105 protein-coding genes (2 of these 105 cut by a window edge) are annotated in these 115,343 nt (G+C 52.0%); 40 read left to right on the forward strand and 65 right to left on the reverse strand.

All coding sequences use genetic code 11. The features are described 5' to 3' along the window. From OGY08_RS23190 to OGY08_RS23200, 3 genes are all read right to left on the reverse strand, one after another. Window positions 1-1,921, reverse strand: partial view of an autotransporter outer membrane beta-barrel domain-containing protein gene (locus OGY08_RS23190; RefSeq protein WP_219013520.1) — the beginning only. Its footprint begins 7,424 nt before the window's first position; the window shows 1,921 of its 9,345 coding nt (coding positions 1-1,921); it begins with the start codon at window positions 1,919-1,921; its stop codon lies off the left edge, out of view. A 197-nt stretch (window positions 1,922-2,118) separates the two neighbouring features. Then, window positions 2,119-2,697, reverse strand: a complete 579-nt coding sequence (locus OGY08_RS23195) for a LuxR C-terminal-related transcriptional regulator (protein WP_286566687.1) — start codon at window positions 2,695-2,697, stop codon at window positions 2,119-2,121. A 617-nt stretch (window positions 2,698-3,314) separates the two neighbouring features. Then, complete coding sequence (locus OGY08_RS23200) at window positions 3,315-4,490, reverse strand: coiled-coil domain-containing protein (RefSeq protein ID WP_032942620.1); 1,176 nt, start codon at window positions 4,488-4,490, stop codon at window positions 3,315-3,317. A gap of 299 nt (window positions 4,491-4,789) precedes the next feature. Here OGY08_RS23200 and OGY08_RS23205 point away from each other — a divergent pair, with 299 nt between their 5' ends. The 6 genes from OGY08_RS23205 (at window position 4,790) to OGY08_RS23230 (ending at window position 12,088) form a co-directional block, all read left to right on the forward strand. Further along, entirely contained in the window at window positions 4,790-5,875 is a 1,086-nt protein-coding gene (locus OGY08_RS23205; RefSeq protein ID WP_020996557.1) for a YncE family protein, read from the forward strand. Between the two features lie 146 nt (window positions 5,876-6,021). Then, entirely contained in the window at window positions 6,022-7,416 is a 1,395-nt protein-coding gene (gene pheP / locus OGY08_RS23210) for a phenylalanine transporter (RefSeq protein ID WP_125362477.1), read from the forward strand. A gap of 180 nt (window positions 7,417-7,596) precedes the next feature. Further along, a complete protein-coding gene (locus tag OGY08_RS23215) occupies window positions 7,597-8,838 on the forward strand; it encodes an MFS transporter (RefSeq protein WP_032942623.1) in 1,242 nt (413 codons plus the stop codon). A gap of 15 nt (window positions 8,839-8,853) precedes the next feature. Next, window positions 8,854-9,882, forward strand: a complete 1,029-nt coding sequence (locus tag OGY08_RS23220; RefSeq protein ID WP_125362478.1) for a sugar phosphate isomerase/epimerase family protein — start codon at window positions 8,854-8,856, stop codon at window positions 9,880-9,882. Then, window positions 9,879-11,030 carry a Gfo/Idh/MocA family protein gene (locus tag OGY08_RS23225; RefSeq protein WP_111465954.1) on the forward strand — a complete coding sequence of 384 codons (1,152 nt, stop codon included), beginning with the start codon at window positions 9,879-9,881 and terminating at the stop codon, window positions 11,028-11,030. Before OGY08_RS23220 ends, OGY08_RS23225 begins: the two co-directional genes overlap by 4 nt. A gap of 77 nt (window positions 11,031-11,107) precedes the next feature. Continuing rightward, window positions 11,108-12,088 carry a LacI family DNA-binding transcriptional regulator gene (locus OGY08_RS23230; RefSeq protein WP_003831159.1) on the forward strand — a complete coding sequence of 327 codons (981 nt, stop codon included), beginning with the start codon at window positions 11,108-11,110 and terminating at the stop codon, window positions 12,086-12,088. 3 nt (window positions 12,089-12,091) lie between these two features. Here OGY08_RS23230 and OGY08_RS23235 read toward each other — a convergent pair whose 3' ends face one another. From OGY08_RS23235 to OGY08_RS23250, 4 genes are all read right to left on the reverse strand, one after another. Further along, the gene (locus OGY08_RS23235; RefSeq protein WP_057066482.1) at window positions 12,092-13,336 is read right to left on the reverse strand and encodes a mechanosensitive ion channel family protein; all 1,245 of its coding nucleotides are present in this window, start codon (window positions 13,334-13,336) and stop codon (window positions 12,092-12,094) included. Between the two features lie 65 nt (window positions 13,337-13,401). Then, window positions 13,402-14,055: an oxygen-insensitive NAD(P)H nitroreductase gene (gene nfsB / locus OGY08_RS23240; protein WP_003831162.1), complete on the reverse strand. Its 654-nt coding sequence runs from the start codon at window positions 14,053-14,055 to the stop codon at window positions 13,402-13,404. Between the two features lie 119 nt (window positions 14,056-14,174). Continuing rightward, a complete protein-coding gene (locus OGY08_RS23245; RefSeq protein WP_008784040.1) occupies window positions 14,175-14,543 on the reverse strand; it encodes an MmcQ/YjbR family DNA-binding protein in 369 nt (122 codons plus the stop codon). Continuing rightward, a complete protein-coding gene (locus tag OGY08_RS23250) occupies window positions 14,543-15,124 on the reverse strand; it encodes a TetR/AcrR family transcriptional regulator (protein WP_071445801.1) in 582 nt (193 codons plus the stop codon). Before OGY08_RS23250 ends, OGY08_RS23245 begins: the two co-directional genes overlap by 1 nt. A gap of 190 nt (window positions 15,125-15,314) precedes the next feature. On the opposite strand from OGY08_RS23250, the gene OGY08_RS23255 reads away from it, so the two are divergent. Beyond that, on the forward strand, window positions 15,315-16,427 hold the full coding sequence (locus tag OGY08_RS23255) for an MBL fold metallo-hydrolase (protein ID WP_125362479.1): 1,113 nt from the start codon (window positions 15,315-15,317) through the stop codon (window positions 16,425-16,427). Between the two features lie 17 nt (window positions 16,428-16,444). Beyond that, the gene (locus OGY08_RS23260) at window positions 16,445-16,786 is read left to right on the forward strand and encodes a RamA family antibiotic efflux transcriptional regulator (protein WP_003021996.1); all 342 of its coding nucleotides are present in this window, start codon (window positions 16,445-16,447) and stop codon (window positions 16,784-16,786) included. A 21-nt stretch (window positions 16,787-16,807) separates the two neighbouring features. Here the strand turns inward: OGY08_RS23260 and OGY08_RS23265 are convergent, their stop codons facing one another. Continuing rightward, the gene (locus OGY08_RS23265) at window positions 16,808-17,056 is read right to left on the reverse strand and encodes a DUF1158 domain-containing protein (protein WP_008784044.1); all 249 of its coding nucleotides are present in this window, start codon (window positions 17,054-17,056) and stop codon (window positions 16,808-16,810) included. Window positions 17,057-17,122: 66 nt separating this feature from the next. Beyond that, window positions 17,123-18,241 carry a YbdK family carboxylate-amine ligase gene (locus OGY08_RS23270; RefSeq protein ID WP_125362481.1) on the reverse strand — a complete coding sequence of 373 codons (1,119 nt, stop codon included), beginning with the start codon at window positions 18,239-18,241 and terminating at the stop codon, window positions 17,123-17,125. A 142-nt stretch (window positions 18,242-18,383) separates the two neighbouring features. On the opposite strand from OGY08_RS23270, the gene OGY08_RS23275 reads away from it, so the two are divergent. Continuing rightward, window positions 18,384-19,088: a GNAT family N-acetyltransferase gene (locus tag OGY08_RS23275; RefSeq protein ID WP_125362482.1), complete on the forward strand. Its 705-nt coding sequence runs from the start codon at window positions 18,384-18,386 to the stop codon at window positions 19,086-19,088. A 42-nt stretch (window positions 19,089-19,130) separates the two neighbouring features. Here the strand turns inward: OGY08_RS23275 and OGY08_RS23280 are convergent, their stop codons facing one another. From OGY08_RS23280 to OGY08_RS23315, 8 genes are all read right to left on the reverse strand, one after another. Continuing rightward, the gene (locus OGY08_RS23280) at window positions 19,131-19,916 is read right to left on the reverse strand and encodes an SDR family oxidoreductase (protein WP_060682608.1); all 786 of its coding nucleotides are present in this window, start codon (window positions 19,914-19,916) and stop codon (window positions 19,131-19,133) included. Window positions 19,917-19,951: 35 nt separating this feature from the next. After that, entirely contained in the window at window positions 19,952-20,749 is a 798-nt protein-coding gene (locus tag OGY08_RS23285) for an SDR family oxidoreductase (RefSeq protein ID WP_003831170.1), read from the reverse strand. 53 nt (window positions 20,750-20,802) lie between these two features. Further along, complete coding sequence (locus OGY08_RS23290) at window positions 20,803-21,870, reverse strand: ABC transporter permease (protein WP_003831171.1); 1,068 nt, start codon at window positions 21,868-21,870, stop codon at window positions 20,803-20,805. Window positions 21,871-21,887: 17 nt separating this feature from the next. After that, window positions 21,888-23,432, reverse strand: coding sequence for a sugar ABC transporter ATP-binding protein (locus OGY08_RS23295; RefSeq protein ID WP_057066476.1), 1,545 nt, complete (start codon window positions 23,430-23,432; stop codon window positions 21,888-21,890). A gap of 1 nt (window position 23,433) precedes the next feature. Next, complete coding sequence (locus OGY08_RS23300) at window positions 23,434-24,054, reverse strand: DUF2291 family protein (protein ID WP_100272793.1); 621 nt, start codon at window positions 24,052-24,054, stop codon at window positions 23,434-23,436. 43 nt (window positions 24,055-24,097) lie between these two features. Beyond that, window positions 24,098-25,033, reverse strand: coding sequence for a D-ribose ABC transporter substrate-binding protein (locus OGY08_RS23305; RefSeq protein WP_003831174.1), 936 nt, complete (start codon window positions 25,031-25,033; stop codon window positions 24,098-24,100). Window positions 25,034-25,158: 125 nt separating this feature from the next. Next, window positions 25,159-26,679, reverse strand: coding sequence for an FGGY family carbohydrate kinase (locus OGY08_RS23310; protein ID WP_003831175.1), 1,521 nt, complete (start codon window positions 26,677-26,679; stop codon window positions 25,159-25,161). Window positions 26,680-27,017: 338 nt separating this feature from the next. Continuing rightward, window positions 27,018-27,968, reverse strand: a complete 951-nt coding sequence (locus tag OGY08_RS23315) for a sugar-binding transcriptional regulator (protein ID WP_003831176.1) — start codon at window positions 27,966-27,968, stop codon at window positions 27,018-27,020. A 361-nt stretch (window positions 27,969-28,329) separates the two neighbouring features. Here OGY08_RS23315 and OGY08_RS23320 point away from each other — a divergent pair, with 361 nt between their 5' ends. Together OGY08_RS23320 and OGY08_RS23325 are read left to right on the forward strand one after the other, a co-directional pair. Next, on the forward strand, window positions 28,330-29,160 hold the full coding sequence (locus tag OGY08_RS23320; RefSeq protein ID WP_003831177.1) for a transketolase: 831 nt from the start codon (window positions 28,330-28,332) through the stop codon (window positions 29,158-29,160). After that, window positions 29,153-30,088, forward strand: a complete 936-nt coding sequence (locus OGY08_RS23325) for a transketolase family protein (RefSeq protein ID WP_003831178.1) — start codon at window positions 29,153-29,155, stop codon at window positions 30,086-30,088. Before OGY08_RS23320 ends, OGY08_RS23325 begins: the two co-directional genes overlap by 8 nt. Before the next feature lie 3 nt (window positions 30,089-30,091). On the opposite strand, the gene entD is transcribed toward OGY08_RS23325, so the two are convergent. Then, window positions 30,092-30,715, reverse strand: a complete 624-nt coding sequence (gene entD / locus OGY08_RS23330) for an enterobactin synthase subunit EntD (protein WP_057066474.1) — start codon at window positions 30,713-30,715, stop codon at window positions 30,092-30,094. 50 nt (window positions 30,716-30,765) lie between these two features. Continuing rightward, window positions 30,766-33,060, reverse strand: coding sequence for a TonB-dependent siderophore receptor (locus tag OGY08_RS23335; RefSeq protein WP_057066473.1), 2,295 nt, complete (start codon window positions 33,058-33,060; stop codon window positions 30,766-30,768). A 253-nt stretch (window positions 33,061-33,313) separates the two neighbouring features. Here OGY08_RS23335 and fes point away from each other — a divergent pair, with 253 nt between their 5' ends. The 4 genes from fes (at window position 33,314) to wzz(fepE) (ending at window position 40,030) form a co-directional block, all read left to right on the forward strand. Then, the gene (fes, locus tag OGY08_RS23340; protein WP_057066472.1) at window positions 33,314-34,531 is read left to right on the forward strand and encodes an enterochelin esterase; all 1,218 of its coding nucleotides are present in this window, start codon (window positions 33,314-33,316) and stop codon (window positions 34,529-34,531) included. Between the two features lie 30 nt (window positions 34,532-34,561). After that, a complete protein-coding gene (locus tag OGY08_RS23345) occupies window positions 34,562-34,780 on the forward strand; it encodes an MbtH family protein (RefSeq protein WP_032941816.1) in 219 nt (72 codons plus the stop codon). After that, a complete protein-coding gene (gene entF / locus OGY08_RS23350) occupies window positions 34,777-38,709 on the forward strand; it encodes an enterobactin non-ribosomal peptide synthetase EntF (protein ID WP_286566702.1) in 3,933 nt (1,310 codons plus the stop codon). The genes OGY08_RS23345 and entF overlap by 4 nt, the downstream gene beginning before the upstream one ends. Window positions 38,710-38,896: 187 nt before the next feature. After that, window positions 38,897-40,030, forward strand: coding sequence for an LPS O-antigen length regulator Wzz(fepE) (gene wzz(fepE), locus OGY08_RS23355; RefSeq protein WP_057066470.1), 1,134 nt, complete (start codon window positions 38,897-38,899; stop codon window positions 40,028-40,030). A gap of 46 nt (window positions 40,031-40,076) precedes the next feature. Here wzz(fepE) and fepC read toward each other — a convergent pair whose 3' ends face one another. Genes fepC through fepD form a run of 3 tightly spaced genes read right to left on the reverse strand, consistent with a single transcriptional unit; the run spans window position 40,077 to window position 42,867 of the window. Continuing rightward, window positions 40,077-40,874 (reverse strand): iron-enterobactin ABC transporter ATP-binding protein, encoded by a 798-nt coding sequence (fepC, locus tag OGY08_RS23360; RefSeq protein ID WP_032941813.1) that lies wholly within the window; start codon window positions 40,872-40,874, stop codon window positions 40,077-40,079. Continuing rightward, on the reverse strand, window positions 40,871-41,863 hold the full coding sequence (gene fepG, locus OGY08_RS23365) for an iron-enterobactin ABC transporter permease (RefSeq protein ID WP_008784056.1): 993 nt from the start codon (window positions 41,861-41,863) through the stop codon (window positions 40,871-40,873). Before fepG ends, fepC begins: the two co-directional genes overlap by 4 nt. After that, the gene (gene fepD / locus OGY08_RS23370; protein ID WP_003831192.1) at window positions 41,860-42,867 is read right to left on the reverse strand and encodes a Fe(3+)-siderophore ABC transporter permease; all 1,008 of its coding nucleotides are present in this window, start codon (window positions 42,865-42,867) and stop codon (window positions 41,860-41,862) included. The genes fepG and fepD overlap by 4 nt, the downstream gene beginning before the upstream one ends. A gap of 109 nt (window positions 42,868-42,976) precedes the next feature. Here fepD and entS point away from each other — a divergent pair, with 109 nt between their 5' ends. Further along, the gene (entS, locus tag OGY08_RS23375) at window positions 42,977-44,212 is read left to right on the forward strand and encodes an enterobactin transporter EntS (RefSeq protein ID WP_003831193.1); all 1,236 of its coding nucleotides are present in this window, start codon (window positions 42,977-42,979) and stop codon (window positions 44,210-44,212) included. A gap of 60 nt (window positions 44,213-44,272) precedes the next feature. On the opposite strand, the gene fepB is transcribed toward entS, so the two are convergent. After that, on the reverse strand, window positions 44,273-45,229 hold the full coding sequence (gene fepB / locus OGY08_RS23380; RefSeq protein ID WP_125362485.1) for a Fe2+-enterobactin ABC transporter substrate-binding protein: 957 nt from the start codon (window positions 45,227-45,229) through the stop codon (window positions 44,273-44,275). A 187-nt stretch (window positions 45,230-45,416) separates the two neighbouring features. On the opposite strand from fepB, the gene entC reads away from it, so the two are divergent. From entC to entH, 5 genes are read left to right on the forward strand one after another with little or no spacing between them, the layout of a single operon-like run. Next, window positions 45,417-46,592 (forward strand): isochorismate synthase EntC, encoded by a 1,176-nt coding sequence (gene entC, locus OGY08_RS23385; RefSeq protein WP_125362486.1) that lies wholly within the window; start codon window positions 45,417-45,419, stop codon window positions 46,590-46,592. Between the two features lie 33 nt (window positions 46,593-46,625). Further along, on the forward strand, window positions 46,626-48,236 hold the full coding sequence (gene entE, locus OGY08_RS23390) for a (2,3-dihydroxybenzoyl)adenylate synthase EntE (RefSeq protein WP_125362487.1): 1,611 nt from the start codon (window positions 46,626-46,628) through the stop codon (window positions 48,234-48,236). A gap of 13 nt (window positions 48,237-48,249) precedes the next feature. Further along, window positions 48,250-49,107: an isochorismatase gene (locus tag OGY08_RS23395; RefSeq protein ID WP_003831197.1), complete on the forward strand. Its 858-nt coding sequence runs from the start codon at window positions 48,250-48,252 to the stop codon at window positions 49,105-49,107. Continuing rightward, on the forward strand, window positions 49,107-49,862 hold the full coding sequence (entA, locus tag OGY08_RS23400) for a 2,3-dihydro-2,3-dihydroxybenzoate dehydrogenase EntA (RefSeq protein ID WP_032942661.1): 756 nt from the start codon (window positions 49,107-49,109) through the stop codon (window positions 49,860-49,862). Before OGY08_RS23395 ends, entA begins: the two co-directional genes overlap by 1 nt. Before the next feature lie 2 nt (window positions 49,863-49,864). Then, window positions 49,865-50,278 (forward strand): proofreading thioesterase EntH, encoded by a 414-nt coding sequence (gene entH, locus OGY08_RS23405; protein WP_032944336.1) that lies wholly within the window; start codon window positions 49,865-49,867, stop codon window positions 50,276-50,278. Between the two features lie 38 nt (window positions 50,279-50,316). Here the strand turns inward: entH and OGY08_RS23410 are convergent, their stop codons facing one another. Beyond that, window positions 50,317-54,726, reverse strand: coding sequence for an autotransporter outer membrane beta-barrel domain-containing protein (locus OGY08_RS23410; RefSeq protein WP_125362488.1), 4,410 nt, complete (start codon window positions 54,724-54,726; stop codon window positions 50,317-50,319). Window positions 54,727-55,226: 500 nt separating this feature from the next. Between OGY08_RS23410 and cstA the strand changes: the two genes are divergently transcribed. Next, window positions 55,227-57,332 (forward strand): pyruvate/proton symporter CstA, encoded by a 2,106-nt coding sequence (gene cstA / locus OGY08_RS23415; RefSeq protein ID WP_008784063.1) that lies wholly within the window; start codon window positions 55,227-55,229, stop codon window positions 57,330-57,332. A gap of 63 nt (window positions 57,333-57,395) precedes the next feature. Continuing rightward, window positions 57,396-57,593, forward strand: a complete 198-nt coding sequence (locus OGY08_RS23420) for a YbdD/YjiX family protein (RefSeq protein ID WP_008784064.1) — start codon at window positions 57,396-57,398, stop codon at window positions 57,591-57,593. A gap of 110 nt (window positions 57,594-57,703) precedes the next feature. Here OGY08_RS23420 and OGY08_RS23425 read toward each other — a convergent pair whose 3' ends face one another. Continuing rightward, window positions 57,704-58,792: an oxidoreductase gene (locus OGY08_RS23425; RefSeq protein WP_125362489.1), complete on the reverse strand. Its 1,089-nt coding sequence runs from the start codon at window positions 58,790-58,792 to the stop codon at window positions 57,704-57,706. A 132-nt stretch (window positions 58,793-58,924) separates the two neighbouring features. Here OGY08_RS23425 and OGY08_RS23430 point away from each other — a divergent pair, with 132 nt between their 5' ends. Then, window positions 58,925-60,085 carry a pyridoxal phosphate-dependent aminotransferase gene (locus OGY08_RS23430; protein ID WP_125362490.1) on the forward strand — a complete coding sequence of 387 codons (1,161 nt, stop codon included), beginning with the start codon at window positions 58,925-58,927 and terminating at the stop codon, window positions 60,083-60,085. On the opposite strand, the gene OGY08_RS23435 is transcribed toward OGY08_RS23430, so the two are convergent. The 4 genes from OGY08_RS23435 to dsbG form a co-directional block, all read right to left on the reverse strand. After that, entirely contained in the window at window positions 60,086-60,703 is a 618-nt protein-coding gene (locus tag OGY08_RS23435) for an IbrB-like domain-containing protein (protein WP_032942666.1), read from the reverse strand. It lies immediately after the preceding gene. After that, complete coding sequence (locus tag OGY08_RS23440) at window positions 60,688-61,911, reverse strand: phosphoadenosine phosphosulfate reductase (protein WP_048235901.1); 1,224 nt, start codon at window positions 61,909-61,911, stop codon at window positions 60,688-60,690. The genes OGY08_RS23435 and OGY08_RS23440 overlap by 16 nt, the downstream gene beginning before the upstream one ends. A gap of 165 nt (window positions 61,912-62,076) precedes the next feature. Continuing rightward, entirely contained in the window at window positions 62,077-62,979 is a 903-nt protein-coding gene (gene citR / locus OGY08_RS23445; protein ID WP_125362491.1) for a DNA-binding transcriptional repressor CitR, read from the reverse strand. A gap of 203 nt (window positions 62,980-63,182) precedes the next feature. Next, window positions 63,183-63,929: a thiol:disulfide interchange protein DsbG gene (gene dsbG / locus OGY08_RS23450; protein ID WP_032942669.1), complete on the reverse strand. Its 747-nt coding sequence runs from the start codon at window positions 63,927-63,929 to the stop codon at window positions 63,183-63,185. A gap of 374 nt (window positions 63,930-64,303) precedes the next feature. Between dsbG and ahpC the strand changes: the two genes are divergently transcribed. From ahpC to OGY08_RS23480, 6 genes are all read left to right on the forward strand, one after another. Further along, window positions 64,304-64,867 (forward strand): alkyl hydroperoxide reductase subunit C, encoded by a 564-nt coding sequence (gene ahpC / locus OGY08_RS23455; protein ID WP_002894394.1) that lies wholly within the window; start codon window positions 64,304-64,306, stop codon window positions 64,865-64,867. Between the two features lie 154 nt (window positions 64,868-65,021). Further along, a complete protein-coding gene (gene ahpF / locus OGY08_RS23460; RefSeq protein ID WP_071445770.1) occupies window positions 65,022-66,587 on the forward strand; it encodes an alkyl hydroperoxide reductase subunit F in 1,566 nt (521 codons plus the stop codon). A 224-nt stretch (window positions 66,588-66,811) separates the two neighbouring features. Further along, a complete protein-coding gene (locus OGY08_RS23465) occupies window positions 66,812-67,366 on the forward strand; it encodes a TorD/DmsD family molecular chaperone (RefSeq protein WP_125362493.1) in 555 nt (184 codons plus the stop codon). After that, window positions 67,363-69,633 (forward strand): molybdopterin-dependent oxidoreductase, encoded by a 2,271-nt coding sequence (locus OGY08_RS23470; RefSeq protein WP_125362494.1) that lies wholly within the window; start codon window positions 67,363-67,365, stop codon window positions 69,631-69,633. The genes OGY08_RS23465 and OGY08_RS23470 overlap by 4 nt, the downstream gene beginning before the upstream one ends. Beyond that, window positions 69,630-70,187: a 4Fe-4S dicluster domain-containing protein gene (locus tag OGY08_RS23475; RefSeq protein ID WP_008784074.1), complete on the forward strand. Its 558-nt coding sequence runs from the start codon at window positions 69,630-69,632 to the stop codon at window positions 70,185-70,187. The genes OGY08_RS23470 and OGY08_RS23475 overlap by 4 nt, the downstream gene beginning before the upstream one ends. Beyond that, a complete protein-coding gene (locus tag OGY08_RS23480; RefSeq protein WP_071445768.1) occupies window positions 70,187-70,954 on the forward strand; it encodes a dimethyl sulfoxide reductase anchor subunit family protein in 768 nt (255 codons plus the stop codon). Before OGY08_RS23475 ends, OGY08_RS23480 begins: the two co-directional genes overlap by 1 nt. Window positions 70,955-71,023: 69 nt before the next feature. On the opposite strand, the gene uspG is transcribed toward OGY08_RS23480, so the two are convergent. Together uspG and rnk are read right to left on the reverse strand one after the other, a co-directional pair. After that, window positions 71,024-71,452: a universal stress protein UspG gene (uspG, locus tag OGY08_RS23485; protein ID WP_003022101.1), complete on the reverse strand. Its 429-nt coding sequence runs from the start codon at window positions 71,450-71,452 to the stop codon at window positions 71,024-71,026. Between the two features lie 183 nt (window positions 71,453-71,635). Continuing rightward, window positions 71,636-72,046, reverse strand: a complete 411-nt coding sequence (gene rnk / locus OGY08_RS23490) for a nucleoside diphosphate kinase regulator (protein ID WP_003831264.1) — start codon at window positions 72,044-72,046, stop codon at window positions 71,636-71,638. Between the two features lie 275 nt (window positions 72,047-72,321). On the opposite strand from rnk, the gene OGY08_RS23495 reads away from it, so the two are divergent. Both OGY08_RS23495 and OGY08_RS23500 read left to right on the forward strand, forming a co-directional pair. After that, window positions 72,322-73,152, forward strand: a complete 831-nt coding sequence (locus tag OGY08_RS23495) for an alpha/beta fold hydrolase (RefSeq protein ID WP_003831266.1) — start codon at window positions 72,322-72,324, stop codon at window positions 73,150-73,152. Between the two features lie 96 nt (window positions 73,153-73,248). Then, window positions 73,249-73,872 carry a flavin reductase family protein gene (locus OGY08_RS23500; protein WP_003022109.1) on the forward strand — a complete coding sequence of 208 codons (624 nt, stop codon included), beginning with the start codon at window positions 73,249-73,251 and terminating at the stop codon, window positions 73,870-73,872. A 41-nt stretch (window positions 73,873-73,913) separates the two neighbouring features. Here the strand turns inward: OGY08_RS23500 and rna are convergent, their stop codons facing one another. The 8 genes from rna to citC form a co-directional block, all read right to left on the reverse strand. Continuing rightward, entirely contained in the window at window positions 73,914-74,720 is an 807-nt protein-coding gene (rna, locus tag OGY08_RS23505) for a ribonuclease I (protein WP_048236469.1), read from the reverse strand. Between the two features lie 110 nt (window positions 74,721-74,830). Next, window positions 74,831-76,294, reverse strand: a complete 1,464-nt coding sequence (citT, locus tag OGY08_RS23510; protein WP_003831271.1) for a citrate/succinate antiporter CitT — start codon at window positions 76,292-76,294, stop codon at window positions 74,831-74,833. Window positions 76,295-76,319: 25 nt separating this feature from the next. Further along, complete coding sequence (gene citG, locus OGY08_RS23515) at window positions 76,320-77,225, reverse strand: triphosphoribosyl-dephospho-CoA synthase CitG (protein ID WP_003831272.1); 906 nt, start codon at window positions 77,223-77,225, stop codon at window positions 76,320-76,322. After that, on the reverse strand, window positions 77,194-77,748 hold the full coding sequence (gene citX, locus OGY08_RS23520) for a citrate lyase holo-[acyl-carrier protein] synthase (protein WP_003831273.1): 555 nt from the start codon (window positions 77,746-77,748) through the stop codon (window positions 77,194-77,196). Before citX ends, citG begins: the two co-directional genes overlap by 32 nt. Window positions 77,749-77,751: 3 nt before the next feature. Next, window positions 77,752-79,284, reverse strand: a complete 1,533-nt coding sequence (citF, locus tag OGY08_RS23525) for a citrate lyase subunit alpha (protein ID WP_057067702.1) — start codon at window positions 79,282-79,284, stop codon at window positions 77,752-77,754. A 9-nt stretch (window positions 79,285-79,293) separates the two neighbouring features. After that, on the reverse strand, window positions 79,294-80,202 hold the full coding sequence (locus tag OGY08_RS23530; protein WP_003831275.1) for an aldolase/citrate lyase family protein: 909 nt from the start codon (window positions 80,200-80,202) through the stop codon (window positions 79,294-79,296). Beyond that, a complete protein-coding gene (citD, locus tag OGY08_RS23535; RefSeq protein ID WP_003831276.1) occupies window positions 80,199-80,495 on the reverse strand; it encodes a citrate lyase acyl carrier protein in 297 nt (98 codons plus the stop codon). The genes OGY08_RS23530 and citD overlap by 4 nt, the downstream gene beginning before the upstream one ends. Next, a complete protein-coding gene (gene citC, locus OGY08_RS23540) occupies window positions 80,492-81,568 on the reverse strand; it encodes a [citrate (pro-3S)-lyase] ligase (protein ID WP_003831277.1) in 1,077 nt (358 codons plus the stop codon). The genes citD and citC overlap by 4 nt, the downstream gene beginning before the upstream one ends. Window positions 81,569-81,959: 391 nt before the next feature. On the opposite strand from citC, the gene dpiB reads away from it, so the two are divergent. After that, complete coding sequence (gene dpiB / locus OGY08_RS23545; RefSeq protein WP_008784080.1) at window positions 81,960-83,621, forward strand: sensor histidine kinase DpiB; 1,662 nt, start codon at window positions 81,960-81,962, stop codon at window positions 83,619-83,621. Then, window positions 83,590-84,270 carry a two-component response regulator DpiA gene (gene dpiA / locus OGY08_RS23550; protein ID WP_003831279.1) on the forward strand — a complete coding sequence of 227 codons (681 nt, stop codon included), beginning with the start codon at window positions 83,590-83,592 and terminating at the stop codon, window positions 84,268-84,270. Before dpiB ends, dpiA begins: the two co-directional genes overlap by 32 nt. Window positions 84,271-84,386: 116 nt before the next feature. Here dpiA and dcuC read toward each other — a convergent pair whose 3' ends face one another. Beyond that, window positions 84,387-85,772 carry an anaerobic C4-dicarboxylate transporter DcuC gene (gene dcuC, locus OGY08_RS23555; RefSeq protein ID WP_125362495.1) on the reverse strand — a complete coding sequence of 462 codons (1,386 nt, stop codon included), beginning with the start codon at window positions 85,770-85,772 and terminating at the stop codon, window positions 84,387-84,389. A gap of 462 nt (window positions 85,773-86,234) precedes the next feature. Between dcuC and pagP the strand changes: the two genes are divergently transcribed. Together pagP and cspE are read left to right on the forward strand one after the other, a co-directional pair. Beyond that, entirely contained in the window at window positions 86,235-86,798 is a 564-nt protein-coding gene (gene pagP / locus OGY08_RS23560) for a lipid IV(A) palmitoyltransferase PagP (protein ID WP_125362496.1), read from the forward strand. A gap of 189 nt (window positions 86,799-86,987) precedes the next feature. Beyond that, entirely contained in the window at window positions 86,988-87,197 is a 210-nt protein-coding gene (gene cspE / locus OGY08_RS23565; RefSeq protein WP_000034825.1) for a transcription antiterminator/RNA stability regulator CspE, read from the forward strand. Window positions 87,198-87,249: 52 nt separating this feature from the next. On the opposite strand, the gene crcB is transcribed toward cspE, so the two are convergent. After that, entirely contained in the window at window positions 87,250-87,633 is a 384-nt protein-coding gene (gene crcB, locus OGY08_RS23570) for a fluoride efflux transporter CrcB (RefSeq protein WP_003831281.1), read from the reverse strand. Window positions 87,634-87,723: 90 nt separating this feature from the next. Here crcB and OGY08_RS23575 point away from each other — a divergent pair, with 90 nt between their 5' ends. Together OGY08_RS23575 and tatE are read left to right on the forward strand one after the other, a co-directional pair. Next, on the forward strand, window positions 87,724-88,512 hold the full coding sequence (locus OGY08_RS23575; RefSeq protein WP_048214698.1) for a deaminated glutathione amidase: 789 nt from the start codon (window positions 87,724-87,726) through the stop codon (window positions 88,510-88,512). A 128-nt stretch (window positions 88,513-88,640) separates the two neighbouring features. Continuing rightward, window positions 88,641-88,844 (forward strand): twin-arginine translocase subunit TatE, encoded by a 204-nt coding sequence (tatE, locus tag OGY08_RS23580; protein WP_003022699.1) that lies wholly within the window; start codon window positions 88,641-88,643, stop codon window positions 88,842-88,844. 97 nt (window positions 88,845-88,941) lie between these two features. On the opposite strand, the gene lipA is transcribed toward tatE, so the two are convergent. From lipA to OGY08_RS23630, 10 genes are all read right to left on the reverse strand, one after another. Then, complete coding sequence (lipA, locus tag OGY08_RS23585) at window positions 88,942-89,907, reverse strand: lipoyl synthase (protein ID WP_125362497.1); 966 nt, start codon at window positions 89,905-89,907, stop codon at window positions 88,942-88,944. A gap of 206 nt (window positions 89,908-90,113) precedes the next feature. Further along, on the reverse strand, window positions 90,114-90,755 hold the full coding sequence (gene lipB / locus OGY08_RS23590) for a lipoyl(octanoyl) transferase LipB (protein ID WP_125362498.1): 642 nt from the start codon (window positions 90,753-90,755) through the stop codon (window positions 90,114-90,116). Window positions 90,756-90,870: 115 nt separating this feature from the next. Beyond that, complete coding sequence (gene ybeD, locus OGY08_RS23595) at window positions 90,871-91,134, reverse strand: DUF493 family protein YbeD (RefSeq protein WP_003022706.1); 264 nt, start codon at window positions 91,132-91,134, stop codon at window positions 90,871-90,873. Window positions 91,135-91,240: 106 nt separating this feature from the next. Then, a complete protein-coding gene (dacA, locus tag OGY08_RS23600; RefSeq protein WP_003022711.1) occupies window positions 91,241-92,452 on the reverse strand; it encodes a D-alanyl-D-alanine carboxypeptidase DacA in 1,212 nt (403 codons plus the stop codon). Window positions 92,453-92,594: 142 nt separating this feature from the next. Further along, complete coding sequence (gene rlpA / locus OGY08_RS23605; protein ID WP_103015083.1) at window positions 92,595-93,704, reverse strand: endolytic peptidoglycan transglycosylase RlpA; 1,110 nt, start codon at window positions 93,702-93,704, stop codon at window positions 92,595-92,597. Window positions 93,705-93,714: 10 nt separating this feature from the next. Next, a complete protein-coding gene (gene mrdB / locus OGY08_RS23610; RefSeq protein ID WP_003022718.1) occupies window positions 93,715-94,827 on the reverse strand; it encodes a peptidoglycan glycosyltransferase MrdB in 1,113 nt (370 codons plus the stop codon). Between the two features lie 2 nt (window positions 94,828-94,829). After that, window positions 94,830-96,731: a peptidoglycan DD-transpeptidase MrdA gene (gene mrdA, locus OGY08_RS23615; RefSeq protein ID WP_003831292.1), complete on the reverse strand. Its 1,902-nt coding sequence runs from the start codon at window positions 96,729-96,731 to the stop codon at window positions 94,830-94,832. A gap of 30 nt (window positions 96,732-96,761) precedes the next feature. Next, the gene (gene rlmH / locus OGY08_RS23620; protein ID WP_003022725.1) at window positions 96,762-97,229 is read right to left on the reverse strand and encodes a 23S rRNA (pseudouridine(1915)-N(3))-methyltransferase RlmH; all 468 of its coding nucleotides are present in this window, start codon (window positions 97,227-97,229) and stop codon (window positions 96,762-96,764) included. Window positions 97,230-97,232: 3 nt separating this feature from the next. Next, window positions 97,233-97,550: a ribosome silencing factor gene (gene rsfS, locus OGY08_RS23625; RefSeq protein WP_003022728.1), complete on the reverse strand. Its 318-nt coding sequence runs from the start codon at window positions 97,548-97,550 to the stop codon at window positions 97,233-97,235. 254 nt (window positions 97,551-97,804) lie between these two features. After that, the gene (locus OGY08_RS23630) at window positions 97,805-98,416 is read right to left on the reverse strand and encodes an adenosylcobalamin/alpha-ribazole phosphatase (protein WP_048235891.1); all 612 of its coding nucleotides are present in this window, start codon (window positions 98,414-98,416) and stop codon (window positions 97,805-97,807) included. Between the two features lie 96 nt (window positions 98,417-98,512). Between OGY08_RS23630 and cobD the strand changes: the two genes are divergently transcribed. Continuing rightward, a complete protein-coding gene (gene cobD, locus OGY08_RS23635; RefSeq protein WP_125362499.1) occupies window positions 98,513-99,607 on the forward strand; it encodes a threonine-phosphate decarboxylase CobD in 1,095 nt (364 codons plus the stop codon). On the opposite strand, the gene nadD is transcribed toward cobD, so the two are convergent. From nadD to leuS, 4 genes are read right to left on the reverse strand one after another with little or no spacing between them, the layout of a single operon-like run. Beyond that, complete coding sequence (nadD, locus tag OGY08_RS23640) at window positions 99,582-100,223, reverse strand: nicotinate-nucleotide adenylyltransferase (RefSeq protein WP_125362500.1); 642 nt, start codon at window positions 100,221-100,223, stop codon at window positions 99,582-99,584. The genes cobD and nadD overlap by 26 nt on opposite strands. A 1-nt stretch (window position 100,224) precedes the next feature. Beyond that, on the reverse strand, window positions 100,225-101,256 hold the full coding sequence (gene holA / locus OGY08_RS23645) for a DNA polymerase III subunit delta (RefSeq protein WP_032942687.1): 1,032 nt from the start codon (window positions 101,254-101,256) through the stop codon (window positions 100,225-100,227). After that, window positions 101,256-101,855: an LPS assembly lipoprotein LptE gene (gene lptE, locus OGY08_RS23650; RefSeq protein ID WP_057067706.1), complete on the reverse strand. Its 600-nt coding sequence runs from the start codon at window positions 101,853-101,855 to the stop codon at window positions 101,256-101,258. The genes holA and lptE overlap by 1 nt, the downstream gene beginning before the upstream one ends. 14 nt (window positions 101,856-101,869) lie before the next feature. Next, window positions 101,870-104,452, reverse strand: coding sequence for a leucine--tRNA ligase (gene leuS / locus OGY08_RS23655; RefSeq protein ID WP_125362501.1), 2,583 nt, complete (start codon window positions 104,450-104,452; stop codon window positions 101,870-101,872). Between the two features lie 235 nt (window positions 104,453-104,687). Here leuS and OGY08_RS23660 point away from each other — a divergent pair, with 235 nt between their 5' ends. Continuing rightward, entirely contained in the window at window positions 104,688-105,170 is a 483-nt protein-coding gene (locus OGY08_RS23660) for a zinc ribbon-containing protein (protein WP_003022748.1), read from the forward strand. A 96-nt stretch (window positions 105,171-105,266) separates the two neighbouring features. Here the strand turns inward: OGY08_RS23660 and rihA are convergent, their stop codons facing one another. The 10 genes from rihA to miaB all read right to left on the reverse strand — a co-directional run. Continuing rightward, window positions 105,267-106,202: a pyrimidine-specific ribonucleoside hydrolase RihA gene (gene rihA, locus OGY08_RS23665; protein WP_008784092.1), complete on the reverse strand. Its 936-nt coding sequence runs from the start codon at window positions 106,200-106,202 to the stop codon at window positions 105,267-105,269. A gap of 116 nt (window positions 106,203-106,318) precedes the next feature. After that, entirely contained in the window at window positions 106,319-107,044 is a 726-nt protein-coding gene (gltL, locus tag OGY08_RS23670; protein WP_003022754.1) for a glutamate/aspartate ABC transporter ATP-binding protein GltL, read from the reverse strand. After that, window positions 107,044-107,718: a glutamate/aspartate ABC transporter permease GltK gene (gene gltK / locus OGY08_RS23675; RefSeq protein WP_048214691.1), complete on the reverse strand. Its 675-nt coding sequence runs from the start codon at window positions 107,716-107,718 to the stop codon at window positions 107,044-107,046. The genes gltL and gltK overlap by 1 nt, the downstream gene beginning before the upstream one ends. Further along, on the reverse strand, window positions 107,718-108,458 hold the full coding sequence (gltJ, locus tag OGY08_RS23680) for a glutamate/aspartate ABC transporter permease GltJ (RefSeq protein ID WP_003831316.1): 741 nt from the start codon (window positions 108,456-108,458) through the stop codon (window positions 107,718-107,720). The genes gltK and gltJ overlap by 1 nt, the downstream gene beginning before the upstream one ends. Window positions 108,459-108,617: 159 nt before the next feature. Beyond that, on the reverse strand, window positions 108,618-109,526 hold the full coding sequence (gene gltI / locus OGY08_RS23685; RefSeq protein WP_003831318.1) for a glutamate/aspartate ABC transporter substrate-binding protein GltI: 909 nt from the start codon (window positions 109,524-109,526) through the stop codon (window positions 108,618-108,620). A 412-nt stretch (window positions 109,527-109,938) separates the two neighbouring features. Beyond that, on the reverse strand, window positions 109,939-111,477 hold the full coding sequence (gene lnt / locus OGY08_RS23690; RefSeq protein ID WP_071445754.1) for an apolipoprotein N-acyltransferase: 1,539 nt from the start codon (window positions 111,475-111,477) through the stop codon (window positions 109,939-109,941). Window positions 111,478-111,501: 24 nt separating this feature from the next. Further along, window positions 111,502-112,380, reverse strand: coding sequence for a CNNM family magnesium/cobalt transport protein CorC (gene corC, locus OGY08_RS23695; RefSeq protein ID WP_003022770.1), 879 nt, complete (start codon window positions 112,378-112,380; stop codon window positions 111,502-111,504). Between the two features lie 158 nt (window positions 112,381-112,538). After that, on the reverse strand, window positions 112,539-113,012 hold the full coding sequence (gene ybeY / locus OGY08_RS23700; RefSeq protein WP_048214688.1) for an rRNA maturation RNase YbeY: 474 nt from the start codon (window positions 113,010-113,012) through the stop codon (window positions 112,539-112,541). Next, the gene (locus OGY08_RS23705) at window positions 113,009-114,055 is read right to left on the reverse strand and encodes a PhoH family protein (protein WP_003022776.1); all 1,047 of its coding nucleotides are present in this window, start codon (window positions 114,053-114,055) and stop codon (window positions 113,009-113,011) included. The genes ybeY and OGY08_RS23705 overlap by 4 nt, the downstream gene beginning before the upstream one ends. 206 nt (window positions 114,056-114,261) lie before the next feature. Further along, window positions 114,262-115,343, reverse strand: partial view of a tRNA (N6-isopentenyl adenosine(37)-C2)-methylthiotransferase MiaB gene (miaB, locus tag OGY08_RS23710; protein WP_003831327.1) — the 3' portion only. 349 nt of this gene lie beyond the right edge of the window; the window shows 1,082 of its 1,431 coding nt (coding positions 350-1,431); its start codon lies beyond the right edge, outside the window; the stop codon is at window positions 114,262-114,264.

Raw genomic sequence — 115,343 nt, forward strand, 5'->3', positions numbered from 1 at the left:
CGTTGTTAATCACCTCTTTGGCACTCTTGGTCATGATCCCGGCGCTCAGACTAGAGCCGCCAGCCATCGTGACATCTTTAGACGGATCGCTTGCGTCGCGACCAAGATAAATTGAGGCATCCTGAGCGTTAGTGAAAGTGGCATTCCCGGCAACTTCTACGCCATAAGCGGTGCCTTTGGCAAAGGATGCACCGTTTTTGCGCCCGTCCACGACGTTGATATCGCCGTTGTTGACGCCTTGCGATTCGTCAGACAGTTGCATGCCAATAGCCAGCGTCAGCGAAGAATCTGGCTCATCCTTACTCCAGGGATCTGCTGCCGACGCGGTACCAAAGTTATCGGTGGTGATCGCCTGGTTAATGGTGCCGTTGTTTGCTATCTGGCTGGCGCCTTGCCCCTGCATGCCAAATGCGCCATAGCTGTTGACGTTTTGATTGCCGTCTTTGTCGATAAACAGCCCGGAGTTGATGATCCCGTTGTTGGTTGCCGTTGCGTCTTTTGCCAGCATGCCAATCGCCAGACTCTGCCCGGTAGACGTGCGTAATGCGTTCAGCTCGCCAAGGTTAGTGATAACCCCGCCATTAAGGGATTTCATGACACCGTTAATACTGCCGTCAACGGCAATAATCGCATCTTTGTTCAGGGTGCCGGAGGTGCCTGCACCGTTGGCGTAAATAGCATGCAGCTCACCGCGGCCAGCGGTCGCGTTATTGCTATGCGACAAGCCGTCGGTCCAGACGTCGTAATCCCAGGTAAGCACGTCTGAAGACTTGCTGGAGTTGATCAAGCTATCAATCAGCTCCGCGTATTTTGTCTGCGCGGCGGTGACGGTTGTGATATCACCGTTTTCAACATCCAGCCACAACTGCAGTTGGCTGACCTTTTGCCCTTCAGGGTTTTCTGCTGCGTCGCTACTTTTACCCAACAGCCAGTCGTTAAAATCGGCCAGCTCCTGCGTGCTGGTAATGTTAAATGTGCGCGTACCCGTTTCGACTACTTTACCGTCTGCATCATAGCCGTAGGACATGAGTGTTACATCATCGCCAAACACGGAGGTTTGCGCTGAACCGGCGAACGTTTTTTCAGGGATAACTGGGGCGGCGTTAAATTTTATATAGTTATCGGATTGCCAGTTAACCTGGCTACCTGCGTCCTGAGCCTCCAGCAAGGAGGAGTCTTTAGCCAGCAACTCGATAGTATTGGCTTTGTCGCGGACATTGAGCGTATCGTTGCCAATATCCAGATTGGCTATGGAGCCATTTGTCGCCAGCGCGATGCCAAATTGTTTATAGATTTTAGACAACGTTGGATCGAAGGTGTTTAATACCGAATCGCCGATCTGTGATTCGGTAAGAAAACTACTTAACTCCTGGGTATCAAAGACTTTAATTGATGCTGGCTCACCAGGAAATGCCGGGTCGTTAATAGAGAATTCTGTGCTCTGTGAAGGCGTCGACGACCGGTTGTACGTCAGGTATTCCGCCAGCTCTTCAGCATTAGTAATCGTTTTTACGCTCTGGTCAGGGCTGGTGGCCTTAAGAGTGATTTTGCCGGTTTGCAGCAGCTCTCTGATGGTCGTTGATTCAACAACGCCACTTTGACCCGGACTGATCGTTGGGATCGCGCCGCTGATATTGAGCGCCTGACCAGCAGTGATATCTTTATATAAGAATCCGTAGTCGTGGATACCCGCATAATCCCCAACGGAAATACCTGCCTGGTAGTCGGTGAAAATATTGTGATCACCGATATCGATAATCGGATCAGCGGAAACCTGCATTGAAGCAGCGCTTAATGCACCCGCTGCTAATACCGCAACCGTTTTACGCGAGCTGCTTTTTTTCTTTCCTTTGGTTAATTCAGAAACGACCACCCAGATACCGAGCGCCGCGTTCCAAATAATGCTGTAAACTTTGTTCATATATAACCCTCGTCTACATTCCTGTTATGCATGTGTTAATACATTGAGTTGTTGGCTATGGTTGGCACGCGGATGTGCTACCCGGTAATCGATTTTTGGGAATAGGGTTTCCTTCCGTGCGATGCGGAATTAAAAAGCGAGTCGAAAGAAAACTTTTTTTAAATAATAACCGTGATAATTGTCCTTAAATAAGTCAGTTACGGCTGGCTATAGTGAGAAATGGTGTACTTGAGCCGGGTGTTATTTTTGCCGAGTTTTCTGGCAATATTGCTTTTGTACGCCCCGATGGTTTTTTCACTTTTTTGTGATGCCCCGGCGATTTGTGTCAGTGACCATCCTCGGGCAAGCATCATCATTACGTTGAATTCGTTTGCTATGATCTTGTTGTGTAATGCTTTGATATTTTGTTGGTTATTGTTTTTTGTGATACGTGTAACGGCATGGTGTAGCCGATCAAGACTGGCATCTTGATCAAGAAACAGCATGTTCTTCCCACAAACGGTTTGAAAAAGAGTAAAAGTAGCTTCATCTGCCAAAACAATAATTTTGGTGACAGGTCGTAAAGCCATGTTGCGGATAATCCTGGCATATTTTAAAAAATCTGATTTGTCAGGATTAATGATGATGCAATCCGTTTCATAAGGAAGCATTTTGACAGCAGAGAGCGTCTGGGAGGAGTAATACGCGATATCAATATATAATGATGAGCCACGTAGGATTTCTCGCATGCCTAGCCAAGGGTAAATTGAGTCACCCAAAAAAATAGCCTTTGACATAACGATCTCCTTGAAATTTTGGTGCAAGCAGCCGCCTCTTTTTGTAGGTTAAAAAAGAGTTTCTTGCGACGCGTGAAATGTTAATTAAATCTCGTATTACGTTCTGTGCTGTGAACGCATCCTTATTAATTCCAGATTAAACAGATATTCTCTGTATTTATTAGAATCATTAACTATTCTTAAAGTAGATATTACACTTTGTTAAAATTTAAGATAAATCGTTTATTTCAGCTCTGCGTAAATGATTGATAGATTTCGCTTATGAATCGCATGAATAATGATTGAGTGGTTTCTATAAAGACAGGGTATTCCTATCTGTTTTGGAGGGGATTTATATGAAAAACATTATATTTCAGATGGATACCCGTTTTTCTTAATGGGCTTACTGGTTGGTAGGAGAATTCTTAATCAAGACCAGGACAAAGAGAAGGGGCGTCGAGGGGAAGAGAGAAATATCGCTAAATTTGCAGTTATCGACCTGAAACTCGAGTATTCAGGTTGATAATTCTTAGTGTTGTGAATTTTTTAGGGAATTATCCTATTTTTGGCTTTTTGTGCTTAATTTTAAAAACTCACTTGAAGAGGTTATTTTTTCTGATTGCTATTGCTGATAGGGCTTAGCCCGCCAACAGTTCCTGTTCAACCTGATGCACCTGCTGTTCCAGCGTATTGCGGATTTCCGTAAGCGCCCGTTGTTGATCGGAGAAGTAGGCTTCTTTATCAGTCACGGAGGTGGCAAGCCGCCAGGCGTTTTCGGCTTCCAGTTCGGTAATCTCTTTGAGCAGCGCGTTAATTTGTTCTCTGAGCTGCTGTATTTTGCTGCGTAAATGCTGCAAATCGTTCAATCGGTCACTCGCCATCATCGGTTCGAGGCCGCTTTGCAATTGAGTCAGTAGCGCCCGGACGGCGGCAAGATCGGCATTTTGGCGCGCCTGGTTAAGCTGCACCATCATCTGATGCGCTTTCTCTTTCAGATCATCGGCTACCACGTCCGGATGGCAAAGACGGCTTGCCTGACGCCACAGGCGTTTTAACTCATTACGTTCATCAGAGGAAAGCCGCTGGTCACGGCTAAAACGATGCTGCGCATCCTGCTGCTGCTCCTGATATTCATCATATTCATGGCTGGCCTCTTCCTGTGCCTGACGGGTTGCGCTGTCGTCCTGGCGAGAAAAGTCGTTTTCCAGCTCACGAATCTCCGCCAGCAGGGCGGTAATCAGTTCAGTTTGCTGCTGAATACGTTGGCGTGTTTCCACCGATTCGCGCGAATCTGAATTCTGGTTCATCCAGTGCTGCTTGAGCCTGGCCAGTTGATCAACAGCCTGGGAAATATAGTGCTGACAGGATTGATAGTCTTTTTCCCGGCGTTTTCGCTCCGCTTCCTGTTTGCGCTGGGCACTGGCGGCGAGCTGTTTACGCAGTTCGAGAATGCGGCTCATCAGCGGTCCAAGACGAAGGTGATACAGATCGTTGAAATCATCGAGGATTTGAATGCGCGTGTTGCGCTTATCTATCAGGTCACGCAGCTGTGTTTCGAGTGCTTTGAGTTCCAGCTTACTGGCGGCAATGGCGGGATCCTGCCACGTAGAGACTGCCCGTTGAGATTGCAGCCAGGCCGAGATTTCACGCAGGGCATCACCAAAGCGTCGTTCTTCGATCGCCTGCACAATGGTGCCTGGTACGACTGACAAAGGCTCATTTTTAAGATGCGCCACCTGCTGGAAAATAATCTCCTCATCTTCCAGTTCAATAGCGCTTTTGACGATTTCCAGTCGTTTGATGATCTTATTCATGACAGTCGTTGCCTGGCCTGGCTAAAAAACGAGTGGCTGAAGTACAACAGGTTCACCCGTTTGAAAATGTTAGAAAAACAGTAAAGCGCATTCTGTGGCCTGCGATGCCTTTTCGTCCAGAATAATTCACTGTAATTATGAAAAACCGGAAGTCGCGCGCACCTGTCTGCATCTTCAAACCTCTGTTTCATGTTTTTTACTCTCGGGTAATTATTCTTGATTCAGTAAAGATAATGCGTATAGTTCTCATTCCCTTTTGTTATTAACTCCCTGTATTACTTCTGGTAAGGATCCCGACAATGAAAAAAACAACATCCGCGCTGGCATTGCTGATTGCTGCGGCGTTAAGCGGTTGTGCGGCGCATACCACGCCAGCCAGCAACGCCAGCGTTACGGAAAAAACAGCGCAACCTGCCGTCAGTGATGTGCAACAACGCGCGCTGGCGGATGGGTTATATGAAATGGCGCTTAGCCCGGCAGGGGATGCGTTGTACGTTGCCAGCGCCGAAGGATTTAAAGATGTGCAGGGCGGCGTGGTTTACAAGCTGGATCCAAAAACGCTTAAAACGCTCGGCTTGAGTCATACCGATATGAAAAACTTTGGTATGGCTATCTCGCCGGACGGTAAAACAGTGTATGTCACCAACTCACTGGATGGTGGCCTGAGCGCGCTGAATACCGCTGACGGCAAAGTGAAAAATCGCGTACTGTTCCCGGAACGTAACCCAGAAGGTTTCCCGTATGGTGCGCGCCAGGTGCTGCTGCATAACGGTTTGCTCTATATTGGTGCCGTGGCGGATCCGGCGGTGATTTGGGTGGTTGACGCTGAAACCCTGAAGCTAAAAACCCGCATTAAAAATACGGGTAAATGGATGACCGGACTGCATTATTCAGAAGTGACGCAGCGAATTTATGCAGCTAACGGCGGCGGTGAAATTCTTGTTATCAACCCGCGTAATCAGCGCGTAGAAAAACGCTGGCAACCGCTGGGGGAACAACCTGCGCTGTTGCTGAATATGGCGGAGGACGCACAAACGGGTCGCCTGTTTGTCACCGACAACTCGAAAGCGAAGACTACCCTGGTGCTGGATATCCATACTGGTAAGCTGCTGAAAAAATTGGATGTGGGTGATTCGCTGGCGGTGAAATTTAACGCAAAACGCAACGAAATCTATATTACCCAGCGTGATTCAGGGAAATTGCTCAGCCTGAATGCGACCGATTACAGCGTGAAGAAAAGCTGGGATTTACCACCAAACCCTAACAGCTTGCTGCTCTCGGCGGATGGGCAAACCCTGTTTGTCACCGTGAAACAGAAATTTAATAAAGACCACTCTACATCTGCGCCAGATAACGTGGTACGTATTGACCTGAATAAACAATAACAACTCGCCTTCTTTCTATTGTTTTTCTCCCGAGCCTCGGTGCGTTGGGCAAGGAAGCCCGGCGTATCCAATCGATTGCGCCTTGCGACAACCAGGTTGAAATGTTAAAAGAAGCCCCTTCAATAAAAACCACACAGGGGAAGGGCGTGAAAAACGCGTCAACTGCATCTGACACCAGCGTGTCTGATGCCGCGTCGACGAACGAGCCGACGCTTCAACGAGGGTTGCAAAACCGCCATATTCAGTTAATTGCGCTGGGCGGCGCAATTGGTACCGGCCTGTTTTTGGGCATTGGCCCGGCTATTCAGATGGCGGGACCTGCGGTGTTACTGGGTTACGGCGTTGCCGGGATCATCGCTTTTTTGATTATGCGTCAACTGGGCGAAATGGTGGTCGAAGAACCCGTTTCCGGATCGTTTGCCCATTTTGCCTATAAATACTGGGGACCGTTCGCGGGTTTTCTGTCCGGCTGGAACTACTGGGTGATGTTTGTGCTGGTCGGCATGGCAGAACTGACAGCTGCAGGGATCTACATGCAGTTCTGGTTGCCCGATGTTCCAACCTGGATTTGGGCCGCGGCATTCTTCGTGATCATCAACGCCGTCAATCTGGTCAACGTACGTCTGTATGGCGAAACGGAATTCTGGTTTGCGCTGATTAAAGTACTGGCCATTATCGGCATGATTGGTTTTGGCGTGTGGATGCTGTTTTCCGGTAACGGCGGGGAACATGCAAGCATCGATAACCTGTGGCGTTACAACGGCTTTTTTGCTACCGGCTGGAACGGATTAATTCTGTCGCTGGCAGTGATTATGTTCTCCTTTGGTGGGCTGGAGCTTATCGGGATTACTGCCGCGGAAGCGCAGGATCCGCAGAAAAGCATTCCAAAGGCGGTAAACCAGGTGGTGTACCGTATTCTGCTGTTTTATATCGGTTCTCTGGTGGTGCTGTTGGCGCTGTACCCGTGGGTGGAAGTGAAATCCAATAGCAGCCCGTTTGTGATGATTTTCCATAATCTCGACAGCAACGTAGTGGCTTCTGCACTGAACTTTGTCATCCTGGTGGCTTCGCTGTCGGTGTATAACAGTGGCGTCTACTCTAACAGCCGCATGCTGTTTGGTCTTTCGGTTCAGGGTAACGCGCCGAAGTTCTTAACCCGCGTCAGCCGTCGCGGCGTACCGGTGAACTCACTGATCCTTTCCGGTGCTATTACGTCGCTGGTGGTACTCATCAACTATGTGCTGCCGCAAAAGGCCTTTAGCCTGCTGATGGCGCTGGTGGTGGCGACGCTGCTGCTGAACTGGATTATGATCTGCCTGGCACATCTGCGATTCCGGGCGGCGATGCGTCGTAAGGGACGTGACACGCAGTTTAAAGCGCTGCTGTATCCGGCAGGGAACTACCTGTGTATTGCTTTCCTTGGCATGATTCTGGTGCTGATGTGTACGATGGATGAGATGCGCCTGTCAGCTATCCTGCTGCCAGTGTGGATCCTGTTCCTGTTTGTTGCCTTCAAACTGCTGCGTCGTAAGTCCCGCTAAGTTTCTACCGATCTTGTTATTACCGATCCCATCGTCAGGGTGGGATCGGATCCTCACTCAACGTTTATCGTGACCGTTCTCGCAATTTTGCTGCTGCTGACAGGATCTTTATTTTGTAATCGATTACTTTTCTATTGAATCTAATTTGTAATCGATTACTTTTTAAGGGTGGGGCAAAAAATGGTGTCAACAACCGAAAGTAGTGGAAAACAGAGCGTACAGTACCGGCTGCTGGTCCCCCGGCTGTCGCTAATGATGTTCTTACAGTTCTTTATCTGGGGAAGTTGGTCCGTCACGCTGGGGCTGGTGATGAGCCAGCACAACATGTCGCTGTTGATTGGCGATGCGTTCTCAGCCGGGCCCATTGCCTCTATTCTGTCGCCATTCGTCTTAGGGATGCTGGTAGACCGCTTTTTTGCCTCGCAAAAGGTGATGGCGGTGATGCACCTTGCTGGCGCGGCAATCCTGTGGTTTGTTCCGCAGGCATTGGTGGCGCAAAACGGTGCACTGTTGATTGGTCTGCTGTTTGGCTACACGTTGTGCTACATGCCAACGCTGGCGCTTACCAACAATATTGCTTTTCATAGCCTGTCGGATAAGGACAAAACCTTCCCGGTGGTGCGGGTGTTTGGCACCATTGGCTGGATTGTCGCGGGGATCTTTATCGGTGTAACCGGAATTTCGGACACCACCGGCATCTTTACGCTGGCGGCGATTATCTCTGTGATTCTGGCGCTCTACAGCCTGACGCTGCCCAACACGCCTGCACCGGCGAAAGGACTGCCGGTGAAAGTTCGTGATCTGTTTTGTGCGGATGCTTTTGCCTTACTCAAGGTCCGTCACTTTTTTGTCTTCTCGCTCTGCGCGACGCTTATCTCTGTACCGTTGGGAACCTATTACGCGTATACCGCGTCGTTTCTTGCTGATGCGGGCGTCGGCGACGTCAGTACGGCGATGTCGTTTGGTCAGATGTCTGAAATATTCTTCATGCTGGTGATCCCGTTCCTGTTCAGACGTTTGGGCGTGAAATACATGCTGTTAATCGGGATGTGCGCCTGGTTCGTGCGCTACGCATTTTTTGCCCTCGGCATCAGCGAAGAGGGGCGATTCCTGCTGTATCTCGGCATTCTGCTGCACGGCGTGTGCTACGACTTCTTCTTCGTGGTCGGCTTTATTTACACCGATCGTATCGCCGGGGAAAAAGTAAAAGGTCAGGCGCAAAGCATGATCGTCATGTTTACCTATGGGATCGGTATGCTGCTGGGCTCGCAAATTTCAGGCGCACTTTACAACCGGCTGGTGGCGGGGCAAACCGTGCCTCAGGCGTGGACCACATTCTGGTGGATCCCGGCAGTCGCTGCCGCAGTGATTGCCCTGATTTTCCTTTTCTCTTTCAAGTATGACGACAAAGAGCAGGCGTAATTTTCAGGAGGGGTTATGAAAACCATCAAGGGGCCTGGCATTTTTCTGGCGCAATTTATTGGGGATCGCCCGCCATTTAACACTCTGGAAGGCGTGGCAAAATGGGCGGCGGAGCTGGGCTATAAGGCATTACAAATCCCGTGTAATCACAAGTCGCTTTTTGATGTCGAACAAGCTGCTGTAAGTCAGGCCTATTGTGATGATATTCGCGGGATGCTGGCCGGATATGGGTTAGTGATTAGCGAATTATCTACCCATCTTGAAGGTCAACTGGTTGCCGTCCATCCGGCTTACGATGACGCTTTTGACGGATTTGCTCCGCCGTCTGTACGCGCTGATCCGCAGGCCAGACAGACGTGGGCCATCGAAACCTTACACCAGGCCGCTGCGGCTTCGCAAAGACTGGGGCTGACGGCACATGCCACGTTTTCAGGTTCGCTCGCCTGGCCTTTCTTTTATCCGTGGCCACCGCATAATCGTCAGCGCTTTGAAGAGGCTTTTCTGGAGCTGGCGCGCCGCTGGAGACCGATACTCGATCGCTTTGATCACCATGGGGTGGATGTTTGCTTTGAGATCCATCCCGGCGAAGATCTGCACGATGGCGTGACGTTCGAGCGTTTTCTTGCGCTGGTTGATAATCATCCTCGCTGCAACATTCTCTATGACCCGAGCCATCTGTTATTGCAACAGATGGATTATCTTGGGTTTATCGATGTCTATCACTCGCGTATTAAAGCGTTCCACGTCAAGGACGCTGAGTACCATGCCAGTAGCCGCAGCGGTGTCTATGGCGGTTATCAGCCGTGGCTCGATCGCGCCGGGCGCTTCCGTTCTTTGGGGGACGGGCAGGTCGATTTCAAAACGATCTTCAGCAAGCTCACACAATATGATTTCCCTGGCTGGGCGGTGCTGGAATGGGAGTGTTGCCTGAAAGACGCGCAAACCGGGGCGCGTGAGGGGAGTGATTTTATACGCCGCCATGTTATTCCGGTTTCTGCACGTGCATTTGATGATTTCGCCGCTGGCGATGAGGTACGCAAATGATACAGGTTGGCATTATTGGCAGCGGATTTATTGGGCCTGCACATATTGAGGCGTTGCGTCGACTCGGCGGTGTGAACGTGGTGGCGCTCTGTGATAGCTCGCTGGCGGTTGCCCAGGAACGCGCAGATGCTCTTCATATTCCTCATGCGTACGGTAGCGTTGAAGCGCTGCTGGCGCATCCCGGACTACAGGTAGTGCATAACTGTACGCCGAATCATCTGCATGCCGATATCAATCGGCAGATTTTACGCGCGGGTATGCACGTGTTTTCAGAAAAGCCGCTGTGTATGACGCCGGATGAGGCTCGTGAACTGGAAACGCTGGCGCAGCAGGCTGGAGTGGTGCACGGCGTGAGCTTTGTCTATCGCCAGTTTGCAATGGTGCAGCAGGCGGCCAGTATGGTCAGAAGCGGCAGCGTGGGTAGTCTGTTTGCCGTACAGGGGAGCTATCTGCAGGACTGGATGCTGCTGGAGACTGACTACAACTGGCGGGTCGATGCCGCACAGGGCGGCGATTCACGGGCGGTAGCGGATATCGGTTCGCACTGGTGCGATACGGTGCAATTCGTGACTGGAAAACGTATTGTCGAGGTGATGGCCGATTTGGCTATCGTCTGGCCGGTACGTAAAGCCAGCATTGCCAGTAACGCTACGTTTGGCCAGCAAACGGCTGATGTGCAATTTGAGGATAAAGCGGTTACGACGGAAGATCGTGGGTCGGTGCTGGTACGTTTTGATGATGGCAGCAAAGGCTGCTTTAGCGTTTCGCAGGTGAGTGCCGGGCGCAAGAATCACCTGAGCTTTGAAATTAACGGTAGCCACTGTTCACTGCACTGGGATCAGGAAACGCCGCAACAGCTTTGGGTCGGGCACCGTCAGCAGGCGAACCAGATCCTGACGGACGACCCTGGATTGATGAATGCTGATGTTGCTGCCAGTGCGCACTTTCCGGGTGGGCATATTGAGGGCTGGCCGGATGCGTTCAAGAATATGATGCAGCAGTTTTATCAGGCGGTGTTGGCAGGCAAAATGCCCGCGACGGCGGAGCGTCGATTTGCGTCTTTTTCTGACGGTGCGGATGTGATGTATATTATTGATGCAATTATAAAAAGCCATCAGCAGCAGCGTTGGATATCAGTACAGCGCTAAACACGCATCCGGTTCGCCAGTCGGCGATTTTATGGTAGCCTCAACGCAAAGCGTAAACCGCAGGATGTGTCGTCGTTATGTCTATTCAAAAAATCGCCCAGCTTGCCGGTGTGTCGGTGGCGACGGTATCGCGTGTGCTGAATCACAGTGATACCGTCAAAGCCAAAAATCGTGAGCGCGTGCTACAGGCTATTAAAGAAAGCAATTATCAGCCCAACCTGCTGGCGCGTCAGCTGCGTACGGCACGTAGTTCGATGATTCTGGTGATGGTTTCCAACATCGCCAATCCTTTTTGTGCAGAAGTTGTTAAAGGCATTGAAGAGGAGGCGGAGAAGAATGGCTATCGCATTTTGCTGTGTAATTCCGGCTCGGATACAGCCCGATCAAAATCGGCGTTGAAGCTCCTGTCGGGGAAAATCGTCGATGGCATTATCACCATGGATGCATTCTCCAAATTACCGGAACTGACTACGCTGATTGGCGACGCGCCCTGGGTTCAGTGCGCGGAATATGCTGACAAAGGCGCGGTTTCCTGCGTGGGGATTAACGATGTTGACGCTGCGCAGTCGGTCATATCTCACCTGGTGGATAAGGGCTACCGACGAATTGCCTTAATCAATCATGACCTGAGTTATAAATATGCTCGTTTGCGCGAACGCGGCTATAAAGCGGCGCTGCATGCGCTGTCGCTTGAATATCAGGCTGTGGAATATGCCAGTGAATTAAGTTCCAGTGCAGGAATTGCGGCGATGAAAACACTACTTGCCGCAGAGGTGAAACCCGACGCGGTGTTTGCCGTATCGGACACGCTAGCCGCTGGTGCGATGCGCGCTATTTTCGATGCCGGATTACAGATCCCGCAGGATATCGCCGTTGTTGGTTTCGACGGTACGGAACTGGCAGAAATGGTTTCTCCACAGCTTTCGACCATTGAGCAGCCCTCACGGGATATAGGCCGCAAAGCGGTAGGATTATTGCTGAATAAAATAGAAAATCCTGACGCGCAGACGGAAAGGGTGATGATGGACTGGCGCTATATTTCACGCGCCAGTACCTGAGCTTTATCGCTGAAACGCGCCAGACAGCGCACGAATATCGTTTCCGGTAGGCGACTGATGAATGCGCAAGCCAAACTCTTCGACTACGGCAAATATATGGTCGAAGATATCAGCCTGAATACTTTCATATTCCAGCCAGACCACCGTATTGGTAAAGGCATAAATTTCGATCGGTAAACCATGATCGTCCGGCGCAAGCTGGCGCACCATTAACGTCATATCTTTGCGAATACGCGGATGATGACGCAAATACTCGTTCAGATAAGCGCGGAAGGTGCCAATATTGGTCATCCGGCGGTGATTCAACACCGATTCAGGCGCATCTAACTGCTGATTCCACTCGTCTATTTCCTGGTGACGTGCGGTTAAATACGGTTTCAGCAGGTGGGCTTTATGCAACCGCTGACGCTCATCCTCATCAAGAAAATGGATACTTGTGGCATCAATGCTGATGCTGCGTTTAATTCGCCGACCACCGGAAGCTGACATTCCACTCCAGTTTTTAAAAGAGTCTGATACCAGGGACCAGGTGGGGATAGTGGTGATGGTGTTATCCCAGTTGCGCACTTTCACGGTGGTTAAGCCAATATCGATAACCGCGCCATCTGCACCATATTTCGGCATTTCCAGCCAGTCACCCAACTTCAACATATCGTTGGCTGAAAGTTGTATTCCGGCAACCAGACCGAGAATAGGGTCTTTAAACACCAGCATTAACACGGCGGCCATGGCGCCCAGACCGCTTATCAGTATTGCCGGTGACTGACCAATCAGCAGGGAAATCATCAATATTCCGACGAGAATTGCGCTGATGAGTTTGATGCCCTGGAATATGCCTTTTAGCGGTAATTGCGATGCGGCAGGGAGTTTTTGCGACAGATTGAGAATAACGTCCAGCAGGGAAAACAGGGACAGCAGGGCGTACATCATGATCCACAACTGAGCGCAGGTCACTAATATTTCTGCTGCTTCGCTGCCTTTCTGTAGCCAGAGTGCGGCCTGTATATTGACAATGATACCCTGCAGGGTGAATGCCAGCCGGTGAAATAACTTGTTCTGCGTGATGATTTGTAGCCACAGGCGGGAGCTGGCGCTGGCACGCTTTTCAAATGCGCGTAATACCACCCAGTGCAAAATAACGTGAACAATAATGGCGGTGATAAAAATAATGCCAAAAATCATCACCAATGAGGTGGTGTGATTTATTTCAATGCCGAGTTCTTCTACCTGAGATATCAATTCCTGCATAATGTCTCCTTAATAAACAGCGGTCTATGATGACCGCTGTGCGGAGCTTATGCAAATGCGGAGGATTAGACTTCCGTCAGCGTCGTTTCCAGCGGCAGACGAGATTTCGGCAGCGCGGCGTTGAAATCTTCTACGCTGTGATGACCCACAGGAACCACCACTACGCTGGTGAAACCTTTTTCTTTCAGGCCAAATTCTGCATCCATGACCGCTGAATCAAAGCCTTCGATAGGCACAGCATCCAGGCCCATCGCCGCAACGCCCAGCAGGAAGTTACCGACGTTCAGGTACACCTGTTTTGCCATCCAGTGGTTGTCATCTTTCAGTTCTTTGCGATGCATGTCGGCAAAGAAGGTGCGGCCTTTGTGGTTTGCAGCTTTCGCTTCAGGCGTGGCGAAACGACCATCGCTTTCTTCTTGATCCACCACGCGTTCCAGCCACGCATCGTCCATCGCCGTTTTGGCGCAGAACACCACGACGTGGGAAGCATCCAGCATTTTACGTTCGTTGAATACAAAGCCGCCGGCTGCGGATTTAGCCACACGCGCCTTACCTTCGTCAGTGCTGGCGACGATAAAGTGCCATGGCTGAGAGTTGGTGCTGGACGGGCTAAACTGCAGCAGCGTTTTTAATTTTTCGGCCTGCTCAGCGGTCAGTTTTTTATTCGGATCGAATGCCTTAGTGGAGTAACGTTTTAAGGCGACAGAAACAATATCCATAACTACTCCTGGTGATTTTCCATACCCTGCGGGTGCGTTTTGTTTCAGCAGGGTACAGGGTTAGCAGGAAAAAGATAAGACAGGAAAATGCAAAAACACTTATCGGGGTTAGCGATAAATCAACCTGGACGCAGGCGTTTTTGATCCCGTTTCGGCAAGCCGTCGACGACGCGGTGCCAGGAATCATTCACCAGCTCTGCCAGTAATGACTCGGTAATATCGTCACCAGGATAGACCGAGATCCAGTGCTTTTTATTCATGTGATAGCCGGGCTTAATGCTGGGGTAGATCTGCTGGTTTAACAGTGATTTTTGCGGATCGGATTTCAGGTTAATAAGTGGCCGTCCGCGAAGCTCCGTGACCAGCATAAAAATTTTACCGCCAACCTTGAAGACATCGTATTCCGGGCCGAAAGGCCAGCAGTGTTCGGTAAAAGGTAGTTCGAGCGCAAGGCGTTTCGCACAGGCAGGAAGGGTCTGGCCGTCCATTATTGTTCCTCGCGGGTCAGGGCGCGCCACATGGCTTCAAACCCCATCGAAATATATTCATTTGCGCGGGCAGCGTCGCGGGCGGCGAACTCCATGGTGGTTTCTGCCAGAGAAAGGAATAGCCCGTCGCCAAAGGCGCGATATTCGTCAGACATAAACTCGGGTCGTACGGAACGATGACAAAGATCGCGCAGTTCCGGGAACATATCGTCAGCCTGTTGTTCGGTTTCCTTGCTTATTTTCTCGCTGACGGCCAACTGACGAATCGTGCGATGCCCGCAGGTGTGGTTCAGGCCCCAGCTAATGTAGCTGTTCCAGATGTAGTGAGTCATGGTTTTGGCATCGGTCACTGAACGATCCAGGTTTGCCATCATCGACTGACAAAGGTCTTGCTTCAAAAAGAGGTAAAGCTCGTTGATCAAATCATCTTTGGTCGCGAAATAGCGAAACAACGTTCCCTCCGCAACCCCTGCATTACGGGCTATCACGGCGGTCGAAGCCGCAACACCTGATTGTGCAAATGCTGTGGTTGCAGCTTCCAGTAATGCCAGTTTTTTGTCTTCACTCTTCGGACGAGCCACTACACTTTACCCTTAAGTCTGTAAAAAACATGATTGAATCACGGCGTTTGCTGCGCCGCAACGGCGAATGTCAAAGATTGAAAATCATCTTGACGGAGAACTTTCGATTTCTATAATGAGTGCTTACTCACTCATAATCAAGGGTCAGTCGCGCAAACCAGCGGAAAGGGGGCGCGTTTAAGGTCAGGATATGAAGCGTCTCACAGTTTATGTGGTTGTTATTATGCTTATTGCTGCAGCTGCAAGTTTACCGTTTGTACTCAATGCCGGGTTTGGTCAGGCGCCGCAAGGGGCACAACTGAGTCAGGTTGAACAGTCACCGCACTATCGTGATGGACAGTTTCATAACCAGGTGCCGACACCGGGCTATACCGGCAACAAAGGCATGCTGGCGGCCTGGTGGGAGTTTCTGGTCGCTAAGCGTGAAAATGCACGACCAGCACAACCGTTACCTATGGTCGCGACCGATCTCGCCGGGCTTTCGCCGCAGCAGGATACCCTGGTCTGGCTGGGCCATTCTTCGTGGTATTTACAGCTGGCGGGTCAACGTATCCTGATTGATCCGGTTTTCAGCAATTATGCCGCACCGTTCTCGTTCCTGAACAAGGCCTTTGCCGGTGATTATCCGTGGACCGCACAGACGATGCCGGAGATAGACCTGCTCATCATCTCGCACGATCACTATGACCATCTGGATCTCGCCACTATCAAGGCGCTAATGCCGAAAATTAAGCGGGTGATTACGCCGCTTGGCGTCGGGTCGCATCTGCGTTACTGGGGGATGCGCAGCGAGATAATCGAAGAACGGGACTGGAATCAGTCCGTCAGAGTGACGGATTCGCTGATCGTTCATGTGCTGCCTGCTCGTCATTTCTCGGGACGCGGTATCAAACGCAACCAAACGCTATGGGCGAGCTTCATGTTCGAAACGCCGGAGCAGAACGTTTATTACAGCGGCGATTCCGGCTATGGACCGCATTTTAAAGCCATCGGCGAGCAGTTTGGCTCTGTCGATTTGGCGATTATGGAGAACGGTCAGTATGACCAGGACTGGAAGTTTATTCACATGATGCCGGAAGAGACGGCTCAGGCCGCGGCAGATCTGCATGCGAAAGCCGTGTTGCCAGGGCATGCCGGCCGTTTCGTTCTGGCGAAACATACCTGGGATGATCCTTACAAACGACTGGCGCTTGCCAGCCGTCATCAGGATTACCGACTGCTGACGCCAATGCTGGGTGAACCGGTAATACTGTCCGAACCGGACCAACCGTTTACGGCCTGGTGGCAACAGGTGACACAATGAATACAGGGGAGAGCATGATGACGATTTCTGCTCAGGTAATTGATACGATTGTTGAATGGATTGATGATAATTTGAATCAGCCATTGCGCATTGATGATATTGCACGCCATGCGGGATATTCCAAATGGCACCTGCAGCGTCTTTTTATGCAGTACAAAGGGGAAAGTCTTGGGCGTTACATCCGCGAGCGCAAGCTGCTGCTGGCGGCGCGCGATCTACGCGATACCGACCAGAAAGTGTACGACATCTGTTTGAAATACGGATTCGATTCGCAGCAGACCTTTACGCGTATTTTCACCCGTACGTTCAGCCAGCCGCCGGGAGCTTATCGCAAAGAAAATCATAGCCGAACGCATTAACAGCAGAGGGTTCTCGCGGGCTTAATCCGCCAGCGAGAACCAGCGCCGCCAGATGAAGCGCAGCACCAAATATTCAATCACGCCCAGCAGTAAAAACCACAGGCAAAACAGCAAAGTATAAAACTGATTGAGATCCATCAGATGAAAAATGGCGACGAGTTTTTGTGCCAGCACCAGGCCAAGTGAGGGGGCGGGTAGCAGCAGGCAAGACAAAAAAGCCAGTAGCAGGATCCCTGCGACAGTCATCAGTGATTCAAGCGGGTGTTTCATGACATTGTTAAACTTGAGTTAAAAAGCTATTGTCCGGGATCTCTGCGGACAACGCAAATCCCACGCTTACAACCCCGCCCAAATCTCACAATGTTTTTTCACCAGGCCACTTAGTGACCCGCCTTCGGCGACAAAGTCACGCATGTTTTGTGCTTCATCATGACCATTTTTAACCTGCAGATGTATAGCTTCAATCGCGCTGGTTGCGCCTACTTTATCTGCAGAGGTAGCGATATTCTCCAGTAGTCGCAATGTGTCTTCTGACAGGCGGCAACCGTCGCCGGTATTGACGTCGGTGACGATTCCCGCCATACCAAAGCGACAGGCCTGAAAACGATTGAATTTATACAACAGGTAATCACGCTCCTGGTGCTTGAACGGGCGTTTGGTGAGTAACCAGTGGGCGGTAGCCTGAATAAGTCCTGCCATATTGACCGCATGATCAAGGGTCAGCGGTGTATCCATTACCCGAACCTCTACCGTGCCAAAGTGCGGGCTGGGGCGGATATCCCAGTGTAAATCTTTAATGCTATCAATCATGCTGGTGTAAGCCAGTCGACGGAATAACCCCTCAAATTCCTGCCAGTGATTCACCCATGGCATCGGGCCATTATCGGGAAATCCGGAGAATATATTCAGTCGCGCGCAGGCAAACCGCGTGTCGGAGGTCTGCATATAAGGTGAGGCGGCCGAGAGCGCAATAAAATGGGGAACAAATCGCGACAGGCCGTGTAGCAGGTAAATGGCATCATCGCCGTTTGCGCAGCCGATATGCACATGCTGGCCAAACACCGTCGCCTGCTGGATAAGATAGCCAAAATTTTCCAGGTTGCGCCGATAGCGTTCGTCATCGCAGACTTCCTGACGTTGCCATTTTTGAAATGGATGTGTGCCACCGCCACAAATGGCGAGGTGATGCTCTGCAGCAACTCGCATAATTATCTGCTGCATAGCGGACAATTCAGCATCAGCCTGGTCGATATTGCGGCAAACTCCGGTCGCCATCTCCAGCATACTTTCGGTGATATCGTGCTTCACTTCTCCGGCGGTGAGCTGCGGTTTTACGGCATCAATCAGCCGGGAGGAGTCCTGACTCAGGTCGTAACCTGGCGGATTGACCACCTGCATTTCCAGTTCAATGCCTAACGTAAAAGGGTCGGAAACATGAAAATCGGGTAGTGGCATAAGGCTCTCTTCCGCGTTGATTTTTAATCAGTATAGAAGGACTGCTGATTTTCTGTTCGTCGTCAAAATCACCCTTGTGACGCTTTGAAGGTGTAATGGCCGGTGTTATAACTATTTTTTACTTCGCTACTGGGGTTGAATCGTGCCGGAAATAAATCTTTATGGGCAGACCGTCGGCGATGTCGTGCCGGACTGGAATGGCGCTGCCGTACTGCCACGGGAAACGCTGATAGGGCAATATTGTCGACTGGTTCCCATGGATGCCGACAGCCATGCCGCCGATCTGTTTGATGCCTACGCGCAGGCGCCGGACGATCGCGACTGGACCTGGCTTGCAAGCTCTCGCCCCACAAGCGTTGAGGCCGCAGTTTGCTGGGTGCAGGGTAAATCCTCGGATGCATCTCTCGTTCCCTATGCCGTCATTGAACAGCGTTCAGGACGAGCTGTCGGACTGGTGTGCTTTATGGCGATTGAACGAGAGCACGGTTCGGTCGAAATTGGTCATGTGACCTGGTCACCGCGTATGAAAAATACGGTTCTCGGCACCGAAAGCATCTGGCTGCTGTTACGCCAGGCATTTGCGTTGGGCTATCGTCGCGTGGAGTGGAAATGCGATTCTCTGAACACCGCTTCTCGACGGGCAGCGGAACGCCTTGGGTTTATCTTCGAAGGTCGCTTTCGCCAGAAGATTGTGCGCAAGGGGCGTAATCGCGACAGCGACTGGTTATCAATGATTGATAGCGAATGGCCCCAGTGTGACGCCGTGTTACAGCGCTGGTTGGCCGCAGAGAACTTTGATGAAAACGGGCGGCAACGAAAAACGCTGGCTGCCTGTAGCCGCGAATAAATTAACGCCCGCAGCTAACAATGGCTGCGGGCGTATTGCTGTTTACCAACAGATAAATCCGCCATCTACAACCAGGTCTACACCGGTGCAAAATGAAGCGGCATCGCTGGCCAGAAAGAGTGCCGGGCCCGCCATCTCTTCCACTTTTGCCATGCGCTGAATTGGCGTCTGGCTTTCAAACTCCCGCGTCTGATGAACCATTTCCGGTCGAGTATTCATCGGCGTGGCTGTATATCCCGGGCTGATGGAGTTCACGCGTATTCCTTTTCCAATCCACTCCATCGCCAGGCTTTTCGACAGATGAATCACCCCCGCCTTAGCGCTATTGTAATGGGCTTGTTCAAGGCCTCGGTTAACAATAATCCCGGACATGGATGCGATGTTAATAATCGAGCCACCACCGGATTCCAGAATCAGCTCGGCTTCGGCTTTACAGGAATTCCACACGCCAGTGAGGTTAATGTCGATAACGCGCTGCCACTGCTCGCTTTCCATTTCCAGCGCAGGGTTGGCGTTGGCAATGCCTGCGGCATTGACCGCAATATCCAGACGACCAAAGCGTTCCTTCGCCAGGGCTACCGCGGCGCGAAGGTCGCTAAGCTGGCGGACATCGCCCGTATAGAGCGCAGCCTGGGCGCCAATAGCGGTGATAGCATCAACGGTCGCGTTCAGCCCGCCGTCTTCGCGCAAATCAAAACAGATCACGTGCGCGCCCGCGCTGGCAAGTGCGCAGGCGATAGTCTGACCGATGCCGCTACCTGCGCCAGTAACGAAAGCGACGCGCCCCTCAAGATTAAACAGTTGTTGAGCAAAATCTTTTGTAATCATAGTGATGACTCTCTTAACAGATACCCTGGTGGGCATTAAGACATAATCAGGCCGCCATCGATGTTGATGGTTTGTCCGGTGAGATAACGCGCATCGTCAGAGGCGAGAAAAGCGACCAGTCCGGCGACATCCTCAGGTTTGCCCGCGCGTTTCATGGGGATGCCTTTAACCCATTCCGCCATCAGTTCACCTTTGCCATAGCGTTTTTCATCTGTGCTGAGAATTTCGCCCCAGACACGATCGTTGTAATCCCACATTTCGCTTTCGATTATCCCTGGGCAAAAGGCGTTGACGGTGATATTCCACGGTGCCAACTCATGCGCCAGGCTTTGCGTAATACCAATTACGCCCATCTTGCTGGCGGCGTAGTGTGGGGTATAGATGAAACCCTGGCGTCCCTGACCGGAAGAGGTATTAATCAGACAGCCCTGGTTTTGCTTAACCATATATTTTGCTGCTTCCCGACAGCAGAGCCATACGCCAGTGGTATTTACGGCGAGGACTTTTTCGAAATCGGCTTTCGGCATGCGGTCGAAATAGTCGATGGTGATAACACCCGCGTTTTGAATCGAGACATCAATGGTGCCGAAGCGCGCTGCGGCCTGCTCGTACAGAGATTGCACCTGCGCCTCATTGGTGACATCCACCTGCAAAGATAAAATATCTGCCTGATAGCGCTGACGAAGCTGTTCCGCTGTTTCGTGGACGCGCTCTGCATTAGATACCATCACCAGGTTTGCACCGTCGCGGGCAAAACGTTCGGCGATACCTGCGCCAATCCCTCGACAAGCACCAGTGATGACAATTGTCTTACCATGAAAATCACGTTGCATATTTTTATCCCCTGTATAGGCCGGGCAAAAGATGCCCGGCGGAATGTTGCTGCTTAACTGGATACGGTATTTACTGAAGGTGCTGCCGCCAACTTTTCTTCATGGCGACGCATAAGAATGACTTTGTTCTGCAGCTTTTGCTGGAACTGATCGACAACAACGGCGGTGACGATAACCACACCTTTGATAACCATCTGCCAGAAGTCGCTGACGCCCATCATCACCATGCCATCGGCGAGGAAGACAATTACGAAGGCACCGATAATGGAGCCGGAGACGCGTCCGCGTCCTCCCGCGAGCGCAGTTCCGCCCAGCACAGTTGCGCCAATGGCATCCATCTCAAACATATTGCCGGTCATCGGATGTGCGGTTTGCAGTTGTGAAGCCACAATCAGCCCAACAAAAGCGGCACACAGGCCGGAAAAGGCGTACACAAAGATCTTCGCTTTTACGATAGGGACACCCGCCAGACGTGCGGCGGACTCGTTCCCTCCAATCGCGTAGATATAGCGGCCAAGTGGGGTTTTGGTGGTTACCCAGTAGCCCAGCAGCAGGAAGGCAATCATCAGCCAGATAGGGAGATAAATCCCCAACAAAGTACCTGAACCCAGCGTGGCAAAACCGGTATTGCCCAGCGCGTCCATGCCGTTAAGATTTGGGTAAGTGCTGCCGTCGTTAAACAGAAGAGCAGATCCTCTGGCAACGTACATCATGCCGAGCGTACAGATAAACGGCGCAACGCCGAAACGCGTGATGACGGCACCGTTGACAAAACCAACGACAACGCCGAAGAGGGCAACACAGATTATGACCTCTGGTACGTTGAAGAAGATGATGTTGCCACCCCAGATGGGCAGACCGTTGGTAAGCAAGGCGCCTGCAACCATGCCGCAAATACCCGCTACCGCCCCGACGGACAGATCGATACCGCCAGTGAGTATCACCAGCGTCATACCAATTGCCAGTAAGCCCGTGATGGCGACGTGCTGGGTCATGATCAACAGGTTAGAGGTGGTCAGGAAATTAGGTACCATCACGCTAAAGAATGCGATAACCAGCAGCAGTGCGATAAACGTTCTGGCCTTCAGGAGGTACATATAAATCATATATTTCTGGTTCATGATGGATTCCAGCCTGATTAATCTTGAGGTGTAGAAGCCGCGATTAATGTCTCGCGGGTGACCGCATGACGGGGGACATCAGCGGTTATTCGGCCATCGGCCATCACCAGAATACGGTCCGCCAGCGCCATCACTTCGTCCAGCTCTGATGAAGAGAACATCACAGCCAATCCTTGCTGCGCCATTTTACCAATAAGGTGATACACGTCGGTTTTCGCACCCACATCAATGCCTCGGGTGGGTTCATCAAGGAAGACCACCTGCGGTTGCGTCATTAATGCTTTACCCAGCACCACTTTTTGCTGATTACCACCGCTTAATGAGGTGATAGGCAGTTCGGGATCGCTCACTTTGATAGCCAGTTGCTGGATCATTGCCTTCACACTGGACTGCTCTTTGTGCGGGTTCAGCCATTTCCAGGCACGGCGAAAGCCTTGCAGGCTGAAGTCAGACAGCGTCATGTTGGACTGAATCGACATCATCTGAACAACGCCTTCGCCCTGACGGTCTTCAGGCACCAACGCCAGCCCCTTTTTAAGACGTGACTGAAAATGGGCTTTATCAATGCATTCGCCGTTAAGCTGCACGCTCCCACTCTGGCAGGGCATAAGTCCCACCAGACCTTTGAACAGTTCCGTGCGTCCAGCGCCCAGCAGACCATAGATTCCGATGACTTCGCCTTTACTGAGGCTAAACGTCACGTCATTAAGCTTATAGCCGCCGCTCGGATGAAGGGCTGTGAGACCCTGTACGGATAGAACCGTTTCACCTTTTGGTGCGGGTTGATAATCAAAATGTTTTTTCTTGTCACCCACCATTTGTTCAATGATCCACGGAATACTGGCATCATTGACTGGGCGTTCGCTGATAAAACGACCGTCGCGGAAAATCGTGATGTAATCACCAATTTCCATCAACTCTTCCAGACGGTGAGATATATAGATGATGGTGACACCGCGCCGTTTAAGTTGCTCAATGACGTTAAACAACACTTTCACCTCAGACTGGCTGAGTGCGGAGGTTGGTTCATCCATGATTAAAACGCGGGTATCTTTGGAGAGCGCACGAGCAATTTCGACCAGTTGCTGATGACCGATCCCTAGTTCCTCCAGAGGTGTATATGGATCAACATCCAGCTCGAGTCTTTCCAGTAAGGATTTTGCCAGTGCGTACTGGTATTTTTCGTTGATTTTCCCTTTTTGAAAGAACTCGTTAGCCATGAAAATATTATCCATGACATTCATGTTTGGAAATAAATTCAACTCCTGAAAAATAATGCTGATACCCAGTTTTTCGGCCTGATGGGTCGAATTTAATGTGACGGGTATGCCATCCATAATAATTTGTCCGGAAGAGGGGCTTTCGACACCAGCAAGCATTTTCATCATGGTGGACTTACCAGCACCATTTTCTCCGATCAGCACGTTTACTTTATTCCGATATACCCGGTAGTTGACGCTATCTAATGCCACTACCCCAGGGTAAACACGCGATAAATCGTGTGTTTCGATAATAACTTCAGATTCGACGGAATGAGGAGTGACGATATCTTGCTGCTGCATGTTATTGTCCTCCTACAGATTCAATTTTCGCTGGTGTAATAACCGGGATGGATTTTGGTATCTCCCACTCAGAAAAAACACCATAAACGTGTACTGATTCTCCGGTTTTAAGCTGCGCAGATTGGATCATCTTTATTGCTTGTTCGTTAATTCCTCGACCATATTCACCAAATAATACCTGGTCATTGAAATCACTATAACTTGTGCCTTTAAAGGCATCGCGTAATTGCGTACCGCGCAGCGTCGGACCAATCTGCACAATAATGCTGTTGCCGCTTTTATCGGCGATAGTCATTTTTCCACTACGAGAGGCGGTATCAAGATTGCTAATTTTTCCTTCTACTTGTACGTAAAAGATGCAGGGATTCTCTTCCTGAGAACGGTAGCCGAGATTTTTACAGGCGCTATCAAAATCTTTTTCAGCATGCAAGGCCATTAATAAATCGGCCACCGGACGAGCCTGCCCGACAATTTGCGGAACAATTTTGTTTTGCCACGTTTGATCAATATTGGCCATGTGTGGATTCGGTGGCGACTTGAGGTCCGCAAGTTCCTGCTGCGAGACGATGCGGCATCCGCCCACGGTCAACAAGGCCAGCGCAAGCCAGGCTTTTTTAGACATAATGTTCTCCTCTGCGCCTCCTGAGAGGCGCAACAACCCGGGATCAGGACTTGATATTGAAATCCTGCACTTTATCTGCGTTTTCTTTAGTGATAAGAATTCCGCGGAACATGACGCGTTGCTTTTCGGGTTTTATGCCTTTTTGCAGGTAGTTATCCAGATCGGTAACCCCTTGTGCTGCGATAGCCTGAGCCTGGAGCATGACGGTTGCCTGTAGAGTGCCTGCTTTCACCGCATCACGTTCGTCGTTGCTGCCGTCGATACCGACCACTACCACGTCGCTGCGGTTCGCCGCTTTTAATGCAGCAATAGCGCCCAGTGCAACAGGACCGTTACCGCAGATGATACCTTTCACGTCCGGGTGGGCCTGTAGGATGCTGTCCATAATACGTTTACCGTCGATAAGCGTACCTTTGGCATCCTGTCTGGCGACACTAACCATATCCGGGAACTGATCAATAACCTGGTGGAAGGATTTGGAGCGCGTAACACAATTATTATCCGCAAGGTTACACGTCAGTTCAGCATATTTACCTTTTTCGCCCATCTTCTCGACGAAAATATTTGCAACTTCGGAACCCGCCTGGAAGTTATTGTGGGTAATTTGCACCAGTGCAACATCATCAACGGGAATTTCACGGTTGATTAATATGACGGGAATTCCAGCTTTTTTCGCTTTTTCAATTGCCGCGACGCTGGCCGTTGAATCTGCATTATCCAGAACGATACCCTGGACTTTTTTGCCGATTGCCGTATCAATCAATTCATTCTGTTTTTTCACATCTTCACTGTGCGACAAAATTGTGGTTTTGTAGCCCAGTTCCTTGGCTTTTTCACTGGCACCTTTTGCTTCTGAGGCGTAATACGGGTTATCCAGTGAATTCACCATAATCATGATTGTCCCTTTTTCCGCTGCATGAGCAGTAAAAGACAAAGCAGTCAGGGTTGCAGCAGTTAACAGCGTTAAACGTAATTTCATGACAATGTTCTCTCTGTGTTGTTATTGTCGGGTACGGTGAAACAACGTAAAGCTTGAATTTCTTATGGTCCGGTGTCCTCCTGTATGTGTGGTAAATAACGTCGCGCGTTTTCCCAGGTGAGGCATCAGGCGGACGGGGCCGGTTTCCATAATGTTCTGTTTACCGCATGGCGCCATTCCTGCCATCTTTTTTGCAACCGATGATGGCGATCCATGTCGGGTTGAAATGTGCTATGTACGGTTAAAAAAGCTTTTAAATCAGTCAGTGAGCCAGGGTAAAGCGCTTTACGCGCCAGTAATGCCGCGCCAATGGCGGAAAGTTCTGGCACATCGCTACGCATAACCGGATAACCAAGCAAGTCTGCCTGGTATTGCATTAGCCAGTCGTTTTTGGTGGGGCCACCGTCAACCATTAATGCAGTTAACTTGAAATCATCGTGCTGCTGCATGGCAACTACAACATCGGCGATTTGATAGGTAATCGACTCAAGTGCGGCACGAATGAGATGTGCTCGTTTAACTCCCCGACTGAGTCCGCAGATGACTCCACGGGCACTATCATCCCACCACGGTGCGCCAAGCCCGGTCAGTGCTGGCACAAAATAAACGCCGAGGGTTGAATCAACGGAGGCGGGAAGGGTGTTGAGTTCGTAGGTCAGTTCGGCATCCGAAAGTTCGCTCAGACCCGTACTGTCTGCCATCCATGCCACCGCATCACCCGTGTGCGGGATATTGCCTTCCAGTCCGTATATGATGCTGTTTCCATCGTGCCAGGCGATGGTGGTAGCCAGTGCGTCAATATCACATTGGGCTGATTTGACCGGCGCCATCACCGATGACCCGGTACCGTAAGTTGCTTTAACGCATCCCATTTCGCCAAGAGCATGGCCAAACAGAGCGGCATGTGAGTCACCCACCATCGACATCACAGGAATGCCGTCTGGGATGCCATTGAGTCCACGAGTATGACCAAATAATCCACTGGAGGGTTTTATTTCCGGTAAGGCGGCGCGCGGAATGTGGAAGAGTGCCAGCATGGCTTCATCCCACTCTCCAGAGTGCAGGTTTAGCAACTGTGTGCGGGCGGCATTGGAATAGTCACAGCAGAAGGCTTCACCAGCGGTTAAATTCCATAGCAACCAACTGTCGATCGTTCCCAGGCAAATTTGTCCCTGCGCAGCCAGCTGTGGGCCATCGGTCACGGATTCCAGTAGCCAGCGCATTTTTGATGCGGAGAAAAGTGGTGCGATTGGCAGACCAGTGGTTGATTTTATTAGTTGTTCTTTATTTTCATGCCGCAGTTCCTCGCAGTAAGCCGCACTGCGCGTACATTGCCAGGTGATTGCGGAATTTAGCGGTCTGCCAGTCTGGCGATACCAGCCTATGGCGGTTTCACGCTGATTACTGATAGCCAGTGCTGCGACGTTTTCAGCACCAACATGATTCACAGCTTTGGCAATGACACCAATAGAAGCATCAATCAACACCTCGCCAGATTGTTCAACCCAGCCATCCCGAGGGGTCTGAATCGCCAGTGGCTGAGAAAACTTTGCCACCACATTGCCCTGTGCATCAAGCGCAACCGCTTTGGCGTTAGTTGTGCCTTCATCCAGCGCAATGATGAACTCTTTCTTCGCTGCACACATAGATTATCTCCTGAGTCACATTGCGTCCCGGTTTGGAGGATAAAGCCCCCTCATTGTCGCGTCATTACTACATCAGGCCTGGCTGTGACATCGTTTTTCAATTATTGAATATATATTCGGTAGTGATTATTTATTTTATACCTTAGCCACAATCTTTCCGTTGGGCTACAGAAAAAATCATCAATTGTGCTGAGAATCACACTTACACAGACGGGACAATAACAGAAAGAAGAGTAAATTAAGGCGAGGTGAAACCTTTCAGTCTATTGAAATATATGGATTTTAGTCACAGCCTTTGCTTTTTATCTTTCGTGCAAAGGCTATCAGCGAATTGAGGATCAGGAGGTGACCAGCATGCGGGCCGTAGGATAGTCGGTAATGAGCACGTCGATATAACCTCCGTTCAACGCCCCTTTAATTGCCGCGACTTTGTCTGTACCGCCAGCAAGCGCCACGACATTCGGGCATTTTTTTACCTTGTCCAGGGCCATGCCAATCACTGGATCTTCGTCATCTTGCAATACCGGCTGGCCCTTGTTGTCGTAGTAATGCAGGCAAATGTCTCCGACCGCGCCGCGATCTGCCAGTACCTGCAACATATCTTCGTGGTAGTAGTTGCCTGATGTTTTCAGCAATTGGGACGGTTCGAGGATCCCGACGCCAACAATGGCGATGTCTACATTATCAAAGCGTGAAATCACATCGGCGACATCTTTGCTGGCAACGAGACGGTTTTTCTCTTCAACCGAGCCTTCGATACTCTGCGAAGGAAGCAGCCAGGCTTCACAATTCAGATGTTGTGCCAGCGTCTGCGTCAGAATTGTGGCCTGTACGTTGCCGTTGGGACCCACGCCGCCCAACAATTGAATTACGCCGCCGGCCTTCAGGTTCTGCGTATGGACTTCATCCACCATCGCTCGGATAGTCGAACTCCATGAGGAAACGCCCACCAGATCTTTGGGGCGCAGCCGGGTTTCCAGATAGTGGGCTGCGGCAGAACCAATGGCGCGTTTGATGGTGTGGTCGCTGGCATCCTCTTCGGTATCAACCACAATGGCCTGCTTAATGCCGTAACGTTCCTCGATCCCTTTTTCAAGATTCAGGAAGATATTTGAGGGCTGGACAACGCTGATTTTCACCACCCCTTCTTTCTGACAGCGGGTGATGGCGCGGGAGATAAACGACTGAGAAAGCGAGAGAAGTTGAGCAATATCGGACTGTTTGCGTCCTTCAAGATAGTAAAGGGTAGCGATTTTAACCAATAGCCGTTGTTCGTCCTGCTTAGCCATATATTTCCTCGAAAATCATTTACGTACCGCTATTATCTTAATGCGTTTTATCATACGCGAAAATTGAAGACAGGTAAGTGTGATAAAGCTCTAACTTTAACCAATCCTCCAAAACAGCTATGGACAAATACGAAAATTAGGTTGCATAATTGAATAAAGAATCATTTGTGAATATATATTCATGGTGGTTACAGGTCAACTTATTATTACCAGCGTCAGTGTGGTCGCGGTAAGGAGGCAGAATGTTCCTGAGTATGATACAACGGCGTAAGCCTGAAGATGTGACGTATGGGAAATTCTGGTTTTTTTAGTCCCATGCGGAATAAATATTCCATATTGAAAATAAATTCAGAGGTGCTAAATGAATCCCTGGAACTATGATATCCAGACTCTTGAGCGCAAAGCGCGGGCGGTTCGCCGTCACATCGTTAGATTAAATGCTAACAGCCCTGCGGGTGGGCATACTGGTGCGGACTTGTCTCAAGTTGAGCTGTTGACGGCACTCTATTTTCGTATACTCAATGTCGCTCCGGAGCGTATCGCTGATGAGGCTCGGGATATCTACATCCAGTCTAAAGGTCACGCGGTAGGCTGTTACTACTGCGTTCTGGCGGAGGCGGGTTTTTTTCCCGTTGACTGGCTGGAAACCTATCAACATGCCAATTCCCATCTTCCCGGACACCCGGTGCGCCAGAAAACGCCGGGTATTGAGCTGAATACCGGTGCTCTGGGCCACGGTTTACCTGTTGCGGTGGGACTGGCTCTGGCTGCGAAGAAAAGTAACAGTTCACGCCGCATCTTTTTAATCACAGGCGATGGCGAACTGGCCGAAGGAAGTAACTGGGAAGCGGCGCTGGCTGCTGCTCATTATGGCCTCGATAACCTGATCATTATTAATGACAAGAACAATCTTCAATTAGCCGGACCGACTCGCGAAATCATGAATACCGATCCGCTTGCCGCAAAATGGCAGGCATTTGGTATGACGGTGACTGAGTGTCAGGGGAATGATATGGCGTCGGTTGTCGCCACGCTGGAAGGACTTAAGCAGGATGGCAAACCTAACGTCATCATTGCCAATACCACGAAAGGCGCGGGTATATCTTTTATCCAGGGGCGCCCTGAATGGCACCATCGGGTGCCAAAAGGTGAAGAGATCGAACTGGCTCTGGAGGAATTAAAAGATGAGTAATGCAGAACACCTCGCGAACGTCATGGTTCAGGCGTTCATTGATGCAGTGGAACAAGGTGTTGACCTGGTGCCGGTCGTAGCGGACTCGACATCAACCGCGAAAATTGCTCCTTTTATAAAGCAGTTTCCCGGTCGCCTGGTCAACGTAGGTATTGCCGAACAAAGCATGGTTGGAACGGCGGCAGGACTTGCACTTGGCGGTAAGGTCGCCGTCACCTGTAACGCTGCGCCATTTCTTATCTCCCGTGCCAATGAGCAAATTAAAGTCGATGTTTGCTACAACAATACCAATGTGAAGCTATTCGGTCTTAATGCTGGTGCCAGCTATGGCCCGCTGGCGAGCACTCACCATTCGATCGATGATATTGCCATTATGCGAGGCTTCGGCAATATCCAGATTTTCGCCCCATCTTCGCCACGAGAGTGCCGACAGATTATCGATTATGCGATTGGCTATCAGGGACCGGTATATATTCGTCTTGATGGAAAAGCTCTGCCGGAACTTCATGACGAGAGTTACCGTTTTGTTCCGGGGGCGGTGTTGACGCTGCGTGAGGGGGAGCATGTGGCGCTGGTGGCAACGGGCTCGACAGTTCATGAAATTGTTGATGCCGCCGCGCTGTTGGCTGACGCGGGAATTCAGGCGAAGGTGGTCAGTGTGCCTTCAATTCGCCCCTGCGATACCAAAGCCCTGTTATCTGCGTTACAAGGCTGTAAAGCGGTGATTACCGTGGAAGAGCATAATATTAATGGCGGGTTGGGAAGCCTGGTGGCCGAAGTGCTGGCAGAGGCCGGAATGGGGGCAATTTTGAAGCGTTTAGGCATCCCGGATGGGGAGTACGCGGCGGCGGCGGATCGAGGCTGGTTACGCCAGCACCATGGCTTTGACGCCGCAGCCATCGCGGCTCTGGCCCGCGAACTGCTTTGAATTCTATATTGTTGCCAGTGTGATTACAGCGTTGTCCGAAAAACGCCATTGCACACGATACGTTTGGTGGTGCGCGCGGAGGATCATCTGGTTATGCTGTAACACCACGATTTGATATTGCGTAAACCCGACGTCTGCTTGTCTTGATGTCCGGGTTGCTTTAAAAGCGCTCTCTTTGGCGGAAAACGCCAGGGTGAGCGCCTGTTCAATAGACAAGCCGCTGTTTGCCAACAATTCTTTCTCAGCATGAGTGACAATGCTACTTGCCAGTTCGGTTGCCGTTTGTGGCGTAAAAATGGCTTCTATGTCAATACCCACCGGCTGTCTTGATACCACCGCCAGCGCAGTTGATGCGCTATGGCTGATACTGCCAAACAGCCCCTGCGGCCATACCGGTTGGCGTTGTGTACCGATGCCGGGTACCGTTTTAAGGCCAAATTCGCGCAAAGCGTGTACTGCGGCGATCCGCCCTGCTAAGTGTTCAGCTTTACGCTTGCGTCCGCTGGACAGAAGCTGGGCGTGGTGGGGGAGCCAGAGCAGATCGTGGTCATGGCAGCTGGCGGGATCAAACTCGACAAAATGCAGCGCGTGGTCGGCGAAGGGAAGCGATGTGTGTGTTGTACGCATGGTTGTGTATCGTTTCCCTCTCCCCGTCGCGAGGAGAGGGAACAACGCTATCAGAAGTGGGTGTTAACGCTCATATACCACGTACGACCCGGTTCGTTATAGGTGTACGCGCCAGCGCCCGCCATATAATAGCCAGTCTTGTTGTCGCTGGTGGTCTGGGCATTACCTTCACGCCACAGACGTTTGTCGAAGACGTTATCCACGCCGCCGGTCAGGCTGACGTTTTTCGTCACATCCCAGGTCGCGCTCAGGCCGACGATGCTGTACGGACTCACTTCCTGGGCTGAACTGCCGGTTACTGGTTTACCCTGGTAATCATATTTCTTCGGCTGCTGTTTGCCGTACCAGGTAAAGGTGGATTGCAGTGACAAATCTTCACGCGCCTGCCAGCTCAGCGTTGAGTTCAGCGTGTATTCAGGAATAATCGACAAGCGTTCGCCGGTCTCTTTATTCTTACTTTGCAGCATGTAAGTGATGTTGTTGGTCCAGGTAACGGTTTCGCTAACCGGTACGTTCAACGTCCCTTCCAGGCCTTCTACCACAGCTTTAGGTACGTTTTCCCACTGATAGATATCGGTGTAGGTTGTTGTTTCTTTACCCGTAGTCGGGTTTTTCTGGGTAATTGACGTTCTGCTTAGCGGTACAGTCCCCGCTTCGATCTTGTTACGGTAATCGTTGCGGAACCAGGTTACGCCGGCCAGCCAACCGTCACGTTTGAACTCCAGACCAATCTCTTTGTTGATACTGGTTTCGGCCTTCAGGTCATCGTTGCCCATCATGTAGCAACCAATGCCCGTCGCAGAACCGGTGGCATAGCAACCCTGGCCTTTGCTGTACAGAATATAGTTCGGGTTAGTCTGGTACAGGCTAGGTGCTTTATAGGCCCGTGCGATACCCATTTTCAGCGTAAAGTCGTCGCCCAGACCTTGGGACAGGTTCAGGGACGGGCTCCAGTTGTCGCCAACGACGCTGTGGTGGTCGAAGCGCAGACCCGGCGTCAACATGGTGCTGTCGGTCAGCTCCATGTTGTTTTCAGCAAACAGGGAGAAAATTTCAGCCTGTGAATATGGGCTACGATCGGTGCTGCTGGCACCAGGTATGTTCCCGCCCATAAAGGTCTGGGTATTGGAACTCATGTCTTTCATACGCTGCTGGTTCCATTCGGTACCGAGCGTCAGGTTCTGGTTAACTAACAGGTCGAATGGAATGCTAATTTCGCTGTGCAGGGTGACATCCGCCAGGTCAGTGTCGGTAAATTGATTACTGTTAAATAACCCTTCAAGGCCACCTGCAAGACCTTCACCCAAACGGGAGTTACGGGTGTGTTCGTATTGCGCCCAGTTGCTGGTGGTAATGCCGTTGTCCCAGCCGCCGTTCCACGTCAGCGCATAGTTCTGGCGGTACATACGGTTGGTTTCTTTACCGTAGTATTTTTTCACCAGTCCGTTGGTTTTGTTATCGTTGTTGGTGTTTTGAGTGTCACCCGCATACAGGTTGCCCTGACGGCTGTAGCCGGCTTCAAACTCCAGCGATTGCATTGGGGCAAAATCCCAACGCAGCAGGCCGTTGATATCTTTGTTTTTAACCCCTTCACGACCCGCAGGCATCGTATCTGCGTAATCGCCCGTACGTGTTGACTGGTGACCGTCGTTAATGTCCCAGGCATCGGCCTGGGTTTTGTCGAGGTTACCGTTCAGGCGGAAGCTGAAATCTCCGCCCAGCGGTCCATTCAGACTAAAGTTGGTACGCTTGGTTGAACCTTCTTCTTTGTGTTCCGGGGCGTTGAAATAGGTATTCCAGGAACCATGCCACTCATCGCCGCCTTTCTTGGTGATGATGTTCACCACACCGCCAGCTGCGCCATTGCCATAGCGTGCTGCGGCAGGACCGCGCAGCACTTCAATACGTTCAATCATTTCCGGAGCAACCCAGGCGGTATCGCCACGAGTATCACGCTCGCCGCGCCAGCCCTGACGCACGGAGTTACGGCTGGTAACCGGTTTACCGTCGATCAAAATCAGAGTGTTTTCTGGCCCCATGCCGCGAATATCGATCTGGCGGTTGTTGCCGCGCTGACCGCTGGTTGAGTTACCGGTCAGGTTAACGCCAGGCATGGTACGGATGATTTCCGACACATCGCGAGCGGGAGGGTTCTTACGAATTTCATCAGCGGTAATGGTTGAAACGCCCGGCGCCTGCAGGTTCTGCTGGGCGGCGGTAACGACGATGGTGTCTTCATGAGAGACAGCGACGCTATCGGTTTGATCTTCTGCCATTGCTGGCAGGGCTACCCCGTAAATCCCTAAATTGACCAATAAGGCCAGTGAATGAATCTTGTTGTTCATTGTATGTCCTGCTGTTCTTTTAGCCACGAGTACCAATGTGCCGTGGTGCGGCATTTGGCCTGATGTCGCCCGCATCTGCGTAAACTATCCATTCCAGAAAAAGTACGCAGCGCCAGGTCGGTTTATAAGTGGTGAAAAACTGTACGCGCTTCCCACAGCGCGACAATACGCTATTGCAAATGCAAATAGTTATCAATAATATTATCAATATATTTCACGCTAGATCATAAAATTTCACAATAAACATGGGGTTATGGCTGTGACGACGTTAAAGATGGGAAGCGAGGCGTGGTGGCAGTCGAAAAAAGGCCCGGAGTGGGAGCGTGAAGATAACGGAAATTATCGGGTAACCTTCTGGTGGCGTGACCCGCAGGGAACGGAAAATGAGTCAGCCATTCATCGCGTTTGGGTTTATATCACCGGCGTCACCGACCACCATCAAAATGCCACCCCTCAGTCGATGCGACGCATTGATGGAACAAATGTTTGGTGCTGGAGTGTTTCCCTCAGCGCTAACTGGCGTGGCAGTTACTGTTTTATCCCAACAGAGCGCAACGATATCTTCTCCTCGCTGGCGGCGGATGCTGCGCCTGACCGAAGCATACTGCGTGAAGGCTGGCGGCAATTGCTGCCACAGGCCATTGCTGATCCCCTTAATCCGCAGAGCTGGCGGGGCGGTCGTGGCCACGCGGTGTCTGCGCTGGAAATGCCGGAGGCACCCGTACAGCCAGGATGGGATCGACCTGAACCCCCAAAATCCCCCGCAGTGTGCCTGCAATGGCATAGCGCCAGGCTCGGCAATACGCGTCGCGTATGGGTGTTTACCGCCGGTGATGCTCAACCCGAAACGCGTCCGTTGGCTATCCTGCTGGACGGACAGTTTTGGGCACAGAGTATGCCGGTCTGGCCTGCGTTGACTTCACTCACGCATCGCGGACACCTTCCTTCTGCCGTTTATCTCCTGATTGATGCCATTGATACGGCTCACCGCAGCCATGAGCTACCGTGTAATGCGGATTTTTGGTTGGCGGTGCAGGAGGAGCTATTACCACTGGTGAAGACAACGACCGCGTTTAGTGACGATCCGCAGCGCACCGTGGTGGCTGGGCAAAGTTTTGGCGGGTTGTCATCGCTGTATGCTGGACTGAACTGGCCCGCGCGCTTTGGCTGTGTGCTTAGCCAGTCGGGCTCTTACTGGTGGCCGCATCGTGGTGGTCATCAGGACGGGGCGATCGTCGAGCAACTGAAGACCGGGACCGTCAGCGCTCAGGGGCTGCGTATTGTCCTGGAAGCGGGGATCCGCGAGCCCATTATTTATCGCGCTAATCAGGCGCTATATGCCCAGTTACCTTCTGCACCACAGTCTATTTTCTGGCGTCAGGTTGATGGCGGACACGATGCGCTTTGCTGGCGCGGCGGTCTGATGCAAGGGCTAATGACGCTCTGGCAACCGCTTACCGACACGATTTAACCGGACGATGTTCCACGACAGGAGTTGAGTATGGAATTCAGTAACCCCTTCGATAATCCGCAGGGCCAGTTTTACATTCTGCAAAATCCCCAACGTCAGTTTAGCCTTTGGCCGCAGCAGTGCTCGCTTCCTGCTGGCTGGCAAATTGCTTGCGAACCCCAATCCCAGGAAGCCTGCCAACAATGGCTGGAAGCAAACTGGACCACGCTTACGACCGCGAACTACGTCGATGTGCAGGAGGCTCCATGACTCAGCGTTTACCGTTAGTGGCGGCTCAGCCGGGGATCTGGATGGCGGAAAAACTCTCCACATTGCCCTCGGCGTGGAGCGTGGCGCACTACGTAGAGTTAACTGGCGAACTGGACGCGTCGTTGCTGGCGAAAGCCGTTGTGGCGGGCCTGGAGCAGGCCGATACACTGCGGATGCGGTTTAGCGAAGATAACGGTGAGATCTGGCAATGGGTGGATTCTGCGCTCGCCTTTGCGCAACCTGAAATTATCGACTTGCGCGCAAAATCCAATCCACATGAGGCGGCGCGTGCGTTGATGCAGGCAGACCTGCAGCAGGACATACGTGCTGATGGCAATAAGCCGCTGGTTTTTCACCTGCTTATACAGGTGGGAGAAAAGCGTTGGTATTGGTATCAGCGCTACCATCATTTGCTGGTCGATGGCTTCAGTTTTCCGGCCATTACCCGCCAGATAGCCGCAATTTATCGCGCATGGCTACACGGCGAGCCTACGCCAGACTCGCCTTTTACGCCGTTCGCCGAGGTGGTGGAAGAGTATCAACAGTACCGTCAAAGCGATGCCTGGCAACGAGACGGCGCTTTCTGGAGCGAGCAGCGAAAGCAACTCCCGCCTCCTGCTTCGCTGTCGAACAATCCGTTGCCGGGACGATCGGCCAGCGCGGATATTATTCGTATGAAGTTAACCGCGCCTGAAGGGGCGTTTCGTCGGCTTGCGGCACGTATGCCTGACGTTCAGCGTGCGGATCTGGCCCTCGCGCTGGTGGCATTGTGGCTGGGACGTTTATGCAGCCGAATGGATTATGCCGCCGGGTTTATCTTTATGCGGCGCATGGGGTCGGCGGCGTTGACCTCCACTGGTCCGGTTTTAAACGTACTGCCATTTGGTGTGAGGCTGGATGCGGCAGAAAGCTTGCCTGCGCTTGCACAACGACTGGCCGGACAGTTGAAGAAAATGCGTCGGCATCAACGTTATGATGCCGAACAAATCGTTCGCGACAGCGGGCGTGCAGCCGGTGCCGAGCCGCTGTTTGGCCCGGTGCTGAACGTGAAAATATTCGACTATCAGCTGAATATTCCCGGTGTTCAGGCGCAAACCCACACGCTGGCGACAGGACCGGTGAACGATCTTGAGCTGGCGTTATTCCCGGATGAAAACGGTGGGCTGAGTATTGAAATTCTGGCCAATAAACAGCGCTACGATGCAGAAACGCTGGCGCAGCATGCCTCGCGTTTAATCGGGCTTATCGAGCAGTTTGCCGACAATCCGGCGCTATGCTGCGGCGACGCCGGGATGCTGTTGCCAACAGAACATGAGCGGCTGGCGAAGATTAATGACACCACCGTCGAGATCCCGTCCACTACGCTGAGCGCGCTGGTGGCACAGCAGGCCGATAAAACGCCGGATGCCCCGGCGTTGGCCGATGCCCGCTATCAGTTTAGCTATCGCGAAATGCGCCAGCAGGTCGTGGCACTGGCGAGCCTTTTGCGTGCACGCGGCGTCAAGCCTGGCGACAGCGTCGCCGTGGCATTACCGCGTTCCGTGTTCCTGACGCTGGCGCTGCACGGTATCGTTGAAGCCGGTGCAGCCTGGCTGCCGTTGGATACCGGATACCCGGACGATCGCCTGCGGATGATGCTCGAAGACGCGAAGCCAAAATTGTTGATCGCGACCAATGAGCAACTGGCGCGCTTTAGCGATATTCCTGGGCTGGAAAGTCTGTGCTATGACTCGCCCCTGCCAGCAGAAGATGCTGATTCGCTGGCACTATCTCAGCCCAATCATACTGCCTATATCATTTTTACTTCCGGTTCTACCGGTAGACCAAAAGGGGTGATGGTTGGGCAAACCGCCATCGTTAACCGTCTGCTGTGGATGCAAAATCACTATCCGCTGACCGCAGATGATGTGGTGGCGCAAAAAACACCGTGCAGTTTTGACGTCTCGGTATGGGAGTTTTTCTGGCCGTTTATTGCCGGGGCAAAGCTGGTAATGGCAGAACCTGAGGCGCACCGCGACCCGCTGGCGATGCAGCAGTTCTTTGCCCGTTATGGGGTGACGACCACGCACTTTGTTCCCTCTATGTTGGCCGCTTTTGTCGCTTCACTGACGCCGGAAACCGCGCGGGAGAGTTGTGCCTCGCTGAAACGGGTATTTTGCAGCGGCGAAGCCTTGCCTGCAGATTTATGCCGTGAGTGGGAACGGTTAACTCATGCGCCACTGCACAATTTGTACGGACCAACGGAAGCGGCGGTTGATGTGAGCTGGTATCCGGCCTGGGGGGAAGACCTTGCTGCTGTAACCGGCAACAGCGTGCCGATTGGCTATCCGGTATGGAATACCGGTTTACGTATTCTGGATGCCATGATGCGCCCGGTGCCTTTCGGCGTGGCTGGTGACTTATATCTGACGGGGATCCAACTGGCGCAAGGTTATCTGGGCCGTCCGGATCTGACCGCAAGCCGCTTTATCGCCGATCCGTTTAACGCTGGCGAACGCATGTATCGTACCGGAGATGTGGCGCGCTGGCTGGAAAATGGCGCGGTGGAATACCTCGGGCGCAGCGATGACCAGCTTAAAATTCGCGGACAACGCATTGAGCTCGGCGAGATTGACCGGGTGATGCAGCAGTTGCCTGATGTCGAGCATGCCGTTGCCCACGCCTGCGTATTCAACCAGGCGACGGCGACAGGCGGCGATGCGCGTCAACTGGTGGGGTATCTGGTGTCACAATCGGGTTTACCGCTGGATACGTCCGCGTTGCGGGAAAAGCTGCGTGAAAAACTGCCTGCGCATATGGTGCCGACGGTTTTGTTGCAGCTGGCGGAGCTGCCGCTTAGCGCGAACGGTAAACTGGATCGTAAAGCGCTGCCGATGCCGCAGTTGACGTCGCGTACTTCCGGGCGCGCACCGCGAGCAGGGACTGAAACCACCATCGCGCAGTCTTTTGCGGCTTTGCTGGGTTGCGAGGTTAATGACGTGGCGGCAGACTTCTTTGCGCTTGGCGGACATTCGTTGCTGGCGATGAAGCTGGCGGCACAGTTGAGCCGGGTTTTTGAGCGTCAGGTGACGCCGGGGCAGATTATGGTGGCCTCTACCGTTGAACAACTGAGTGCTCTACTGGAGAGCACTGATGATGAGCAGTCGCAACATATGGGATTTGAGGCACTGCTGCCGCTGCGTGAAAGTCACGGCCCAACGCTGTTCTGTTTCCATCCGGCGTCGGGTTTTGCCTGGCAGTTTAGCGTGCTGTCGCGATATCTCAGCCCGCAGTGGTCGATTATAGGTCTTCAGTCGCCACGACCGGATGGGCCTATGCAGACGGCAGAAAACCTCGACGCGGTATGCGAACATCATCTGGCAACGTTGCTCAGTCAACAGCCTCACGGACCTTACTATTTATTAGGTTATTCGCTGGGTGGGACGCTGGCACAGGGGATCGCCGCGCGCTTACATGCCAGAGGAGAGACCGTTGCATTCCTCGGACTGTTGGATACCTGGCCGCCGGAAACGCAAAACTGGCAAGAAAAAGAGGCCAATGGGTTGGATCCAGCGGTACTGGCGGAGATCGAGCGTGAACGCGAAGCGTTTCTGGCGGCGCAGCAGGGGAATGCGTCAGAGGCTTTATTTAACGCAATCGAAGGCAACTATGCCGATGCGGTTCGCCTGCTCACCACGGCACACAGCGTGCCGTTTGCAGGTCACGCTACGCTGTTCGTTGCTGAGCGCACGTTAGTACCGGGTGTCAGTCCTGAACGCAGCTGGTCTCCGTGGATATCCAGTCTGGATGTTTACCGCCAGGATTGCGCGCATGTTGATATTATTTCCCCTGCCTCATTTGAGGCGATAGGGCCTGTAATAAATGCACTGATTAATAAATCTGTGCAACAAGACGAATATTGCTATCGCGGTGATCAAACAATTCCATAATGTAAATAACATGTTATGGAATTGTTCTTTTTTATGCGATACAAGGTGATGAAAGGGGTGAATAAATTCCGAATATAATTTTTGGTAGGGCGACAAGCACAAAGAGTGTTTCGGATAATTCTGACTAGCTGATAGACTTCTCCCACAGGAATGTTTTTCTTTTAGGAAAGTTTTCAGGTCACGCAACATGTCATCATTAAATATAAAGCAAGATAACGTTTCGGAATTTACTGGGTATCCTCAGCCAACGGCAAACGCAAATGAAATCGATTTAGTGAATCTAATCGAAATCTTATGGCGTGCAAGAACGAAAATTATAGCGACCGTTTTCGCCTTTGCTTGTGTGGGTATTCTGGTCTCTTTTCTGCTGCCACAAAAATGGACCAGTCAGGCGATCGTGACGCCGGCGGAAGCGGTTCAATGGCAGGGATTAGAGAATACGCTGACCAAATTGCGCGTGCTGGATATGGATATTAGCGTTAGCCGTGGTGATGTGTTTAACCTGTTTATCAAAAAATTCCAGTCGCCTTCATTGTTAGAAGAATATCTGCGCTCTTCGCCTTACGTAATGGATCAATTGGAAGGTGCTGATATCGACGAAATGGAGTTGCATCAGGCAATTGTCAGGCTCAGTGAGAAAATGAAAGCGGTTGATACTAACCTAGGTAAGAAGAACGAAACTTCGCTGTATACCTCATGGACACTGAGTTTTACCGCACCTCAGGCCGAAGAAGCCCAGTCAGTGCTGAAGGGATATATCCAGTATATTTCTGCCCTTGTGGTGAAAGAAACGCTGGAAGATATTCGCAATAAATTGTCCATCAAAACCAGTTATGAAAAAGAGAGACTGGAGATGGATCGCGTCAGGCTCAAAAACCAGCTGGAAGCAAATATCCAGCGACTGAACTACTCGCTGGAGATCGCTAATGCCGCCGGGATTAAAAAGCCGGTCTACAGTAATGGCCAGGCCGTGAAGGATGACCCCGATTTCTCTATTTCACTGGGTGCTGACGGCATCGAACGTAAATTAGAAATAGAAAAATCAGTAACGGATGTTGCTGAAATTAACGGTGAATTACGTAATCGCCAATATCACGTTGAGCAGCTGTTAGCGATGAATGTGGGTGACGTAACATTTACGCCGTTTAAATATCAACTTTCACCTTCGCTGCCGGTGAAAAAAGATGGTCCGGCTAAATCGATGATCGTTATTCTGGCCGCATTACTGGGGGGAATGGTGGCGTGTGGTGGTGTTCTGTTGAACCATGCCATGATGTCGCGTAAGCAAAAAATGACGTTTATTGATCAGCAACTGGTGTGATGAATTGTCGTATGGCGGCAAGCTGGCCGCCATACTGTAACGCGTGTTATTTGTTGCGTCCAAGCGGCACCACTAACGGCGTTCCGGCAACCGGATCGTCGATAATCATACAGCGCAGTCCATAGATTTTTTCAATAAGCTGCGCGGTGACGATCTCCTTCGGTGCACCCTCGGCAATAATTTTTCCGTCACGCAGCGCAATCAGATGCGTTGCATAGCGACAGGCCTGATTCAGGTCGTGCAAAACGGCGGCCAGCGTGTAACCTTTTTCCCGGTTTAGCTCACTCAGCAGTTCCAGCAGATCGATCTGATGACTGATATCCAGCCAGGTGGTGGGTTCATCGAGCAGCATAATCGACGTTTCCTGCGCCAGCACCATCGCAATCCATGCACGCTGACGTTGTCCGCCGGAAAGGGTATCCACACTTTGTGATGCCAGGTGGGTGATACCCGTCGCCTGCATGGCGTTTGAGACCGCAATTTCATCCTCTTGCCGCCAGCGGGTAAACAGCGGCTGGTGTGGGTAGCGTCCGCGAGCAACCAGCTCCTGTACCGTAATATCTCCCGGCGTGGTGGCGTTTTGCGCCAGCAAACCTATTCTGCGGGCGACTTCTTTGCTGGCATAGTGCTGAATATGCTCGCCATCGAGCCAGACCTTGCCGTGCGCGGGCGTCATCAGACGACTCAGCGTGCGCAGTAGCGTTGATTTCCCGCAGCCGTTTGGCCCGATAATCGCGGTGAAATGGCCGTCGGGAATCGATACATTGAGGTTTTCCGCCACGGTAAACTTGCCATAACCCAGCGTTAACTGGTCGCCACGCAAACGGGCTACTGATTCGATCATTTTTTGCGGGACTCCTGAATTAACAAGACGATAAGATAAATACCGCCGAGGCTTACGGTGACAACGCCCACCGGAAGCTGATAAGGCATAAACAGCTGTTGGGCGCATAAATCCGCCATCAGCAACAGCAACGCGCCGCACAGCGCCGACAGGGTTAATCCCCAGCGCGATGTACCGCTTATACGTCGCGCGATATGCGGCGCGACTAGAGCAATAAACGAGATAGGACCGGCCAGCGCGGTGGCGGCAGCGGTCAGTACTACCGCAACCAGCATCATCATTAGACGTGAACGCTCAACGCTGACGCCAAGCGCACAGGCGCTGTCATCACCCATTTCCAGTAAACGCATCCGGCGTACCAGCAGCGCGGCGCATACCAGCATGATGATAATCAGCGGGGCAGAAGGCCAGGTTTTGGCCCAGGTCAGGCCATTGAGCGATCCGGCGTTCCACAGCCCAGCCGTCAGCGCTGTTTCTAATGATGCTTTCAGCAGCAGCCAGGTGTTGAACGCCACCAGCATGGCGCGAATGCCGATACCAATAATAATCAGCCGGAAGGTGTCGATCCCATTGCGCCAGGCGAGCGCCCAGACCACCAGAGAGGTCAGGATCCCGCCCAGCATGGCCGCCAGCGCGATAGCGGTGAGATGCTGTCCGAACAGCACCATTGCCACCAGCACACCGCTCCAGGCTCCGGTATTGAAACCCATCACATCCGGGCTACCCAGCGGGTTACGCATCAGTGACTGAAATATTGCGCCGCTCACACCGAGAGCCGCGCCAATCAATAGCGCCATGAGCACGCGTGGCAAACGCCATTCGGTTACCACCAGCGTAATACTGCGCGGCGCATCGCCGAGCAAGGCGGCAATAATTTGCTGGGTTTCCAGCGTAACAACGCCGCTACGCAGGCTCCACAAACCAATGACGAGACAACCTGCAACCAGCAGCAGGCTGCTGATTATCAGGCGGCGGGAGAGGTGCATCATGCGCCACCTCCGCGCGATTTACGACGTACCAGAAAGATAAGCACCGGTGCACCGATAAACGCACTGACTACCGACACGCGCAGCTCGCCGGGAACAATCAGGCGACCGATTATATCGGCAATCAGTAACAGAGAAGGCGTTGCCAGTAGGGTTACGGGCAGTGACCAGCGGTGATCCGCCCCCACCAGCCAGCGCGCCATGTGCGGCATCATTAGGCCAATAAAGGCGATAGGACCAACAATCGCGGTCGCACTGCCGCACAGTACGGTAATAACCAGCAGGCCAATAAACTGCGTGCGAGCGACTTTACTGCCAAGCGCGGTAGCGGTGTCGCTGCCGAGACTCAGGCTATTCAGAGCGCGACTGAGGAACAGTGCGACAGCCGCGGCAATCAGTACCGGTACCAGCACAACTTTCAGCGTTTGCAGGCTGCGGATATCCAGTGAGCCGGCTTGCCAGAAACGCAGCTGATCGTAAACGTCCGGGTTGAGCAGGGCGATGCCGGTGGATAATCCTTCCAGCACCGCGCCCAGCGCGACGCCCGCCAGGGTCAGACGTACCGGGCTTAACTGCCCGCCGCCCTGACTACCGGTAAAAGCTACGATCAGCGATGCAGCCAGCGCACCGCAAAAGGCCATCAGCAGCTGTTCTTGCGCAGAGGAAAAGCCGAACAGCGCGGCCCCCAGCACAATAGCGAAGCTGGCGCCGGAGTTGACACCCAGAATGCCGGGATCGGCGAGAGGGTTACGCGTGAGCGTTTGCATTAGTGCGCCAGCCAGGCCCAGCGCACCACCGGCGAGCAGCCCCGCCAGAGTGCGCGGCAAGCGCGCGTCCAGCACGATGGTGCAATCAGCACTTTGACAACTGCCGGTGAGCGCATCCAGCACCACGGAGGCAGGTAGCGACTTGGCGCCAATAACCAGACTTAATACCGTGGTGAGAACAAGTAATAACAATAGTCCGGGCACGGCGAAGGCGCGTGTCGCGGAAACAGAGCATGACATATCAACTTCCCTGATAATGATAGTAATTATCGTTATCGATCTTATTTGGATATGTTAGCATGTGCAGCCATCGAATGGATATTGAAAAAGTACCTGGTAAGGCTCTGTAATGAATCGACAATCCTGGCTGCTCAATCTCAGCCTGTTAAAGACCCACCCAGCATTTCGCGCTGTCTTCCTCGCCCGTTTTATTTCCATTGTCTCTCTGGGGCTACTCGGCGTGGCGGTTCCGGTACAGATCCAGATGATGACCCAGTCGACCTGGCAGGTGGGTTTGTCGGTGACGTTGACCGGTAGCGCAATGTTTATTGGCCTGATGGTGGGCGGAGTGCTGGCCGACCGCTATGAGCGTAAAAAAGTGATCCTGCTGGCGCGTGGAACCTGTGGTATTGGCTTTATTGGCCTGTGTCTGAATGCGCTGCTGCCCGAACCGTCGTTGCTGGCGATTTATCTGCTTGGCTTATGGGATGGTTTCTTTGCCTCTCTGGGCGTGACCGCATTGCTGGCTGCGACGCCAGCGCTGGTTGGGCGCGAGAATTTGATGCAGGCCGGGGCGATTACCATGCTGACGGTGCGTCTGGGATCGGTAATTTCACCGATGCTTGGCGGGGTGCTGCTCGCGACTGGCGGCGTGGCCTGGAACTACGGGCTGGCGGCGGCGGGAACCTTCATTACCTTACTACCGTTGCTGAGCCTTCCTGCGTTGCCGCCTCCGCCGCAGCCGCGCGAGCATCCGCTGAAATCGCTGCTGGCAGCATTTCGCTTTCTGCTTGCCAGCCCGCTGATTGGCGGCATTGCGCTGCTCGGTGGTCTGTTAACCATGGCGAGCGCCGTGCGTGTGCTGTATCCGGCATTGGCGATTAACTGGCACATGTCGAGTGCGCAAATTGGCCTGCTGTATGCGGCTATTCCGCTGGGGGCAGCCGTGGGCGCATTGACCAGCGGACAACTGGCGCACAGCGTTCGCCCGGGACTGATTATGCTGGCATCGACCGTGGCTTCATTTCTGGCTATCGGCCTGTTTGGCTTGATGCCCGTCTGGCAGCTTGGTGTGGTTTGTCTGGCGCTGTTTGGCTGGTTGAGCGCGGTCAGCTCTTTGTTGCAGTACACCCTGTTACAGACGCAGACGCCGGAAGCGATGCTCGGGCGAATTAACGGTTTGTGGACGGCGCAAAACGTCACCGGCGATGCGATTGGCGCGGCGTTGTTAGGTGGTCTGGGCGCGATGATGACGCCGGTTGCTTCGGCAAGCGTGAGTGGATTTGGACTGGTGATTGTCGGTCTGTTACTGCTGCTGCTGTTGGGAGAAGTGCGCCGATTCCGGCAGGTCCCCGTGAATGTCTGATCGCGTTGTGCTCTACGGTTGTAGGCCGGATAAGGCGTTAGCCGCATCCGGCGCTGAACATTAAAACAGAGCCGACAGACGTTGCAGCAGCAGCGTGGCGCTGTAGTAGTCGAGACGGAAGGTTTCCGTACCCAGGGAGTAAACGCGTTTATTCTGCACGGCTGGCAGATGCGCCAGAAGCGGATTGGCGTAAATAGCGTCGACATCTTTGCTGTCGCCTGCAAACAGGAACAGCGCTTCGCCGTTCAGGCTTGCCGCCAGGTTCTCACCGCCAAGCTGGATGATATCGTGGCGTTTGCCCTGACTCTGGCTGGTGTGCAAGTTGGCAGGCAGCGTTGCCAGCGTGAACCCTAACTGCTCCATCAGCTTGCCTTGCGCTGACTCAGGCGTCCACAGGTTGGCGCTGTGCGCCGCGGCGGTATATACCAGCGCGCTGACCGGCTGTGGTGGCAGGGTAATATGTTGCTTAACCGCCTGAAGTTGCTTATCAAACTCGGCAATTCGCGCAGCTGCCTGTTGCTCCTGACCGGTAATTTCACCTAACTGGGTCAGCAGCGACTGCCAGCTTTTATCGTCGTAATTAATGATGAGCGTTGGCGCAATGGTGGACAGCTGATCGTAAAGCGCGAGGGCTGAATCGCCCCCAGTGGCGCTTATCAGAATCAGATCCGGCATTTGAGCTGCGACGGCCTCGGCGCTCGGTTCGCCGATATACAGGCGGCTCAGTTTGCGTTCTTTTGCTACTTCGCTCCACTGACGTAAAAAGCCCTGCGCATCGCCGATGCGATTGTTCGGCGTAGTGGCACCGCTGGCAATGACCGGGGCATCAATCGCCAGCAGCGAGCCGGTGAGGGTGACGCTGGTGGAGACAATTCGCTGTGGCTTATGCTCCAGCGTATGCGTGCCGCGACTGTCAGTAACCTGACGCGGCCAGTCGGCGGCGTGACCTGAAGAAATTCCTGAAAGAGATAAACCTGCCAGTAAGAGCACGGTGCGGCAAAAAGAGGGGAGACTCACGAATCGGCTTCCTGTTATCAGTATAAGTAATGCTTCTCATTTTCATTGTTAGCGAGCAAGGATGCAAGCCAAAGTCGCACATTGTGCTACCACAAGAGTTGACATACCGCCGCTTTACTTTTAGGTTAGCGACCAAAAATATAAATGATAATCATTATTAGAGCCTTTATCATTTTTGGAGGATGATATGGATACGTCACTGGCCGAGGAAAAAACGCAGACTATGCCGACGCTCGCTCCCGACAGTTTTTTCTTTATGTCGCCGTACCGTAGTTTTACGACGTCAGGATGCTTCGCCCGCTATGCGGAACCGGCAATTGATGGCGATTCGCCAGACAGCCCTTTCCAACAGAAAATGAACGCACTGTTTGCTGATGCCAAATCGCAGGGCATCGTGAACCCTGTCATGGTCGGGGCGATTCCCTTTGATACCCGCCAGCCATCATCGCTGTTTATTCCCCAATCATGGCAGAGCTTCTCTCGTACGGCGAAGCAGCAATCATCACGTTACTTTACCGCGCATCAGTCGCTGAACGTCGTTGAACGTAAATCGATCCCGGAACAGGACTTTTTTGAAGATATGGTCGCCCGGGCGGCAGCGCTGACGGCAACCCCGGAAGTCGACAAAGTGGTGTTGTCACGCCTGATCGATATCACCGCCGATTCCAACATTGACAGCGGTGCGCTGCTGGAGCGTCTGGTGGCGCAAAATCCAGCGAGCTACAACTTCCATGTACCGATTGAAGACGGCGGCGTATTGATTGGTGCCAGCCCGGAACTGCTACTGCGCAAAGAAGGCGATCGTTTTAGCTCACTGCCGCTGGCAGGCTCGGCACGTCGTCAGCCAGATGATGTGCTGGATCGCGAAGCAGGGATCCGCCTGCTGGCGTCTGAGAAGGACCGCCATGAGCACGAACTGGTGACTCAGGCGATGAAAACGGTATTGCGCGATCGCAGCCGTGAATTGCAACTGCCTTCTTCTCCGCAGCTGGTTACCACGCCGACGCTCTGGCACCTCGGCACGCCGTTTGAAGGTAAAGCCAACCCGCAGGAAAACGCCCTGACGCTGGCGTGCCTGCTGCATCCGACGCCTGCGCTAAGCGGCTTCCCACATCAGGTTGCGCGCAAGCTTATCGCCGAGCTGGAGCCGTTCGATCGTGAATTGTTCGGCGGTATTGTCGGCTGGTGTGATGCCGAAGGTAACGGTGAGTGGGTGGTAACGATCCGCTGTGCGAAGCTGCTGCGCAATCAGGTGCGTTTTTTTGCCGGAGCAGGAATTGTTCCAGCCTCTTCCCCGGTTGCGGAATGGCGTGAAACGGGGGCCAAGCTCTCCACGATGTTGAATGTTTTTGGACTGCATTAAGAGCCTTATTGACCAGGCTTCTGAGGAGCGATAATGAGTATTCCTTTCACCCGCTGGCCGGAGGAGTTTGCCCGCCGCTATCGTGAAAAAGGTTACTGGCAGGATTTGCCGCTGACCGACATTCTGACCCGTCACGCAGAAAGCGATCATACGGCGGTAATTGATGGTGAACGCCATCTGAGCTATCGCCAGCTAAATCAGGCCGCTGACAATCTCGCCTGCAGTTTGCGTTGCCAGGGGATCAAACCCGGCGAAACCGCGCTGGTGCAACTGGGCAATGTGGCTGAGCTGTATATCACCTTCTTTGCGCTGCTCAAACTGGGCGTAGCTCCAGTGCTGGCGCTGTTCAGCCATCAGCGTAACGAACTTAACGCCTACGCCAAACAGATTGAGCCGGCACTGCTGATTGCCGATCGCCAGCATACGCTGTTTAGCGGCGACGATTTTATTAACGCTTTTGTGGCCGAACACAATTCAGTGCGCGTGGTGTTACTGCGTAATGATGAAGGTGAACACAATCTGCAAACGGCGATAAACCAGCCTGCGACAGATTTTTCCGCCACGCCATCGCCTGCTGATGAGGTGGCGTACTTCCAGCTTTCTGGCGGGACGACCGGGACGCCAAAACTGATTCCTCGCACTCATAACGATTACTACTACAGCGTGCGTCGCAGCAATGAGATTTGCCGCTTCACCGGGGAAACGCGTTATTTATGCGCAATCCCGGCGGCGCATAACTACGCCATGAGTTCGCCAGGCGCGCTGGGCGTATTCCTGGCCGGTGGCACCGTGGTACTGGCGGCGGACCCGAGTGCCACGCTGTGTTTCCCGTTGATTGAACAGCATCAGGTTAACGTCACGGCGCTGGTGCCGCCTGCGGTGAGCCTGTGGTTGCAGGCGATTGCGGAGTGGGGCAGTAATGCGCAACTGGCTTCGCTGAAACTGCTACAGGTCGGTGGCGCAAGGCTTTCCGCCACGCTTGCGGCACGTATTCCGGCTGAGATTGGCTGCCAGTTGCAGCAGGTCTTCGGCATGGCGGAAGGGCTGGTTAACTATACCCGTCTGGACGACAGTCCTGAGCGCATCATCAATACCCAGGGGCGCCCGATGTGTCCCGATGATGAAGTCTGGGTAGCAGACGCTGACGGCAACCCTTTAGCCCAGGGAGAGACCGGACGCCTGATGACGCGTGGTCCGTACACCTTCCGCGGTTATTTCAAAAGTCCTGATCATAATGCCAGTGCCTTTGACGCCAACGGCTTTTACTGTTCCGGCGATCTGATCGCTATCGATCCGGATGGTTACATCACCGTTCAGGGGCGTGAAAAGGATCAGATCAATCGCGGTGGGGAGAAGATCGCCGCTGAAGAGATTGAAAACCTGCTACTGCGCCATCCAATGGTGATCCATGCCGCGCTGGTCAGTATGGATGACGAACTGATGGGTGAGAAAAGCTGTGCCTGGCTGGTGGTGAAAGAGCCGCTGCGCGCGGTGCAGGTGCGCCGTTTTCTACGCGAACAGGGCATAGCGGAATTCAAATTACCCGATCGTGTTGAGTGCGTTGAGTCATTACCGCTGACTCCAGTGGGGAAGGTAGATAAAAAACAATTACGTCAGTGGCTGGCATCACGTTCACTGGCCTGAAGGAGAAATAGAAATGGCAATTCCTAAACTGCAGGCTTATGCGCTTCCAACGGCGCTCGATGTTCCGGTGAACAAAGTCGACTGGGCATTTGACCCTGAACGCGCCGCGCTGCTGATCCACGACATGCAGGATTATTTTATCGGCTTTTGGGGCGATAACTGCCCGATGATGGAGCAGGTCGTCGCGAACATCGCCGCGCTGCGCCAGTACTGCAAAGAGCATAACATTCCGGTGTATTACACCGCTCAGCCGAAAGAACAGAGTGATGAAGACCGCGCTCTGCTCAATGATATGTGGGGACCGGGCCTGACGCGTTCCCCGGAACAACAAAAGATCGTTGAGGCGCTGGCGCCGGATGAAGCGGATACCATTCTGGTGAAATGGCGTTATAGCGCATTTCATCGTTCCCCGCTGGAACAGATGCTCAAGGAAACCGGGCGTAATCAACTGATCATTACCGGGGTGTATGCGCATATCGGCTGTATGACCACCGCAACGGACGCCTTCATGCGTGACATCAAGCCGTTTATGGTTGCCGATGCGCTGGCGGACTTTAGCCGTGACGAACACCTGATGTCGCTGAAATACGTGGCGGGACGTTCCGGGCGTGTGGTAATGACCCAGGAATTATTGCCGACACCGGTCCCGACCAGTAAAGATGCGTTGCGCAGCGTTATTCTGCCTCTGCTGGATGAGTCTGAAGAGCCGATGGATGACGAAAACCTGATCGACTACGGGCTGGATTCCGTGCGCATGATGGCGCTGGCGGCGCGCTGGCGTAAGGTTCATGGTGACATTGATTTCGTGATGCTGGCGAAAAAACCGACCATTGACGCATGGTGGGCGCTGCTCTCCCGCGAGGTGAAGTAATGGCTGGATTTGATTTTGCCGGGAAAACCGTCTGGGTAACCGGCGCGGGTAAAGGGATTGGCTACACCACGGCGTTGGCATTTGCGGAGGCTGGTGCTGAGGTGACAGGATTCGATCGCGAATTTCCTCAGGATAACTACCCGTTTGCGACCGAAGTGCTGGATGTGGCGAATGCCGGACAGGTAGCTGAAGTGTGCCAGCGCGTCCTCAAAGCACGCGAGCGTTTAGATGTGTTGGTCAATGCCGCAGGTATTTTGCGTATGGGGGCCACCGATGCGCTGAGCGCTGAGGAGTGGCAGCAGACGTTTGCGGTTAACGTTGGTGGGGCGTTCAATCTGTTTCAGCAGACGATGGCGCAGTTTCGTCGCCAGCAGGGCGGGGCGATCGTGACCGTCGCGTCGGATGCGGCGCACACGCCGCGTATCGGCATGAGTGCTTACGGCGCGTCAAAGGCCGCGTTGAAAAGCCTGGCGCTGACCGTCGGACTTGAACTGGCGGGCAGCGGTGTGCGCTGTAATGTGGTGTCGCCAGGCTCGACCGACACCGATATGCAGCGCACGCTGTGGGTTAGCGATGACGCGGAGCAACAGCGCATTCGTGGATTTGGCGAGCAGTTTAAACTCGGGATTCCGCTGGGGAAAATCGCCCGGCCGCAAGAGATCACCAACACTATTTTATTCCTCGCTTCCGATCTGGCCAGCCACATTACGTTACAGGATATCGTGGTGGACGGCGGTTCCACACTGGGGGCATGACGATGATCTGGAAGCGTCATTTAACGCTGGATGAACTCAATGCCACCAGTCAGAACACGATGGTGGCGCATTTAGGCATGGTCTATACCCGGCTGGGTGATGATGTGCTGGAAGCCGAAATGCCGGTGGATAGCCGCACGCATCAGCCATTTGGCCTTCTGCACGGCGGCGCATCCGCGGCCCTGGCGGAAACGCTGGGTTCAATGGCGGGTTATCTGATGACCCGCGACGGGCAGTGCGTGGTGGGGACGGAACTCAACGCCACGCATCATCGGGCGGTATCGCAAGGGAAAGTGCGCGGTGTCTGCCAGCCGCTGCACCTCGGGCGTCAGAGCCAAAGCTGGGAAATCGTTATCTTTGATGAACAGGGACGACGCTGTTGCACCTGTCGTTTAGGCACTGCAGTGATGGGGTGAAGATAAGCGCGTCGTTTAGACGCGCTTCGTGACACCAGTTACCAGCTATAGCGCAGATTAAAACTCCCGTTGAGATCGCGGTAGTCGTTATTACCTTTCTGACCCGCCGCCTGGACGCTGACGTTCCACTGGCTATTGAGATTCGCCTGAATTCCCACTTTTAGCTCGCTGCGATCGGCAGGAAGATCCTGTTTTACCGTTGCGTTATCAAATGATACGGCCAGATCGTCGGTGGAGTGTAGCCAGTTAATCTCTGAGAATGGCCGGACGGTTGCATCGACGAATGAAAGCTGGCTATCAATTCGCAGACCAAGACGTGTGGTCCAGCTATCGCCATTTTGCCCGTCTATGCGTGTACCATTTGTCTCAACGCTATCTGCCTCGTAGCGTTGCCAGATAACCTGCGCCTGTGGCGTCAGGCTTACTGTGTTAGCGCTGCTCATATTCATGTCGTAGCGATAACCGCTTTCCAGCGAAATCGCGTGAGCCAGGGAGTCGTAATGCGTTGAACCGGCATTGCCATTCTCGACGCTATTATTGTAGAAGCCATACTGATACCACGTATCAACATACCAGCCGCGATGTTGCCGGGCATCAGAGAACCAGGTGGCATACGCGCCAAGATTGTAACCGTCGATATCGCCTGTGGCTGTAAACTGACTGCCATCCGCGCCACGATTTCCGGTGCTGTCGGTACTGCCGTCAAGGTAACTGGCCATCAGGCCAAACGTGATGCTTTGTTGTTCATCGCGCCAGATAGCAATATCGCTGCCAAGCTGAAACTGGGTGTAATCGCTGTCCATGTCGATATTGCCGTTGACAGCTGATGTGTCCGTTTTTCCGCCTTTAATTCGCGCCCAGACGCTTCCTTCGGCCGAGCGGTACTGGCTACCTTCACGATCGAATAGCGTTTGCATCTGCAGGTTACGCGCCAGCCATTGGTTGCCCAAATAGGCGCCGATGTCGGCGCGATATTGTGGATTTGACGGAGTAACGTTGCTGCCGCCGTCATCAGGATCAACCGGTGTGACGTCGCTGCCGCCGTCATCAGGATCAACCGGTGTGACGTCGCTATCGCCGTCATCAGGATCAACTGGCGTCACGTCGCTGCCGCCATCGTCAGGGTCGACAGGCGTCACGTCGCTGCCGCCGTCATCAGGATCAACTGGTGTCACGTCGCTGTCGTCAGGATCGATCGGAGTGACGTCATCATCCGGGTCGTCGGGTGTTTCTGCTTTGGAACGCAAATACCAGCTTTCGTTATCTTCATACAGACGATACTCATACAGGCCGATTTGAATCTGATTGCCAAGAGAAAATGCGTCATCCGATGATATCCCTCCGACGTCGACAATCTCGATACCTTGATCGGTATATGCACCCACGCCATCCACATTATTGATGTAGAGCGTGGTGCTGCCGTTAACATTACCCGAGACAATGAGCTGGTCGGTTGGTGAATTATCATCGCCTAAACTGGCGTTAAGTGAGAGCTGAGCGCCGTTGCCCGTGTAGTCGCCGTTGATGATTAACGCATTCCCGGGAGTCGTGCTACTGCTGCGGATTACACCTTGATTGGTTACGTTACCATTAACGATAAACTGGCTATCTGGCGTTGTACGATCACCAAAGCTTAGCAGGCCGACGTTGTTCACAGCACCGTTGATTACCCCGTTACCGCCAAGAGTGGCTCCAGCTTCAACATCGATGCTCTGCTTGCTCCCTTCAGAGCCAATAGCGCCAGAACTAGTCAACCACAGCGTTCCCTGCTGAATGTCTGTGATTCCGCTCCAGGTATTCTTTGCGGTAAGGGTGAGCGTGCCGTCTCCTTTTTTGGTCAGACTTTTACCGTCCCATCCCGTGGTGGCGTTGGGTGAGGTATCTGCAAGCAACCCATTGACGGTAAATGTCTGGCCCGCGTTCAGGGTGAACGTACCGTGTGCAGGCGTAGAGACCGCGGCGGAGTCTCCGGCGTACCAACTGAGCCCCACGCCCAATTCATATTGGGTATTATCAAGGGCATTAACCTGACCAGAAATCGCGATATAGTCGGGCAGGGTATCCGGATCGGTTGAGATCGAAGCGAATTCGCTCACGATTGCGGAGTTGGCATCAATTAGCGTAACCGTGTCGATGTCTGCCAGTTGATTGTCTGAGGTCAGCGCGTTGAGATCCAGCGCATTACCCGAATTGCTGATGTGTAGATCGCCGCCAGGATTAACCTGTCCGCCGGTAATTAGCGGGTTAGCGGACTGACTGGCCAGCGCCGCGGCGCTTAAATCGACGCTGAGAATACTGCTTTCTTTCAGCGTGACCTCGTCAGCATGCACAGTGCTGTAAGTTCCGGCTGTGTGGTCTGCCGCCAGCTCAAGGGTTCCTGCGTTGGTCAGCGTCGTGAGCGTGGAATCATCGGTAACCCGCCACTGGCTCTGCTCGGCAAGGTTAAGATTGAGGATTGAATCAATCCCCTGAGCGTTGAAGCTTTCATTAACCGAGGTTGCTCCGGCGAAATAAGAACCCGCGTCCATATTGAGGTTGATATATCCCCAGCCGCTGTTAACGATGTCGCCGGTTATGGTCATTTTTCCTGAGCCACTTACCGTCCCGCCAGGTAGAACATTCCCGCCCGAGGAAACTTTCGGGTTCCAGATGGCAACGCCGCCGTCGGCGATGATGGTGGTATCGCCCGTCAGATTCACGATACCGCCTTCTTGCACCACCACGCCGTAACCACTGCCGTTAGCGCCGGTCATATCAATGGTCAGATTCTCACCATTGATGATGCCTGCATGGGTAAAATCCCCATCGCCGATGGCCCAAAGACTGTAAGGATTTTTACCGCTCATGATGATATCCGTATTGGATATATTGATCGTCGCGCCACTGTATTGGGCTGATGCGCCATAGCCGTTAACCGCGTAGATAGTGTTTCGCTGCTCTGCGGAACCGTTGAAATTTATGGTTGTCGGTGCGCTGTAAGGGGTGTTGGCCACAATACCGTTGGTCGTGTGGCCTGTGGAATTTCTTCCATCAATGCTGCTGCCTTCACCAATGTTGGCGACGGCGGCATGCATGCTGCTCATTAGTGTAAGAGCGGTGGACTGCGCGGTCGTGACGGTCAGATTTCTGGCATTGAATTCACTGTATCCTCGGCCGGTCAGGTAAATTGTTGATGCAGTCCCGTTTGCGCTAATGGCGCTGTCTGACCCTAAATCAACCACGCCGCCTTCTATTCGAAGCCCTTCCGTCTTCTGGCCGGTGACGTCAATGGTGAGGTGGTTGGCCTTTACTGTTCCGATGGCATCATCTTTACTGGTTGCCGAATAATCCTCAACAATCATCCCGTATCCTTCGGAGAAACCGTGCACGGTGATGGTGGGATCATTGCCAAAATCCACGTAGCCGCTGATGTCCGCGCCTGTACCGTTTGCGCGCTCGTTAGAGGTTGTGGAAAGGGTGATATCAAGGTTATCTGCCGTAAAATAACTTTGTGAACCAGAAACAAGTCCATATGCCGTACCTCCAGGCGTTGAGAGCGTAATTGCGCTGTTCTTGCCCAGATTAATTTGGCTGTATTGCCCCTCCTGGATACCATAAATCGTGGTGCCTGTTCCTGTCTCTGATACGGTGAAATCAATGTTCAGCCCGTTCGCGTTAACCTGGGTGTTTTTTCCAAGATAGAGCGCGCTGCCGCCGGCTGTGCCGCTGGTTAATTCTATGCGGCTGTCATCCCCAAAATTGAGCGTGGTACCATTTGCCCAGTATGTGTCGATACCTACAGCCTTACCGGTTGCATCGGTGTTAACCTGGATTAATCCAGCGTTCATGGTTAACGTATTATTGTCGTCATAGAAATAGACACCCGTCGCATTACCATTTTGGGATTCGGTGATAATTTTACTCTTGTTGCCGAAGTTCAGCGTGGTGTTTTCTGTATGAACGTTAATTCCGTAAGCATCTTTTTTACTGATGGTGTTAATTGATATATTCTCGGCGTCTATATTTGTGCCTGGACTGGTGTTGTTAATATAAAGACCTGTGGTTGATGCTGCTTTCGCCGTTCCTGTGTCTGTAACGTTAATCTGTGTACCGGTACCTAAATTATTATTGGCGCTGTTATCAAGTTTTACCCCAATAGAACCACTATCACCGGTAACGTTAATGGTGGTTTTACCATTAATCTGTACGCCTTGCCCCCCTGAGGACAGACTTTCGATACCCGTGGTTCCATCGACAGATGTCACGGTATCGCCATCATTTAAGTTGATGGTTTCACCGCTAAGTGGGCCGTAGTCGCTGGCATGAACGCAATTTGCCATTAATCCAACTGCCGATAACACCAGGCCTGCGACGGTTGCGCGAACCCGTTGATCGCCCTGCGAGAGTTCTGACGTCACCACAAACATATTTCTCGCGATATTCCAGACGATGCGATAGCATTTATTCATAATTTATATCCTTATACGGCCGTCCTGAACAACCTGGCGCTGAAAAATTCTGCTGAATTAATTTTATTTTTTTTATGTGGGGTATTTTGTCATTAAAACTGGTGCTGCAGGTATATTCTTTGTTTTGAAATTGGTGATTAAGGTGAAATAAAGCACTTACTGCATACAAAATCAGGATGGTCTGAATCTCTAAGAGCAATAACCGTTAAGCTGAGAAAGTCAGGTTAATATTGTTAATTAATATCCTTATTAATAGTAAAAAACATTAAGTGGCACGCTCAGCATCATGCTGAGAGGAGAATTGGATAAAACATAGAGGTGTTGGCACATACTGCGCAATTTTTTCAGTTGTCTCTGCGTTGATAGTGATCAAGTTAACAATACAATGTAAAAAATCAGTGATATATCTGCTTTGCATGGTTGTCAGGTTGTTAAATTCAGAAAAGATGTTATAGAAACAAAATGTAACATCTCTCTGGATCGGACAACGGATAACAACTATGAACAAATCAGGGAAGTACCTCGTCTGGACAGTGCTCTCCGTTATGGGAGCATTTGCCCTCGGCTATATCGCATTAAATCGTGGTGAACAGATCAACGCGTTGTGGATAGTCGTGGCGTCGGTCTGTGTCTACCTTATCGCTTACCGTTTCTACGGCCTGTACATCGCGAAAAATGTACTGGCGCTTGACCCGACGCGTATGACGCCAGCCGTGCGCCATAACGACGGTCTGGATTATGTTCCCACCGATAAAAAAGTGCTGTTTGGTCACCATTTTGCGGCAATTGCCGGAGCGGGTCCGTTAGTTGGACCAGTGCTGGCGGCGCAAATGGGCTATCTGCCGGGGATGATCTGGCTGCTCGCCGGGGTGGTACTGGCGGGTGCGGTGCAGGACTTCATGGTGCTGTTTGTTTCTACCCGTCGCGATGGTCGTTCCCTTGGCGAACTGGTGAAAGAAGAGATGGGCCCAACGGCGGGCGTTATTGCGCTGGTGGCCTGTTTTATGATCATGGTGATTATTCTCGCGGTGCTGGCGATGATCGTCGTGAAAGCGCTGACCCACAGTCCGTGGGGAACCTACACCGTGGCGTTCACCATCCCGCTGGCGATCTTCATGGGGATTTATCTGCGCTATCTGCGCCCGGGCCGCATTGGCGAAGTGTCGGTCATCGGTCTGGTGTTCCTGGTGTTTGCCATTATTTCCGGCGGCTGGGTGGCTGAAAGCCCGACCTGGGCACCGTACTTTGACTTTACCGGCGTACAGCTGACGTGGATGCTGGTGGGCTACGGTTTTGTTGCCGCCGTCCTGCCTGTGTGGCTGCTGCTGGCCCCGCGTGATTACCTCTCTACCTTCCTGAAAATCGGCACCATTGTTGGTCTGGCGGTAGGGATTTTGATCATGCGTCCAACGCTGACCATGCCTGCGCTGACCAAGTTTGTTGACGGTACTGGCCCGGTCTGGACCGGTAACTTGTTCCCGTTCCTGTTTATTACCATTGCCTGTGGTGCGGTTTCTGGCTTCCATGCGCTGATCTCCTCCGGAACCACGCCGAAGATGCTGGCGAATGAAGGGCAGGCCTGCTTTATCGGCTACGGCGGAATGCTGATGGAATCCTTTGTCGCCATTATGGCGCTGGTTTCCGCGTGCATCATCGATCCGGGCGTGTACTTTGCAATGAACAGCCCGATGGCGGTGCTGGCTCCTGCGGGCACGGTTGACGTAGTGGCTTCTGCGGCACAGGTAGTCAGCAGTTGGGGCTTTGCCATTACGCCAGACACCCTGCATCAAATCGCCAATGAAGTGGGTGAGCAATCCATCATCTCCCGCGCAGGTGGTGCGCCGACGCTGGCCGTCGGGATGGCGTACATTCTGCACGGCGCGCTGGGCGGCATGATGGATGTGGCGTTCTGGTATCACTTCGCCATTCTGTTTGAAGCATTGTTTATTCTGACGGCGGTAGATGCCGGTACACGCGCCGCGCGCTTTATGCTGCAGGACTTGCTGGGCGTGGTATCACCGAGCCTGAAACGTACCGATTCGCTGCCTGCAAACCTGCTGGCTACAGCGCTGTGCGTGCTGGCCTGGGGTTACTTCTTACACCAGGGCGTGGTGGATCCTCTGGGTGGTATCAATACCCTGTGGCCGCTGTTTGGTATCGCTAACCAGATGCTGGCCGGTATGGCGTTGATGCTCTGTGCTGTGGTGCTGTTCAAGATGAAACGCCAGCGCTACGCGTGGGTGGCGCTGGTCCCAACGGCCTGGCTGCTGATTTGTACCCTGACCGCTGGCTGGCAGAAAGCGTTTAGCCCGGATGCGAAAATCGGCTTTCTGGCTATCGCCAACAAGTTCCAGGCGATGATCGACAGCGGTAACATTCCGGCGCAGTATACCCAGTCGCAGCTGACGCAACTGGTGTTTAATAACCGCCTGGATGCGGGTCTCACCATCTTCTTCATGGTCGTCGTTGTGGTGCTGGGTCTGTTCTCCATCAAAACTGCGCTGGCAGCATTGAAAGAAGACAAACCAACTTCGAAAGAGACACCGTACGAGCCAATGCCTGAGAATGTTGAAGAGATCGTGGCGCAGGCGAAAGGCGCGCACTAATATTCTCTTAACCAACCAGCCCTCTCCTGAACGGGGAGGGCGTTTGTACGACAGGGAAACGCTATGTTTGAAACACTCGCCAAAGCCGGGAAGTATTTAGGTCAAACCGCCCGATTAATGATAGGTATGCCGGATTATGACAACTATGTTGAACATATGCGCGTCACTCATCCGGACCAAACACCAATGACCTACGAAGAATTTTTCCGCGAGCGCCAGGATGCGCGATATGGCGGGAAAGGTGGCGCGAAGTGCTGTTGATTTTTTGCCGGATGGCGCTGACGCTTATCCGGCCTACAACATCGTATTGGCGTAATTTGTCGTCGTAGGCCTGATAAGGCGAAGCCGTCATCAGGCAACCCGCACCATAATCACACCGTAAACGACTCTACCTTTTCGAATGCTGCGCGCAGTGTCTCCGGCTTTAACGTTACCGGCAGGGCGTGAATGGACTCCACCGGGCGCAGAGTGTGCGCAATCACTTTGTCGATTTCGGCGCGGTTATTGATGTCCACTTCCAGTTGAGCTAATCGGGTTGGCAGGTTGAATCGCTGATAAGCGGTAATTAACTGCGCCAGCACGTCATCTTGTCCCAGCAGCGCGCTCTGCACCAGGATGCCGTACGCCACTTTGGTGCCGTGTAAAAACTTCTCGGTTTGTGGGAGGACGGTCAGGCCATTGTGAACAGAATGCGCCGCCGCCACGCGGGTGTAGCGCTCGCCCAGACCACCAACCATGCCGCCTCCGGCAATAATCGCATCCACCACATCGCAAAACGTGCGGCTTAGCGTGCCTTGTTGTTTGTCTGCCAGCGCCTGCTCGCTGCTTTCCAGCAGGACGTCGCGGATGGTCTGCGCGGCTTGAATACCCAGACGTACTGTCAATGGCAGTGTTTCCGGCTGAGGTGCGAGCACGACGGCTTCATACCACTTTGCCAGCGTGTCGCCGATCCCCGCCAGTAGGTATTCTTCTGGCGCATTGAGAACGATCTCGGGTTCGACCAGCACGAGGAAGTTCGCGTCAGGGAAAATTTCGAAATGTAGTGCCTGGCCCGCATCGTTATACCAGACGGAGAGCGGCGTCCAGGCAGCGCAGGTCGCCGCGATAGTAGGAATACCGACAAACGGCAGATCCAGACGACGGGCCAACGCTTTAGCGGTGTCGAGCAATTTACCGCCACCCACGCCAATCACCACACTGCGATCCTCTCCCGACTCTTTTGCCAGTTGAGCAACATCGGTTTCGCTGCAATGTCCCGTAAACAGCAGGCGTTTAGCCTCGGCAAGATGAAAAGCCTCTGGCAGGTAAGGGCGGGCCGCTTTGATGGCGCGTTCACCATAAACCCACACGGCGCGTGAAAGTTGGTCGGCAGTGAAAAAATCGTTCAGTCTCGACAGGCTGCCAGGATGGGAAAAATAGTTGGCTGGGCCGGTGACGACGCGAATTTCGGTATTACTCATGTTGTGTTGTCCTTTTGGCTGTCCTGTCCAGGCAGGTTATTTTTATATAGACGTCTGAACGTCTTGATTGCCAAATACTAGCATCGTGCTATAGTGGCTTCAACCACAACATCACACGCTGGGATAACAATAATGAGTAATAACCCGCTGATTCCGCAAAGCAAACTGCCTAATCTGGGCACCACTATCTTCACGCAAATGAGTGCGCTGGCTCAGCAGCATCAGGCCATTAACCTCTCGCAGGGGTTTCCTGATTTTGACGGTCCACTCTTTTTGCAAGAGCGTCAGGCGTATCACGTCGCGCATGGCGCAAACCAGTATGCGCCGATGACGGGCGTGCAGCCGCTGCGCGAAGCTATCGCGGATAAAACGGCAGACCTGTACGGCTATAAACCTGACGCGAATAGTGAAGTGACCATCACGGCAGGGGCCACAGAAGCATTATATGCCGCGATCACTGCGCTGGTGCGCCCTGGTGATGAGGTGATTTGTTTTGACCCGAGCTACGACAGCTATGCGCCTGCGGTTGAATTATCCGGCGCTGTGGTTAAACGTATCGCCCTGCAACCACCGTCTTTTCGCGTTGACTGGCAGGCGTTTAGTGCCTTACTCAGCGACCGTACCCGATTGGTTATCCTGAACACACCACATAATCCTTCTGCCACCGTGTGGCATCACGCCGATTTTGATGCGCTGTGGCAGGCGATTAAAGAAAGCGAGATCTTTGTCATCAGCGACGAAGTTTATGAGCATATCTGTTTCGCCAAACAGGGGCATGCCAGCGTGCTGGCACATTCAGAGCTGCGGGAACGCGCTGTTGCCGTTTCATCGTTTGGTAAGACCTACCATATGACCGGCTGGAAGGTCGGATACTGCGTTGCGCCAGCCGCCATTAGCGCTGAGCTACGAAAAGTGCACCAGTATCTGACGTTTTCCGTCAACACGCCGGCTCAGCTCGCACTGGCGGATATGCTACGAGAAGATCCGGCACACTATCGCGAACTGCCCGCGTTTTATCAGAAAAAACGCGACGTGTTAGTGAACGCGCTGCGTGACAGCCGACTGGAAATTCTGCCGTGTGAAGGTACGTACTTTTTACTGGTCGATTACAGCGCCGTTTCCTCGCTTAACGACGTGGAGTTTTGCCAGTGGCTGACCACTGAAGTGGGCGTTGCGGCAATTCCGCTGTCGGTGTTCTGCGCCGATCCTTTCCCGCATAAACTGATTCGCCTCTGTTTTGCCAAGCAAGAATCGACGCTGTTAGCGGCAGCCGAGCGTCTGGTTTCGTTGTAGCTATTTCACAGTCCAGGCTTTGGAGAATCGACGGTCAGCAAACAACGCTTGCAGGCCGTTGATTTGCTTCAGGCGTAACACCTCGTCGCTGTCCATACCAAGATCCTTGCCAATTCTTTCTTCACTCCATCCCAGTTGCGATAGCTCGCGGACAATCTCGGACATGGCGTGGATTTGATGACGCCCGCGAGCGCGGTTGTGGCGAATGGTTGCCGCCATACGCTCATGGCGTTCGCGTTCTAAACAGGCAACCGGCAGATATCCTTTCAGCCTGGGCCTCAGTGAGGCTTTGGCTTTACCTAACTCGTGGCGGTGGAAACCGTCGACAATTTCGTACTCTTCAGCCGTTGAGTGAACCACCACAATGGGCTGTGTAAACCCGTCAGCCTCGAGGGACTTCAGCAGCAGCTTTTTCTCCGGTGGCGCAACGTTATTGGGGTTGTAGTCATTGGGTGAAATATGATCATTTTTAACCCAAAGAACGCAATCTACGGGCTCCTCGCGAAAGGGACTGACGCTGTGTATTGCCTTTCTGAATTCATTTATGGCTTCAATTCTCTCTGGTTCTGATAAACCAGAAAGAAAGCCGAGGAGTTCCTGAGTTAATCGCTGTTGCATAAGAGTCCCCATTCCTGGCGTTTTGTTTTCATGCGCTCATTGTAGCGTTGATAGTTTTTGGGTTTCGTTGGACTAAATGAGAGAGCCCGGCACCAATAGTCGTTATTCAGCAGGACCTTACAGATACGCCGCCACGACGGAATATCCACTGAACCAATATCTCTTTCCTGGGTTTGTGGGATAATCTCCATGCCTTTTTTCTTATACCACTGTAAATAGACGGCGATTTTATTGCGGTAATGTTCGGCGGTCGTTTCCGGCATACTCTTCAATAACAGCATGGCGTATTCCTGCCAGCTTAAATGTTCGGGTTTTAATATTTTGCGGTGACCGTAAAAATGGTTGTCCTGACCAGCATATATCCCGCCACTTTTTACCCCGCTGACGCGGGAGCACATCATTGCCCAGCGTTCAGGCTCAATAACATGGTAAAGCCACAGTCCCTGGCGTTGTTCAGGCCCAAAGGGTTCGCAGATACGCATGTATCGCGTGGGAACTCCCGCCTGATACATCAGGTTGTACAGGGGATTACACGGGAGCGTTGACTTCGCAAACCACGTCCAGATGTCAGCAGTTTTCCAGTCATAAATCGGATAAATATACCAAGTATGCCCGCCGGGGGCGCTGGTGGTCCAGGGTTTGTCATCGGCAAAACGCTGTTTTTTCGAGTTCGCAATGGCGACGAAACGATTATATGACTCATCGGCGCGTATCCCGACCATCATGGCGGCCGGTCGTTTCTGCGAAAACCATTCAGCGAACTCACGAACAAATTGCTCGAAAGTCATACCGGGTTGGTAGAAAGAGAAAAACTCGGGATCGGTAATGGCATCTGCAGGCGGTTGGCGAACCCATTGAGTACCCGGCTCCCAGCATTGCCATTCAGGCTGAAATTGTGACAGTGAATTTTGCGTCGTCAGCGGCAATGCAACCCAATAAAATTCTTCGATGACATCGGAATAATTCTCGCGTAGCGCCTGGACATAGTCGATAGTGCAGGAAAACTGAGCCTCCCAGTCGATAAATAAGACGTTTATTTTTTTCTGTAACTGGCGGGCAATGGCGGCGGTCAGATGCAACATTAACCCCGAATCTTTACCTCCAGAGAAAGAAACGCAGACACGCGGTAGAGTTTCAAGCGTCCAGGTAATGCGTTCCTGTGCTGCTTGCAGAACATTTTTATCCAACGGTATTTTATAAACAGACATATCAAATCCATATCGAATTTTTATTATTTGCAGCCATAATAAATGTCCGTAATAGGATAAGCTTTTTCTTGCGGCATGCAATATTTAAATATATTCATTATTTGCATGCCACATTGTCATTGTATGTTTCATGTGAATTATGATGTGCTTTTAATCATGTTACCATTAACTATCGAAGGATAGTTTGTTTATGTATTCTGCGAAGGCTTTATGATTCAATGATGCGCGGTTATACATTATGAATAATTTTATTTTTGGTAATTCAAAATCGGTTTTAATTTCTTTAAATTTCAATGCTGGTTGATAAAGTTCATAAATTTGTTTGGGGAGAAAACCAATAATATCCGTACTGGCGATAACGTTAGCAATCGAGAGTAAGGAATCGCTACTAAAACCTACTTTATGGAATGCCATCGATTCGCTTGCACGGGAACGATAATCTTTAATACCCTGATCTTCAGAGGAAAAATATGTAAATTGCTCTTGTTGGATTTGTTCGAGTGTGCTCGTTTCATTTATTCTAGGATGGTTGCCACTGCACACTAAAACACAGTCAATAGTCTTGAAATGAGTACATACAATAGAACGATTGTGAACTGGCGTTGTTGTAATCACCAGATCGGCTTTACGATAGGCAAGGATGTTTTCGGCCGTTTCTGCTGACATTAATATATCATGATGCTCAATTTCAATATCTGAATTTTCTCTGAGGCTATTAATTAAAGATGTCACATTCAGGTTGGTTGTAATTTGTGGGCTGTAGATGACGAATTTATTTTTCAGGCTGGAACCGTGCATGATATTGATGGTTTGTTCCAGATTATTGAGATTTTTTTCAAGGTGAAGATGAAGGTTTACCCCTGTGACCGTAGGCGTAATGCCTTTGCCTGAGCGAATAAACAAGGGGTCGTTAAACTGTGTACGCAGTCGCTGTAATGACTGGCTGACGGCTGAAGGGGTGATATACAGTGTTGCCGCAGCTTTACTGATGCTCAAATGTTGATAAATACATTCAAAAATTACCAACAGGTTAAGATCGAATTTTTTGAGGTCATAGAGGTTAGCCATGCATACCTTCCTGTGATGGTAATGTATAGGATAATTCAATTGTTGAATAATTTAAATTCTAATCATTCTTAGAGTTTATGTTTATGGCTTAATGAATAATTAACTTAAACTAAAATAACACAGATTGCTTGATGGTTACGATAAAAATACATTTTAAAGAGTGATTGAAATGAGAACCATAACAATCACTCATTCTGTTACCTTTATTTATTTCCCATAATAATATTTAATTTATCTTTATCGGGTAATCCCACTTCCTGTTGTAACGTATCGTCTTTGCTCATGTAGTAGATCGCGGGCGTCACATTAGCACCTAAATCATCCATGAGTTTTTGGTTGATATTCAGTACTTTCATCTGTTCTGGATGGACAGACGTGGGGATTTCCAGCTTCATTTTCCCGCCCGATGCTTCATAGTCATGCCAGGTTTTGGCCGGATCTTTGGATGCCAGGATTGCAGCAGCGGTTGCCGGGCTTTCGGGTTTGATCACGCCAACCAGCAGCGTACGCAGCTGAACTTTACCGGAATCTACCCATGGGCGCGCCTGCTGCCAGAACTGTTTACAATAAGGACAGAAGGGATCGGCAAACACGTAAACGATGACCGGGGCTTCTTTTTTCCCGTCCAGAATCCACGACGCTTTTTCCATTCGCTGCCACATCTCACGTCCGGCAGGGGCATAGATCTCTTTTTCTATGAGCGCATTACTGAGGTTTTCGCCTTTTTCATTATACATGTAGCCGGAGATGGCATGTTTACCGTCAGGCGTGACATAGATAGTGACCCCCATGTCCTGGTATTTTCCCAGATAGCCTTTCATTCCACCCGGTGCGTCGAAGGGCTTCAGGATCGTAATTCCCTGTTTCTCAATGGCTTTAACAGGGGCAGGGAGCTCCTCTGCGTGCACGATAGCGGGGAGAAGAGTTAAGAGTAAGGTGCGTTTAAACATTGATTTTCCTTATAAAATCAGCAGGAAAGTGGGCTTAATTGCAAAACCTATCACAGCCATAGGTAAGATCGACGGTCTGTCGATTGCCCTTTCTTTAGTTGGGTGATGTAATCCCCATCGCTGTTACGACCTTTGTTAAGGTAATGTAGAGCGCAACACATAGCCAGCCCTGCTGGCACTGACGTTACCTGCGGGTAGCTCGGGTAATGAGGCTCCCTGCAAAGGGGGCCTTTTTTACTTTTATCTTTAGGTTCACAACATGAGTTTGAGTGGGTTGTTAGTTAACGCTTATTGATTTGATAAAGGAAACGCATTAGCCCTGCGAAGAGATTTTCGTTAACTTATCTCTCAACGAAAACACGGAGGAAGTACAGATGTCTTTGATTAATACCAAAATTAAACCTTTCAAAAACCAGGCGTTCAAAAACGGTGAGTTCATCGAAGTAACCGAGAAAGATACCGAAGGTCGCTGGAGCGTCTTCTTCTTCTACCCGGCTGACTTTACTTTCGTATGCCCGACCGAACTGGGTGACGTTGCAGACCATTACGAAGAACTGCAGAAACTGGGCGTAGATGTGTATTCCGTTTCTACCGACACCCACTTCACCCACAAAGCATGGCACAGCAGCTCTGAAACCATCGCAAAAATCAAATACGCGATGATCGGCGACCCGACTGGCGCCCTGACCCGTAACTTCGACAACATGCGTGAAGATGAAGGTCTGGCTGACCGCGCAACCTTCGTTGTTGACCCGCAGGGTATCATCCAGGCAATCGAAGTTACTGCTGAAGGTATCGGCCGTGATGCGTCTGACCTGCTGCGTAAAATCAAAGCCGCACAGTACGTCGCTTCCCACCCAGGTGAAGTTTGCCCGGCAAAATGGAAAGAAGGTGAAGCAACCTTAGCGCCATCTCTGGACCTGGTTGGTAAAATCTAAGTCGCATAGTTTGTAGGCCGGATAAACGTAGTGCATCCGGCATTCCACAGGCGCAAATTTGCGCCTGTTTCATTCCAGCACCATGACGCAAGTTGCATTAATGCAGTCCCGCAAAATCGGCTTGCATGATGATGTTTTCAGAGAGGGAAGAAGAATGCTCGACACAAATATGAAAACCCAGCTCAGGGCTTACCTTGAGAAACTGACCAAACCTGTTGAGCTGATTGCGACGCTGGATGACAGCGCTAAATCGGCAGAAATCAAGGAACTGCTGACTGAAATTGCTGAACTGTCAGAAAAAGTCACCTTCAAAGAAGACAATACTCTGGCGGTGCGTAAGCCATCGTTCCTGATTACCAATCCCGGTTCTCACCAGGGACCGCGTTTTGCCGGTTCTCCGCTGGGTCATGAGTTTACCTCTCTGGTGCTGGCGCTGTTGTGGACCGGTGGTCATCCGTCAAAAGAGGCGCAGACGTTGCTGGAGCAGATCCGCGATCTCGACGGTGATTTTGAATTTGAAACCTATTATTCACTTTCCTGCCATAACTGCCCGGACGTGGTGCAGGCGCTGAACCTGATGGCGGTGCTGAACCCACGTATCAAGCATACGGCGATTGACGGCGGTACATTCCAGAACGAAATCACCGATCGTAACGTGATGGGCGTTCCGGCGGTATTTATGAACGGCAAAGAGTTCGGTCAGGGGCGTATGACGCTGACTGAGATCGTGGCGAAAGTGGATACTGGCGCAGAAAAACGTGCGGCTGAAGAGCTGAATAAGCGCGATGCTTATGACGTATTGATTGTCGGTTCTGGTCCTGCAGGTGCGGCGGCAGCAGTGTACTCTGCACGTAAAGGCATTCGCACCGGTCTGATGGGCGAACGTTTTGGCGGTCAGGTCCTTGATACTGTTGATATTGAAAACTATATCTCAGTACCGAAAACTGAAGGTCAGAAACTGGCAGGTGCGCTGAAAGCACACGTTGATGATTATGATGTCGATGTGATTGACAGCCAGAGCGCGAGCAAACTCATTCCAGCAGCGCAGGAAGGCGGTTTGCATCAGATTGAAACGGCCTCCGGTGCGGTGCTGAAAGCACGTAGCATTATCATCGCCACCGGCGCGAAATGGCGCAACATGAACGTTCCGGGCGAAGATCAGTATCGCACCAAAGGCGTAACCTACTGCCCTCACTGTGATGGCCCGCTGTTTAAAGGCAAGCGTGTAGCGGTGATTGGTGGCGGTAACTCCGGCGTTGAAGCGGCTATCGACCTGGCAGGTATTGTTGAACATGTGACGCTGCTGGAGTTTGCTCCTGAAATGAAGGCTGACCAGGTGCTGCAGAATAAGCTTCGCAGTCTGAAAAACGTCGACATCATTCTGAATGCGCAAACGACAGAAGTGAAAGGCGATGGCAGCAAAGTTACTGGCCTGGAGTATCGTGACCGCGTGAGCGGCGATGTTCACAATGTGGAACTGGCAGGTATCTTTGTTCAGATTGGTCTGCTGCCGAACACCAACTGGCTGGAAGGTGCCATTGAACGTAACCGTATGGGTGAAATCATCATCGATGCCAAGTGCGAAACCAGCGTGAAAGGCGTTTTCGCTGCCGGTGACTGCACCACCGTACCGTATAAGCAGATTATCATCGCGACCGGTGAAGGTGCGAAGGCCTCGTTAAGTTCGTTTGATTATCTGATTCGCACGACAGTAGCATAAAAAAAGTAAGACTCACCTGCAATGCCAAAACCGCCAGCCATCCGCTGGCGGTTTTTTATTTCCATACACTTAAATTGTCAATTCTTGAAACAATAAACCGTTTAAAACATTCACTTAATTAGCCTGATCATTATTTTCATCAAAGAAAGAGAGGGCGTTATCTTTATTATATTAACCTGCATTATTTTTTTTATTTGTTGTGTGAATAAATGGTTGGTTAATTCATGGGTGAAATATATGAAACCCTGACGATCTTTGAATCGACAGGGTTATTGTTACGTGATTTTTTTATCTCTCACGATAGTTACACGCTGAAAGCGGCTTATTCAGCTTTAGATACAAATGCTTCAACTCTAACAGAGCAGGAGTGGTTGGAGGCGGAGTACGACTTCAATGCACTATTTGTTGGGCCGCAGACGCTAAAAGCCCCGCCGTTCGCTTCGGTATACCTTGAAGAAGATGCCCTCGTAATGGGTAAATCAACCTTAAGCATTCGGGAATTCATGTCAAATATAGGTCTATCTATAAACCATGTAAATAATATCCCGGATGATCATATTTCCTGCGTATTGGAATTAGCCGTTTTATTATCGGCAAATGCCAGGCTATCAGCAGAATACCAGATCGTTATGACTCAATATGTAATTGAGTATATAGCGATGTGGATGCCCGCGTATATAGAAAAAATACATATAAATGCACAAACCGTTACGTTGAAAAACGTTGCGGAAAGGTTGTCTTTTTGGCTTGATGAATTAAACACGAGAGTATCAATATGAGTAATGAACCGGGAGTTCTGAACAGACGTTCATTTTTGAAAGGGTTGATTGCCCTTGGAACGGTGGCTGCCCTGCCAGGGGGATTGCTGACTTCACGCTGTGCATTGGCGCAACCGCCAATTCCGTTTAATCCCAAAACCTACAAAATCTATCGTAACGCCTGTCCACGTAACTGCTATGACACTTGTAGCCTGAAAACCTGGGTGAAGGATGACGTCATCACCTTTGTGGAAGGCGCGCCTGAATCAACGTTTACGCATGGAACTCCGTGTGTGAAGGGATTGAGCTATCCACGTAGGGTATACAGCCCGGACCGCATTAAATATCCGATGGTTCAGGATGTTCGCGGCAGCGGTAACTGGCGTCGTATCTCCTGGGATGAAGCAATGCAGCGCATTGCGACCAAGATGCTGGAGATTAAAAAGAAAGATGGTTCAATGTTGGGTCTGGCGCTGACCAAGTACTCAGGCAAATTTGGTGTATTGAACTATGCCGTTGAAGGGATGATGTCTTCACTGGGTTACACCACCCGTTTTGCCGGAACACCTTGCTGGCCAGCCGGTATCGACGCGCAAAACTACGACATGGGCGACATGTGGTGTAACGACCCGGAAGATATGGTGAAAGCCAAATACATTATTATCTGGGGCGCTAACCCGGCCTGGTGCTCTATGCACACCATGAAGTACATCTATCAGGCGCGGGAAAAAGGCGCAAAAGTGGTCGTTATCGATCCACTGTTAACCCAAACCGCTGCGAAAGCCGATCTCTATTTACGTGTTCGGCCAGGATCAGATGGCGCTCTGGCGCTGGGCATGGCACGCCACCTGGTGGACAAAGGATTGGTTGATCAGGATTTCGTTAACAACTATTCCCATGGTTATGCTGAATTTGAAGAGTATTTGCGTAATAACGTTACCGTAGAGTGGGCATCTGAGATTTGCGGGCTGTCGGCGGATGTTATTCGCCAGTTGGCGGAAGAATTTACCGCGGTTAACCCTGCTACCGTGTGGATTGGCTACGGCATGCAGCGCCATGTCAACGGCGGCGCTAACGTACGGGCGATCGATGCCTTTGTGGCAATGACCGGCAATATTGGCATTGAGGGTGGTGGCGCTCGCTACGGTCATTTGCATACCTGGGGCTTTAACTACAATGCCATGTTGCAGAAGCCACCGGTAGGCTCTATCGGGATGCCGGAGGCGGCGGGCACAACCAGCGAGTTTGGTTCTGCGGGGGAAGTCGCACAGTATTCCGATCGCTCGTTGAATATCAACCAGACCGCAAAGGGAATTCTGGAAGCCAATGAGCCGCCTGTCCGAATGCTTTGGGTTGCCTGTAAGAACCCGTTTGCTCAGGATTTTGATCGCAGCAAGATGGAAAAAGCATTCGAAAAACTGGAAATGGTGGTGTGCGCCGACCAATTCTTTAACGAGACCGTCCAGCATGCCGATATCGTTTTGCCTGTCACCACAGCCTTTGAAGAGTGGAACGTAGACGCCTCATATTGGCACTACTGGCTCTCAATCAACCAGCCTGCAATTAAGCCAATGTATGAGGCAAAATGCGATCTGGAAATCGCCGTTTTACTTTCCCGCACAATCAACAAGCTGGAGCCGGGTTCTTGCACATTCCCGCAGGAGTTCGATCATAAGCGCTGGCTGGACCAGGAGTTCAATGACGGAATGGCCAAAATGTTTGGTATCTCCTCCTGGGATGATTTACTGGAAGGGCCGAAAAAAGCCATTCTGCCAAGTTCTGCGGCCTGGTATGACCGTAAGTTTAAAACGCCCTCTGGAAAGTTTGAGTTCAAATCTGAGCTGTGTGAGAAAAATGGTCATACGGCGCTGCCGGAATACAAACCGGAGGCAAAAAGCACGTTGCCATTCCACCTGTTTACGCCGCATGTCCAGTTCGGTATCCATTCCCAATTCATCAACCTTGACTGGATGCAGGTCTTCTATCCTGAACCGTTTGTTTATATGCACCCGGTTTCCGCCGGGAAAAGAGGCATCGCTGAAAATGACCTGGTGAAAGTGTTTAACACCGCAGGTGAGGTGGAGTTACGTGCGAAGGTAACCGCTAACGTTCCGGAGGATTTCCTGGTGATGTACGAGGCTTGGTTCCCGAAACGGAAATACAACGTTCAAAACGTAGTGGCGGATACTCCAGCCGATATGGGCTTGATGAAAACTGGTGCGCCAGGTGCGGCCATCCATAGTCAGTTTGCGGACATCATTTTGATCGATAAAGGAGCAGCGGCATGAGGCGCGCGTTTTTAGTTAATAGCGATAAGTGTATCGGCTGCCGTGGCTGTGCGATGGCGTGTAAGAGTTTTAACCAGCTGGAGCCAGAACGTTTCTGGCGCTACGTCTACCCGCTGGATAAAGAAATTTATCCGCATGAAGAGCGAGCGTTCTACTCGCTGGCCTGTAACCACTGCGAAAATCCGGCCTGCCTGGCGGCTTGTCCGGTAGAGGCGTACACCAAACGTGAGGATGGCGTTGTAGTGCATAACCCGGAACGTTGTATCGGATGCAAAAACTGTATTCGCAACTGTCCATACGGTGCGCCGCGCTTTAATGAAGAGACGAAAAAAGCGGAAAAATGCAGCATGTGCTATGAGCGTCTTGATGTTGGCATGCAGCCGGCGTGCGTGAATGCCTGTCCGGTAGGTGCGCTGACGCTTATCGATCTGGATGCCGATCCTATACCTGATAATGCGGTGCAGTATCCGCCGGGATTCCCGCGTATGCCGCAGCTTAATCCTGGCACGCGTTTTATCCTTGCGCGTCAACCAAAGCAGCCGGAGGCCAAGTAATGGAAAAGTATGAACTTCCTCTGGTCATTTTTACCGTATTAAGCCAAATGTCGGTTGGGATCACGCTCATTCTGACGCTGCGTGTGCTGCAAGGAAAACTGGAGAGCAAGCGCCTGTACTGGCTGGTAAGTGGACTGGTTCTGGCGGCGGCGTCCGTGGCGGCGATATTACACCTTGCGCATCCGGACCGCGCCTACGATGCCTTGATCAACCTGCAGCACGCCTGGCTGAGCCGAGAGATTCTGGGCGCCACTTTATACGGTGCAGCTGTCGGGGTGACGTTTTTGGCAAAAGGGCACAAAGCACCAGCTGTTCTGGCCTCTGTTCTCGGTATCGCGCTGGTGGCGGTACAGGGGATGACCTATGCCGCCCCGGCAATGGTGGCGATTGCCAACGGTCTGACAATGCTGTTGTTCTTCATCACGGTGTGGGTGATGGGGTGTGCTGCGATTCCACTGCTTAACCTCGCACCTGCCGTTGCTGCATTGCGCCAGGGGATTGTCGTGTGTATGGCAGTCATGATCGCCGCACCCATTATCTGGCTAAGCGGTGGCACCATCATGCAGATGACGGCGCATGCCTGGCTGACGTCGCCACTTTATCTGGCGAGTCTGGTGTGTCTGGCGGTGGCCTTTGTGCTTAGCCGTCAGGGCGAGCGTCGCGCAAAAGCGCTTTTCGCCCTGCTGTTTGTTGGCATATTCCTGAGCCGTCTGACGTTTTTTGGCGATACGATCAGCTCCATCGTGAATATCGGCCATTTGTATTAATCGTGAGGTAATAAAAACCCCTGTCAGGCGTTAACCTGGCAGGGGTTTTCTTTAGCAAATCAGTGGCTGTTAACGAACAACCAGCACTGGCAAAGTCGCGTGACGGACAACGCTGGAAGCGTTAGAGCCGAGCAGATGGGTGCTGATTGATGGGTTACGCGACCCAATGACAACGACATCCGCATTCAACTCTTCACCCAATTCGTTGACCACGTCACGGACGCTGCCAAAGCGGACGTGTTGCTTAATACGGGAAGGATCGATGCTGAAGTGACCGACCATCGTTTGCAGACGGGTTTCCGCTTCGTGTTGCAGATGCTCTTCAAAACGACGGACATCGGCTGCAAAGCGGTGCAGGCTTAAGCTCGCTGAGCCTGGCAGCACATGCAGTAGATGGATAACCCCTTTATCCTGGGCCAGAAATTCTGCATGGCGAATAGCCTTGTCGCTCAGTTCCATTTCGAATACATCAACAGGCATTATGATTGTGTTGTACATAAACATTCTCCTTGTCATTACATGAACACATAACAGCATAGTATTAAAAATGATTCTGTCAGTCACGACACAGATTTATGTTTTGCGAACAGGAAAGAAAGCGAGGAGCAGGGAGATCTAACCGGAAAGAGGATGCGGATGCATCCCCTGTAAGATAAAGCGAGTGGCTTTGATAAGACAGAGTTAGCGCAGGTAGTCGCCTGCAGCTTCAGGCTGGTACTCAAGCTCGATAACTTCGAGGTGTGTTGAGGTCCCGCCTGGCAATTCCCAGTGAATGGTATCACCAACGCGCAGCCCCAGAAGTGCAGCGCCGACAGGTGCCATTACCGAAAGCTGTGTGTTGCTGTCAGTCATAGTAGCCGGATACACCAGGGTACGCACACGGACTTCGCCATCACTCAGATTGCGGAATTTCACGCGGCTGTTCATGGTCACGACGTCGTGCGGCATGGTTTCTGGAGAACACATTTGGGCACGATCCAGCTCGGCGTTAAGGGCGTCGGCAATCGGTAAACCAGCAAACGCAGGTTGCTCCAACAGGCGGTCAATGCGTTCCGCATCGAGGTCGTTAATGATGATAGTTGGTCTGGACATTTATTACTCCATGTCGTCGAAACTGCGGGTGCGCAGGTAAATAATCCCAAAAGAAAACCCTCACCGTCAGGCGGCAAGGGTTTAGCTTTTATGATGATACTGAGACTTACCCCATGTTTGAAGTGATTTAGTTCACATTCAGGTAAATCATCAATTTTGTCGCATATGGTGTGATTTTAGCCGAAAAACGTGATCGTTCTCCAATTTGCATTATGCTTTTTAAGCGCTCGCTGCGGGCGCGTCAAACAACTCAGTGTTCCGCGACAGGAGATCTCATGAGCCAGTACGACAAACTTACCTTGAAAGACGGCAGCTATTTGCATTTTAAAGACTGGGGAAGTGGACAACCTATTGTGTTTAGTCACGGTTGGCCGCTGACGGCAGACGCGTTTGAAGATCAGATGCTGTTCCTTGGATCGAAAGGATTTCGTGTGATCGCCCATGACAGGCGCGGACATGGGCGTTCGGCCCAACCCTGGGATGGACATCATATGGATCAGTATGCTGACGACCTGGCTGAACTTACCGCGCATCTCAATCTTAAAGATGCCGTACATGTTGGGCACTCTACCGGCGGTGGGGAAGTGGCTCGTTATATTGGCCGGCATGGGACGCAGCGGGTGGCAAAAGCGGTGTTAATTGGCGCGGTGACGCCCATCATGATCAAGACTGACTTTAACCCAAATGGCGTGCCGAAAGAGGTATTCGATGGCATCCGTGAGGGGGTTGTGAACGATCGCGCCGCCTTTTTCTATGAGCTGACCGCTGCATTCTATGGTTACAATCGTCCTGGCGCGAAAGAGTCGAAAGCTGTACGGGAAAGTTTTGTTGAACAGGGCTTACAAGGGTCCATCAAAGCGTTGTACGACTGCATTCATGCGTTTTCGGAAACAGATCTGCGTGAAGACCTCAAAAAGATGACCATCCCGACGCTGGTGATCCACGGTGATGACGATCAGATTGTCCCGTTTGAAACCTGCGGAAAAGTCGCGGCGGAAATACTGCCGGACTCGCAGTTGAAGGTATATGTCGGCGGCTCGCATGGCATTTGCACCACCCATAAGCAACAGATCAACGGTGACCTGCTCAACTTTATTCAGTCGTAATCGTTGGCAGATTGTTCTACGCTGATCTTTTTTTTCCAGGGGGATGAGCGAAGCATAATTTGTGCTGCGCTGACGTTAACTTCAACAGGGAACGCTATGTATTTCTATCAACCGTCACAGGGACACGGCTTACCGCATGATCCGCTAAATGCCATCATTGGACCGCGCCCGATTGGCTGGATTGCGTCGCGTGACGGCAACGGTCGGCACAATCTGGCACCATACAGTTTCTTTAACTGTTTTAACTATCATCCGCCGATTATCGGTTTCGCCAGCAGCGGCTGGAAAGACAGCGTGCAGAATATTATCGAAACCGGTGAATTTGTCTGGAACCTGACGACTCTTGAGCTGGCCACTGCGATGAACGAAACGTCAGCCAGCTTGCCGCACGGTGAGGACGAGTTTTTTGCCGCCGGGCTTAGCAAGGCAGATAGCCGGATAGTCAACGTGCCGCGCGTGGCGCAAAGCCCGGTCAATTTTGAGTGTCGCTTATCGCAAAGCCTGCAACTGACTACCGCTGATGGCTCACCGGTTGATACCTGGCTGGTGTTGGGGGAAGTGGTAGGCATTCACATAGATGAAACGCTCCTGGAAGACGGCATCTATCAGACGGCGAAAGCGAAACCGGTACTGCGTGCAGGTGGGCCAACGGCGTATTATTCGATCAGTGAAACACATCGTTTTGATTTAGTTCGCCCGGACGCCCGTGCAAAACGCTAAGTTTACGGACCGACGCCAGCTCGCAGCGTCGGTCGCAAGTTTCAGTATCCCACTTTGTCGATAATAAACTGTTTACCGCAGCTACCCGGATGCGGTTGCGGTAAGAATGACTGGGCAGATAACGTCTGGTTGATGTTGTCGGCTTTCAGGGATAACTGGATCTCAGTGAGATACGCTGGATTGCCGTGGCAGCTTAGCTTCACAGCTTTGACGTTTTCTTTGCCCCAGCTTTTGGCAACGGCGGCGTCAAATGCGTTACGGCTGACGGTTTTGCCGTAGTTTTCCGCCAGGAATTTGCCCACCTCGCTGTCCTTAACCTCATTATTCAGCCGCACCATCGTGCCGAAGTACGCGTCGGGATCAAAACCGAAACACGCGCCATGTTTGGCATACTCGTAACGTTCCAGACAGGATCTTCCTCCAGCGCCGGGCATTACGGCGCTGAGTTTTGCCGCGCTTTCCAGCGACAGCCCGGTTTCGGGGGCCGCGCATTTACGGCTGGCGCGGGCTTCAGGCAGGTTGGGAATAGGGCGAGTCGCGCAGCCAAAACGCATCCAACGGCGATTGTCTACTCCACGGGCGGCAATGGATTTAGGCAGGCTGGGCCATAAACCGTGAACGGTCAGGAAATCAGCTTTGTCTGCGCTCTCTTTTTGCAAACGACATTCGTCAGGCTCCTGACGATTACGCTCGTGTTGGCTCTGACAAAATCCGGTTTGCCAGGAGAGAGCCAGCACGTAGCTGTCAAAATCAGCGTACTGTTTTGCCTGAAGTTCATCGGCCTGAGCTGCAGAAACTGGTAGCAGGAGTGCTGCCAGCAACGAAGAATAACGCCATGTTGATGTCATGATGATTTCGGACACTTATATAAATTCTGAATATCATCTATTTAATCATAAAAAATGCCAGTCAGGTTTAGCTGACTGGCATCATTTTCATCAGGCGTGAACGGGAATGATTAGCTCCACATTGCCAGAATCGGCCAGCCGACCAGCAGAAGCATAGCGATGTAGATAACGCCGAAGATAGCACCCAGACGCCAGTAGTCTTTGGACTTCACATAACCACAGCCGTAGATGATAACGCCTGGGCCTGTTGCATATGGAGTCAGACAGCCCATGATACCGATGGACAGTACCAGCAGGATACACAGGTGTTCCATCGGCACGCCCGGGATACCTTTACCGACGGCCAGAATAACCGGCAGCATGGTGGCGGTGTGAGCGGAAAGGCTGGCAAACAGGTAGTGAGCAAAGTAGAACACCAGCACCAGAACGATCACGGTCGCGTTAGGCGAGAAGCCTTCCAGGTGCGTGCTCATAGTGTTGGCGAACCAGTCGATGAAGCCTGAACGGGTTAAACCATTCGCCATAACGACCAGCGTGGCGAGGTTAACCAGAGTGTTCCATGCGCTGTTATAACGGGTAATATCTTTCCACGGTACAACGTGCAGCGCCAGCATTAGGGAGACAGCCAGCAGGCCCACTGCGGTTGCATCAATCAGTTTACCACCGAAGACCCACAGGCCCAGGCTGAGCAGTACCAGACCGATCAGCGTTATCTCTTTACGGGTCAGTTTACCCATGCCTTTCAGTTCATCACCGGCCCAAGCGGCAACTTCAGCACTGTGAGTAACTTCTGGTTTGTACAGAACGTATGACAGCCACGGAGCAACGATCAGCAAAATAATACCGACCGGCAGGAAGCTGAGGAACCACTGCAACCAGCTGATTTGAATACCGGCAATTTTGTTGACGAATTCCAGACCCAGCACGTTAGGTGCAGCGCCGGTCACGAACATCGAGGAGCTCAGGCTGGTACTGATGACCATCATCCACATCAAATATCCACCGATACGGCGCGCGGAAGGATCGTTCGGGAATGATTTAAACAACGGCGGCAGGTTTTTGATAACCGGGAATACGGTGCCACCGGTACGCGCAGTGTTAGATGGAGTAAACGGTGCCAGCAGAATGTCGATGATAACAATCGCATAGCCCAGCGTCAGGGTACGTTTACCCATGAATTTCACCAGGAACAGCGCGATACGACGACCCAGACCGGTGACTTCATAACCCAGTGCGAAGATAAACGCACCAAACACCAACCATACGGTGGTGCTGGAGAAGCCAGCCAGACCCCATTTCAGCGCTTGCTTACCCGCTTTAAACGCCGGGTCGGCCAGTTCTGAAGCATCAAACAGCAGATAGTTGCTGCCGATAACGCAGATCGTTACGGCGATAAAGCTGATCGCTGTTGCCGGAATTGGCTCCAGGATCATACCGACGATCATCGCCACAAACACGGCAAAGTAGTGCCAGGCCTGTGGAGGCATTCCATCAGGGACGGGGATAAGAAACATGACACCCATGACGACCAGGGGGGCCAATAACTTCCATATTTTATCTTTTGCTAAAGACATGTGTGTGATTCTCCGGAAAGGATCTTTAATTGTGATAATGATGAACTTGTGAAATCTGAGCTAAGAACCAGGTGACGATCAGCAGATCGGCGCAGCCTCCGGGACTGAGGTTGCGTTCAATGCACTGTTGGTCGAACTGGTGTAGATATTCGAGATCGGCAGGGGTACGAATCCCCCCTTGCTGCATCAGGGCGGTGGCCTGCTGCTGTAGCCAACGCAGACCTTCTGCGCCGCCACGTGAAGCCACGTTGGTGTCGCCGTTGATAGACATCAGCAGCAATAATGTGTCGAGTAACGCCAGTTCAGGGTCGCGGCCCTGAGTCAGCAGTGCGCGGTAGTGTGGCAGGGCATGCTGGATGACTAGCGGATATCCCGCTTCGGCTTCGCCCCGTGCGCCGGTTAATCCCAATTGCTGATAAAGACGTTGGCCAGCCGTGAGTTGTTGATTGTTCTGGCGCAGTTCGCGCTCGGTCAGGCCACGGCAAAATGTTGCTGCCGTAGAGCAAATGGTTTCAGCGGTAACAGTGAGTTGGAGCTGGTGCAGGCGGCCAATGGCGGCGCACAGCAGTCCCAGTGAAAAGATACTCCCTTTATGGGTGTTCACCCCGGCGGTGGCGCGGAACATATCGGCTTCGCAGGCCATGCCCAGCGGGCGCAGTCCTTTCAATACATCCTCAGGCGACAGCTGTGCGCTAAACGCCCCATATTCAATAAAACGTGGTAGCCATGACTGAATCGCTTCAGCGCTGCGATGAAAATCTTCCAACGCCATATCTTTATGCGCGCCGTTGTTAATACGATCTACCAGACCGGGTTTGGGCGACAGGTTGACTTCAGTCAACATGGCGCGCCACGCAAGCGTTGCGTAAGCATCAGGCAGATCCAGAGGAAGGACTGCGTTATTGGTTGATGTTGCGGGAATCGGCATCATGCAGCAGTGCCTCCATCTGAGTGAGTAAGTCGGAAAGTGCGTGGGTTTTACCCCGCGCACAGTCGGCAGCACTTTGCTCGCACAGCAGACAGCGGCGGGCAGGGAGTGCGAAATGACGCCGGGACAGAATTTCCCCTTCAGGGGTCAGGACATCGATATCCCATAGCCGTCCCAGCGGGTGTGAATGCTCAAGTTCAATTGTGGCGAGCTTGAGGTCGTGGGCCGGAGCCTCAATAGACAAAAGACCTTCTGGACCGCTGGCAGAAACCAGCGCTGTTTGCTCCCTGACAATCCAGGTGGATTGTTTCGCCAACGCGAGCAAGGCGGTTACGCCGTGATTAAAGATACGACGGGTTAATTCGCTGTCTTTAATCGGTCCCGGTGCGACGACGGTAAACGAGACCAGCGGCGCAGAGTGGCGTGTCAGCCACTCCTGTTGCCTTGCCTGTCTCTCATCGCGGCTGGCTAGCAGCTCGGGAATGGAAACCGCGTGTTGGGTGGCGTATTCAGGGAGCAGGTGCATGGTTTATTCCTTCACCTGATGCACAACGTCAATCACTGAACCATCGCGGTAACGCACAACGGCAATCACGCGGTCAGTGAATTCGATAGCGCATGGCTGACCGGTGAGCTGCTGTGCACGTTCGCGCAGCCATTCAATGGACACCACTTTCATACCGGCTTCTTTCAGACGTTCTGCCAGTTCCGGACGTGCAGGGTTGACGGCGATACCGTGGTCAGTGACCAGAATGTCAACGCTGGAGCCTGGGGTTACGCAGGTCAGCACGTTATCAACCAGGGTCGGGATGCGTCCGCGAACCAGCGGCGCGACGATGATAGACAGCGCAGCGGCAACCGCGGTATCGCAGTGACCGCCGGATGCGCCGCGCAGTACGCCGTCAGAACCGGTCAGTACGTTGACGTTGAAGCTGGTATCAACTTCCAGCGCGCTGAGCACCACGACGTCCAGACGATCGACGGATGCGCCTTTTGAGCCCCAGTTGGCATACTGGTTGGCACTGATCTCAATGTGGTTTGGATTGCGGGCCAGCGATTCTGCGGCGTTACGGTCAAAACTCTGAACGTCCAGCAGTTTGCGAATCAGGCCTTTTTCGTGCAGGTCAACGATGGTAGCGGTAATGCCGCCCAGCGCGAAGTCGGCACGGATATCGCGGCTGCGCATTTTGTCTTCCAGGAAACGCGTAACGGCCAGAGAAGCGCCGCCGGTTCCTGTCTGCAGTGAGAAGCCTTCGTTGAAGTAGCCGGAATTAGCAATGACCTCAGCCGCGCTACGGGCGATTAACAGTTCACGCGGGTTGGTGGTCATGCGGGTCGCATCGGCACCAATTTTGTCCGCATCGCCGACCTGATCGATCTGCACGATCAGATCTACCTGATCCTGCGTAATGCTGGCCGGGTTATGCGGATAGGTCAGCAGCTGTTCAGTCAGCAGGACAACCTGTTTCGCGTTTTCGGCGTCTACGCGGGCATAGCCCAGTGAGCCGCAGCACGCTTTACCGGTATAACCGTTGGCGTTGCCAAACTGGTCGCAGGACGGCACGCCGAGGAACGCCACATCAATGCTGAGCTCGCCACTTTGCACCAGGTGCACACGGCCACCGTGGGAGTGAATTTGTACCGGTTCGGCTAGCAGGCCACGTGAGATTTCTTCCGCCAGCGGGCCACGCAGACCGGAGGTATAAATGCGGCTAACCACGCCCTGACGGATGTGCTCAACCAGTGGAGCATGGCAGTCGCTCAGAGAGCTGGAGGCCAGCGTCAGATTTTTAAAGCCCATATTGGCGATGGCGTCCATCACCAGGTTAATCGTCAGATCGCCACCGCGAAAAGCGTGATGGAAAGAGATGGTCATACCATCCTGTAAACCAGAACGACGAATGGCGTCTTCCAGGTTAGCGCACAGCTTTTTGTCGCGCGGTTTTTGCGCCTGCAATTCTACTTTTGCGGTGCTCTGATAAGCGGAAAGCTCACTTTCTGCATGACGGCTCCAGGTCGCCACGCGATCCTGGCGTTGAGACTGTTCGATTTTCTGCGTCATTTTTTTGCCTTATTCTTCGCGAATGCCGGAAAGTTCTGCACGGGAGATAACCAGAAGGGCGCGCTCGATAACCGGGCTGTCGACCATTTTGCCGTTCAGGGAAACTACGCCACGACCTTCGCGAGCAGCGGCTTCAGCGGCTTCCACAACCAGACGGGCGTGAGCCAGTTCTTTGCGCGTTGGGGCGTACAGGTTGTGCAGGAGTTCGATCTGGCGCGGGTTGATGAGCGATTTGCCGTCAAAACCCAGTTGCTTGATATGTGCGGCTTCGTGCAGGAAACCCGCTTCGTTGTTGGCATCGGAATACACGGTGTCGAACGCCTGAATACCGGCAGAACGTGCAGCCTGCAAAATAGAGCAGCGGGCAAACAGCAGTTCAGTACCTTCCGGTGAGCGCTCAGTGCGCAGGTTACGTACATAGTCTTCCGCACCCAGGGCAATACCGATCAGACGTTCGGAAGCATGGGCAATTTCTACCGCGCGGGTAATGCCTAACGGCGATTCGATGGCGGCTAACAGACCGGTGCTGCCTGGCTCACGGCCACAGGCGTTTTCGATACGCAGAATTTCGCTTTCGATGTCGATGACATCCTGCGCGGTATCGGTCTTCGGTAAACGTACGATGTCAGCACCGCCACGTACCACGGCTTCAAGGTCGTTGATACCCCATTCGGAGTCGAGGGCGTTTACACGCACGATGGTTTCAACGTCGTGATACAGCGGATGCTGCAGCGCGTGGTACACCATGCGGCGAGCGGTATCTTTTTCACGCAACGCGACGGAGTCTTCCAGGTCGAACATCAGTGCATCTGCCGGGTAGATGAACGAGTTGCTGACCATGGCGGCATTGGCGCCCGGTACGAACAACATGCTGCGGCGAGTACGAGTTTTACGTTGTTGCAAAGATTCGGAAATCACTGGCAATCCTCCCATGGCAGTGCCGGAATACCGCCAGCGCGGGCCAGTAGTGCTTCCAGTCGCGCACGTAAAATGCAGTCCAGTGCGCCTTTATCATCAACATTCAATTGCACGCCGCGTACGTTGTAGCGGGACAGAACGTCCAGAATGGTGGCCCGGATGGCATCACCGAACTGCTTTTCGACGCTACTGTTAACCTGCAGGTCAATATCCTGCGAATCGAGTGGGGCGATGCGAATCATCACATCACCGGACTCGAGTGTGCCTGCGACGGCTGCCTGGTTTATTTTCATTTTTCACCTGTTGCTAATGCGGGGGTATTTTGGCGGACTGCCGCACCCGATGAGGCTCGCTCAACCATGCTTTGCAGATACTGCAGCGTGGCGTCAGGGACCAGGGATGCGATAGCCGTGAGATCTTTTTTAACCAGCAGCTTGCGCACCCAGGAGGCGGAAATCGGCATCTCCTGGAAGCACAGCCGCTCAATTTCCACCAGTTCAATCGGCGGGGCGGGAAGCGTTGGGGTCTCCAGCCAGTAACGCATGTCGTTGTTATACTGGGAGGTGACGGTGCAATACGGCTCAGTACCGACGAAGCGGTGCGTGACGCCGAGAGCCGGAGCCAGATACTGGCGGAAGATTTTCAGGTCTATTTCGGTGTAGCAGTGGTTAATAACGCTCTGTTCTTTGATGAAGTAACACGGGAACGTGGCGCGGGAAATGATGTACTCCGAACCGCGATGCACGGTTAAACGTGGAATGTCTTTTGTTCCTTTAAGCACCAGATCCAGGCGGTCTTCATACGGAAAACGTGAGGTATCTTCTTTCACCAAAAACAGATGCAGCCAGTCACATTGCGCGGCCGCCTGTTGGATCAGAAAACGGTGTCCGTTGGTGAAGGGGTTGGCGTTCATGACGATACAGCCAATTTTTTTCCCATCATGACGCTGTTTTGCCAGTGATTCGGCGTAGCGTTTCAGACGTGTGGTGCTGTTTTCCATCAATACCATAATGCCGGGAACGCTGGTGAGCGTAGAAAAACCGCACTGTTTAAACAGCGATTCGTACTCGGTTTTGGTATAGATGAAGAGGTGCGTACAATGGCGTTCATAGGCAAGGTTGATTAACTCAGTCGCCAGCGTCAGCGCTAAACCCTCGCCGCGGACAGATTCACAGATTGCGACACACTTAATAATATTCCCAGCGATACCACCGCAGGCAATCAGACGGTCGTCACGGGTGACGGTGATAAATACTTCGACGGTCGTATCTACGCTCAAATCATTCTCTTTCAGAAATTGCGCGATAGCCGCCATCTTTTTATTTTCTGAGCGTTTAACTTGCGTGAATATATTATTACCGAACATAGTGAATAGAGCCCCGATGCTATATTTGTTACTGGGTTTCTGTTTTTGTTGCTCTGTTTAGCAACCTGATAACGTTTTGTTTGCAATTGAAGGGAATGGTTTTTTATTACGGAGTATTTCTTTTTTTCCCTGCTGCATACATCGTAAGGGGTATTTTGGAGGTAATTTTTGATTTATTTCACAATAAGTTAGAAGGTTTTAATGTGTTTTATGGTTTTAAGTTTTTTAATTAATTTAACCCTAAAATAAGGTGTGGTTTTAATTTGTTTAATTGATTTAAGGTGGGGAATCTGCAACGATCTTGTTTTATACCATAACGTGTAAATAGAACATTTTAATTACAACTACAATGAGAAATTAGTTTTAGTTAACGTCGGTGAGGAAAAATGTGATGGCAGAACAGAAAAATAAAACACGGTTTCCTTTTTTCCGCAGTCTGGCGTTTCCTTTACGTATCTTTCTGCTCATTCTGGTCGTTTCTGTTTTTATCATCGCCGCCCTGGCACAATACTTCACCGCCAGCTTTGAAGATTATCTGGCAACGCATGTCCGCGATATGGCAATGAATCAGGCCAAAATCATCGCCTCTAACGACAGTATCATCACGGCGGTTAAGCATCGTGATTACAAGCGATTGGCGACGATTGCCGACAAACTGCAGAGCGGAACTGACTTCGACTACGTGGTTATCGGGGATACCAACTCCATTCGTCTATATCATCCGAACCCGGAAAAGATTGGCTATCCGATGCAGTTCACCAAACCCGGTGCGCTGGAAAAAGGGGAGAGCTACTTTATTACCGGTAAAGGCTCCATTGGGATGGCAATGCGCGCTAAAACGCCCATCTTTGATGACGATGGCAAAATCATTGGCGTAGTCTCAATTGGTTATCTGATCAGCAAAATCGATAGCTGGCGATCGGACTTCTTACTGCCAATGGCTGGGGTATTTATCCTGCTGCTGTTGGTTCTGATGCTGCTCTCCTGGTTTTTCGCTGCCCATATTCGTCGGCAGATGTTGGGTATGGAACCGAAACAAATTGCGCGTGTGGTACGTCAGCAGGAAGCGTTGTTCAGCTCGGTATATGAAGGATTGATTGCCGTGGATCCTGATGGATATATCACCGCAATAAATCGCAGTGCGAGGAAAATGCTGGGGCTGTCTTCACCTGGGAGAAAGTGGCTTGGAAAACCGGTGAGTGAGGTGGTTCAGCCAGCGGACTTTTTCACCCAACAGATTGCGGAAAAACGACAGGACGCGATGGTCAACTTTAATGGACTGAGCGTTATCGCCAACCGTGAGGCGATTCGATCCGGTGACGAACTGCTTGGGGCAATCATCAGTTTTCGTAGTAAAGATGAAATTGCTACTCTTAATGCGCAGTTAACGCAAATCAAACAGTATGTAGAGAGCCTGAGGACGCTGCGTCATGAGCACCTGAACTGGATGTCGACCATCAATGGTCTGCTGCAAATGAAAGAGTATGACAAGGTTCTGGCCATGGTGCAGGGGGAATCCCAGGCGCAACAGCAACTGATTGACAGCCTGCGCGGCGCGTTTGCCGATCGTCAGGTAGCCGGTCTGTTGTTTGGCAAGGTGCAGCGCGCGCGGGAACTGGGTCTCACCATGACTATTGTTCCGGGCAGCCAACTGCATCAACTCCCCGAGGGGCTGGATAGCACAGAGTTTGCAGCAATTGTTGGCAATCTGCTTGATAATGCATTTGAAGCGAGCTTGCGCACCCAGCAAGGCAACAAGGTCGTCGAACTCTATTTGAGCGATGAAGGGGATGACGTGATCATCGAAGTTGCCGATCAGGGATGCGGTGTGCCGGAAGCATTGCGTGAAAAAATATTTGAACAGGGTGTGAGCACCCGTACCGATGAACCAGGTGAACATGGCATCGGTTTGTATCTTATTGCTAGTTATGTGAGGCGCTGTGACGGGGTGATTACGCTCGAAGATAACTCCCCCTGCGGCACCTTATTTTCTTTATTTCTTCCGAAAGTGAAAAAAAACAATGACGGAACCATTAACGCTATTGATCGTTGAGGATGAAACGCTACTGGCGGAAATGCATGCTGAATATATCCGCCATATACCCGGCTTCAGCCAGATATGGCTGGCGGGTAATCTTGCGCAGGCGAGGATGATGATTGAGCGTTTTAAGCCCGGTTTGATTCTGCTCGATAACTACTTGCCGGACGGCAAGGGAATTACCTTATTGCATGAGCTAACCCAGGCGCGTTATCCGGGCGGTGTGGTGTTTACCACGGCGGCCAGCGACATGGAAACAGTCTCCGAAGCTGTGCGCAGCGGCGCGTTTGATTACCTGGTCAAACCCATTGCCTACGAGCGGCTGGGGCAGACCCTGACGCGTTATCAACAGCGGCGACGCATGTTGGCGGGTAATGATAGCGCCAGTCAAAAGCAGATAGATGAGATGTTTAATGCCTACGCGCGGGGCGAGCCGAAAGGGGATTTACCGACCGGGATTGATGCCTTAACGCTGAATGCAGTGCTGAAATTATTTGCCGATCCGACGGTACACCATACAGCAGAAACGATCGCCCAGGCGCTCACCATCAGCCGAACGACTTCCAGACGCTACCTGGAGTACTGTGCCAGCCGTCATTTGATTATTGCGGAGATTATTCACGGTAAGGTGGGTAGGCCGCAGCGTATCTATCACGGCGGCTAAATGCTGATTTCTGACGTAGGCCGGATAAGATGCTTTAGCATCGACATCCGGCAACGTTGCAGTCGAAATGCCGGATGCGGCGTGAATGCCTCATCCGGCCTACATTTCACTGAGTATCAGCCGCCAACGAGGGCTGAAGAAGAACCTGGTACCATCACTTCAGTTGCGATAATCACAACCAACAGCCCAACCAGAACCGGAACCGAAGTACGTTTCACCACTTCGAACGGAGAAATCTTCGCCATACCTGCAACAGCAACCACCACGCCGGAGACCGGGGAGATTGTGCGTCCAAGGTTTGACGCCTGCAGCATCGGGATAACAAGGTAAGCTGGGTTAATGCCGGAGGAATGCGCCAGCTTAGGGATCATCTCAACGAAGGCATAGAACGGAGCGTTACCGGAACCCGTAGTCATTGCCGCCAGCATAGTCAGGATCACCAGCACCATCATCAGAATAATGCTCGCCGAACCAAACGAGGTGGCGATAGATATCAGACTCTGAATAAAGCCGATTGTGCTCAGGCCCTGGGCAAAAACACCCGCAGCGACTAACAACATCACCACGTTAGCAAAGGCATCCGCCATACCACGGTAAGCGACTTCCAGACCAGAGAAAACCTTTTGGGTGTTGAACCCACGTACGAACTCCAGAATAGCCGCGATGAGCATGCACAGAACCAGAATCGTAATGATATGCAGCTGTGGACCCCATTTACCATCAAAAATCAGGACGCCAACAATCGGGGTAAACGGCAGAATGGCGTAAAATGACGGAGCAGTCGTGGTGATTTCAGCCACATCTAACATTTCATGAGAAATGTTCTCTTTTTTATCCAGAAAACGCTGCCAGAAAAAGTGGGCAATCGCCATAGCAATGATGGCGGCAATGGAAATTGGCAGCGTGGTTTTAAAGGCGAAATCGATCAACGGCATTTCCGCAGCTTTTGCCGCCAGCACCACATCACCGGATGTTGGTGAAAGAATAATTGCAGCAGGGGAGGCACAAATGGCCGCTGCGGCGCCACGGCTGATCCCAACGTTAACCATGACCGGGAACAGTGTTGCCATCAGCAATACGCCCAGACCGGTTGCTGACGAAACCGCCAGTGACATCAGGCAGGCGACAAAATAGGCGGCAATCATTAGCAGGTAAGGAGAGTTGATGTATTGCAGAGGCTTGGAGGCCAGCTTAACGACCATATCGTTCGCGCCAATGTGGGTCATATAAGCGGCAAAACCACACAGCATCATGATCATCATGCCGAGATCGCCACCACGGCTCATCAGCAAAATTTTAATATATTCAACAATGTCTGTTGCCGTATAGCCCGTTGATGCCGCGCTGGACGGCAAAACTTTATGCCCCATCAGCGCACTGATAATCAGCAAAACCAGACCACCAACAAACAGTACGCCTGTCGCGGAATAACCTTTAATGATGTAGCGCGCTACACCCACAATAACCACAACCCCAATAAGGAGTTCAATAAATGTCAACATCGTTTCCCCTGTCGCATTGCTGCCCAGAAAGTAAAAAAACTAAAAAAAGTAAAAAGTGGTGACAGAATGTGCCTAATAAACCGATAACTCTTGCTGATTAAAATCAATAAAAATACGGATTCAAGCGATGGTTAAGCCGTTTTTTCAGCATCGCGGTTTAAAAAAGAATCTCACAATAAGAAACTGTGAAGCGCAGCGCTGATGTGTGTGTTTTGTGGCAATAATGAATATTAATTGTTAATTTATTGTGATGATATTTAACTTTTTTCGCAGGAAAGAACAATTTATTGGCAATAAAGAGAAAATAGTTCCTATTAGATGGCTCAATAAACTCATGGATAATTATCTTAAAAATTATAGGCTGAGGATTATTCTGATTTTTTAGCTGCGCATTTTTGTTAAGCTAACATTAAGGTTGGGTTTGCTACAATTAATAATAAATCCCAGGATGGTAATTAAGTTGTGATTGTCGCTAAACGATATTTTCTCATTTTTTCATTTCTTTTTATTCAGTTAGCTTTCATTCCCCAGGGTGCTGCTGAAGATAAAGGCTGGTTCGCTACTTTTAAAGACAACGTCAGTGAAACCTGGCAGCAGCCAGAACATTATGATCTGTACGTGCCGGCTATTACCTGGCATGCTCGTTTTGCTTATGATAAAGAAAAAACGGATCGCTACAATGAACGCCCATGGGGGGCGGGCTTTGGTCAATCCCGTTGGGATGATAAAGGTAACTGGCACGGGCTTTATATAATGGCCTTTAAGGATTCCTACAATAAATGGGAACCTATTGGTGGTTATGGCTGGGAAAAAACCTGGCGACCGCTGACAGATGAAAATTTCCATACCGGACTTGGCTTTACCGCCGGTTTTACTGCGCGCGATAACTGGAACTACATTCCGGTTCCCGTGCTGTTACCGCTGGCATCGATAGGGTATGGTCCGGCAACGTTCCAGATGACCTACATTCCGGGAACGTACAACAACGGTAACGTCTACTTTGCATGGATGCGTTTCCAGTTTTGATGGACTACCTGTATTGTCAGGTGGATTATTAAAAAGTCTTTTAAAAACAGTGCGATATTAACTTTAACTGAAAAATAACGCGACATTTATCACTTTTTGATAAAGTTCGACTGGACAAAGTCCACCACAATTGTTGTACTGATACCCGACACAGCATTTGTGTCTATTTTTCATGTAAAGGTAATTTTGATGTCTAAGATTAAAGGTAACGTTAAGTGGTTTAATGAGTCCAAAGGATTCGGTTTCATTACTCCGGAAGATGGCAGCAAAGACGTGTTCGTACACTTCTCTGCAATCCAGACCAATGGTTTTAAAACTCTGGCTGAAGGTCAGCGTGTAGAGTTCGAAATCACTAACGGTGCCAAAGGCCCTTCTGCTGCAAACGTAATCGCTCTGTAAGCATACGACAGCAAGCATTCAAAACCCGCTTAATTGCGGGTTTTTTTTCGCTTCAGTGCGCGGGAGAGGCCGAAACCAGCCAGAATGCCAGGGCGGTCATCGCAAATGATCCCAACAGATTAACCAGTACATTCACCATAGCCCAACCAAAGCGTCCTTCCTGTAGCAAAAACACCACCTCAGCTGAGAAAGTGGAAAACGTTGTTAGTCCCCCGCAAAAGCCAGTGGTAATCAGTACCTTCCACATTGGATCAATGTTAGTCATGCGATTAAACCACGCCAGACCCATACCAATGATAAATGCGCCAAGTAAGTTTGCAGCCAGTGTACCGAATGGGATGGCCTGATGTAGCGGGTTAAACCTCATGCTCAACATCCATCTTGCTACACTACCTGTACCACCACCGATAAAAACCGCTAAAAGGAGTTGTAACACTGCATAATCCTGCTATTTGATTGTATATAGGATGAGTGTAACGCTGAATAATCGTGGTTGGCGAGCCTAACAACGTTTTCTGGAGGGAATATGTTCGTTGCAGCAGGGCAATTTGCCGTGGGACCTTCATGGGAAAAAAATGCAGAAACCTGCGTCTTATTGATGTCACAGGCTGCAGGAGAGGGGGCGTCGCTGCTGGTATTACCGGAGGCGCTTCTGGCCCGTGACGATCTGGACCCAGACCTGTCAGTGAAATCAGCTCAACTGCTGGAGGGCGGATTTTTGACGCGCTTGCTGCGAGAAAGCGCGCAAAACGAGATGACGACAATCCTGACGATTCATGTTCCTTCTGTGCCAGGCCGGGCGTTTAACATGCTGGTGGCGCTACGGGCAGGTCAGGTCGTGGCCCATTACGCTAAATTACATCTCTATGATGCCTTTTCGATTCAGGAGTCACGTAATGTTGATGCAGGGGACGCCATAGCGCCGCTGCTGGACGTAGACGGGTTAAAAGTAGGGTTAATGACCTGTTATGATCTGCGCTTTCCTGAGCTGGCGCTGGTGCACGCATTGCAGGGAGCGGAAATTCTTGTCTTACCCGCAGCCTGGGTTCGGGGATCGCTTAAAGAGCATCACTGGGCTACGCTTTTGGCGGCAAGAGCGTTAGATGCGACGTGTTACCTGATTGCGGCGGGAGAGTGCGGTAACAAGAATATCGGCCAAAGCAGGGTCATCGACCCCTTTGGTGTGACCATTGCTGCTGCGGCAGAAACGCCCGCGCTAATTATGGCCGAGGTTTCCGCCGAGCGGGTGAGGCAGGTTAGGGCACAACTCCCGGTGTTAAGTAACCGACGCTTTGCGCCACCGCAATTATTATGACGTTTTTTTAAACAAGGCTTGATTCACCTTGTTACAGATTGCTATTGTGTGCGCGCGTCGAAAGGCCGTTAATATTCTCAGGTTAATATGGCGCTTTATGCAGCCTGGTTTAAGTCAAGAAGGTATCTATGGGTGAGATTAGTATTACCAAACTGCTGGTGGTTGCCGCACTGGTTGTTCTGCTGTTTGGTACCAAGAAGTTACGTACACTGGGTGGAGACCTGGGAACGGCAATCAAGGGCTTCAAGAAAGCAATGAACGACGATAATGCCGATGCTAAGAAAGATGCTGATGGTAGCGTTCAGGCTGAGAAGCTTTCTCATAAAGAGTAATGTCAGGAGCATGATGCTCATACTGCATACTCTGCATGAAAAAAAACCGGCAATTTGCCGGTTTTTTATTGCTGATATGTAAGTGAGTATTACACGATTACTTCACTTCCAGCCCTTTGGCCTGCATGTCAGCATGGTAAGAAGAGCGAACGAATGGACCGCAGGCTGCATGGGTAAAGCCCATTGCCATAGCTTCGGCTTTCATCTCATCGAACTCATCCGGGCTCACATAGCGTTGAACCGGCAGGTGATGGCGGCTTGGCTGTAAATACTGCCCCAGCGTCAACATAGTTACACCATGACTGCGCAGGTCACGCATGACCTCAATGATTTCCGCATTGGTTTCGCCCAGACCGACCATCAGACCTGATTTAGTCGGAATCTCCGGGTGCGCTTCCTTGAAACGTTCCAGAAGCTTCAGTGACCAGTTGTAGTCAGCCCCGGGGCGTACATTGCGATAAATACGTGGTACGTTTTCGAGGTTGTGGTTAAACACATCCGGCGGAGTGGCGGTGAGAATATCCAGCGCGCGATCCATACGACCACGGAAGTCAGGCACCAGCGTTTCGATTTTAATCGACGGGCTTTTCTCACGAATAGCGGTGATGCAGTCAGCAAAGTGCTGAGCACCGCCGTCACGCAGATCGTCGCGGTCAACGGAGGTAATGACGACATAGCGCAGCGCCATGTCAGCAATCGTCTGAGCAAGTTTTAACGGCTCGTTAGCATCAGGAGAAACCGGACGGCCATGGGCAACGTCACAGAATGGGCAACGGCGGGTACAGATTGCGCCGAGGATCATAAAGGTTGCAGTTCCGTGATTGAAACATTCAGCCAGGTTAGGGCAGGAAGCTTCTTCGCAGACAGAGTGCAGGCCATTTTTGCGCATTGCCGCTTTGATGCCCTGGATGCGAGTGGAGTCCGCTGGCAGTTTTATTTTCATCCATTCCGGTTTACGCAGCAGGGCTTCACGCTCTGTTGCCACATTTTTTACCGGGATAAGAGCCATCTTATCGGCATCGCGGTATTTAACACCGCGTTCCATCACAATGGGTTTACTCATAGCTTGCGTGTTCCAGTTGCGAATTACGAAGGAAAGCGTTTCAATTCAAGGGAATGTTGCATTTATCAACTATTTTTGAATTAGTGATACGCAGTATATCATTGAAACGGGCCAGAAAGCAGCCTGACAGGCTGGCAAAATGTAAAATAGTTGTTGTTTTGTGCCATTTGCCACAACATATGCCGTGGCAAAGTATGCGCGTATTTTCAGTCCGCGATGTACTCGTGCGGTGGGTTACCCAACAGCGCCAGAATGTTGGCCAGCAGCCTTGGGCGAATGCTCTCGGTCGTGGCTGTGCTATCCCACTGCGATATCTTCGCCATTTCCATTCCGGCATAACCACAAGGATTGATACGCAGGAAAGGCGACAAGTCCATATCCACGTTGAGCGCTAAGCCGTGAAATGAACAACCTTTACGAATACGTAACCCCAAAGAGCAGATTTTCTTCTCTCCAACGTATACGCCAGGCGCATCGGCTCGCGGGTGAGCGTCAATACCGATTTCCGCAAGGGTATTCACAACGGTTTGCTCCAGCAGCGTAACCAGTTCGCGAACGCCAAGTTTACGACGCTTCAGGTTCAACAGCACATACATGACCTGCTGGCCCGGCCCGTGATAAGTCACCTGACCGCCACGATCGCTCTGGATCACCGGAATATCTCCCGGCATCAGTACGTGCTCTGCTTTACCTGCCTGACCCTGGGTAAAAACAGGATAATGCTCTACCAGCCAGATTTCGTCATAACTGTTTTCATCGCGGGTATCGGTGAATTCGTGCATGGCCAGAGAAACTGGCTCGTAAGGTTGAAGACCGAGCTGGCGGACAAGAATTTTATCCTGATACAAAACGGCATCTCCGTAGATACTCACATAGAGTAGAGAATATAAAAGAGGGGGAAAAGTATATCACAGGAGGGAGGGGTTACCCGAGCGGGGGATGCAGCGGGTAACCAACAGGTTTTTACAGTACCATGCGTACGATATCGATATTGCCTAATTCTTCGTACAGCGTTTCAACCTGCTCAATGTGTGTAGCAGTAATAGTGATTGAGACCGAGTGGTAGTTGCCTTTGCTGCTCGGTTTTACCGTCGGAGAGTAATCACCTGGCGCATGGCGCTGTACCACTTCAACCACCTGATCAACCAGCTCAGGCAACGCCTGCCCCATTACTTTGTAAGTAAATGGAGTAGGGAATTCAAGCAGTTCGTTAAGTTTGGTTTTCATGTCAGCTCCGGCGTTACATCAATAAATAATAACTCCCACAGCGCGTGGGAGTTATCTGGATACCTAGTATATGGGGACGTAAATCACACTTTCAAGTGTTCAATTTTTAGCCAAACCAGTGATGGAACATTAATTTAATGTAATCAATGATTTTCCCAAAGAAGTTGCCTTCAGGGATTTCCTGCAGGACTACCAGCGGGCGCTGCTCAATGGTTTTGCCATCCAACTGGAAGTTGATGGTGCCGACAACCTGGTTTTTCTGCAGCGGTGCGTGCAGTTCTGTGGTGTTCAGCACATAGCTTGCTTTCAGATCTTTCATGCGGCCGCGCGGAATAGTCAGGTAGACATCTTTATCTACGCCTAACGATGCACGATCGGTATTACCAAACCAGGCGGGCTCTGAAGCAAACTCTTTACCGACTTTCAGTGGGTTCACGGTTTCAAAGAAACGGAAGCCCCAGGTCAGCAGTTTTTTACTTTCGGTTTCACGACCTTTATAGGTGCGGCCACCCATGACGGCGGAGATCAGACGCATCTGACCTTCGGTTGCGGATGCAACGAGGTTATAGCCAGCCTTGTCGGTATGACCGGTTTTGATACCGTCGACATTCAGGCTGTTATCCCACAGCAGGCCGTTACGGTTTAACTGACGGATGCCGTTAAAGGTGAACTCTTTTTCTTTATAGATAGAGTATTCGTTAGGCACGTCGCGAATCAGCGCCTGACCAATCATCGCCATGTCGCGAGCCGAGCTGTATTGACCGTCAGCGTCGAGACCATGAACGGTCTGGAAGTGGGTGTTTTTCAGGCCCAGCGCGTTCACATAGCTGTTCATCAGACCGACGAAAGCATCCTGGCTGCCGGCTGCGAAGTCCGCCATTGCTACGCACGCGTCATTACCGGATTGCAGGTTGATACCACGGATAAGCTGAGAAACAGGAACCTGCATGCCAGGTTTCAGGAACATCAATGATGAACCTTTAAAGACCGGGTTACCTGTAGCCCAGGCGTCATTGCCGACGGTGACCAGATCGGTTTCTTTGAATTTCCCGGCTTTCATCGCCTGGCCGATGACGTAGCTGGTCATCATTTTGGTCAGACTGGCGGGATCGCGGCGAGTGTCAGCGTTCTGTTCTGCCAGAACTTTGCCTGAATTGTAATCAATCAGGATATATGACTCCGCATCGATCTGCGGAACACCTGGGATCATGGTTTTAATATTCAGGTCATCGGCATGGGCAGCAGAGAGAGAAGCTGCGCAGAGAGCCGCGGTGAGCGCCATACGCTGCACGAAACGAGCGGAAAAAGTGGTCTTCATGGTCTGAACTACGACGTCCGTGATGAAATTAAAAAAAGTGCCCTACTATAGCAAATGCAAAACGGGCAGGCATCTGACTTTCCGCGTGACTTTGTTAATGTCATTTACAGAAACTGACAGTTCAGATACCTGATTTACGTTATTACACGCCGGTGATGAAGGACTGTAATTGCGCCTCGGCTTGAAGACGCTGCTGCAATGTGGAGGCTTCAGCTTTGCTGGCGAACGGCCCCATCTGGATACGCCAGACTGCGCCGTTTTGTACCACCCGACCTGGGACGCCAAATTGCTGGCTTAAACGTTTTTGATACTGCTGCGCACGCGACTGCTCGCTGACTGCGCCAACCTGAACCACGTAGCGTCCGTTGGCTACTGCCGCTGGCGCAGGTGCTGCGACGGCGGTTGGTGTTGCTGCTGGTGCGGTTGGCGTTACCGGTGCGGTGGTGGTCGGTTGCGGAGCCGGAGTCGGCTCGCTACCTTCCAGCACGCCTGCAGCGAGCGTGGTCGGCGCACCGAGGAATCCACTGCTGTTCACTGGCGCACCGGTTGTATCATCGCTTTTCAACGTGGAATTGCTGATCGGACGAATATCGCCTTGCGGCTGACCCGCATCCGATGGCGCAGGCATGCTGCCCATATTGCCACCGCCGCTTAAATCAGGACGCGCGGGCAGGGCATAGGTTTGTTTCGCTACCGTGGTACAAGCCATTCCCGGCCCGGACAAGGAACCATCCTGGGCGACGATGATCGGGTCGATACGTACTTTGGTATTGTTGGAGGTATTCAGACGGTCGGCTGCTGCACGTGAAAGTGAAATCACGCGATCGTTGCCATAAGGGCCGCGATCGTTAATGCGCACGACAATCATCCTGCCATTAGCCAGGTTAGTTATTCTGGCATAGCTTGGGACTGGCAGCGTCGGATGCGCTGCGGTTAACTGCATCGGGTCGAACGCTTCACCAGACGCGGTTAAGTTGCTTCCGGGTTCCGCATCATAGATAGCGGCAAGCCCTGCCTGGCTAAAGCGGGAAGGGTCCTGGACGATTTTGTAGCTCTTACCATCACGCTGATAGTCCTGATTCGCCGTTGGGTTCAGGGGTTCAAAGCGCGGATCGGCCCCGCTGATTTCAACAATCGGACCATTACACACCGCAGGCTGCGGCGCGACAGCACCCTGTTGCTGACCATCATCACTCGAACACGCCGCGAGCATTCCTGCTGCGATGCAGATACCAAGCCACTGCTTACGCATTGCGTACCCCTTACACGCTTTTCGATAACATTTTTCTATGGGTATGGATCGACATAACAATCCCGAACCCAGCCATCAGCACGATAAGTGCCGAGCCTCCGTAACTGACCAGTGGGAGAGGAACGCCAACCACGGGCAGAATACCGCTCACCATACCAATATTTACGAAGACATAAACGAATAATATCAACATTAAACCACCCGCCATGACGCGACCAAAGGTGGTTTGCGCGTGGGCAGCGATCCATAATCCGCGCATAATCAGCAAAATGTACAGCGCCAGCAGAATTAAGATCCCTACCAGACCCAGTTCTTCCGCTAATACCGCGAAGATAAAATCTGTATGACGTTCGGGTAAAAACTCAAGCTGCGACTGCGTACCGTGTAGCCAGCCCTTACCACGTAGACCGCCGGAGCCAATAGCAATTTTAGACTGAATGATGTGATAACCCGCACCCAGCGGATCGGTTTCCGGATCGAGTAACATCATGACGCGCTGACGTTGATAATCATGCATCAGGAAGAACCACAGTATCGGGATAAACGCCGCAACCAGGACCACCGCAACACCGATTAAACGCCAGCTCAAACCAGAAAGGAACAGAACAAACAGACCGGAAAGGGCGACCAGAATTGAAGTTCCGAGGTCTGGCTGGGCGGCCACCAGCAGGGTGGGCATAAATATCAGCACCAACGCAATGGCGGTATTTTTTAGCGATGGCGGGCAAACATCACGGTTGATGAAGCGCGCGACCATCAGCGGCACGGCAATCTTGGCGATTTCGGAAGGCTGAAAACGCACAATCCCCAAATCCAGCCAGCGCTGCGCGCCTTTGGAGATAGCGCCGAAGGCATCTACCGCCACCAACAGAATGATGCAAAAGATGTAGAGATAGGGTGCCCAGCCCTCATAAACCCTGGGCGGGATTTGCGCCATCACCACCATGATGACCAGGCCCATCGCGATCTGACCGACCTTGCGCTCCATCATGCCAATATCCTGGCCGCTGGCGCTCCAGATGACCAGCGAGCTGTAAACCAGCAGCGCCAGCAAAATAAGCAACATCGTGGGATCGATGTGGATTTTGTCCCAGAATGTTTTTTTGTTCGGATTATCCGTCACGATTATTGGTCCTCCGCTGCTGCAACCGCGGGGTTTTCTGCAGGCAGATTGGTGTTATTGTCGCCCAACATAATGTGGTCAAGGATCTGGCGCATAATGGTACCTACAGCCGGGCCCGCGCCACCGTTTTCAAGGATTATGGCGACAGCAACCTGGGGCTTATCATAGGGTGCGAAGGCCGTCATCAGCTTGTGGTCACGTAAGCGCTCGGCGATCTTATGTGCGTTATAGGTTTCATTGGCTTTCAGGCCAAAGACCTGTGCAGTACCGGATTTCGCCGCAATTTTGTAAGGTGCGCCAGCGAAATATTTGTGCGCAGTACCGTTAGGACGGTTGGCTACACCGTACATGCCGTCTTTTGCGATTTCCCAATAACCGGAATGAATGTCACCAACGGGTGGTTCGTGTGGCTGGATCCACGGCACTTGCTTGCCGTTTTCTGCTGTGCTCATCAGCAGATGCGGGACTTTTACCAAACCGTCGTTGATAAGGATCATCAGCGCTTTACTCATCTGGATAGGGGTTGCCGTCCAGTAACCCTGACCGATGCCGACCGGAATGGTATCACCCTGGTACCATGGCTTTTTAAACCGTTTTTGCTTCCACTCGCGGGTTGGCATGTTTCCGGCGCGCTCTTCGGCAAGATCGATGCCCGTATATTGGCCGTAGCCAAACTTGCTCATCCATTCTGAAAGGCGGTCTATCCCCATATCATAGGCGATTTGATAGAAAAACGTATCCGCCGACTCTTCCAGAGAACGGGTGATGTTCAGATGGCCGTGCCCCCATTTTTTCCAGTCGCGGTAGCGTTTCTCAGAGCCGGGTAACTGCCACCAGCCCGGATCGAACAGGCCGGTATTGCGGGTGATGACGCCCGCGCTTAATGCAGATACCGCGACATATGGCTTAACCGTCGAAGCCGGAGGATAAACGCCTTGCGTGGCGCGGTTAACTAATGGGGTATTCGGGTCATTGAGCAATCCAGAGTAATCTTTGCTGGATATGCCATCCACAAACAGGTTCGGATCGTAGCTCGGCATGGACACCAGTGCGAGAACGCCACCGGTACGCGGGTCGGTGACTACCACCGCGGCACGACTGCCCGCCAGCAGCGTTTCGATGTACTGCTGGAGTTTCAGGTCAAGGGTGAGATAGATATCGTGCCCGGCCTGCGGCGCCACTTCTTTCAGTTGGCGAATGACGCGGCCACGGTTGTTCACTTCAACTTCTTCATAACCAGTCTGGCCGTGAAGTACGTCTTCATAATAGCGTTCAATACCTAACTTACCGATGTCGTGCGTCGCCGCGTAGTTGGCCAGCTTGCCGTCTTTGTCCAGGCGGTCCACGTCTTTATCGTTGATCTTCGATACGTAGCCAATGACGTGGGTCAGCGCAGAGCCGTAGGGGTAATAGCGGCGTTTATAGCCTTTAACTTCGACGCCGGGAAAGCGATATTGATTAACGGCGAACCGTGCCACCTGAACTTCACTCAGGTTAGTTTTTACCGGAATGGAGGTGAAGCGGTGTGAACGGGCGCGCTCTTTTTTAAAGGCGGCAATGTCGTCGTCCGTCAGGTCTACGACGTTACGCAGCGCGTCGAGGGTATCCTGAACGTTGTCGACCTTTTCCGGCATCATTTCTATCTGATATATGGTGCGGTTAAGGGCGAGCGGAATTCCGTTACGGTCATAAATGATGCCGCGACTGGGGGCGATAGGCACCAGTTTGATGCGGTTTTCGTTCGAGCGAGTCTGATAATCAGTAAAGCGAACGATTTGCAGATTATAAAGGTTGGCGATCAGCACGCCGGTGAGCAGCAAAATCCCCAAAAAAGCGACCAGCGCCCGGCGCACAAACAGCGCGGACTCAGCCGAATAGTCGCGAAAAGAATTCTGTAGTTTCATCCGCTGCTTAATCTACTCAAGAATCAATGATCACTCACGGTGATAAGGATGGTTGGTGGTGATGCTCCACGCCCTGTACAGACTCTCCGCGACCAGAACCCGAACAAGAGGGTGAGGAAGGGTTAACGCAGAGAGTGACCAGCTTTGTTCCGCTGCCGCTTTACAGGCAGGGGAGAGACCTTCCGGCCCGCCAATCAATAGACTGACGTCACGACCGTCCAGTTTCCAGCGTTCCAGTTCAGTCGCCAGCTGCGGCGTGTCCCAGGGTTTACCAGGGATATCAAGGGTGACGATGCGGTTTTTGCCTGCGGCAGCCAGCATCTGCTCACCCTCTTTGTCGAGAATGCGTTTAATATCCGCGTTCTTGCCGCGTTTCCCTGCCGGGATTTCGATCAGCTCAAAGGGCATATCTTTCGGAAACCGACGGAGATACTCCGTAAAGCCGGTTTGCACCCAGTCAGGCATCTTCGTACCCACAGCGACAAGTTGCAGCTTCACGCATTAACTCCAGAGTTTTTCCAGTTCATACAGGCGACGGCTTTCTTCCTGCATCACGTGGACAATCACATCACCGAGGTCAACGACGATCCAGTCTGCAACGTTCTCGCCTTCTACGCCGAGCGGCAGCAGGCCAGCTGTGCGGGACTCCTGAACAACGTGGTCTGCGATAGACATTACATGACGGCTGGACGTGCCGGTGCAGATAATCATGCAATCAGTGATGCTGGATTTGCCCTGAACGTCTAAGGCGATGATGTCTTGACCTTTCAGGTCATCAATTTTGTCGATTACAAAATCCTGAAGTGCTTTACCCTGCAAGTGTTCCCCCTGGGTGAAAAGAGTTAAAAACGTCTGTTAGTATACCTGAACCAGAGGCGATATCGGGACAAATGTCTCCGAAAGCGCTTTTGAAGTGCGCTATCATCCCACCCCACGCCGCAGAATGCATCGCCATTTTTGTAAAACAATTTCTGCAAAGCTCTGAAGGGCGGGAAAAGTCAGGTTGCGGAGAATAACAGCCTGTCATGGGGTGTCAATGGGAGAGAAGCCCTTCGGCAGAAAAAACAGGGCTTTCACTCCCCGTCGTGCCATACAGCCCGGCTGTTGAGCACTTTAAGAACCGCAAAATCGTCGCAAAAATCAATTGCGCTCCAGCAACCTTGTTCGACGCGAAAATGCCACATTGCTGTAGCCGGCATGGACAGCAGACGGGCGATCAACACGCTCAGAACACCCTGATGGCTCACCACCAGTAGGTTTTGGCACGTTTTGTAATCAGCGAGCTGAGCAATAAAGCGTTCCACGCGCAGGGAAAACGCCTGAAAACCTTCACCATTGGTTGGCGTCGCATTCTGCCAGTCGTTACACCACACGGCGTAGTTTTCGGCGTCTTCTCGCGCCAGATCACGATGATGGCGCATTTCCCAGTCACCAAAAAACATCTCATTGAGCTCAGGCATGTTGCGCACAGGAACCTCGCGATCGCCTAAGATCAACTGCGTTGTATGGCGGGCACGTTCCAACTCGCTGCACAGAACGTTGTCGACAGGCACATTGCGTAACAGCGTACCCAGTGTTTGCGCCTGAGCGATACCCCGTTCCGTTAGCGGTGTGGGGGCGTGGCCGCTGTATAAACCAGCGACATTGGCTTCAGTTTCTCCATGACGTACTAACCAGAGTCTCATTTTTTCCTCTTGAGGTTATTCGCACAAAACATGATGTTTGCCCTGATTGCGCAGAGATTTTTCACTAAAATACCTTTTTTTGCGTGGAGCGGCACGATGTCTTTATTGAAGAGCGCGCATGGTGGCAATACCCGAGAAGCCGCCGAACTGTTGGGCATCTCGCCTGAACAATTGTTGGATTTTAGCGCGAATATTAATCCGCTGGGTATGCCGGCAAGTTTAAAACGCGCGATCGTCGACAACCAGGACTGCGCGGAGCGTTACCCGGATGTTGATTACGCTAAATTGCATGCGGCGCTGGCGGAGCATCATCAGATTCCTGCCTCATGGATACTTGCCGGAAACGGCGAGACTGAGTCGATTTTCACTTTGGTGCAAGGACTTAAACCACGTCATGCGATGATCGTGACGCCCGGGTTTGCTGAATATCGTCGGGCGCTGCAATGGGGAGACTGTACGATCCATGAGTTTGCGCTGCGCGAAGACGATGGCTGGCAGCTTACCGATGCAATCCTCGATACGTTAACCTCAGAGCTGGACTGCCTGTTTCTCTGTACGCCCAACAATCCCACTGGCTTGCTGCCCGATAACCGCCTGCTGCGCGAAATAGCCGCGCGTTGTGAGTTGCTTGGGATCAATCTGATCCTTGATGAAGCGTTTATCGATTTTATTGCCGGGGAGCAGGGGTTTATTCCGCTGCTTCGGGATAACCCGCATATTTGGGTGCTGCGCTCGCTAACCAAGTTCTATGCGATACCGGGGCTGCGGTTAGGGTATCTGGTCAACAGTAATGAACAGGCTGTTGCACAGATGCGCCGTCGACAAATGCCGTGGTCAATTAACGCATTTGCTGCACTGGCAGGCGAGATTATTTTACACGACAGCGCATATCAGCAGGCAACATGGAAGTGGCTGGAGCAAGAGGGCGCGAGGTTTGATCGGCAGTTGAAAGAACTGCCCGGCCTGACGGTGTATCCTGGCAGGGCAAATTATCGCTTATTGCGCTGCGATCGGGCGGATTTTGATCTGCAACGCGCAATGCTGGAACAACATGTCTTGATTCGCAGTTGTGCTAATTATCCGGGGCTGGATGCGCGCTATTATCGGGTAGCCGTTCGCAGCCAGGAAGAGAATAACCGCCTGTTGGCGGCTCTACGCAAGGTGCTTAGCGGTACAACCCCTGCTGATTGATATAGTCAAGCACTGCTGCTGGCATCAGGTCGTCGCACGGCTCGCCTTTTTCCAGACGCTCACGGATGAGCGTGGCGGAGATGTTAAACCACGGCGTTTCAGCCAGATAAATTTTCCTGCAAGGCAAGTTGTGCAGGTCATCTGGCGAATGGGTCAGATGATCCTCCAGCCACTGCTGGTGCTTTTCCTGCGCCATTTCGAGCGGATAGCCCGGACGTCGGCAGACAATGAGGTGGGTGTTACTCAGAATCGTGTCGTAGTCATGCCAGGACGGAAAGGTAAGCAGTGAGTCCTGGCCAATAATAAACGCTAATGGCACGTCCGGTCCTTGCTCCTCGCGCCACTCTTTGAGCGTTTGCGCGGTGTAGGAGGCGGTATCGCGTTTCAGTTCGCGTTCATCAAGGGAGAACAGCGGCTTATCGGCAATGGCCAGTTCAACCATGCGTTGACGTTGTTCGCCGGACGCTTCGGGTTGCGCACGATGCGGCGGCACATTATTGGGCATGATAATAACCCGGGAAAGGCCAATCAGATTCGCCAGAATTTCAACCGGTTTAAGATGACCATAATGTACCGGATCAAAGGTGCCACCGAACAGAGCCTGCAATGATTTCATATCAACCATCAATAAAAACATCGGCCAGCGATTTATGGCAGAGCAACAGGGAAAGCCCCTCAAGTTCCGCCCACACTGACTGACCATAGTCTTGTTTAAGCGTAATTTCAGTACGCGTTAACAGCGTTACAGCCTGACGCAACTGCGCAGGATTCAGCCGGTTTAGCGCGTCTCCCATCATACCCCGGCGATTTTGCCACACCCGGTGTTTATCAAACAACGTGCGCAAAGGCGTATGGGCTGACTGCCGTTTTAAGTTGACCAACAGCAGTAATTCACGCTGTATCGTGCGCAGCAAAATAACCGGCTCACTGCCTTCCAGGCGTAACTGTTGCAGAATGTGCAGCGCGCGTTTGCTTTTGCCCATCAGCAGCGCATCCACCCAATGGAACGGGGTAAAGTGCGCGGCATCGTTAACGGCTTTCTCCACGCGAGGCAGCGTTAGTTTGCCATCAGGCCAAAGCAATGCTAGCCGTTCCAGCGCTTGCGCCAGTGCTAACAGATTACCTTCATAGCAATAGCACAACAGCTGATTGGCTGCGTCATCCAGTTGTAGATTGTTAAGCTTCGCTCTGGCGGCGACCCAACGAGGAAGCTGTGCTTGCTCCGGCGTCTGGCAGCTTACCTGCACCGCATTATTGGCAAGTCCGGTATACCATGCGGCGTTTTCCTGCGCTTTAGTCAGTTTGTTGCCGCGAACAATCAGCAGCAGGTCGTCATGTAGCAGTGTGACGAGTGAAGCGAGCTGTTCGTTAATGGCGGCATTGGGGCCATTTTCTGGCAACTGCAGGAGCAGGGTTTGACGGCTGGCAAACAGGCTCATCGCCTGGCAGAGTGAAAAAATCTCTCCCCAGTCGGTGCTGTTGTCCAGGGTGAAAGCGTGGTGTTCTTCGAATCCTTGCGTTGCTGCTGCCTGACGGATAGCGTCCTGGCTTTCCTGCAATAAGAGAGGATCGTTACCTAAGAGCAAATACGCCGCGCGCAGCCCTTCATTGAGCTGTGCGCGGAGTTGTTCAGGGTACAACTTGAGCATCAGTTACCCAGCGTGGTGGAAACACGCGCCGGAGATGATGCAGGCTCTGCGGCTTTTGTCGCCGCTGGCTTAGCATCATCATCAGCATTGGATGACAGAGTATCGGCCAGATGTACGCTTGGCAGCTTACGAATTAACTGTTCAGCCGCTTTGTCATACATCTCTTTGATGATCATGTCCTGCTCGTTATCCTTCGCCAGTGCAGCCTGTGGGTTGTCAAAGAACGAACGATAAACTTTGGCGCTGATTGGATAAATATCATGACCTGGGATCAGCACGGATGCACTCACGGACATCACCATCTGGTATTCAGCCGTTTGACCGTTCTGGAATACCGACGCCGTATCCTGCGAAATGCTGACCGCGCCCAGACGTAAGGACGTCACATCTTTACGCATTGAGCCGTCTTCAAGCAGCGTAACGCCGTTCAGACGCAGCTGATTACGAACCGCGCGGCTTAATGGGCCGTTCGGATCACCAGAGTTCAGGATCATGGTTTTCATTGAGGGTGGGACCTGCGTAGTATTACGCAGATGCCAGCCACACCCGGCGGTGACAAGCACCGCCAGAGATAACAACAATGTTGTCAGAAGTCGCACGCTTCCTCCCGCGCTTAGCCAACGACCAGATTGAGGAGTTTACCCGGTACATAAATCACTTTACGTACGGTAACGCCATCAAGATATTTTGCCACCAGATGCTCCTGGCCAGCACGTTCACGAACCTGTTCTTCTGTCGCATTTACCGGAACGGTAATTTTGCCACGGACCTTACCGTTCACCTGAACTACAACCAGCGTCGAGTCTTCAACCATTGCCGCTTCGTCCGCCACCGGCCACGGTGCGTTGTCGATATCGCCTTCGCCTTTCAGTGCTTCCCACATCGTGAAACAAACATGTGGGGTGAACGGGTTCAGCATGCGAACGACGGCCAGTAACGCTTCCTGCATCAGGGCTCTGTCTTGTTCGTCTTCCTGCGGTGCTTTCGCCAGCTTGTTCATCAGCTCCATAATCGCCGCAATTGCGGTGTTAAAGGTCTGACGACGACCGATATCATCGGTAACTTTAGCAATGGTTTTATGTACGTCGCGACGCAGCGCTTTTTGGTCTTCGCTCAACGCATCAACGTTCAGGGCAGCTACATCGCCTTTGGAAGTATGTTCGTAAACCAGCTTCCATACACGTTTCAGGAAGCGGTTCGCCCCTTCAACGCCGGATTCCTGCCATTCCAGCGTCATATCAGCCGGAGAAGCGAACATCATGAACAGACGTACCGTGTCAGCGCCGTAACGTTCAACCATGACCTGCGGGTCGATACCGTTATTTTTCGACTTGGACATTTTGCTCATGCCGGTATAGACCAGTTCATGGCCTTCTGCGTCCTGAGCTTTGACGATACGACCTTTTTCGTCGCGCTCAACGATGGCATCAACCGGAGAAACCCAGTTACGCTCGCCGTTTGCACCAACGTAATAGAACGCATCAGCCAACACCATACCCTGGCACAGCAGCTGTTTGGCCGGTTCGTCAGAGTTGACCATGCCCGCATCGCGCATCAGCTTGTGGAAGAAGCGGAAGTAGAGCAGGTGCATGATGGCGTGTTCAATACCACCAATGTAGATATCAACTGGCAGCCAGTAGTTTGCGGCTTCTGGATCCAGCATCCCTTCGTTGTACTGCGGGCAGGTGTAGCGCGCGTAGTACCAGGAGGATTCCATAAAGGTATCGAAAGTGTCGGTTTCGCGCAGCGCAGGCATGCCGTTAACGGTGGTTTTTGCCCACTCCGGATCGGCTTTGATTGGGCTGGTGATGCCGTCCATAACCACGTCTTCCGGTAGAATAACCGGCAACTGATCTTCTGGCGTCGGCAGTACAGTACCGTCTTCCAACGTCACCATCGGAATTGGCGCACCCCAGTAACGCTGACGGGAAACACCCCAGTCACGCAGACGGTAGTTCACTTTACGCTCACCCACGCCTTTGGCTACCAGCTTGTCAGCAATGGCGTTGAAGGCAGCTTCGAAGTCGAGGCCGTCAAACTCGCCAGAGTTAAACAGCACGCCTTTTTCGGTCAGAGCTTGTTCGGACAGATCCGGCTCTGCGCCTTCAGCGGTCAGAATTACTGGCTTGATGGTTAGGCCATATTTTGTCGCAAACTCGTAATCGCGCTGATCGTGGCCCGGAACGGCCATGACTGCGCCCGTACCGTATTCCATCAGGACGAAGTTTGCTGCCCAAACGGGGATTTCTTCGCCAGTCAGCGGGTGAACAGCTTTAAAGCCCGTGTCGACGCCTCTCTTCTCCATGGTTGCCATTTCGGCTTCAGCAACCTTGGTGTTGCGGCATTCGTCAATGAAGGCGGCCAGTTCTGGGTTATTTGCAGCAGCTTTCTGCGCCAGCGGGTGACCTGCGGCAACGGCCAGATAGGTCGCACCCATAAAGGTGTCCGGGCGGGTGGTGTAAACGGTCAGCGTGTTGTCGTAACCGTTCACATCGAAGGTGATTTCCACGCCTTCAGAACGGCCAATCCAGTTGCGCTGCATCGTTTTCACGGTGTCAGGCCAGTGATCCAGGTTATCCAGGTCACGCAGCAGTTCGTCAGCGTAAGCGGTGATTTTGATGAACCACTGTGGGATCTCTTTACGCTCGACTTTGGTATCGCAACGCCAGCAGCAGCCGTCGATAACCTGTTCGTTCGCCAGTACGGTCTGGTCGTTCGGGCACCAGTTGACCGCAGACGTTTTCTTGTACACCAGGCCTTTTTTGTACAGCTCGGTGAAGAATTTCTGTTCCCAACGGTAGTATTCCGGGGTGCAGGTCGCCAGCTCACGGCTCCAGTCGTAACCGAAACCCAGCATTTTGAGCTGGTTTTTCATGTATGCGATGTTGTCGTACGTCCACGGTGCTGGTGCGGTATTGTTTTTAACCGCAGCGCCTTCTGCAGGCAGACCGAACGCATCCCAGCCAATTGGCTGCAGTACGTTTTTGCCCAGCATGCGCTGGTAGCGGGCGATCACGTCACCGATGGTGTAGTTACGTACGTGGCCCATGTGTAGTCGACCAGAAGGATAGGGAAGCATAGACAGGCAGTAATACTTCTCTTTGCTCTCGTCTTCGGTAACTTCAAATGTGCGCTTCTCATCCCAGTGAAGCTGTACTTTGGATTCTATCTCTTCCGGGCGGTATTGCTCTTGCATGGCAGCCAGTGGTCCTGTTTTCAATACAGCTACAAACGTAGCTTTAGATGTGGTGTTTCAGATCCGCATAGCATAGCCCAAACGCCCGCGCCAAAACAGCCTTTCGCGCATTCAGCGTTGAATTCCCGCAAGGATAATTCTTGCACGAATTTACACACTCTGTGGACAGTCTTGCAAAGCGTAGCGTAAATAACGTCTATTATTATAGACAGTTAACGACCCAGGAGGCGAAGCGATGAACAAGGTTGCTCAATATTACCGTGAACTGGTGGCTTCACTGAGCGAACGTCTGCGTAATGGCGAACGCGATATTGATGCGTTGGTGGAGCAGGCGCGTCAACGAGTTATGCAGACCGGGGAGTTAACGCGAACCGAGGTGGAAGAGCTCACCCGGGCCGTCAGACGCGACCTGGAAGAGTTTGCTCTGAGCTATGAAGAAAGTCTCGATGAGGAGACAGACAGCGTCTTTATGCGGGTTATCAAGGAGAGTATCTGGCAGGAACTGGCCGATATTACAGATAAAACCCAGCTCGAATGGCGCGAGGTGTTCCAGGACCTCAGTCATCACGGGGTTTATCACAGCGGCGAGGTGGTCGGATTAGGTAATCTGGTCTGCGAGAAGTGCCACTTCCATTTAGCGGTTTACACCCCGGATGTGCTGCCACTGTGTCCGAAATGCGGACACGATCAGTTTCAGCGCCGACCGTTTGAGCCGTGATCGCTTATTGCCGGATGGCGACGCAAAGCGTCTTATCCGGCCTACAAATTGCACGATTTTGTAGGCCGGATAAGCGTTAGCGCCATCCGGCGTGTATTAGGCGTAAAACTTCAGCCGTTCTGCCAGCAAATCGACAAACCCTTCGCGATCCACGTCTACCATTACGGTGGCGTTTGGCTTATTGCCGCTCAGGAAGTAGTAATCCACCACGGTCATTCCCTGGGTATATTTACCCTGAGTTTCCACGCCGACCCAGCGTTCAACGGTGGTAAACAGTTCAGGTTTCAGCAGCCAGGCAATGGTGCATGGATCATGCAGTGGTGCGCCGATGAATCCCCATTTTTCATCTTTGTGATATTCAAAGAAGAAGTCGAGTAGTTCAGCCACGATCGTCGAAATGGGATTGCCGATAGCGCGGAACCGCTCGGTATCTTCGCGATGTATTTGCGCTTTATGCGTGACGTCCAGACCAGCCATCACCACTGGAATGCCAGACTGGAATACGATTTCAGCGGCTTCAGGATCCACGAAAATATTGAACTCGGCGGCGGGCGTCCAGTTTCCGAGGCCCATCGCACCACCCATAATTACGATACGGGCGATTTTGGCGTGCAGCTCAGGATGGCTATTCAGAAGCAATGCTACGTTAGTTTGCGGCCCGGTGGAGACAATGGTCATCGGTTCCGGGCTTTCACGCAGGGTTTTCGCCATCAGTTCCACGGCGGTACAGTCTTGTGGCGCAAAAGCGGGTTCCGGCAGCGCAGGGCCATCCAGCCCACTCTCGCCGTGAACGTTATCGGCGATAATCAGATCGCGCATTAGTGGTTTCACTGCGCCACCAGCCACTGGGATATCCGTACGGTTGAGCAACGTTAACATGCGCAACACGTTACGCAGCGTTTTGTCAGGTGTCTGGTTACCGGCTGATGAGGTTATCGCTTTCACATCCAGTTCTGGTGAGGCGAGGGCGAGCACAATTGCGATAGCGTCGTCATGACCCGGATCGCAATCAAACAGGATAGGAAGTGCCATTGTTGCTCCTTGTAAGTGGGACTTTGTGACAAGGTTAACGCTGGGCTGTATGTGTTTCGAGAGGCGAAGGGATAAAGCGTGAGGTGGCGCGCACATGGAGGTGCGCGCCAGCAAGATTAGTGCAGTATTTTCGCGAGGAAGTCTTTGGCACGGTCCGATTTCGGATTAGCGAAGAACTCTTCTTTCGGTGAGTCTTCAACAATTTTCCCTTCATCCATGAAGATCACCCGGTTCGCCACTTTACGCGCAAAGCCCATTTCGTGGGTTACCACCATCATGGTCATCCCTTCATTGGCCAGTTCAACCATAACGTCCAGTACTTCGTTGATCATTTCAGGATCAAGCGCCGACGTTGGTTCGTCAAACAGCATGGCGATAGGATCCATGCACAGCGCCCGGGCGATAGCGACACGCTGTTGCTGGCCCCCTGAGAGCTGAGCTGGAAACTTCTCCGCATGTGCTGACAGACCAACGCGTTCCAGTAACTTTTGCGCTTTGTCGCGGGCCGGCTTTTTATCGCGCTTGAGCACTTTTACCTGCGCCAGAGTCAGGTTCTCAATGATCGACAGATGCGGGAACAGTTCAAAGTGCTGGAACACCATACCAACGCGAGAGCGCAGTTTGGCCAGATCGGTTTTTTTGTCGTTCACCACGGTACCATCAACGGTGATGACGCCTTGTTGTACCGGCTCCAGCCCGTTCACCGTTTTGATAAGCGTTGATTTACCGGAACCTGACGGGCCGCAGACCACCACCACTTCCCCTTTTTTCACTTCCGTGGAGCAGTCGGTCAGCACCTGAAAGTGACCATACCATTTAGAAACATTTTTCAGGGTAATCATTAAACTGTCCTTTTCTTCAAATAGCTGACCAACAACGATGCGCTCAGACTGAATACAAAATAAACGGCGCCAGCAAACAGGATCATTTCAACCTGTGTGCCGTCACGCTCGCCAATGGTGGAGGCGGTACGGAAGAAGTCTGCCAGACTTAATACATAGACCAGCGAGGTATCCTGGAAGAGTACGATGCCCTGGGTTAGCAGCAGCGGTACCATCGCGCGGAATGCCTGCGGCAGAATAATGAGCTTCATCGACTGCCAGTGGGTCATCCCTAGCGCCAGCGCGGCGCTGGATTGCCCACGAGAAATACTCTGGATACCGGCACGGATAATCTCGGAATAGTACGCTGCTTCAAACATCGAAAACGCGACCATTGCTGAGATCAGGCGAATATCGGTTTTTGGCGACAGACCCAGTACGTTTTGCAGGAAGCCGGGCACAATCAGGTAGAACCACAGCAGCACCATGACCAGCGGAATAGAACGAAATACGTTGACGTAGCCTTTCGCAAACCAGGCTATCGGCGCGAAGCTGGACAGACGCATGACGGCCAGGATAGTTCCCCATACGATACCAATGACTACCGCCGTAACGGTGATTTTCAGCGTGATCATCAGCCCGTCCAGCAGATACGGCAGGGAAGGGATGATAGAACTCCAGTCAAATTCGTACATTATTTGCCTCCCAAATTGCCAGGCAGGCGGATTTTACGTTCAACGAGATTCATCACCAGCATGATGACGGCGTTAATCAGCACGTAAGCCAGAGTGATAGCGGTAAACGATTCCCATGCGTGGGCGGAGTAATCCAGCAGTTTGCCCGCCTGTGCCGCCATATCGACCAGGCCGATGGTGGAGGCGATCGCGGAGTTCTTCACCAGGTTCATCATCTCTGAGGTCATTGGCGGAACAATCACGCGGTATGCGTTTGGCAACAGAACATAGCGGTAGGCCTGCGGTAACGTCAGCCCCATCGCCAGTGCGGCGTTTTTCTGCCCACGAGGCAGAGACTGAATAGCGGCGCGAACCTGTTCGCAGACGCGCGCGGCGGTAAACAGCCCCAGACAAAGCATTGATGAGAGGAAGAACTGGATGTTGGGATCCAACTCAGCCTTGAACCACATCCCAATGTTTTCCGGCAGCAGTTCCGGAATAACCAGATACCAGGTAAAAAACTGGACGATGAGCGGAACGTTACGAAATAGCTCAACGTACAGCGTGCCGATCCCAGAAAGGAAACGATTTGGAACGGTACGTAAGATGCCGAATAAAGAGCCTATGAGGAAAGCGATAATCCAGGCGGTGATGGATAACGCGACAGTGACCTGGAAACCACTCCAGAGCCAGCCGAGATAGGTGGTGTTGCCGAACGGGGCTTGTTGTAAAAAAATACCCCAGTTCCAGTCTATAGACATAAATCTACTCCAGAAAAAAAAGGGTAGCAGCGCTACCCTCGAAGATTGTTATTCGGCGTTTTGCGGTTTTCAGGCCTGATGGGGAACGACCATCAGGCTTATAGTCTGTCCGTGCCGAGTAACAATCGAGAGGGAGGGGAAGCCTCCCATTTATTTTAGTTAGTTAAGCGCTTTATCATTTGGTTCTTTGAACAGAGCTTTCATCTCGTCTGACAGTTCGAAATTCATGTTCAGGTTCTTCGGCGGAATTGGGTTTTTAAACCACTTATCAAACCATTTCTCAGCTTCGCCTGAGGTTTGCGCCTTGGCGATAGTGTCGTCCATCAGCTTTTTGAACTCAGGATCATCTTTGCGCAACATACAGCCGTAGGCTTCCTGAGACTGTGGCTTGCCGACGATCTCCCAGTTGTCTGGTTTCTTCGCTTTCGCGCGCTCGCCAGCCAGCAGGGCGTCATCCATCATAAAGGCAACGGCACGACCGCTTTCCAGAGTACGGAAAGAGTCACCGTGGTCTTTCGCGCTGATGATGCGCATATCCATTTTTTGTTCTTCATTCAGCTTGTGCAGCAGAACTTCGGAGGTGGTACCCGAAGTCACGACTACGGCTTTACCTTTCAGATCGGCGAAATCTTTGACGTCGCCGCCTTTTTTCGCCAGCAGACGGGTGCCGACAACGAAAATTGTGTCAGAGAAAGCGGCTTGTTTTTGGCGCTCGACGTTGTTGGTGGTGGATCCACATTCAAAATCGAAGGTACCGTTTTGCAGCAGCGGGATACGGTTTTGTGAAGTAATCGGGATCAGTTTCACCTGCAGATCAGGCTTGTTCAGCTTTTTCTTCACGGCGTCAACGATCGCGTTGGAGTAATCCTGTGAATAACCGACCACTTTTTGCTGATTATCGTAGTAAGAAAACGGTACTGATGATTCACGGTGGCCGACAACGATCACGCCATTTTTGGCGATCTTATCCAGCGTGCTGCCTGCCGCTGGTGCTGCGTCTTCTGCGTGCGCCAGACCGGCGGACATTCCCATGACCAGCATGGCAGTGGCGAGCTTACGTAATTGCATATCCAACTCCTTTATCGTCTGCGCCAGGGACGCATTGATACCCATTGTGATGTTGTTATTGTTTGCTACTAAAACGTGCAGTCTTGTATGTGTTTGTTAACATTTAGTTTGGATGAATGTAAAGAATTTGCTGTGTTATTGTTTATTTTTGCGAAGTGCGCCGCACCATTTGGGGGCAAAAATATCTTGTTGCACTTTTCAGGTGCTACCGGCGCTCAACTTTGGTGCGACCAGGTTGCACATTCAGCCAAAACAGCGTTTGCCTTGTAGAACAAAGCAATAGACGTGCCAGAATGGTCTTTTGGAGGGGGGAAGTAGGCCTGATAAGCGTAGCGCCATCAGGCACGATGCTGCACAACTGCCGGATGGCGGCGTACCGCTTTATCCGGCCTGCATTTGATGGGGCACTGTTTTACTTACGACGTTGGCGCAGACTCATTACCACTGCGCCAAAGCCAAACAGCGCGGTTAGCAGCCAGAGCGGCCAGTTTCCGGTACGGGCATAAGGGGTTAAGCCCGTCGTTGGCGTCACGCTGGTGGTCAGCACCTGACGGGTAAACTGCGGGATCATCGCCTGAACTTCGCCCTGCGGACCAATCACCGCCGTAATACCGTTGTTGGTGCTACGCAGCAGAGGTCGCGCCAGCTCCAGGGAACGCATACGCGCCATCTGGAAGTGCTGCCACGGGCCAATAGATTTACCAAACCATGCATCGTTAGAGATAGTCAGCAGGTAGTCCGTATCCGGGCGGAAGTTATCCCGTACCTGTTCGCCAAGAATGATTTCGTAGCAGATGGCAGCGGTCAGCTTAAAGCCGTGTGCATGCAACTGTGGCTGTACATAAGGACCGCGGCTGAACGAAGACATTGGCAGATCAAAGAATGGCGCTAGCGGGCGCAGGATAGATTCCAGCGGGACAAATTCGCCAAACGGTACCAGATGGTTTTTGTTGTAGCGGTTGCTGGAGTCGTAGCTGTATGGGCTGTCTTTACCCAGTGTGATGATGGTGTTGTAGGTGTCGTAACGATTCTGCTTGTTCAGACGCGCGTCTACAATACCGGTAATCAGCGTGCTGTTTTTCGATTTCAGCAGGTCATCCATCATGCTCAGAAAACGCTGCTGGTTAATTTCCAGGTCCGGAATAGCGGATTCTGGCCAGATGATGAGCTGTGATTTGCCCATCTCAGGCTGGGTGGCGTCGAGATAAATCTTCAGGGTGTTGAGTAACTGGCCTTCATCCCATTTGAGCGACTGCGGGATGTCACCCTGCACCATCGAGACCTGGGTGGTTTTTTCCGGCTCCAGCGTGTACCACTGAATATAGCGTAGCGGGAAGGGCAGAGCGAAAAGCACCACGGCGGCAGCCAGCGGCTTCCAGTTACGCGTTACCAGTGCAAGTGCCAGCAGGCCGCTAACCATCATCAGCAGGAAGTTTATCGCCTCAACGCCCATTACCGGCGCCAGCCCTTTTAACGGGCCATCGATCTGGCTGTAACCGAACTGCAGCCACGGGAAACCGGTCAGTACCCAGCCGCGCAGAAATTCAGTGATTTGCCAGACTACCGGCGCGGCAATCGCTACGCGTATCCAGGTGGTTTTCGGCCACAGACGCGCCAAAACGCCGGCAAACAGGCCAGTGTAGAGGGAAAGGTAAGCAGCAAGCAGAACCACGAGGAAGACGTTAACAGGGCCCGGCATACCGCCAAACTGCGCGATACTGACGTAAACCCAGTTGATGCCTGAGCCAAACAGTCCCAGTCCCCAGAAATAGCCGATAGCGGCAGACTGGAGCGGACGGCGGTTGAAGGTGAGAGCCTGCAGGCCCATCAGCGAAACAATCGCAGCGGGCCAGATGTCATACGGTGAGAAAGCCAGTGTCCCGCAGGCACCGAATAATAACGCCAGCAGCAGGCGAATGCGCTGGCGTTCAATTAAAGGGGCAAATGCCATGTAGTCTTAGATCCAGTTTCGGGTTTATTCGTCCAGTTTGGGCTGGGGTGAGTCGTCCGGAATTCTGACATGAACCTGAATAATACGACGGCTGTCGGCCATTGCCACTTTGAACTGGTAACCATCAATGTCGATGGTCTCTCCACGCGCGGGCAGATGACCGAAGGCCTGCATGACCAACCCGCCAATGGTATCCACTTCTTCATCGCTGAAATGCGTGCCGAAAGCTTCATTGAAGTCTTCAATCGGCGCCAGTGCACGAATAGTCCAGGTGTGGCGACTGAGCTGACGGAAATCAATATCGTCTTCTTCGTCGTACTCATCTTCAATTTCACCGACAATCAGTTCAAGGATGTCCTCAATGGTCACCAGACCTGAGACACCGCCAAACTCGTCGATGACGATAGCCATATGATAACGCTGGGAGCGGAACTCTTTCAGCATGCGGTCAACCCGCTTGCTTTCAGGGACGACAACCGCCTGGCGTAACACTTTCTCCATGCTGAAGGCTTCGGCATCGCTACGCATAAACGGCAGCAGATCTTTGGCCATCAGAATCCCTTCAATGTGATCCTTGTCTTCGCTAATTACCGGGAAACGCGAGTGGGCAGACTCGATAATGACATCGAGGCATTCGTCCAGAGTTTGGTTGCGTTTCAGGGTAATCATCTGGGAGCGAGGGATCATGATGTCGCGAACACGCTGGTCCGCAATATCCATTACCCCTTCGAGCATATCGCGCGTATCTTCATCGATAAGGTCGTTTTGCCCGGAATCACGGATCAGCTCCAACAGTTCGTCGCGGTTTTTCGGTTCACCGTGGAAAAGTTGGCTCAGTAACAGGGAAAAAAATCCCTTTTTGCTGTTTAAGGTGTCACTACTGTGTGAATTGTCGTCGCTCATGGCGTCGTATGGGTTCTCATGTTAGTTAATACAAAGCGCGTCATGCGTTTACTCAGCTGTTGACGGCATGTTTTGCCTGATGGCGCTACGCTTATCAGGCCTACGAAAGGCATGAATGTAGGCCGGATTAGGCGCAAGCGCCGCCATCCGGCAAGCTACTATTCTGCAATCTTCTCGGCAATGTACGGATCCTCATAGCCCAGAGCAAGCATAATCTCTGTTTCGAGGGATTCCATCTCTTCCGCTTCATCGTCTTCAATATGGTCGTAGCCGAGTAAATGCAGGCTACCGTGCACCACCATGTGCGCCCAGTGGGCCTCAAGCGGTTTGCCTTGCTCCTGCGCTTCTTTCTCAACCACCTGACGGCAGATGATCAAATCGCCCAGCAGCGGCATCTCAATGCCCGGAGGAGCCTCAAACGGGAAAGAGAGCACGTTGGTGGATTTATCTTTCCCGCGATAGGTCAGGTTCAGGTCGTGGCTTTCCGCGTCATCGACCAGACGAATCGTCACTTCAGACTCTTCCTGAAACTGCGGGATCACCGCATCCAGCCAGCCCTGAAACTGACTTTCTGTTGGCAGACCGGATTCGTCTTCACATGCCAGCTGTAAATCGAGGATAACCTGACTCATTTTTGTTCCTGCTCCTGAGCTTCGCGCTTGCGTTCTGCAGCCTGCTCGGCTTTGCGTTTCTGTTCTGCTTCTTCCCAGGCTTCATACGCCGTGACGATACGGGCAACCACCGGGTGGCGCACCACGTCTTCGCTATGGAAGAAATTAAAACTAATTTCGTCGACTTCAGCCAACACTTCAATGGCATGACGCAGACCGGATTTGGTGCTACGCGGCAGGTCAATCTGGGTAATATCGCCAGTGATGACCGCTTTGGAGTTAAAGCCGATACGGGTCAGGAACATTTTCATCTGTTCGATGGTGGTGTTCTGGCTTTCATCAAGAATGATGAACGCATCGTTCAACGTACGACCGCGCATGTAGGCCAGGGGCGCAACTTCAATGACGTTACGCTCAATCAGCTTTTCAACCTTTTCAAAGCCAAGCATTTCGAAAAGCGCGTCATACAGCGGTCGTAAATACGGATCGACTTTCTGGCTGAGATCTCCTGGCAGGAATCCCAGTTTTTCGCCCGCTTCCACTGCCGGACGGGTCAGCAGAATGCGACGGATCTCCTGACGCTCAAGCGCATCAACCGCAGCGGCAACCGCGAGATACGTTTTACCCGTACCCGCAGGGCCAACGCCAAATGTGATGTCGTGGTCGAGGATATTCGCAATGTACTGTGCCTGGTTCGGCGTGCGCGGCTTAATTACTCCACGCTTGGTTTTGATGTTCACCGCTTTGCCAAATTCAGGCACGCTGTCTGCGCTTTGCTCAAGCACTCGCGCTTCTTTGATCGCCAGATGAATTTGTTCAGGCTCAATGTCCTGCGTCTGACCGCGCATTGGGGCGGTATCGACGTACAGGCTACGTAAAATATCTGCCGCAGCGGTGACGCAAATTGGACGACCGGTCAGTTTAAAGTGGTTATCACGGCGGTTAATTTCGATGCCGAGGCGACGTTCCAGCTGTTTGATGTTGTCATCAAATGGGCCGCAAAGGCTCAACAGGCGGGCGTTGTCTGCGGGTTCAAGGGTGATTTCGCGAGTGTCTATGTTCAAACTGTTCCTCTTATGCATGTCTCGCCGGACGCTGAACATTTACCGGCATCTAAGGAAATTATTCACGCCATGGGGGAAAGGCGCAAGCATTGCAGCAAATATGGGGATGATAGGGCAGATTACAAGACCCGCCGGGACAGCGAGCCCAGGATTGTAGGCCCGATAAGTGTAGCGGTATCGGGCCTTTTTTACGTTTTTCAGCAGGATTAAGGCTGATAAATACCGACGCCCAGATCGTTTTCTTTGCGGGTACGCGCAATGACCGATTCAGGGGATTCTGCGATACGCAGACCCATTTCGTCCTCGGTACGCACCACTTTACCGCGCAGGGAGTTAGTCCAGACATCGGTAATTTCTACGTCTACGAACTTACCGACCATATCCGGGTTGCCTTCAAAGTTCACCACACGGTTATTTTCGGTACGGCCTGACAGTTCCATAATGCTCTTACGCGATGTGCCTTCAACCAGAATGCGCTGGGTCGTGCCGACCATACGGCGGCTCCAGGCCATAGCTTGCTGGTTGATACGCTCCTGTAGAATGTACAGACGCTGTTTCTTCTCTTCTTCCGGTACGTCGTCAACCATATCGGCGGCAGGGGTGCCAGGACGCGCAGAGAAAATAAAGCTGTAGCTCATGTCAAAATTGACGTCAGCAATCAGCTTCATGGTCTGCTCGAAATCCTGAGTGGTCTCACCCGGGAAGCCAACGATGAAGTCGGAGCTAATCTGGATATCCGGACGCGCAGCGCGCAGTTTGCGGATGATCGCTTTGTATTCCAGCGCGGTATGGGTACGCCCCATCAGGTTCAGTACGCGGTCTGAACCGCTCTGTACCGGCAGATGCAGGAAGCTCACCAACTCTGGCGTATCACGATAAACTTCAACGATATCATCGGTGAATTCGATCGGATGGCTGGTGGTGAAGCGGATACGATCAATACCGTCGATCGCTGCGACCAGACGTAATAGATCGGCAAAAGATCCAATCGTGCCGTCGTAGTTCTCACCACGCCAGGCGTTCACGTTTTGCCCCAGCAGGTTCACTTCACGCACGCCTTGGGCTGCAAGCTGGGCGATTTCAAACAGAATATCATCCGCCGGACGGCTGACTTCCTCACCGCGGGTGTAGGGCACCACGCAGTAAGTACAATATTTATTACAACCTTCCATGATGGACACAAACGCGCTTGGACCTTCAGCACGCGGTTCTGGCAGGCGGTCGAACTTTTCGATCTCCGGGAAACTGATATCAACCACCGGGCTACGGGTCGTGCTTCCACGCACTT

The organism is Citrobacter sp. Cpo069, assembly GCF_030332785.1.
Lineage (GTDB): Bacteria > Pseudomonadota > Gammaproteobacteria > Enterobacterales > Enterobacteriaceae > Citrobacter > Citrobacter portucalensis.

What these genes read in the sequence shown, in the direction of transcription:
- OGY08_RS23195 (WP_286566687.1), bottom strand. Translation starts at nt 2,697, where the DNA reads ATGTCAAAGGCTATTTTTTTGGGTGACTCAATTTACCCTTGGCTAGGC.
- OGY08_RS23200 (WP_032942620.1), bottom strand. Translation starts at nt 4,490, where the DNA reads ATGAATAAGATCATCAAACGACTGGAAATCGTCAAAAGCGCTATTGAA.
- OGY08_RS23205 (WP_020996557.1), top strand. Translation starts at nt 4,790, where the DNA reads ATGAAAAAAACAACATCCGCGCTGGCATTGCTGATTGCTGCGGCGTTA.
- OGY08_RS23215 (WP_032942623.1), top strand. Translation starts at nt 7,597, where the DNA reads ATGGTGTCAACAACCGAAAGTAGTGGAAAACAGAGCGTACAGTACCGG.
- OGY08_RS23220 (WP_125362478.1), top strand. Translation starts at nt 8,854, where the DNA reads ATGAAAACCATCAAGGGGCCTGGCATTTTTCTGGCGCAATTTATTGGG.
- OGY08_RS23225 (WP_111465954.1), top strand. Translation starts at nt 9,879, where the DNA reads ATGATACAGGTTGGCATTATTGGCAGCGGATTTATTGGGCCTGCACAT.
- OGY08_RS23230 (WP_003831159.1), top strand. Translation starts at nt 11,108, where the DNA reads ATGTCTATTCAAAAAATCGCCCAGCTTGCCGGTGTGTCGGTGGCGACG.
- OGY08_RS23235 (WP_057066482.1), bottom strand. Translation starts at nt 13,336, where the DNA reads ATGCAGGAATTGATATCTCAGGTAGAAGAACTCGGCATTGAAATAAAT.
- nfsB (WP_003831162.1), bottom strand. Translation starts at nt 14,055, where the DNA reads ATGGATATTGTTTCTGTCGCCTTAAAACGTTACTCCACTAAGGCATTC.
- OGY08_RS23245 (WP_008784040.1), bottom strand. Translation starts at nt 14,543, where the DNA reads ATGGACGGCCAGACCCTTCCTGCCTGTGCGAAACGCCTTGCGCTCGAA.
- OGY08_RS23255 (WP_125362479.1), top strand. Translation starts at nt 15,315, where the DNA reads ATGAAGCGTCTCACAGTTTATGTGGTTGTTATTATGCTTATTGCTGCA.
- OGY08_RS23260 (WP_003021996.1), top strand. Translation starts at nt 16,445, where the DNA reads ATGACGATTTCTGCTCAGGTAATTGATACGATTGTTGAATGGATTGAT.
- OGY08_RS23265 (WP_008784044.1), bottom strand. Translation starts at nt 17,056, where the DNA reads ATGAAACACCCGCTTGAATCACTGATGACTGTCGCAGGGATCCTGCTA.
- OGY08_RS23270 (WP_125362481.1), bottom strand. Translation starts at nt 18,241, where the DNA reads ATGCCACTACCCGATTTTCATGTTTCCGACCCTTTTACGTTAGGCATT.
- OGY08_RS23280 (WP_060682608.1), bottom strand. Translation starts at nt 19,916, where the DNA reads ATGATTACAAAAGATTTTGCTCAACAACTGTTTAATCTTGAGGGGCGC.
- OGY08_RS23285 (WP_003831170.1), bottom strand. Translation starts at nt 20,749, where the DNA reads ATGCAACGTGATTTTCATGGTAAGACAATTGTCATCACTGGTGCTTGT.
- OGY08_RS23290 (WP_003831171.1), bottom strand. Translation starts at nt 21,870, where the DNA reads ATGAACCAGAAATATATGATTTATATGTACCTCCTGAAGGCCAGAACG.
- OGY08_RS23295 (WP_057066476.1), bottom strand. Translation starts at nt 23,432, where the DNA reads ATGCAGCAGCAAGATATCGTCACTCCTCATTCCGTCGAATCTGAAGTT.
- OGY08_RS23300 (WP_100272793.1), bottom strand. Translation starts at nt 24,054, where the DNA reads ATGTCTAAAAAAGCCTGGCTTGCGCTGGCCTTGTTGACCGTGGGCGGA.
- OGY08_RS23305 (WP_003831174.1), bottom strand. Translation starts at nt 25,033, where the DNA reads ATGAAATTACGTTTAACGCTGTTAACTGCTGCAACCCTGACTGCTTTG.
- OGY08_RS23310 (WP_003831175.1), bottom strand. Translation starts at nt 26,679, where the DNA reads ATGTGTGCAGCGAAGAAAGAGTTCATCATTGCGCTGGATGAAGGCACA.
- OGY08_RS23315 (WP_003831176.1), bottom strand. Translation starts at nt 27,968, where the DNA reads ATGGCTAAGCAGGACGAACAACGGCTATTGGTTAAAATCGCTACCCTT.
- OGY08_RS23320 (WP_003831177.1), top strand. Translation starts at nt 28,330, where the DNA reads ATGAATCCCTGGAACTATGATATCCAGACTCTTGAGCGCAAAGCGCGG.
- OGY08_RS23325 (WP_003831178.1), top strand. Translation starts at nt 29,153, where the DNA reads ATGAGTAATGCAGAACACCTCGCGAACGTCATGGTTCAGGCGTTCATT.
- entD (WP_057066474.1), bottom strand. Translation starts at nt 30,715, where the DNA reads ATGCGTACAACACACACATCGCTTCCCTTCGCCGACCACGCGCTGCAT.
- OGY08_RS23335 (WP_057066473.1), bottom strand. Translation starts at nt 33,060, where the DNA reads ATGAACAACAAGATTCATTCACTGGCCTTATTGGTCAATTTAGGGATT.
- fes (WP_057066472.1), top strand. Translation starts at nt 33,314, where the DNA reads ATGGCTGTGACGACGTTAAAGATGGGAAGCGAGGCGTGGTGGCAGTCG.
- OGY08_RS23345 (WP_032941816.1), top strand. Translation starts at nt 34,562, where the DNA reads ATGGAATTCAGTAACCCCTTCGATAATCCGCAGGGCCAGTTTTACATT.
- entF (WP_286566702.1), top strand. Translation starts at nt 34,777, where the DNA reads ATGACTCAGCGTTTACCGTTAGTGGCGGCTCAGCCGGGGATCTGGATG.
- fepC (WP_032941813.1), bottom strand. Translation starts at nt 40,874, where the DNA reads ATGATCGAATCAGTAGCCCGTTTGCGTGGCGACCAGTTAACGCTGGGT.
- fepG (WP_008784056.1), bottom strand. Translation starts at nt 41,863, where the DNA reads ATGATGCACCTCTCCCGCCGCCTGATAATCAGCAGCCTGCTGCTGGTT.
- fepD (WP_003831192.1), bottom strand. Translation starts at nt 42,867, where the DNA reads ATGTCATGCTCTGTTTCCGCGACACGCGCCTTCGCCGTGCCCGGACTA.
- entS (WP_003831193.1), top strand. Translation starts at nt 42,977, where the DNA reads ATGAATCGACAATCCTGGCTGCTCAATCTCAGCCTGTTAAAGACCCAC.
- entC (WP_125362486.1), top strand. Translation starts at nt 45,417, where the DNA reads ATGGATACGTCACTGGCCGAGGAAAAAACGCAGACTATGCCGACGCTC.
- entE (WP_125362487.1), top strand. Translation starts at nt 46,626, where the DNA reads ATGAGTATTCCTTTCACCCGCTGGCCGGAGGAGTTTGCCCGCCGCTAT.
- OGY08_RS23395 (WP_003831197.1), top strand. Translation starts at nt 48,250, where the DNA reads ATGGCAATTCCTAAACTGCAGGCTTATGCGCTTCCAACGGCGCTCGAT.
- entA (WP_032942661.1), top strand. Translation starts at nt 49,107, where the DNA reads ATGGCTGGATTTGATTTTGCCGGGAAAACCGTCTGGGTAACCGGCGCG.
- entH (WP_032944336.1), top strand. Translation starts at nt 49,865, where the DNA reads ATGATCTGGAAGCGTCATTTAACGCTGGATGAACTCAATGCCACCAGT.
- OGY08_RS23410 (WP_125362488.1), bottom strand. Translation starts at nt 54,726, where the DNA reads ATGAATAAATGCTATCGCATCGTCTGGAATATCGCGAGAAATATGTTT.
- cstA (WP_008784063.1), top strand. Translation starts at nt 55,227, where the DNA reads ATGAACAAATCAGGGAAGTACCTCGTCTGGACAGTGCTCTCCGTTATG.
- OGY08_RS23420 (WP_008784064.1), top strand. Translation starts at nt 57,396, where the DNA reads ATGTTTGAAACACTCGCCAAAGCCGGGAAGTATTTAGGTCAAACCGCC.
- OGY08_RS23425 (WP_125362489.1), bottom strand. Translation starts at nt 58,792, where the DNA reads ATGAGTAATACCGAAATTCGCGTCGTCACCGGCCCAGCCAACTATTTT.
- OGY08_RS23430 (WP_125362490.1), top strand. Translation starts at nt 58,925, where the DNA reads ATGAGTAATAACCCGCTGATTCCGCAAAGCAAACTGCCTAATCTGGGC.
- OGY08_RS23435 (WP_032942666.1), bottom strand. Translation starts at nt 60,703, where the DNA reads ATGCAACAGCGATTAACTCAGGAACTCCTCGGCTTTCTTTCTGGTTTA.
- OGY08_RS23440 (WP_048235901.1), bottom strand. Translation starts at nt 61,911, where the DNA reads ATGTCTGTTTATAAAATACCGTTGGATAAAAATGTTCTGCAAGCAGCA.
- citR (WP_125362491.1), bottom strand. Translation starts at nt 62,979, where the DNA reads ATGGCTAACCTCTATGACCTCAAAAAATTCGATCTTAACCTGTTGGTA.
- dsbG (WP_032942669.1), bottom strand. Translation starts at nt 63,929, where the DNA reads ATGTTTAAACGCACCTTACTCTTAACTCTTCTCCCCGCTATCGTGCAC.
- ahpC (WP_002894394.1), top strand. Translation starts at nt 64,304, where the DNA reads ATGTCTTTGATTAATACCAAAATTAAACCTTTCAAAAACCAGGCGTTC.
- ahpF (WP_071445770.1), top strand. Translation starts at nt 65,022, where the DNA reads ATGCTCGACACAAATATGAAAACCCAGCTCAGGGCTTACCTTGAGAAA.
- OGY08_RS23465 (WP_125362493.1), top strand. Translation starts at nt 66,812, where the DNA reads ATGGGTGAAATATATGAAACCCTGACGATCTTTGAATCGACAGGGTTA.
- OGY08_RS23470 (WP_125362494.1), top strand. Translation starts at nt 67,363, where the DNA reads ATGAGTAATGAACCGGGAGTTCTGAACAGACGTTCATTTTTGAAAGGG.
- OGY08_RS23475 (WP_008784074.1), top strand. Translation starts at nt 69,630, where the DNA reads ATGAGGCGCGCGTTTTTAGTTAATAGCGATAAGTGTATCGGCTGCCGT.
- OGY08_RS23480 (WP_071445768.1), top strand. Translation starts at nt 70,187, where the DNA reads ATGGAAAAGTATGAACTTCCTCTGGTCATTTTTACCGTATTAAGCCAA.
- uspG (WP_003022101.1), bottom strand. Translation starts at nt 71,452, where the DNA reads ATGTACAACACAATCATAATGCCTGTTGATGTATTCGAAATGGAACTG.
- rnk (WP_003831264.1), bottom strand. Translation starts at nt 72,046, where the DNA reads ATGTCCAGACCAACTATCATCATTAACGACCTCGATGCGGAACGCATT.
- OGY08_RS23495 (WP_003831266.1), top strand. Translation starts at nt 72,322, where the DNA reads ATGAGCCAGTACGACAAACTTACCTTGAAAGACGGCAGCTATTTGCAT.
- OGY08_RS23500 (WP_003022109.1), top strand. Translation starts at nt 73,249, where the DNA reads ATGTATTTCTATCAACCGTCACAGGGACACGGCTTACCGCATGATCCG.
- rna (WP_048236469.1), bottom strand. Translation starts at nt 74,720, where the DNA reads ATGACATCAACATGGCGTTATTCTTCGTTGCTGGCAGCACTCCTGCTA.
- citT (WP_003831271.1), bottom strand. Translation starts at nt 76,294, where the DNA reads ATGTCTTTAGCAAAAGATAAAATATGGAAGTTATTGGCCCCCCTGGTC.
- citG (WP_003831272.1), bottom strand. Translation starts at nt 77,225, where the DNA reads ATGATGCCGATTCCCGCAACATCAACCAATAACGCAGTCCTTCCTCTG.
- citX (WP_003831273.1), bottom strand. Translation starts at nt 77,748, where the DNA reads ATGCACCTGCTCCCTGAATACGCCACCCAACACGCGGTTTCCATTCCC.
- citF (WP_057067702.1), bottom strand. Translation starts at nt 79,284, where the DNA reads ATGACGCAGAAAATCGAACAGTCTCAACGCCAGGATCGCGTGGCGACC.
- citD (WP_003831276.1), bottom strand. Translation starts at nt 80,495, where the DNA reads ATGAAAATAAACCAGGCAGCCGTCGCAGGCACACTCGAGTCCGGTGAT.
- citC (WP_003831277.1), bottom strand. Translation starts at nt 81,568, where the DNA reads ATGTTCGGTAATAATATATTCACGCAAGTTAAACGCTCAGAAAATAAA.
- dpiB (WP_008784080.1), top strand. Translation starts at nt 81,960, where the DNA reads ATGGCAGAACAGAAAAATAAAACACGGTTTCCTTTTTTCCGCAGTCTG.
- dpiA (WP_003831279.1), top strand. Translation starts at nt 83,590, where the DNA reads ATGACGGAACCATTAACGCTATTGATCGTTGAGGATGAAACGCTACTG.
- dcuC (WP_125362495.1), bottom strand. Translation starts at nt 85,772, where the DNA reads ATGTTGACATTTATTGAACTCCTTATTGGGGTTGTGGTTATTGTGGGT.
- cspE (WP_000034825.1), top strand. Translation starts at nt 86,988, where the DNA reads ATGTCTAAGATTAAAGGTAACGTTAAGTGGTTTAATGAGTCCAAAGGA.
- OGY08_RS23575 (WP_048214698.1), top strand. Translation starts at nt 87,724, where the DNA reads ATGTTCGTTGCAGCAGGGCAATTTGCCGTGGGACCTTCATGGGAAAAA.
- tatE (WP_003022699.1), top strand. Translation starts at nt 88,641, where the DNA reads ATGGGTGAGATTAGTATTACCAAACTGCTGGTGGTTGCCGCACTGGTT.
- lipA (WP_125362497.1), bottom strand. Translation starts at nt 89,907, where the DNA reads ATGAGTAAACCCATTGTGATGGAACGCGGTGTTAAATACCGCGATGCC.
- ybeD (WP_003022706.1), bottom strand. Translation starts at nt 91,134, where the DNA reads ATGAAAACCAAACTTAACGAACTGCTTGAATTCCCTACTCCATTTACT.
- dacA (WP_003022711.1), bottom strand. Translation starts at nt 92,452, where the DNA reads ATGAAGACCACTTTTTCCGCTCGTTTCGTGCAGCGTATGGCGCTCACC.
- rlpA (WP_103015083.1), bottom strand. Translation starts at nt 93,704, where the DNA reads ATGCGTAAGCAGTGGCTTGGTATCTGCATCGCAGCAGGAATGCTCGCG.
- mrdA (WP_003831292.1), bottom strand. Translation starts at nt 96,731, where the DNA reads ATGAAACTACAGAATTCTTTTCGCGACTATTCGGCTGAGTCCGCGCTG.
- OGY08_RS23630 (WP_048235891.1), bottom strand. Translation starts at nt 98,416, where the DNA reads ATGAGACTCTGGTTAGTACGTCATGGAGAAACTGAAGCCAATGTCGCT.
- cobD (WP_125362499.1), top strand. Translation starts at nt 98,513, where the DNA reads ATGTCTTTATTGAAGAGCGCGCATGGTGGCAATACCCGAGAAGCCGCC.
- nadD (WP_125362500.1), bottom strand. Translation starts at nt 100,223, where the DNA reads ATGAAATCATTGCAGGCTCTGTTCGGTGGCACCTTTGATCCGGTACAT.
- holA (WP_032942687.1), bottom strand. Translation starts at nt 101,256, where the DNA reads ATGCTCAAGTTGTACCCTGAACAACTCCGCGCACAGCTCAATGAAGGG.
- leuS (WP_125362501.1), bottom strand. Translation starts at nt 104,452, where the DNA reads ATGCAAGAGCAATACCGCCCGGAAGAGATAGAATCCAAAGTACAGCTT.
- OGY08_RS23660 (WP_003022748.1), top strand. Translation starts at nt 104,688, where the DNA reads ATGAACAAGGTTGCTCAATATTACCGTGAACTGGTGGCTTCACTGAGC.
- rihA (WP_008784092.1), bottom strand. Translation starts at nt 106,202, where the DNA reads ATGGCACTTCCTATCCTGTTTGATTGCGATCCGGGTCATGACGACGCT.
- gltL (WP_003022754.1), bottom strand. Translation starts at nt 107,044, where the DNA reads ATGATTACCCTGAAAAATGTTTCTAAATGGTATGGTCACTTTCAGGTG.
- gltK (WP_048214691.1), bottom strand. Translation starts at nt 107,718, where the DNA reads ATGTACGAATTTGACTGGAGTTCTATCATCCCTTCCCTGCCGTATCTG.
- gltJ (WP_003831316.1), bottom strand. Translation starts at nt 108,458, where the DNA reads ATGTCTATAGACTGGAACTGGGGTATTTTTTTACAACAAGCCCCGTTC.
- gltI (WP_003831318.1), bottom strand. Translation starts at nt 109,526, where the DNA reads ATGCAATTACGTAAGCTCGCCACTGCCATGCTGGTCATGGGAATGTCC.
- lnt (WP_071445754.1), bottom strand. Translation starts at nt 111,477, where the DNA reads ATGGCATTTGCCCCTTTAATTGAACGCCAGCGCATTCGCCTGCTGCTG.
- corC (WP_003022770.1), bottom strand. Translation starts at nt 112,380, where the DNA reads ATGAGCGACGACAATTCACACAGTAGTGACACCTTAAACAGCAAAAAG.
- ybeY (WP_048214688.1), bottom strand. Translation starts at nt 113,012, where the DNA reads ATGAGTCAGGTTATCCTCGATTTACAGCTGGCATGTGAAGACGAATCC.